Source organism: Acinetobacter sp. WA-87, assembly GCF_039938935.1.
GTDB classification, from domain to species: Bacteria; Pseudomonadota; Gammaproteobacteria; order Pseudomonadales; family Moraxellaceae; genus Acinetobacter; species Acinetobacter seifertii.
Window position 1 is genome coordinate 230687 of sequence record NZ_JBDUVF010000001.1, and the last position, 115343, is coordinate 346029.

Here is a 115343-nt window from a genome sequence, read left to right on the forward strand (position 1 = left end):
TAAAAAAGAATTCTAAAAAGGAGTACCTATGAGATCTTTATATCAGGTAGCAGCTAGTCAATTGGGTATAGGAGTATGGTACCAGAAAGGATTTGAACAAAATGGTATTTTGTTTATTCGACCAAATCATTACCACCCATCGGAGGCTATGGGGGCGCAATGTGCAAATTGTAATACGATTGTTTGGATAACTGGACGTAATGATCCTATTTTAAATGAGGAGTTGCCAGAATATGCTGTTAATGGTGGTCCTCTTTATCGTAATTATATTGAGAATAATACTAAAAGGTTTTTAAACTCTTTACCTTCATGTCCACATTGCTATCAACAAGCCTATGATTTATTTATAAATAGTACAATTATGCCGAGATATCAAAATGGGGACTACTATTCATTAGAAAGTGATCTAGGTCCTAATGAAGAAATGTCAGCTAAAGTCAAAGATATACCAGTGTGGTGGTATGGTGATGAAGCCGAGGCTAAAAGTTTGAGTTTGAAATTGTTATAATATTTTTAAATATACGCTTGATAATCAATAAACTATTACTTATGAAGATTTTGCACATACTTGAATTAAAGGTTTTTTGTAAAACCAGAGGCACAATGACGTGAATTTATATCCGATACCTACTGATTTTATCAATCAAAAGGTGAACCTTTCATGGTGTGATATCAAATGGGGCTATGAAAATAATCTGATTACTTCGGAACTGCCAATCAAAAAAGCCGAAAATATTGTATTAACGGAGATCTATACTAAGGCCGAGCTTGAGTTGTCATTCCTTATACCGAATCAATCAAATGATATCTTTCCCTTTTTGAATGAATTATGTTCAGAGACTAATGAAGATTCGATGATTAGAGAAAAATGGCTTTATATACTTCTTAGCTGGCTTTGGATTAAACGAGAAAGATTTGAAGATCCTTTAGATGAAGTAGAAAGTATTTATACAGATTTTGATTGTCCAGTCGAAATGGATAGTTTTATTAAATATATGCCTCCCACAGATGGATACGATCCCTCATTGTATTCTTATGCAGAAAATATTAATCGCTTAATGAAGAATTGGGAGAGCTATTTGCAAAAGAGTGCTGAAAAGTATAAGTGAAGCACTATGCGATTTATGAAGCTTAAGAATATTAGGCAAATTTTTTTAAATACTGGAGTACCATCAAATGCTACAAGATATTGGGGATCAGTATCCAAATGGCGCAATTAATAAAGAAATTATTGAAAATTTTGCAGCTACCTTAAAGGTAACATTTCCACCTGAATATGTTGAACTTATTTCTCAACATGATGGAATTTATCCTGAAATTTCTAGCTTTGACTATGTTGACACTGATGGTGAACTAAATATCAGTACAATAGAGTTAGGAGGATACTTGCATGAACCTCGAATAGAAGGAATGCAATTTCCCGAAGGTGATGATGACTATGAGGGAAAATTGATAGGATTTGGTTCTACACCTGGTGGAAATTTCATTTGTTTCGATTACAGATTCCCTTGGATCAAAGATCAACCTAAGATTGTGCTTGTTTTACACGATGAATTCTATGATTTTGGAATAAATGAGGGTAAAAGAAAGATTTTATATCTAGCTGATAACTTTGTACATTTTATAAATTCATTACATGAATTTATTGAGTATTAGCAATCTACAATAGTTTTTTAATTTTTAAATAAAGCTTTATTTAACAGTACTCAATGCTTGAAAAATAACAGTTTGAAGACAGCGTGAATGTTAAAGGTTACTAATGATTTTATATGTCTGTAGTTATGTAATAAGAACCCCTTTTTTATCAGAGACAAGAATTGATATAAAAGAAATGGGTTTGGAGAAATTATCAAATATAGTCAAGAATGTTTATGCTGTTGGTGGGAGTCTCATTATTCATAAAACAGATGCTGATTATTCTGAAGAGAGTGGGCGATTGGCATATAGTGATATTGATAGTTACACCATGATTTGTGATTCAAAATATGGTTATTTGTTTGGATGTAGTATTAGCGAAAATGAAGAATATCCTGAAGGTACTTATTTGCGTCTTGTGAACAGAGAAGCTAAATATCCTGATAAATTTTATATATTTGAGTCACATGAAGATGAGTGGCAAGCGAAATATGTGAATCAAGATTTAGACTTAGTCTTAAATTTATTTAAAGATATTTATAAATATGGCGAATTATCATTCGAGTCAAAAATTATGTTTGATTAGTCAATTAGAGTTTTACTCAATATTTAATAGTTAAAAAATTAGCTCCTTGATGGAAAAATCAACCTTTATGAATAGTATTAAAAATAAGGAAGCCTATCAAAAAGCATTAGCTCATGTAATTCAACATGCTGAATTTAGTGAAAATACAGTTAGTTTGATTGACTATATTACTAATAATAAAGGTGATGTACCATTTTGTATAGGAATGTTAGGGAATTACGCTGAAGCTAATGCAATGGTATCTTGGTTTCGTGACAATGACTTAATTGGTTTTAAGCAATGGTGTTTTATTGCTGCTAAACTGAATCGTATGGTATTTCAGTTTGATGCTATAGAATGGTTTCCTGCTTATAAACATTTATATGCTTTATTATCAGATAATGAGGAAATCATTTCTTGGTATGGTCAGCACCGAGTCTCGTATGATCGACAAGGCTCAATTAAAGACCGCGACAATCCACGTAAGCCAGATTTTCATGGATATCAGTTGATATTAGCTCTTAATGATGAGTGGGATCAATTACGTGAACGTTGTGAACTCATTTTACAAACTGATTTAAAAAAGGATAAAAAGTATTTAATTGACCATCGTTTTTATCTTGCCTTAGCCAATGGTGATAAGAGTGAAATGGAAAATGTTTTGACTGAGTTAACTAGTCCAAAAATTGCCAAAGTCCGTAATTCTGAATTTGCATTTACTTTTACTGAGCATTTTATTGCGACTCATGCTGTAATTTATAGCAAATTAGCATGGAGAAATGGATATCAGATAAATATAGATACACCTTGGATACCTAAAGAATGGTTGTCTGTAGAGCCTTTACCTGAATATCCCGAACCTTGGGAATTTATGCGTGAATTTGATATTTTCACTCCTTTTGACGGTGAATGGAAAGATTGGTCACCTTAAAGAAATAATACATAAGCGCTGAAAATTTGGCGATGTCCAATAGAAATAGTGGACTAAGCATCAGTAAATTTCACTATTGTTCTAAAAGAAAGCTCATCGATAGGTGAGCTTTTTTATTACACATTGCTTGAAAAATATACACAAACCTCTTTAAAACGAGTTGGAACGCTACAAACGCGGATGCTAATTTGAATTCCACTCTTCCCAATAAGTGAGGTGAGCAATGAAATTGTTAGCTTTGATTAGCATGGGAGTTGCAGCAAGTTATTGGTATAAAACTATAAAAGGTAGCAAGCCAGCTCTTCTGAAACCAACTTTTGATGAAATAGTAAAAAACTTTGTATTAGCAGAATTTAAAGTCTAATGCATATTCTTAAATTTAGTTAAATAAAAAGCTCATCGGAAGATGGGCTTTTTTTATTGTAGTAGTGTTTATTTATTTTATTGTTGACTATTAAAATTTAAAAATATATTTTGCCGTTTTTGTTTTTCAATTCAACGAACTAAGAAATTATGAATAAATATCTTATGCTAACTCTTCTTACAACATCTACTCTTTCTTTGACAGGTTGTGCGCAAATGTTTCCTGCTCAAGCTACCAAACTTGAAAATGGAAATTATATGATTCAAACCACTTCTAATATTTTAGGTTCTAATGAAGCAATGGAAAACAAAGTAAACAAAAAGGCTGAAACCGTTTGTGCTGGTAAAGGCTTTAGTGAAATAAATAATAATCATCAAACTCATAGCCAACAAGTTTATACAGCTCAAGTAATTACAACAGGCACATATAAGACCTTCAATAAGACGATTAAATGTAATTAACCACTTTTATTGATAGCAATTGAACCCACTTTGGTGGGTTTTTTTAAAGGTGGTTTTTAATTTGTAGAAAGTGTTATAAATTTGAACCCGACTAAATAAAGATTATTAGTGGGATTTTTATTTTATAAAGTAGATGGCTTCTAAGTCCTTCTTAAAAAAAACAATAATCCAAAACAAAATATAAATACAATATACCAAGTGTCTCTTACGAGTTGATAGTCGCCTATACTTTGTAGTATTTCAAATATAGGTCCACATGCAAATATTGATACCCGTACATATCCTGCAAGTGTAATGCCCCAGTCATCAAGGTCAAGTTTACGTTCTGGTTTTTGACCAGTTGATTTTCTTTTGATCCATTTTAAGAATGACTTATAGTAAAAATATAAAGCTCCCATCCCCACAATCATTAGTATAAGTGTGTCGAGGGGACCACTATAAGAGGAGCTTCCCATTCTTGGGCTTATATGTATTGCAGCTAATCCATGTAGTGATGTAGACAATAATATTAATAATGCACTTAATTTTTTTATAGTAGTAAATATAACTTAACTCAACATAGATTTTAGGAAATTAAAGGAAAAGATTAATTTATGTAAAAGTGAACCAGTATTGTAAGTGCTTTGCTAGAGGTTTTACAGAGTAAAAAGCTTACTTTAGTTTGGTATTGGCGGAGTTTCTTTTTTTGAAAATTCATATTTATAATTGATAAATTTTGAGATATTTAAATTTATCATAGTGTTAATATAAGTAGGTTTAATATTAATCAAGTGTAATATGTATTATATGAATAAATTGTATAAGAATGAATCTCCAGAAATGATTCTAGCTTTTGAGAGTGCCATAGGTACATTTAAATACTTTTGGCGTGAACTTTATTGGGAATATCGGCGAATTGTTCCTGCTCTAGAACTGGCTTATGTGAAGTGTGCATTTATCCAAGAAAACCCTGAAGATACAAATCAACCTTTGATTGAGTATATGTGGATTGATCAAGTTGATTTTAATGGCAGTACAATTTCAGGAACTTTGTTAAACGACCCTTATATTATTGATAATGTGCAAGCTGGTGAAACAGTAAAGCTTCAATTTGAGTCTATAGTTGATTGGATGTTTCTATCCAATGGCACTGTTCATGGTGGGTTTACGATTCAAGAGTATCGTAAAACTTTAAATGCAATAGATCGTAAAAAATATGATGAGGCGTGGGGGATTGATTTTGGCAACCCTGATGAAATTTTCCTAGTTTATGACCAGAAAAATTTTCCTGAAAATTTAGACGAACATCCTATGTGTAAGAGTATTTTGGATCAGTTCATAAACATTATAAATACAGATCCTACAATCATTAGTGAAAAGGACGAAAGTAGTAATCAATTATTACATCGTGAAGTTATAGCTGGTAATTATTTATTTGTTCAAGAGCTTTTAAGGTTGAATACCAATAAGTTGGAAGTGAATAACCAATCAATGACTCCTTTAGATTTGGCTCATAAGATGGGGTGGACTAATATTTTAAATTTACTTAAGTAATGTCTACTCACACTCTCTAATGGAAGCTTTTTAATAGGCGAAATTTGAGAAAAATAAAATCGGCTTTGATCCTAGTAAGAATAAGCTCATCGGAAGATGGGCTTTTTTTCAATCTATCAATTCCATACAAAAGTCATTTATATTGTATATTTTTCAATCAATTAAAATATATTAATTAAAATTAATATATTGTTTTATAATACTTTTTATCGGAAAATTTTACCAAAAGTTAAAAAAATCTTTATTTTAAATGATGAGGTTAATGGAAACCTCTTAAATAAAATAAAGGAAATAAAATGGATATTTTAAAATTAATCGGCGGGAATCTACTCGCTGTGGCTTTTATAACGGGAACACAGACAGCACATGCAGAATTTAAACGGTTTTCCGTATCTGCTGGATGGTTGCATGTCATGCCACAAGGGAAAGCAAATCCATTCAATATAAATACTGCTGTAGCAAATGGAACCACTGCCAAAGTCGGAACTATTTCTACTTCAGCATTTATGAAATCAATAGACCCTAATGCAACATTATCAACTGGGGAAAATGCCAAAGAAGTTCTCGATATGGTATTTAGTCATCCAGTCGATGAAAACGGCAATCAACAACAATCGGTTGGTCAGTTATTAGGGCTTGTAGATGAAAATGATATGGTTTCATCTGATATAACGGGTACAGCAACCATTAAAGGTCTAGAGCAATGGGAAGGCAAAGGTACAGGGCTTGAAGCAGAAGATGTAGATACATTGGGCTTAATGTTCAATTACTATATTAATGAGAACGTGTCTTTACAGTTAATCGGTGGGATTCCTCCAAAAGTTGATATTAAGGGGAAAGGAGAAATCAACGCGCCATTATCTGGTTTTGCAAATCCTGAAGGGTTAGCAGCTTTAGTAATTGGAGATAAATTAGACTTGCTGCAAGATATTCCAATCACCAATCTTGGTAATAAATCGAAAGCTGCTACGGTACGTGCATGGACTCCAGCATTAGAAGCCCAATATCAATTCGGTAAGTCGGGTGTAAATAAGTTCCGTCCATATATTGGTGCTGGTGTTATGTATTCACGTTTCTCTAATATAAAGTTAAACGACCAAATCAACTCAGACTTAATTGCTGCGGGACACATGATTCAGAATGTGCTAGATAACAATGCTGGAGCTGCGTTAGATGGTAAAACCTCAAGTGCAAACCCTTATGTTCGAGTGAAAACGACTGATGCGATTGCTCCAATTGTGAGTTTGGGTGCTACTTATGACATTACACCAAATTGGTATGCTGTTGGTTCAGTGTCCTATGCAAAGTTAAATAACCGAGCAAATATTGATGTGATTGATAGCAAAACAGGTAAGCAGTTAATTCATGCCTCAACCAAAGTTGATATTGATCCTTTAATTACTTATTTGGGTGTAGGCTATCGCTTTTAATATTTTTCTGTAAATCAACCGTATTCATTACGGTAAAAAAAGCCCTGCTAAATATTGATTATTAGCAGGGTTCGATTAAAGAATGAGAGCAAATAAATGATTACTTAAACCACTTTTTGAACCTTTTGCGCCTTCGGTAAAGTTGGCTTTCTTCCTAAATACAACGCAATCACGGCACCAATAAAGGTAAGAATACAGAGTGGTAAAAGTGACACAGGGAAACTACCCGAATAATCTTTGACTATACCCATAATAGAGTTCATAAGCCCAGTACCGATATGCGCAATCGTATTTACTGCTGCAATACCTACAGCCACTAAAGTAGGCGGTAAGCGCTCAGAAACCAACGCCCAGAAAGGACCTTTAATGGCATAGTTACCCATCAAAACGAGTGAGAATAAAAGCAAGCTCAATGTTAAAGATGATGTGAAAAGAGTAAGAAGTAAACCAAAACTCGTCACAAACAATGGAATAGCTGTGTTAAGGCTCTTATTACCACTTTTATCGGCATGTACGCCCCAAACAATCATGAAAGCGGCAGCTAAACCGAACGGAATCATATTTAAAAGACCCGTCTGCATGGCAGTTAGATGGAAGGCTTTTAAAATCTGAGGCATCCATAACGATAAAATATTGCTGGTTGCCGAGCTTCCTGCATAAATAATCGCGAAGAACCATAAATATTTATTGGTAATTAGAAGCTTAAACTTACTTTTTTTCTGTTCTGCACTGTCTTGTTTTTCAGTATTTAATAATTGGTTCTTTTCAAAAGTTAAGGTGTTCGATAGCCATTCTCTTTGTTCGGAACTTAACCATTTTACTTGATTCGGATTATTTGGAAGCCAAACTAAACACAATATACCAAGCAAAATTGCAGGTAATGCCTCAAAAATTAAAAGAACTTGCCATCCACTTAAACCAACTAAACCATGCAAGCCTAATAGTAAGGCAGATAATGGTGAACCAATAAAATTAGATAAAGGAATGGCAACCATAAATACGGCAACAATTCGGGCCATATATCGCTTAGGGAACCATAACGTTAAATACAGTAATACGCCCGGGAAAAATCCTGCTTCGGCCGCACCAAGTAAAAACCGTGAAATTGCATATGAGATAGGGCCAGTAATAAAAGCGGTACAGAAACCGACAATACCCCAAGTAATCATGATTCTGGCGATCCAGATACGTGCGCCTAGCTTTTCCATGGCGATATTACTTGGAATTTCAAATATGACATATGCAATAAAAAATAAGGTGGCACCGAAACCGAAGGCAGTAGCAGTTAAACCAATTTCTTGGTTCATGGTTAATGCGGCAAAACCAATATTTACCCGATCAATATAGGCAATGAAATAACAAAGAATGAGGAAGGGAAGAATACGAAAAGAAAGTTTACGGATGGTTGACTTTTCTACTTCCGATATAGCGATATCATTTTTCATACATACTCCTTATGTACGTGAGAAACCAAACAGCTTGGTCGGGTTCTGATTTAAAATTAAACATTGCTCATGTTTATCAAACACAATTTTTTTAAAGGCATGAATCGCGTCTTCATAAGTCATATATGATTCATGTTGGGTATGGGGCCAGTCACTTCCCCAAACGAGCTTATGTAAAAAACCTTTGTCTTTTAAAATGTTATAGGCTCGTTGGGTAGTATTTATGTTGTTTTGAGTAGTACCCAAACGATAGAAACCAGACACTTTAATCCAGTGCTGTTTGACATTAAGCAAGCTTAAAAACTTTTGATAATCTGGATCATTAATCCCTTTAACACGGTCAACTCGACCAAAATGGTCAATCACCACATCAAAGTTGTATTCACTTAATTGAGGTAAAAGCTGAACTAAATATTTCGGTGGCGCATGTATTTCAACTTGCCAGTTGAGGCTTTCCACATTTCGTAAAAACTTTTTCCATTCAGGCGTATTTAACGTAGGAGGGTTAAGACCGAATAGATTTAAACGAACACCAACGATGCCTTGTTCTTTGAGTTGTACTAACTCGTCAAAAGCAGTGGTCTGTTGAACAACAGCAATCCCTTTTAAACGCTCAGGGTACTGCTGAATAGCATTTAGCATTGTTTGGTTATTGGTGCCCAGAAAGCTAGGTTGAACCAAAACACCATGCGTGAAATTATGTTCATCAAGATGAGAGATAAAACCTTGCACAGTTGCATCATAATTAGGTGTATAGCGCGCTGTTTCGATACTGTGGTCCTGTACCGAAAAAACATGTGCATGTGTATCTATACAGTTCATTTTTATCTCACATTACAATTTTTAAAGCGAAAATAGCGATTAAAGCGGCAATGACTCCTACAGGAATTGCTTTAAATAACAGTTGATTAAAGAATTTAGTTTTGTCGATGTCTGCTGGAGCTGAAGCCATAATAAGGCTACCGCCAGAAGAGAAAGGAGAAATCGCTGTAGATTGAGCGCCAACCACAATACAAATAAAGAGCATTAGTGGATTTAGGCCAGAACTCAAAGCAAGAGCTGGAACAATGGGGAATAAGGTCGGAGCAACTACGCCGAGAGTGCTTGAAAATACAGACATAATGGCACTGATCAGACATAAAAGTACTGGAATGACCCAGACAGGAACGTTGTGTGCTAACCATTCTGAAAGTGTCGTAATAATGCCAAGTTTTACACCTAATGAGATGAGCATACCGACACCGCAAATCATGATCAGTGTTCCCCAAGGCACAAGTGCAACCACCTTTTTTTCATCGGCAAGTTTCATGAGTAAACTGATGATTGAAAAAGTAATAGCAAGGAAAGCTATATCAATTTTAGAGTTTAAAAAGCTGATGGTTTTTGCATCTGGGAAAACAAGGTGCAATATTGGAAAAACTAAAACAATCGACATCATTAAAACTATAAGGAAGATGGACTGTTTCTGCTTTTGATCGAATGGCTCAGGCTTTTGATCTTCAATAACGATAGAGCTGCTTTTTCTATTCCACAGTGTATAAATTCCCAACACCATAATTGGAATAATCAAAGTGATAATAAAAATTCCACTGCTATATGAAAAAGCGGTTTGTGAGCTAATACCAGTATTTTCCATTAAGCTTCGGAAAATAATGCCGCTTTGTGATGTCATAAAATTTGCGCCAGCTAAAGCGCCGTAATTTGCAGCCATTCCACCAATAATCATATTCATATTGGTCTTTCTACAAAGCAGTAGCGTAATGGGTGCCATAAATGCGAGTACGGTATAAAAACCAGCGCCTAGACTTGCGATAATAGTTGCTGCAAAAAAAATCTCTAAGGGTAAAAACTGAGGAAATTTACGGCATTTATATAAAAGATGGCTGGCAAGTTTTTCTAAAGCGCCATTTGCTAAAGCAAAGTTATAAAAAAGAGTGACCGATAAAATAATAAAGAAAATTTTGACAGGCCATAGCTCAATAACTTCTGAAGGCTTTAAACCCATCCCAAAGCAGCCAATGAGGTAGGCAAATGCTATTGCAAAAAATCCAATATTGATTTTGGTTTTATAACCTAAACCTATAGATACGGCTAAAGCTATAAGCATCAATGCAGCCATATTATCTTCCTTGATAAATATATAAACATCTAAACATATATATGTTTGGTTTTTTGTATTACATATAACTATGCTAATATTGTCAAATCGATTTCATAATGTTTAACGCAAATGCTTGATGAGACTGCATTTAAAAATTTTAAATTGCCACGATATGAAAAGGTTCGTTGGGAGCTTCAAAAGCTACTGATCCAGTCAAAATGGACAGTTGAAGAGCCTATTCCAAGTGAACAAGAGCTTGCTCAAATGTATAGCGTATCGGTAGGAACCGTGAGAAAGGCGGTTGAAGGACTAGTTGAAGATGGCTTGTTAGTTAAACAGCAGGGCAAAGGTACTTTCCTTAAGCAACCTAACTTTGAAAACTCACTTATTCGTTTTTTTAGATTGCGTAATAAAAAAGGCGAGTTCATTCAGCCACAAGGTCAAATCAAAAAAGTAGAAGTATGTAATGCAATACCAGAGGTAAACGCCGAGTTAGGGCTTGGGCACACTGAAAAGCTTATTTATATTGAGCGTGTTCGTAAGCATGAAGACGTCGTTGTGTTAAGCGAAAGAATTTGGTTGCCTGAACGCTTATTTAAAAATCTGGAAGAAATTCCAATCGCTGAGTTTGGGAATCTACTTTATCCTTTTTATTATCAGCACTGTGGCCAATTTATTTCTTCTGCAACAGAACGGTTAACTTTCGAGAAAAAAATCAAAGATAGCCATTTAAATAATCACCTTGAAGACCCTTTAGTGAAGGTATGCCGTATCGCAAAAAACCTTGAAGGTGTGGCAGTCGAATACCGTGAGTCTTATGGTTTGGCCGATAATTTTCATTATGAAATATCGATTAATTAGTATTTTGAAATGAACTTCGATAAATACAAATTACATTGGAAGTTTGAAGTTAGACTTAGGTTCCGGTGGGCTAGTGCAAAGCCACAGTACCCACTGGCTGAATTATTTTAAAGATTTTATTTAAAAGCTCTTATTTTTTAGTCGTATCCACAGAAACTACAACAGATAGACCTGGGCGCAACAACTTAATATCTTTTTGATTTTCAATAAGCTTGATGCGTAAAGGTAAACGCTGAACAATCTTGGTAAAGTTACCTGTCGCATTGGTCGCCGAGATCGGAGAGAAAAATGCGCCAGTAGATGGAGAGAAGCTGTCTACTACACCTTTTAATTCAACATTATAAGCATCGACATACACAGTGACAGGCTGACCAATTTTAATTTGTTTTAGCTCAATTTCACGGAAGTTTGCTTCTACATAGACTTGATCTAAAGGCACAACGACCATAAGTGGATTACCAGCGCTCACAAAGTTACCTACGTTAGCTGACTTTTGCCCGATCATGCCATCAATAGGTGCTCGAACTTCTGTATAACTTAAATTCAACTTTGCTTTATCAAGTGCCGCTTGTGCTTGTTTTAAAACAGCTTGTTTGGCTTGAACCTGAATTTTATATTGGTTGAGCTGATACTGTGCATCAATCACTTTTTCTTTACTGCTGTCTAAGTCAGCATATTGCTCGGTTAACGTAGTTTTTGACTGTTGTGTAATTAATCTAGACTCAGCACCAAGTGCCTGTAGTTGCTCATAACGCGCTGTATTATCTTTGGTGAGTTTAATTCCAGCTTCTACTTTTCTAAGCTGGGCCTCTGTTTCTCGAATAACAGTCGGTTGTCTTTCTACTGCCAGCTTTGCTTCATTTAAATCAGCTTCAGCTTTAGCATAATTAGATTCTGCTTCAGCTAAAGCAGCTTCATAATCTCTTGCATCAATCCGTGCCAAAAGCTGGCCTTTTTTTACGGTCTGATGATCTTTAATATAAATTTCTTCGATATTTCCAGAGACTTTAGGAGCAATGGTTGAGTACTCTACATCTACACGTGCATCGTCTGTTTCAATAACCGAAGACGGTAAAAATATAAGTTTTAAAACCCATAAAATACAGGCTAAAACAATAATAAATGCAATAACCATAACCCAGTGTTTTTTTAGATATTGCACCTTTGTTAATTTGGCTGACTCGGTCGCAGAGTGATCTTGGGCTTCTAGAGTACTCATAAAGATTTTCCTGAGTTATGACTATTCATTAACTTAATGAGAGCAATGCGTGGTGGATAAGTTCTAACGGGTAATATCAGCATCACAATGAATAAAATTGCAGTAAGGCCAGCTAAAATTAGATATTGATCGCTAATCACTAAAACAGATTGTTGCGCTTGAATCGCAGAATTTAGGGCAGATAAACCGCCTGGAACACGATCTGCACCATTTGCGTTAAGCACAGGCGGAGTAAGCGGATTAAGGACAGGGCCTTGAATATTTTGGAAAACATGTTGCGCGGTATTTTCAATCAACCGTGTTGAATGGTATTCACCGCGGACACGATTGACCCAATCTAATATGCACACACCCAGTACACCGCTAATCGCACGCGGCGTGTTAATCATCGGTGATGCATAAATTGCCATGGTTGGATGAACACTGTTTGTACCCATCATTAAGAGAGAGAGCACGACACAAGTTTGGCCCAAACATGAGATGGCATGCCAAAAGTAAAATTGGTCTTGATTCCAAGTGGTATCGAGTTGACTTGCACCTAAACAACCGGCCATTACCAGAAGTAAACCAAAGCCATGTACATAACGGCTGTCGACCCAAGCTTGATTTAAAACCTTAATAACAATTGGGATATAAATAAATTGTAAGGCCGCAATTTGTAAACCAATCCACATGGTTTGAGTTGGCTTATAACCATGTACAGCGCTTAAGTAATTGAGTGGTAATGTACTGGTTGACATGCCAATAATTACAAAGCAAAACAGGGCAATAACAGCGTAAGCAAAGTTTCGTATTTCGAGCATTTGCGGTTTAATTAATGGCGTTGGATAGCGCCATTCATGTATTAAAAATAAAGGTAGGGTAATGGCACTGATTAAAGCCAAAACACAAATCAATTTTGAATGGAACCAGTCTAAATGATTGCCATGTAAAAGCATGGTACTTAAGCTTGCCACGCCAATAATGGCTAAAATCGCACCTGTCCAATCGTAAGTTTTTATTTTTGAATAATTTAATGGATCTTGGGGAATACCAAAATAAACTAGCGCAGCACTTAGCGCACAAAAGGGAATGGTTTGGAAAAATATCATTTTCCAACCAATCACATCTAAATAAAAAGCTGAGAGTGCAGCACTTAAGTTGGGAAAGAAAGTTGCTGTTAGCGCATAGCAGGCCAAACCCCATAAACGGATTTCTGGCCCTAGAAATCTAAGTGCACAGGCCATGAGTAAAGGAATGGTTAACCCATTGGCAAGTCCTTGCAAGCCACGCAATAAATAAAATATTTCAATGTTGGGACTAAAAGGAATTAAAATGCTAGAGACAAGACAAAGACCTATGGCAAAAAGAAGGACTCTACGCATTGAAAAAATAACGGCCCAACTGGTAGAGAGGATCATGCCAATAATCATGGCACTGGCATAAATACTGCTGACCCAATAACCAGAGTCGACACTAATACCCATTGCACCGCGAATATCGACCAAAGTAATACTGGTAATTCGGTTATTAAATTCGACAGTCATTGCTGCAAAAATTGCACCTGCCAAACCGATGAGTGGTCGTATATTCATCTTTTACCTTAAATTTTAAAAATGAACTCGTTGCATAGAGCAGTTATTGAGCTCAACTGTACCGATCGGTACTGTACTATCTTATTAAAATTACGTCAATTCTCGATTTTGAACTTTTCGATGAGTTACACTAATCATGAAATTTCTAAATATATTTGTAGGTTCGTATGTCTGATTGCATTAAAGCCAATGAGAAAGATCAAAAAATTCTAGATGCAGCAACCAAGTTTTTTCTGATCCACGGTTTTAGTGGCACAACGACAGACATGATTCAAAAAGAAGCTGGTGTTTCAAAAGCCACCATGTATGCTTGTTTTAAAAATAAAGAAGCGATGTTCGCTGCAGTCATTGAACGTCAATGCACCAACATGCAAAAACAAATTATTTTAGTTGAGACGCAAGCTAAAAATTTACGTTCAGCTTTAACCGAGATGGGTAAAACTTATCTCTGCTTTATATTGTCACATTCAGGTTTGGCTTTTTTTAGGGTTTGTATTGCTGAAGCAGTCAGATTCCCAGAATTATCTGAAAAATTCTTTGAACTTGGACCACAAAAACTGGCAAATATTATTGCGGGTTATCTTGAAAAATCGGTCAAACAAGGAGAAATTGAGTTAAGTTCTTCCTCTGAAGCTGCGGCAAATATCTTTTTATCGCTTTTACGAAGTGATGCTCATTTAAAATGTCTGACCCATCCTGATTATTTAATATCTGAGAGTGAAATTAGTATTTGGGTTGAATATGTAGTCGATTTATTTTTAAAGAATATGAGTTATCAAGAAAATAAAAGCTCTACATAAAAGTGATAAAACGAAGGCCGCGAGAAGCGGCCTTTTTAATTCTGTCTGAAAAAGATTTATGGTTAATGATGTCCCTGTGAAACACCACCATTGCCATCTGGAAGGCTAATGCGAATGTTTTGCATCATGCCTTGATCTTCATGATCTAAAATATGGCAATGCAATACAAAGTCACCGATGTAGCGTTGGTACTTGGTTCTAACAATGACTTTATAACTGGCTCCTTTTACATTTTTAACCCAAATGGTGTCTTTCCATGTGCCTTTTAGACCACGGTATTGTGGGTCAGGTGGAGCTGATTTGTCATAGTCATCAACGGCGTTGATATCACTGATATCTTTCCCACTAGGATCTTTAATCTCAACGATCTGAAACGGGTTTACATGAATGTGGAATGGATGGCTGGCTAATTTAGAGGTAAGTATCCATTCATCAGTTTTACCTAACTGAAGTGTGCGGTCAATTCGATCTGGTTTATATGGTTTGCCATCGACCTGAAATTGAGTTGGATTAACATTTGTATCAATATTAAATTCTAAAAATTGTTTATTTGGTGTTGCCGGTAAATCCTGATGCGGAACAAAATGACTGAGCTTTAAATTTTGTTGTAAATCTTGAAGCACAGCGGGACGCATATCTGGTGCAATATTGCGTGTTGCATTATTGCTTAACACTGTTGTTAAAGACTGAGGTGCTGAAGTGGATTTATTGACTTGAATAATTCCAAGTAAGCGTCTCTCAGAAGAAGTACGGTCCACGTTAGCAGAAGCTGAAGCAGCTTCATCAATCAGACAATAGCGGCCTTCTTGCGGGAATTGCATTAAGGCATCGAAACGATAACCCGGTTGAAAAACAGTGACTGTTTTGTCCATGACTTGTTTGAGGGTTAAGCCATCGGCTGCAATAACGTGTTGACTTACAATCGGGCCTGTACAGCTTTCTCTTAATAATTGCTTTTCACCCGTTGGTGTTAAATCGAGTTTAGAAGGGATGTTTTGCATTTGGCGAACGCTCAGGTTAATACTGTCGCGCACACCAGCATGAACCATTCGCCAACGTTCGACTTGTCCTGCTACAGCTTGAGTAATGAAAGGTTGAACTTCACCATTAATGCTTGTATATCGTCCTGATTTCCCCCAACCGCCGACACCAAAGCCCTGATAATCCCTAATTTCACCAATTTGATTATTTGGGCAAATATAATTACCTTTTGAGTCAGTTTCGATTTTGCCGTTAGCATTATAGCAAGCATATTGAATTTGCTGAAAAACCAGCGTTCTTTCTTTAAAACCATAGGTGAGTAAATCTAAATCACCTGTTTTATTTGGTGTGGGTTGACGATATCCACGAATAATCAAAGCACCCGCCATACCACTTGCGACTTGAATCGCGGTTGAACCATGTCGATGCGGATGATACCAAAATGTTCCGGCCGGATGATCTGGCGGTATATTGTATTCATACTGAAAGTTAACACCCGGATTAATCGAAACTAAAACGTTATCACTATTTCCTGCTGGGTTAATCCATAACCCATGTGTATGCATATTGGTACCATCAAAACAATGTGGTTTATTCACGTCAAAATGATCGCCAGTGCAACTTGGGTCTTTTGGAAGTTTTTTATGGGTAATTGGATCTATATCAAGCTGATTATCTAAAGTTGCTCGTACAGTTTCACCGGGAAATACCTCGATGGTTGGAGCAATATAAGGCGTATTGGGCTGTGTATTTGTGCCTTGATAGCTGCGTAACATGACTTTGTCATAACTGTTTGTTGCAGGGTTCCAGAGTCTATTTATTGTTTTTTTAACCTCCCAAGTAAACAATGCTTCATTTGAAGACTGCATTTGCGGAACGGTTGTTGTGGCAGTAGTAGGGCTCGGTACCGCAAGTAAAGCTTGATGATTACGTGCAACAGACATTTCAGGAGGGTCTTCTAATATACGGTCAGAAGACTCCTCTGCTAAGGCATACCCACTCACTAACGTTAGAGGGGTACATAATATTAAATGAGCTATTTTCATAATAAATATAGGCCTGAAAAATCAGGCCTCTCCCTTAATTATTATTTTGAAGTTTCTAAGCGAACTTGAGAAATGCTCAGTCCTTGAGAACTTACCTTTTGCTTCACTGGGTTAAGGGTTAAATCGGTAGCAACAAACTGAACCTCTAAGTCTTCAGCAGGTACGCCTAATTGATTAACTTGATCGCTGACTTGATAGACCAATTGACCCATAGCACCATTGCTCGCATGCCCGCCGTGGCTATGATCTAACACACCGAAATAGTTAATTGTGGCAACATAAATTTTTTGGTCAGGTTTATTTTTAGGAGATAAATAAATCTTATAAGTTAGATTTGGATTACCCACCATTTGTACATTATCTAAGATTAAATAAGTTTGTCCTGATGAAAGTGTGGTTTGAGAAAGTTGACTAGCACTCTTTAAGAACGTTGTGGTTTGAGGTGCTAAAGCTACTTTTTGACTTACACCCATCAGTTGAATGGTTTTATTACTGCTGACTGGTTTATGCGCTTTTTTAAATAGATTTACTTTTCCTGCTTGACTACTCATAACTGGTGCTTGAACTTTACATGCGTTTTCATTGGTATAACGCACCGGAATTTTACCAGGGGTAAATACATCAGCAATGGTCATGGTGACTTTATTGCCGTTTTCGTCTGCAAAGGTGTATCGAGTGTTATACCAGCTATCTGGCATACCTAAGTTTTTCTTTGCCCACTCAAGTGTAATGGGTTGCCCATTGGCTTTTTTATTTAGCCAACATTGCCACAAGCGGTCGATATTGGCATGGTGCATATAAAATACAGGGTCTAAACCTGCAATTGGTACAAATCCCATATCTGGCAGCACACAGTTTTTACCAACCGCGCAGTGCATTACACCATGGGGCTGAGACTGTAACTGATTGGAAAATGATGTGAAGTCATTCCATTTAAATGCTTGGGCAGCGCTGGCATCGTCTGGATCTATAGCGCTGATATTCTCATTTAAACCAGGTGTACGGAACTGGTCATATAAGCTACCTGCTTGTTTACCTCGAACCAATTGAGGCAGCGCTAGTCCTTTCCCATTAGCCGCTTTTTCTTGGTAATAGTCCCAATAAGGAAGAGAGTAATCTTGGCCAACATACTTACGCACTGTTCGCTCGTAAAAATAAAGCATCATACGGTGCCAAGGTAAGAAGTTTAAATTGCCATGTTGGCATGTACCCCAAACTTCATTGGTAAAGCCATCGTTTGGAACTGTAGAATTTTGAATATGTTTATAGTAACTATCACATAAGGCTTGACTATTATCTTGTAAGCAACCTGCCATACGGTTTTTAAGATATGTAGTTTTATCAGTGCCATGTGTACCCGTACCAAAATAGCCGTGAGTATTTGCCCAATAATTAAAACTTGTACGAAACTCCGGAGATAATGGATTTGCATTATTATTTGCTCGCATTTTTTCCAGACCTTTTTGCAGTGCGCTTACTTTGGCTGGGTCTTTTGCAAACTCCGTGGCACTCATTCGTAGTGAGTCGGCATGTGTTGCTAAGCTCATGCCACATAAAAGAGTGCCTAATATATAATAATTTCTTTTCATGGTTTAAAATCCTTGTCATGTTTAATATTCTTATAGTTCGTAAGTTATTTGTAGTATGAGAAATTTCCAAGTAATTGGATAATTCTTGTACATTAATCTAGCACATAAAATAGTCATTATTAAAGATTTATATTTAATATTAACTTTAGATTAATTTACTTTTTAAAGCTGTAATTTTTTAGAAAAACTTAATTTTATTATTTTAACTAAGATTTTGTTTATTATTAATTCTTTATTTAATTGATAAAATTAAAAATGAGAAAATAACTATATTTTTGAGTATTGTGTTTCGTTTTTTTAATTTTTATGTTTTTAGGTCTCATTATTTTTAAATATTTTACTCAGTTAGATTTTAAAATAACTGGTATTAGTTAACTCATTATTAGAGAAGTGTGAAAGCCCATAAATATTTTTTCTGACTTGAAATAACTATAACAACCGATTGATGGATAAATTTATTTTTTAATTCTGGCATTTTTATTGCTTAATTATTCATATCTTCAATTAAACATTTAATTTGCACCCCATATAAATGATGATTCAAACCGTTTTGCTCTCTTATGGTGTTTTTTTCACATGAAAATTGCACCAAATAAGTACATCTCTTTATTTTGCACCATATTTGTGCATGGAGAGGTGTAATGAGGTTTTGGGCTTCAATACTCACTTTACTCATTCTATGTGGATGTTCTTCATCTGAACAAAGTAGAAAAACTAAAGAAAACTTAGCAGTTCATTCGATATGCGTTTTTGATAGTACAAATACAAAAGTGTGTGTAGCCAAGCCAGCGCAAAGAATTGTTTCTCTATTTGAGTCAGGTTTAGATGGCTTATATATGCTAGGGCAAGGCCATAAAGTGATTGGCATACCAGCCGAAGTATACATTCAACCTTTATTATTTAACGCCTATTCAAAAATAGATCAACGCATTGCAAATAAACAGCTTGCAACGCCTTCACAAGGTGTCAATGCAACCAATATTGAAAGTCTTGTGTTGTTGAAACCCGATTTAGTAATTTTGGGGAGCGGGCAGACCCAAACGATCGCATTATTACGACAATTTGGTATTGCTGTATATGTAATGGAATCTGGCACCTATAAACAGGTGAAAGAAGAGCTATCTGAAATTGCTGTTCTAAGTGGAGCTCAAAAGCGAGCTCAAGAAATTTTGAGTTTTTCTGATGAAATTATGGCAGAAGTCGCAGCCAAAACAGCACGTCAGCCAAATAAGCAATCGATTTACTATGCGTGGTCAGGTGGGCGAATTTTTTCCACTTCGGGACGTCAGTCTATTACCAATGATTTTATTGAGCTGGCAGGTGCTTACAACATTGTTCAGACCAATGCTAACCAACCCAATGTAAATCCCGAGACTCTCATTGAATGGAACCCTGACAATATTGTGCTTTGGAACACCAACCCAAAACTGATTTATGAACGAAAAGAATTACAAGGCTTAAGTGCCGTACAAAACTGTAAGGTATTTAATTTGAGCCCTGCATTTATTTATAACCCCCATACCATCAAAATCATTATTACGGCGATTTATTTGAACCACAGCATTTACCCTGAACAGTCCGATTTACCAGTAAGTGCTTTACAACAGCGTATTTTAACCAAGTTGTATGGTGAGCACCTTGCCAATGCGTTGGTGCAATGAATATGCAAAAACTGAAATATTATTGGTTTTACCCGTTACCTTTCATCATGGTTTTTATCTCTTTGCTCATTGGGCCTACGCAAACCTTGAGTGCATGGGACTATTTGCGGTGGGGTGTTCAAGCAGTCTTTGGTACACCATATTTTGATGCTGAACAATTTAGACTGATGCAGAACATACTGGTCAATGTCAGATTACCCAGAATTTTACTGACCTTTATGGTGGGAGCTGCATTAGCAACCGCGGGTAATGGTTTGCAAGCATTGTTTCGTAACCCTTTGGTTGACTCGTATGTACTCGGTATTTCTTCCGGTGCGGCGTTTGGTGCAGCTTTGGCACTTTCTCTAAGTTGGCTTTCGCCAAATCTATCCGCCTTTATTTTTGGCGTATGTGCTGTTGCTTTAACATATTTATTTGCACATCAAAAACATGAAAGCCAGACGTCTTTAGTGATGGTCATTTTATCCGGCATGATTGTGTCGGGGCTGTTTTTGGCAGGACTTACAGTTATTCAATATCTAAGTGATCCATTTAAATTACAAGCCATTGTGCAATGGACGATGGGCAATTTACATCAAGCTTCTTGGCAAAAAGTTCAATACGCTGTGCTACCGATTTGTATTGGCCTTGTCGGATTATTTGCAATGCGTTGGCGTTTAAACTTAATGGCACTCGGTGCTGAAGAAGCGCAGGCGGTTGGTGTTAATCCACGCTGGGAGCAGCTTCTTTTAATTGTACTAGTGACTGTATGTACATCAACTTCTGTGGCTGCTGCTGGCATTATTAGTTTATATGGACTCTTTATGCCGCATATTGTGAGAATGTTGGTGGGGCCAGATCACCGCTACAGTATTCCTGCCAATATGATTTTGGGCGGCAGTTTCCTACTCATGATTGATAACTTTTCACGTGTTTTACTAACCTTTGAAATACCAATTGGCATTTTTACCATGCTACTTGGTGCGCCATTTTTCTTATTATTAATGAAAACACAGAGGACTCATTGGGCATGATTCAAATTGATCAGTTAAATTATGCCTATGGGCATAAACAGGTTCTTAAAAACATTCATCTGGAGTTTCCTGAAAATCAGTTTTCCGTCATTTTAGGGCGCAATGGCTGTGGCAAATCGACACTTTTTAAATTGATGGCTGGCTTAGAACCTTTAAAAGATGGGTTGATCCGTTACTCTGGAAAACCATTATCAGACTTTAAAGGCAAAGATCGAGCTGCGTTACTTGGCTTTTTACCACAGTTTCATAAAACCGTATTTCCATTTTTAGTTAAAGATGTAGTAATTACGGGACGTGCCGCTTTTAGCAGATATAGACCTTCAAAATCAGACTGGGAGCGTGTAGATCAAGCTTTGCTTGATTTAGATATTGAGCATTTACGTGACCGTCCTTATACAGAACTATCAGGTGGTGAAAGGCAATTGGTTATGATTGCCCGAATTTTAGTGCAAGCACCCAAAGTGATTTTGCTTGATGAGCCAACCAATCATCTCGATGTTTATTACCAGTCTTATTTAATGAAAAAATTGCGTCAGTTGTCGCGGCAAAATTTTACAGTGATTGCGATTATGCATGATCCCAACTTAGCTTTTTTATTTGCAGATCATTTGTTTTTTATGCGCCAACATGAAGTAGTTAAGCCTGAATCTAAAACACGAATCACCGATCCGAAGTTTTTAAAAAGTGTCTATGATGTTGAGTTCCATGAAGCCATGATTCAAGACAAAACCATTGTTATCCCTGACCATTCTTGGCTATAAATATGACTTTTCACTATCATCTAGCAGACAAATCAGACTATGCATCTGCTGTAGAGTTTGCACTTTATACAAGACATTTATTATTCCCAGAAATCTATCATGGGCAAGTTCCCAAAGATTTAAAAAATTTTGGGCAATATTATGTTAATGATCCATTAGGTTGCTTTATTACGGTAAAAGATAAAAACCGTATTATTGGCACTATTGCATATCGGGCGTATGACCATCGTTTTGATTTAAATTTGCCATCTAATACAGTGGAAGTGGTTAAGTTGTTTGTATTGCCTGAATACCGCCGTAATGGTATCGCAACTCAACTATGTGACATGTTGTTTAGCCATGCAAAAAACAATGAAATTACCACTTTCTATTTGCACACTCATCCATTTTTGCCAGCGGCTGAAAAGTTTTGGCGTCTACAAGGCTTTGATGTCATTAACCGTGAGTGGATCGAGACCTATGACACCATTCATATGAGTAAATCTTTATAGCGCTTTATTGTGCGTATGAAATCTTTTTTGAAAATGGGTAGGTGGATAACCCATAATTTTACTGAACATTGCGGTAAATGCTGCCGAGTGTTCATAGCCCAAACTAAAAGCAATTTCAGTAATTGAGATATTCTCTTTTAAGGCATTTAAAGCATAGATGATGCAGACTCGATTACGCCAAGCCTGAAAGGACATGCCAGTTTCAGACTTAAACCAACGATGAAAAGTTCGTTCACTTTTATTATGGTCATGTGCCCAATCTTTAGGGCTGCTATGAATATCGGGATGCTCCATATACTCAACACACTGTTTAGATAATAATGTGTTGTGAGGCAATGGAATAAATAGAGGTAGGGCTGGTGCAGCTTCTAACTCATATAACAATAAATCGATAAGAGCACCGTCACGGCCTGAGTACGAGTAATCAATAGATAATTGATTTGCTTGAATGAGCAGTTGATGGAGTAATTGTGATACTTGCACAACCTCACAATAGTTTGCTTGTCTTGGGGCATTACTCACTTCTATATACAAACTATAAGTACTGACTTTAGATAGCCATACCTGATGTGCTTTACCTGCAGGTATCCATACACCACTGTACGGTAACACGAGCCATTGTCCATCTTCAGTTTCAACTTTCATGAGGCCTTCGGGTGCATATAAGAACTGGGCACGGCGATGGCTATGCGTATCTAACAAAGTATCAGCAGGATAGTCCGATCCTAACGCTAAAACCGCTTGCGGTAGATGGTCTACATCGTTAATTGGAATATTACGCATATATTTTTGTCTGAAATAATTAAAAATATGGCTTTTCTACGTTAGTTTGCCATAGGGCTATTTTATATCATGCCTCTATAAACATGAGGAAGATAACGATGCTATATGAGCTATTTTTATTTGGACTACTTTCAGGAGTTACCACTTGGTTATTTGGCTTTGGCGGCGGTTTTGTTGCTGTGCCTTTGCTTTATACAGTCATTATTCAAAAGTACAGTAACGAAAGTATGGTTGGGATACATGCGATGCAAATCGCCGTAGCTACATCAGCTTTTGTGATGCTGTGTTCGGCAAGTTTTGCAACTTTTCGACACTATCGGTCCGGACAGATTGATTGGCAAAAAATCCGCTTTTTATGGAGTGGTATCGCATTGGGTGGAGTTGTCGGTGCGGTCATGGCCTCATTGTTTAATGGAAATTGGCTTCGCTGGATATTTATGGGTTATGTATTCATAACCATTATTGATTGTTATTACCGACCAGGCTTTATGGTGACCTCAAGGCAAAAGCAAAACTATAGTGAAAACAGCGAACTGATTAAAGGCGGAATTATTGGTTGGGTTGCAGCACTTTTAGGTGTGGGTGGCAGTGTAATGACAGTTCCGTTATTACGGCGGCGGGGTAGTTCGATGGCAGAGGCTGCGGCTATTGCAAATATTCTCACGCTGCCTTTGTCTTTAACTGCAACGCTAACTTATTGTGTATTGTCACTTTGGAAATCTACATGGGCACCTAGTGGATTTATCGGTCTAATCTGGTTTGAAGCTGCTTTATTCTTGGTTGCTGGAACATGGATCGGACTATATTTTTCAGAAAAATTTATTTCAAAACTACCTGATTTATGGCGGGCAAGATTGTATCCGCTACTTTTAATGCTGGTTTTGTTCGTGATGCTTGTTGTAAATTAACTTTTATTTCAATTAATTGAAGAATAATCTCTCTTAAAAATTAAATCTCTAAATGCTCTAAAACTGCAAATTTTATGTCTTAAAGGGCTCTGAAAAAAGTTTGAAAAATAGACTTGAAATATATAGTGGCTTTGTGCCACCATATATTCATCGAAGGTCATCAGACAAAAAGAGGATGATATGGCTATCCAGCTTTTAGATGCGGCAAGAAATGAAATTCCAGTGAAATTCACGCAGTTTTCTGGTGGAGAGCGTCATGTTCAGATTGATGAGACAACCTTAGGTTCACTATCTGGCAAGGTATTGGTGCGTGCGCAAATGACCTCAAGTTATGATGTGATGGACTATTTGTTACTTGAAAATATATTGCTGATTCAAGGCCTAACCGTTGACCTAGAAATTCCATATTTTCCATACGCTCGTCAGGACCGTATTTGTGCAGTGGGCCAAGCGTTCTCACTCGATGTGATGACGAAGCTACTTAACATCAACGCAGACAAAAAAGCGGGTAAACAAGGCAAGGTGACTGTTTGGGACTGCCATAGTGAAGTCACTACAGCCTTACTCGCTGCCAATACTTCTTTTAAAGAAGTTGTAAATGTCAGTTCAGTCGACATTATCGCAAAGAGTGAAGCACTAAGCACACTGTTAAAAGATGAAAAAACAGTGCTGGTTTGCCCAGACAAAGGCGCAAAAGCACGTACACAAATGGTTGCAAACGCTTTTAATTCTGAGCGCAAACAACCTATCACTATTGTTCAGTGTGATAAAAAACGTGACCCTGTAACTGGCAAAATTTGGGGCACACATGTACATGCGACTGATTTATCAGGCTTAACAGCGGTCATTACCGATGACATTTGCGACGGCGGTGCAACCTTTATTGGTATTGCCAAAGAACTGCGTCGCCTAAATTGCCATAAGGTCGTTCTATACGTGACCCACGGTATTTTCAGTAAAGGAATAGAGGTTTTTGATGGATTGCTTGACCAACTATTTACCTCGGACAGCTTTCCACAACAACCATCAGACAAAATTTCAGTAATTGCTTTTGCAGCAAAATAAAGAGAACAAAGATGACTATTAAATTGAATCCATTAAACGCTATCGATTTTTATAAAGCGGATCACAGACGTCAGTATCCGAAAGGCACAGAGTATGTATACGCCAACTTTACGCCGCGTTCATCTCGACTCGCAAAAATGCTACCTGACTTTGACGATAAAGTTGTGTTCTTTGGTCTTCAGGGTTTTATCAAACACTTTTTAATAGATACATGGAATGAAGGCTTTTTCAAACAGCCTAAAGAAAAAGTTGTGGCTGCTTATAAACGCCGTATGGATAGTTCATTAGGTGAAGGCGCAGTACCGGTTGATCACATTGAAGCGTTACACGGCTTGGGATATTTACCATTACGCATTAAAGCCTTGCCAGAAGGCAGCCGCGTCAATATGCGTGTACCTGTGCTCACCGTGATTAACACTGACCCGCGTTTCTTTTGGTTAACGAACTATATTGAAACTGTATTAAGTGCTGAGCTTTGGAAAAGCTGTACTACGGCCACAATTGCCTATGAGTACAAACGCTTATTAACGCAATATGCTGTAAAAACTGGCGCACCACTCGATTTTGTGCCTGTGCAAGGACACGATTTTAGTAGCCGTGGTATGAGTGGAATTTATGATGCTGCACAATCAGGTGTGGGGCACTTAACTAGTTTTATTGGAACAGATTCGGTCGCCTCAATCGACTACGCAGAAGAATATTACAATGCCACAGGTGTGATTGGGGTATCTGTACCAGCGACCGAACACAGTGTGATGTGTATGGGTACAGAAAACAGTGAGCTAGAAACATTTAAACGTTTAATCTGCGAGCTTTATCCGTCTGGTGTTGTCAGTATTGTGTCTGATACATGGGATTTTTGGCGAGTGATTACCGAGTTTACGGTGGATTTAAAACCTGAAATTTTGGCAAGACAACCTAATGCTTTAGGCTTGGCTAAATTGGTTTTCCGTCCTGACTCTGGTGACCCTGTCAAAATTATTTGTGGTGACCCAGATGCTGAAGTCGGTAGCCCAGCCTACAAAGGTGCGGTTGAATGTTTATGGGAAGTGTTTGGTGGTACAACCACAGACGAAGGTTATAAAGTACTGAATGAACGTGTCGGTTTAATTTACGGCGACTCGATTACCCTAGACCGTGCGCAGCGCATTTTGGAAGGACTTGAAGCCAAAGGTTTCGCTTCAAACAACTTGGTGTTTGGTATAGGCAGCTTTACCTATAACTACTTAACTCGCGATACCTTTGGATTTGCTGTGAAAGCGACTTGGGGACAAGTGAATGGCGTAGGTCGAGAGTTGTTTAAAGACCCAATTACTGACTCAGGTGTTAAAAAATCTGCGAAAGGTCTTTTACGCATCGAAGAAGGTGAAAATGGTTTTATCTTGTTTGATGAGCAAACAGCCGAACAAGAACAAGGCGGAGCACTTAAAACAGTCTTTGAAAATGGTAAACTTCAATATGAGTGTACTTTGGATCAAATTCGCGAGCGTTTATCCATCGCATAACTGAGTTTAGATGAGCCGTTGCATGTGTATCGGCTCATCATTTTTATTGAGAGGCTGAACGTGACTATTCAAACTGAACAAGAATTCCTTGCCAGTTATGATCGCCGAGATTATGACGCACCTTTACTCACGGTCGATATGGCTATTTTCTCTGTATTTAATGGTCAATTGCAGGTATTACTCATTAAGCGCCCCAACTTTCCAGCTAAAGACCAATGGGCTTTACCGGGTGGTTTTGCCGATTTAACGCATGATCAAGACCTGATGGCCACAGCCTATCGTAAGCTGGTCGAAAAAACAGGGATTGCTTCACCTTACTTGGAACAAGTTGCCTCTGTCGGTAATGCTAAACGTGACCCGCGTGGCTGGGCCGTGACGATTTTGTATTTTGCTTTAATTGATTTTAATGCCTATCAACAACAAGCATTAGCTGAGTACAGCGAATGGGTGTCTGTAGCAAAAGCACAAGATTTAGCATTGGCGTTTGATCATAATGAATTGCTTAACTTGGCATTAGAGCGTTTAACCAATAAAACCCGCTATACCGCATTGCCAGCGAGTCTCATGCCTGAGTTGTTTACGCTGACTGAGCTACAAACCATTTATGAAATTATTCTTGGGCAATCTTTAGATAAAAAAGCATTTAGGCGCCGTATGATAGAAGCCGGTGCAGTTGAAGAAACCAATGAAAGTAAAATTGTAGGCAAACGACCAGCTCAGCTTTATCGCTATGCACTCGATTCTTTCGATTTTATATTTCCTCGCTCACTCGAATTACCTAGAAATAAAGAGGGTGAAGATAAGCAAAACAATGAGCTTTCTGACTAGCGCATCTTGATTCACTTTGATTTATAATGCCGCGCTTATGATTAATGTCATGTTTTGATCAGCACTTTGCCTATGTCACACGTTTCTCCCTGCTTCCAACAAAACCAGTTTCTTGTGTTGGTGGAATATCTCACTTCACTGCATGAAATTTATCCTGTTAAACATGAGTTTGCGGGATATCCGGCTGCAATGACATTGGCAGATCGTGTACATTCAGATCATGATATTGCTCCGCTTGAAGCCAGCAAAAGTTATCCGGACTTAATCGATAAAGTCTTACACTTTTCAGGTAAGGCACGAGACATACAAGACTTTGAGCGCTTTTTAGAACAAGCTCAAGCAGCCAATATTCAAAACTTGTTATTGCTTACAGGCGATAAACTCAAAGAACATCATAATGGACGAGATGGGCAGCCTCGTAGTCGTTATCTAGAGTCGGTAAACGCCGTAATGGCTGCCAAGCAACACGGCGGGTTTCGTATTGGAGTTGCTTTTAACCCATTTAAATATGTCGAAGCTGAGCGTGACGCACAGTATTTAAAACTACATAAGAAAATTAAAGCAGGCGCTGACTTTATCATTACCCAATTGGGCTATGACATTGAAGCCTTAAAACAAGCCAAATCATTTTTAACAAAACATCATTATTCACAGCAAATACTGGCTTGCGTCATGCCACTGACTTTAGGTCGTGCCAATTTTATGGTCAAACATAAAGTTGCAGGTATTGTGATTACCCCACACATGCTAAAAGTTTTGGCAGACGAAAAACAGGCAGGATATACAGACCGCGTTTTTTTACGTTGTGCTTTGCAAATTTTGATATGTAAACACTTAGGGTTTGCAGGAATTCACTTATCGGCTTGTCATAAGCCAGAAGAGCAAATGCTGCTTGAAGGCTACATTGAGCAATACAGACATCTGGAGCTTAAAGCTTTAGAAGAGCTTTGGAATTCACTTTGGCAAGTCACGTCAGGTAAAGAGTTTTCGCCTGAAATTGCTCGGTTTTCGCGTCAGCCAACTTCTAAACAATTAATTAAATATCGCCAGCTACATGTTATGCATGAAGCAATGTTTGACTCAAAGCTTGCTAAAGGTGTTGGACGGTTTATTTTTAAAGCGTCTTTTTGGGATAACACTTTAGTTGCTAAAGTATTACTTAAAACAGAAGTACTGAGTAAACATAGCTTAGTGGGTTGTGAAAGCTGTGGTCAGTGTCGCCTAAGCGATACTTTATATATTTGCCCTGAAACGTGTCCAAAAGGTTTAGCCAACGGGCCTTGTGGTGGTACAACTTTAGACCGCTGCGAATTTGGTGACCGTGAATGTATTCACTCAGTCAAAGCAAGACTTGCTAAAGCTGTTGAACAAACTGAAATATTAAAAGAAAAACTGATTCCAACTGTGCCTCTTGAAACTAGGGGAACCAGTTCTTGGAAAAATTGGTATTTAGCGACTGATGCTTAAGTTTTGTATTACCCCTTGATTTGATTTTATTAAAAAATCAAATGGGAGGAGGCTAAAACACGGCGATAATTTAAAAATAACAATTGTTTGGCTTAATTATGTCCAATCAAGATGATTACTGAGGAGTATACTTAAAGCAAATCTTTTGCGTTAAAAGGAAAGCTGTCTCAATGAAAAAGTTGGTTGCTGTAATTGTTGTTTTAACTGGATGCTTTTACGACCCTGTTAATTACGACAAAATACACGACCAAGAGTTCCAAGACCACCTCAGGCAAAACGGTTAGTAATAAAAAAAAGCAATGCTACATCGAAATCTGCGAATGTAATTCTCTCCAAGAGCAATTATTTTTTCGGTTGGATTACTAATTGCGTTTCACTATAAAAGTTCTGGTTTTGCTGTGTATCTTATTTTCTGGATGCATAGCTCGTTCGATCAATAACAATTTAAGTGTAGGTATTTGCGTGAAAGCCCTCTAGGGAGGGCTTTGGCTACTTTTTGATTTGAGGATTTGGTGGAGCAGGTGGTCGTTGAGGGATAATATTTCCACCACGTATATTTGTTGTAGCTGGAGGTGGTGGTGGGGGTGGGATATTCGTTGATTTAGTCATATCATTCTCTAAATTTTAACTATTAGATAGATACAACCCAATATACCTGTAAGAATTAATAGTGCATAGGTGCACGACATAATTTTTAATAACCAACGCTGTCTATAAATATTATTATCGCGAATAATTGTAGAACATTGAGAATACTGCTCTACAAGATAAAGTGTGTATTGATCATTTACATATTCTTGTTTTTCAGTTTCAAAATTTGGATCTTGTATTGTGCTTTGACTATGTTGTATATAATGGTTCTCTAGTACATTTCTATAGTTTTCCATATCACTTGAGGTATTTGTCCAACTATCTAACTTGATGTGTGAGAGGCAGTAAAATCCATACAAAGTAAAAATCAATAATACTATCATTACTTCCCATAAAAAAATAAAGAACGTAAGGAGCATTTCAGAATTAAGAATTAGAGTGTCAAACATTGTGATATTTGCGGTAATGCATCCAGTTATCAAAACTGCATAAATTGCCATTCGGGCATATAATTTTTCTTTAAAATCTATTTGAAAATAATATTCAGCTTTATAGATTTCCAATCTTTTTTCTAAATTCATTTTAGAAAGCCTAAGCTTTTGATATTTATTTTATTCTAATGAAGTTTTAGGAAGAAATCATGAAATCGATTAAATTGTTTAAATTTCTTTTCTAACTAGTTAAATAATTATTGTTAATATCAATATTTGAAAATTAAAATTTGGAGGGGATATGACAATTCTTCAAAATGCAATTGATTCAATAGCACTTGGTATTGAAGATTATGAAGAAGCTGTTCATGATTCTAGACGTTTGATTTCATGTACACGCAATATTTTTGCTGGAATACTTTTGCTTTTTAAACATAAGCTTAGTGAATTAAGCCCAGAAAATTCTGATGAAGTACTTATTAAGCAAAAAGTTATACCCAGCCAGAGAACTGGTGAAATTAGTTGGGTTGGAGAAGGTAATAAAACAGTAGATGTTCAAGGTATAGAAGATCGTTTTAAAGGACTTGGTATTAAAGTAGATTGGACACGATTAAAGAAAATTCAGAAATATAGAAATGATATTGAACACTACTATACAACTAATTCATCATCTGCTGTACAACAGATGATTTCTGATTCTTTTTTAGTTATTGTGAACTTTATTTCAGAATATCTAAATGGAGATCCAAGAGAGTTACTGGGTGAAGACATTTTTAACGTGATGAAAGAAATTGATGAAGTTTATGAACAAGACAAGAAGATATGTGTAGCTAAATTCCAAACTCTCAAATATTTTCATCCTACTATTCCCACTGTATTAACTAATACAAGTTGTTTTGAATGTGGATCGGGTTTTTTAAATCCTTTAAAAGATAATACTTATGCAGAAGAAACACGTTATCAATGTAGATCTTGTAATGCTGAATTTGACTATGAAAAATTAGTAAATGTTGCATTTGAAAATGAGTTTAGTTTATCTATTAGAGATATCATGAATGGTGAAGAAGATATTAGCTGCAATTGCCCTGAATGCGGAGGGTATTTTCTATATCAAGAGGGAGTTTGTGTGGCATGTGGTTACGAAAATAATTTAATTTGTAAGCTGTGTGATGACAAAATTCATCCCTCAGAGGTTGAAGTATTTGAAGGACGTTGTTCATATTGTAATTATAAGTGGGAAAAAATGATGGCTGAGTAAAATAAAGAGGCACTTTTTTTTGTTTGCGTTAAATAGGTAAACGATGACCGCACTTTTAGAAAAGGATTTCAGCCCATCTGAGTTTACATTGTTTTCTGAAATATTATGGAAACTTGGCTCAGGGAAAGGGCAATATAATTTACGTGAAAATATCCTTGCAGATATTGCCATTTTATTACGGGCTGATTTCGCTGCATCTTACATTTGGGATTCAAACCATAACTTATCGAAAGAAGGTGTGATATGGAAAATCGACCCAAAAGCGATGAAGGACTATGAGTGTGTTTGGCAATTTGATGATCCGATTACAGCACAGCTTCGCAAACGTCAAAAACCAACTTTCGTAAACGAGGTCATGCCTCTCGCAGACCTGAAAAAAACACCCTATTACAATGAGTTTTTGAGAGCCTATGGTTTATATCACGGCATAAATATTTATTTTGTCCGAAATGGTATGGATATTGGTGATTTACGCATTTGGCGTGCGAAAGATGCCGACACGTTTAGTGAACGTGAAAAAAGAATATTAAACCTGCTTGAACCTTATTTTACTCAAGCCTTACCCAGTGATTTATCAAGTCAATATGGTCTGACGTCACGGGAACAAGAAGTGGTTCGCTTGGTAACTAAAGGTTTAAGTGATAAAGATGTGGCCAATTTACTGGATATTAGCTTTACAACATTAAGAACTCATTTGAACAATTCTATGAGAAAAATTGGCTGTAATAATCGCACAGAAATGGCCTTGCTCATTCGATATTAAAGTTTAAGCAATCCTCAATTTTGAGGATGCGAATGAATGAGCAATTTGTACTAAGTTTCTAAAATTACAACTTAAATGGATTAAAAATTACTATGTTAAATACAAATGAAAAAATTAATTGGATCGAATCACTTGATCTATCAAATGCTTCAGTAGATTTCATTACTAAATTCATTCATGAAAGAAAAGTATCTTGTGAAGAGCTTGTGCATCATTACTTCGATAATATTGAAAAACAGCAATCTTTAAATGCATTTATTAGCACAGATAAAGCTTCAGCAATTCAACAAGCTCAATATTGGGATAAATACCTACTCAGTGGAAAACCATGTCCAGCTTTAATGGGTATTTTAATTGCGGTTAAAGACAATATTCATGTTGCAGGTTTTCCCAATAGTGCAGGTACGCCAGCTTTAGCTCAATTTAGACCTCAAACTTCTGCCCCCGTTATTCAAAAGCTTATTGATCAAGGTGCAATCATTGTTGGTAAAGCCAATATGCACGAATTAGCCTTTGGGGTAACAGGTTATAATACTGCCATGCATATAGAAGGTGTTGTGGGTACACGAAATGCTGTAAACCCGTTACACATTGCTGGTGGGTCTTCTTCGGGTAGTGCGGTAGCTGTTGCAGCGGGCATGGTTCCGATTGCTATGGGTACAGACACAGGTGCTTCTATTCGACTGCCAAGTGCCTTAAATGGTTGTGTGGGTTTTCGTCCAACGGTAGGACGATATTCACAAGAAAATATTACCCCAATTTCACATACTCGCGATACCGCTGGCCCTATAGCACATAGCGTATCTGATGTTATTTTAATTGATGAGCTTATTACTCAAGAACCAAGAAAAGAACCACTCCAGCCTCATCAAATTCGGCTCGGTATCAATTCATACTTTTGGAATCATTTAGACGAAGACGTTCATGAGCAGGCACATATTGCGCTTGAAATGTTAAAGAATGCTGGAGTCGAAATTATTCCTGTCGATATGCCAAATTTAGAACAACTCAATCAAGCTATTTCATTTCCTGTGGCCATCTATGAAGGCAAATATGACCTGATTCAATATTTGAAAGATCATCGTATAGACCTAACCTTAGAATCTGTAGTCGATCAGATCTCAAGCCCTGATGTACAGGCAATTTTTAAACTGAATATTCTTCCTGAGTTAACTCTAGATCAGAATGGTCAACTTGTTCCCGTTTTACCTTTGTATGAAAAAGCGATTAGTGAAGCTCGGCCACAATTGCTTGAACTCTATCAAAACACATTTAAAGCGCATAACTTACATGCTTTATTATTCCCAACATCACCAATTGTGGCACCACTAGCAAATGAACAAGTTTATTCAATTGAAACTTTCCAGACCCTCATGCGAAATACAGACCCCGGCAGTAATATAGGAATACCTGGAATGAGTTTACCCATTGGAATGGGTACGAAATCAAAACTGCCAGTTGGTTTAGAAATAGATGGCTTAGCTCATCAGGACAGTGAAATACTTGCTATTGGAATAACTTTAGAAAAAATTTTCAAACGTTTAAATCAATAAAAAATCACTTAAATTACTATTTTTAAAGGTTTGTTTTTGCTTTTAAATAATGGCTTTGAGATTGTTTTCTGCTTTTATTTTATCTGGAAAAATATAAGTCACTTTACTCGGTAGAGTGACTTAATTATTAAAAATTACCGTTTATCATCTTTAATGATTTTGTTAGATTTCTTATTGTTGTTTTTAAAAAATATAATATTTATAAATTATATATATTCTATATGTATAAGTATAAAAACTTTGATTATTAACTCATTTTTAAATTACATGTTATTTTAATTAATAATACTTAAATATTACACAATAAAACTTTTTGTTAACATTTCTGCAATAAATTAACCGATTTGGAGTTTTGAATAAAATATAAATAATTTTAGTAATTTGTTAATTAACAAATATTTATGTTTGATTTTTAAATCGATTTATTAAGAGAAATCTATCGTAATTAGAATTAAATATTTTTTAAATATAGTTTATATAACACGATTTATTGACATAAATAGAAAAAATATATGGCAAAGAGGTCAATGATATTTAATTCACTTCAGAACCATAATTTGCACCAAATTTTACGCTGTCACGATTCATTGAATAAAACCAAGTGAAAAGTTACGTAAATAAGAAACCAATAATTTTATTGGCTTAAATAAAAAATCGAATATTACAAATAAGCGGAATGAATATGGATAACGTAGCTCAGCTAGAAACTGATACTAATTTCCAAAGTCGAAAGAAAATAACATGGGGTGTTTTTAGTGTCCTGCTGTTATTTTTAGTTGCTGGCATCGTATATTATTTTTTTGTATATCGATTCTATCAATCTACTGATAATGCTTATGTGCAAGCCGATGTGACTTGGGTTATGCCAAAGATTTCAGGCGAAGTGATGGAGTTATTAATTAACGATAATCAGGTGGTAAAAAAAGGGGAAACTTTAGCGGTATTAGACCATCGTGACTATCAAGCTCGTTATGACCAAGCGCGTTCTGTGGTCAGCTTAAAAGAAGCCGCACTGGGCGTACAACAACAAAATGAAAAGTCTGCCAAGTCGTCAATTACTGAAGCAAATAGTGGTGTAGTAGCAGCACAAGCCGACCTATCTCGTTTGAAAAAAGAGTTCGAGCGTTATCAAGATTTATTAAAAGATGGCGTAATTACCCGTCAAAACTTTGAAGGGGTTCAGTCTCAATATTTAACCGCTCAAGCACAGCTCAGTAAAGCACAAGCCGCCGTAAATGCAGCAGAAGCTCAGTTAGGTAGTTTACAAGCGAGTCGAGCACAGCTTTTAGCAGATATTCAAAGTGCCAATGCAAATTTGAATCTCTATCAGGTCGATCTGGCTTCCTCAAAAGTAGTTAGTCCTGTGAGCGGCAAGATCGGTAGCCTTGCAATTCAAAAAGGCTCACGTGTTTCTCCACAAACCCGCTTAATGGCAATCATTCCTGAAAATAGTTTGTATGTACAAGCCAACTTCAAAGAAACCCAAATTGAAAAAATGCATGTTGGTCAGAAGGTGAAGTTAAAACTTGATGCCTATCCGAGCCTCACCTATACCGGAAAAATTGAGAGTTTTTCACCAGCTTCAGGCGCGACTTTCTCACTGATGCCACCAGACAATGCAACAGGCAACTTTAACAAGGTTGTACAGCGTATTCCTGTACGTATTGCCATAGATTCAAGCCCACATATTGATTTGATAAAACCTGGAATGTCGGTGAGTGCCACCGTTGACCTAAGAACTTAATAAAAAAATTTTAGGTAATAAGAAAATGAATAAGCATGTTGAAGCCGAGTGGAGGTTTCCTGCAAAAACTGCATGGGCAATTTTTGCTGCCATGATTTTTGGCAACTTCATGGCGATTCTTGATATTCAAATTGTGGCGAGTTCTCTAAACGAAGTTCAAGCTGGTATGAGCGCAAGTCGATATGAAGTCACTTGGGTACAAACGGTTTATTTAATTGCCGAAATTATTGCAATTCCAATGTCGAGTATTGTCTCGCGGGTGCTTTCAACACGGGTGTATTACACCATTTGTGCAATTGGTTTTACGGTGAGTTCTTTACTTTGTGCTTTGTCGTGGAACTTGGAAAGTTTACTGGTGTTCCGTGGCATTCAAGGCTTTATGGGCGGTGGCATGATTCCGACTTCCATGACGGCGTTGTACTTACTGTTCCCCGAACCAAAACGGTCATTGCCTTTGGTCATGTTTGGCATGATCAGTACTTTAGGGCCCGCGATTGGCCCCACCATTGGCGGTTGGCTCACCAATAACTTCTCATGGCACTGGATGTTCCTGATCAATATTATTCCGGGCATTATCATTGCTACGGTCATTTACTCAGGCCCAAATATTGACCGAGCGAACTATTCACTCATCAAAAGCATGGACTGGTTTAGTCTGGTCGGTATGGCGATGTTTTTGGGTGGGCTTGAATATTTCCTCGATGAAGGTGCACGACATGACTGGCTTGCAGACACAGGCGTTCGTATTGCTTTTATGGTCTGCCTAATAGGCGGCATGATTTTCTTCTCTCGAAGTTTTACCCAGCCTAAGCCTTTGCTCGATTTATCGGTATTTAAAAACAAAAACTTTACCTTAAGTGCCATCACAACGTTTGTGATTGGTATGGCGCTGTATGGCTTGGGTTACATGATTCCCGTGTTTCTTGGGCAAGTCCGTGAAATGAACAGTAGCCAAATTGGTCACGTCATGATGGTAACAGGCATTGTCATGTTCTGCTTTGCGCCGTTCCTTGCATGGCTTATTCCTAACTTTGATACCCGCAAAACTGTATTTGTCGGAATGGTTCTGGCGGGCTTTGGTGTATGGCTCAATTCGCACCTCAGCATTCATAGCGATTATGACTTTATGTTTTGGCCGCAAATTTACCGTGGTATTGGCCTCATGATTTGCCTGATTGTGGTGTCGCATTTGGCGATGAGCACTTTGCCACTTAGTAAAGTGGCCGATGCCAGCGGTATTTATAACCTGATGCGTAACATTGGCGGCGCGGTTGGACTGGCGCTGATTAACTCATCCTTAGACTGGCTGACCGCCATGCATGTCACCCAGATTAATCAGGCGATGACACCGCAAAACTGGATATTTACAGAACGACTCGATCAGCTCACGGCGCAATATCAAGAAGTCGGTGCAAATGCCCAGCAAATCGCGCTGAGTGTGATTTACCGCGACATTCATTTTCAGGCACTGACATCTAGCTTTAATGATTTATTACGCATGCTCGCAATCATCATGTTTGTGACCGCCTTTTTAACCATCTTTATGGACAGGGGGAAGAAAATGAATATGTAAATTTTTAGCAGTAAAAGACAGCTTTTTAAAGAATGAAAACAATAGGGCATATCAAAACGTATCCCTTCTTAGAAAAAGAACATTTATACGAGTTTCTAACATCGCCGTACGAGCGAGCGGAACTCACAGATCTGGATGTGGGAGATTAAAGTATTATGATTAATACAACATATAAACTGATTTCAAAATTGAACCTGAAAAACACAACTTATGGGCAATATTTTGAAAGAGAGCAAATTGATACTGATCGACTAAAAGTGATGTATTCCATTTACGAACAGTATTATGAAAATACCAGATTTTCTATTTTTGTAGACGATTTTAAAAATAAAAGCGGTGCGATCTTAATTTTTGACTCTGAGACAGATGAGATTGTCGGTTTCTCGACTGTGGTGGTGCAGCACTTCTACTTAAACGGTAAAGACTACACCGTGTTGTTTAGCGGTGATACGGTTATTTTGAAGAAGTTCTGGGGCACACGTAGCTTACAAAGTACCATGCTTAAACTCATGATTAAGCTTCGAATTAAATATCCTTTTAACGAACTTTATTGGTTACTTATTTCTAAGGGCTATAAGACTTATCTATTACTTGCCAATAATTACTATGTGTATTACCCAAACATTAAAGATGAAAACCAACACCTTTCGGAAGTGGTTGAGCACTACTGTGAAAAATTCTTTGGTGAATATTATGACCGTGAAGCAGGTTTACTCAACTTTGGTGATGACTATCAGCCATTAAAAGGCGAAGTTGCACCCATTACCGCCGAAATGAGAGAAAAGAATCCAAACATTCATTTCTTTGAACAAAAAAATCCAACTTGGAAAGCAGGCACAGAACTGCCGTGTATAGGTCGTCTTGGTTGGAAAGATATAGCCCGTTTCCCAGTTAAGCTCATGACGAAGCCGACCAGTAAAGGAAAGTTTGAAGCTTGTGTAACCCATAAAACAAAACGTAGAGAGGCTATCCAATGAAATCTAATGAATGGCTGACTCTAGGCTCGCATCTTATTTTAAAAAAATGGTGTGATGCATCTGACCGTAATTTCCAAAAAAAGTTTAATGCTTTAGAAACCACACAACGTCAAATTTTGCATTCGATTTTACAGACCTCGACTTTTGCCAAAGATAAAAAGGTTCAAAACTATGAGCAGTTTGTAAAAGCCTTTCCTGCGACTCGCTATAGCGCATGGCGAGAAGACATTCAGCGTTACCGTGAACAAAAGCTTTCACTTTCGAGCAGTAAGCTGGTTCGTTTTCAGCCGACAAGTGGTTCGAGTGAACAAATCAAGTTTATTCCATACACCAAGTTATTTTTAGATGAGCTTGACCATGCAATTGCGCCGTGGATGGCAAGTTTATACCGTAAGTGTCCAGAGCTGAGTTCGGGTACACACTACTGGTCGGTGTCATGGTTACCTGAAAGTCAGCGTGAAGTTTTAAAAGATAAAAACCTAAATGATGACAGTGCGCTACTTGGCGTAGGTAAGCGCATTTTATCTAAGTTTACCCAAGCCGTTCCAAGTAACGTTGCCTTTGCAGCCAATGCGGACGATGCACTGTTTGCCACCTTTTGTTATTTGGTCGCAAACCGTAACTTAGCCATGATTTCGGTATGGAGTCCGACTTTTGCGCTGCAATTGCTGGAACGTTTGGAGTCATTGCAAAAAGATGTGGTTGAAGTGCTTAACAGCGGTAAATGGGGCAATCGTGAGGCTTCACTAAAAGAAGTGACTGCACCGCATAGCCCTGAAAGTGCTCAAGCCTTAATTGCAAGTTCAAACGGCGCACAGATCGACTTTGAAAAACTTTGGCCAAAGTTAAGTCTGGTTTCGAGTTGGGACACTGCTGGTTCAAAAGCTTGGGCCGAGAAATTAAAAGAGAAATTGCCCAGTGTTCAGTTTGAAGGCAAAGGGTTATGGGCAACCGAAGGTGTAGTGACTATTCCCTATAACGACCAATACCCATTGGCCTACCAAAGTCATTTCTATGAGTTTGAATATTTAGAAGGTGAGAAACAAGGTCAAATCGTTCCTTCATGGCAACTCAAACAAGGTGATGTGGTTAGCCCACTCATTACTTCGGGTAATGGCTTACTGCGTTACTGTCTAGACGATTGTTTAAAAGTGACTGGCTTTATAGAGCAAATCCCATGTTTTGAGTTCCAAGGCCGCCGTTTTGGGGTAGATCTGGTTGGTGAGAAACTTGCACCTGAAACCGCACAACAGTTGTTGTCACAGTTAAATGAAACGGAATCGAAAGCGATTTCTTTACTTGCGATTGATACCCAACAACAGGTTAAACCATTTTATTGCGTGCTTTTTGAAGGCGAAATTCATCACAGCATTAACAATGAATATATCGACAGTATTTTACGTCAAAACTTCCATTATGAACTTGCACGAAATTTGGGACAGCTCGACCAGCCTCAAATTCGACAAGCCAATAATGGGTGGAATGCCTACAAGCAACTGGTCATGTTTGATGGCATTATCGAAGGCAATATCAAACCTGAGCCACTTAAAAAAGTCACCCTCAATAGTTTGGAACAACTATGAAAGGGATGAAGTCATTTAATACTCGATTTTTAACACTTCGACACGCCTTTTATTTAGGCGTGTTGGTTGTGTCGAATACACATGCCATGACTTTAGACGAGGCGTTGTCTGCTAGCTTAAGACATGAAAGCCAGCTTGAAGTCAGCCGTTTAAGCGTAAACCAGTCTACCGCTATGCTTGAACAGGCCAAACAGCGCGATGGACTCAAAGTCAATTTAGTTGGACAACTGGACTATGAGCGAATAGATACACCGCCAAAAGTCATGTTTCCAACCGAAGGGAACCGTAAAGGCCGAAGTTTGCAGTTACAGGCTGATTATCCGATTTATACCTCTGGACGGCATCGTTTGGGGGTAGATATTGCCCAGAGTCAGCTTTCTGCCCAACACCAAGGCTTGTCAGATCAACGGTCGGAAACGATTTTAAACACGGTCATGGTCTATACCGACGTATTAAAAAAGAAAGCCATTTTAGAACTTAGACAAAAGACCATGGCGAACCTGCAACGGTCTTTATATGAGTCAAAGCGCCGTTTTGATGTTGGTATGATTACCCGTGCAGATTTGGCTCAGGTTTTGGCACAAGTTGCGCAAGGCCAAGCCGATATTACACAGGCGCAGTCTAACTTGACTGTAAGTGAAGCACAGTTTTACCAAGTGACAGGTACAACACCAGACAACCTTGTTGCCATTAAGCAATTGCCTGCTATACCGAATGGGTTAGATGAAATTTTGGCGCAAACCAAGAATCATCCGGCTTTAATGCGCGCTAAATATGAAATGCAAGCCGCAGAGAAACAATACGCTTTAACTAAACGAGAACTCTGGCCAACGGTTATGCTGACCAGTCGTGCCGGAAAGCAAGATGAAGCGAGTTATATTGGTTCTGAAAGTAATAACTACATGGTCGGGTTACAGCTGAATGTACCGCTCTATGACGATGGCTTAAATCGCGCCAATGTTAAAAAAGCGCAGGCTGATATCGATTTGGCTCATCAGAAAATACGAAGTCTTGAACTGGACTTAAATAAACGTACCCGTACCACCTATGCGCAGCTTCAAACCATCCGCCAAAATAAAGATGCATTGGCAAATGCCATAGAGGCAGCGTCTATTGCCTTTGTCTATACACGTAAAGAGTTTGATGTCGGCACCAAAACCACTTTTGATTTGCTTAATACCGAGCAGAAGCTACTCGATGCACAAACCCAAAAAACCGTAAATGACCAAGACGAAGTGGTATTTGTCTATCAGTTACTCGACCAAATGGGACGTTTAAATAGTTTGGTTCCTATGCAGACCGCACAACAGGTGAATAATGAATAAAACAAATACACCACTCGTAGAAAATACCCTGATTACTCGTGAAGCAACTTTGGCAGATGACGAGGCTTTACGAGACCTAATAGCTGTTCCCATGACCACCAAAGGTATACAAATTAGCTTTCAGCGTGAACCGAGTTATTTTAGAGCGTCTGATATTGTGTATCGGCATAAACTGCATGTTGTGATTGAAGACACCGAGAGTCAAAAGAAGCTCGCTTGTTATAGCAATGGTTATCGTCCTTGTTATGTCGATCGGAGCGTTCAAAACTTACGATACGCTGGCGACTTACGGGTAGATCACAACTATCGTGGTAAATCACTGGTGAAGGTATTAGCCAAGCATGTAAAACAGACCATGCATGCACCTAACTTTAGCCAAATGATTATTTTTGATGATAACCATGCCGCACGCGCCGCTATACAAACGGGTAAAACGGGAATGCCCGATTATTATGATGAAGGACTTATAGAGACACTCAGCCTGACGAGTACAGGCGCAAAACGAAAAATCACGGCTTTTTTAAAGCAAGCTAATAAACAGAGTGACATTCAAGAGATTCGTAGTTGTGTTGCCGAAGCCCAACATGTACCAGCCATGAATCAGTTTATTGCCGATATGGCCGAGTTTTACAACTTTATACCTGCCTATGACTTCGAAGAACTTGCCCAAGGACATCATTATTTTTCAGGAATAAAACTCTCAGACTTTTCACTTTACTTTAAGGGCGAAAAACTGGTGGGTATGTTTGGCTTGTGGGATCAGCATAGTATTAAGCAAACCAAAATTTTAAATTATAGCTCGGCCATAGCTGTGCTTAGACCCGTTTATAACTTGCTAACCCCAATGACTAAAGGCATGCGTTTGCCTAAGCTGGGTGACTCTATTCAGTACCATGTGCTGCATACGCTTATGTGCCATCCCGAAGATTTAGCTTTGCATCATAAAATGCTCGAAGATGCCTATAAACAGTCAAAACAACAGGGCGTTGGTGTGGTGAGCTTTACGCTTTCCCATAAAGACCCGCGTTATCAGTTAAATCAGTTCTATAAAGGGGAGCGTTTAACGGGTATGCATGGTTTTATTAGTTATGAGGGCGACCCAAGACCAAATTTTGATAAAAACCTGATTCCGTACTTAGAAGTTGGGCGTATTTAACCCTTATATAGCTTCGCCGTAGGTCATTAATGCGCAAAAATTTGCTCATTTTTAGGCAAATTAAATAGATTTGAGCAAATATATGCGCAAAATGATGAATGTTCGCTACAGCAAGAGACTTTTCTCATGGTGATTTTGATTACGTTACAAAATCAAAAATAACTCGTTTGGGATTTAATAAACCTAGCGAATTTGACCCTTTAGCCCAACTTATCTTGCGCCGTTGAAACAGCTAACATAGTTTGAAGGTAATAATCGACACGTGAGTGATTATTGTCTTTATGTGAGTTATGCGCATTAAAGGCTGCATCATGGAGTTTCACCACTCGCGCAATTGGATTTAAACCACAACGGAATAAATATTCTTCGCGTGTTTCATCTTCTCGTTTAGTTAATGCATCGACAGCATCGCGGATTTCTTTTCCAAATAAACTTTCGATTTTGTCTAGCGTAAGAGGCGTGTCTTCAACACTATCGTGGAGAAGGGCGGTAATAATGTAGATTTCTGAAAATTGATGTTCAATTAGTGAATTGACCACACCTTTAATATGGTACTCAAAGTAATCATGAGGGCCATACTTTTGACCTTGATGAGATTCTTTTGACAATGTCTCTGCGAGTTCAACTTGATTTTGAGTCATTTTTTGCTCTTATCACTTTAAGTATATGGCGCTGCCTAATGGGTGAGATTAGTCGCTTAGGTCATAATTTTATACTGAATAACTACTTTGTTGTGAATACTCTCGTTTGTTTGGAAAATCTCTGCAACGTGATATTCAACGTATGAAAAAGAATAAAGTAAGTTATTGCTATCTAAAAATTTGAATGCGCAAAAATTTGCTCAAATTTATCTAAAATAATTAAAATTGCGCAAATATATTCACAAAAATTCATTTTTATAGTATTTTTGAGAAAATAATTGCTCATTTACACGAATGAAAAAATTAACAATACAAGCTTTACTAAATAAAAACTGGATAGATATAGCAGAGTTAAAACTGTTAGAGCCTAAGCTGGGTTCGGCGAGTGCCAGTGAACTCGAGTATGAATTGGATTATGCCATTCAATATTCAGACAGACGAGATGAGCACGCCTGTAGTTTATCGCTTCCTGTACAAATTCTTATAAAACATGAATCGAACACATGGTTTGGCTTTTTAGATGACATTGTTCCATCTGGAGCCGCACGCCGTTATTGGGTGAACTATCTAGATTTACAACGTTTAACTCATGCAGAGCAAGAAAGTATTCTGTTAGAAAAAGGGGGTATGGCACCCGTTGGTAATTTACGAATTAAGGAAGCATTGCCTCCTCTAAACCCAGAATCAACCTTACATTTACGTTATTTTTCTAAGGATGATGTGGCTGAGCGTAATATTGATTTTCTGGAATATGCTCAACAAATGGGAGCTATTAGTGGTGGTGCAACTGGTGCAGGCGGTGAAGCTCCCAAGTTACTTATCCGTGTTTCACCAGAGCAACAAGTCTGGATTGATACCTACCAACAACAATTTGATCAGCCAGATCAACATTATCTAGTTAAATTTCCGCGAAATAAACGTAGTGAGATTGATTGTGACATTCTCAGAGCTGAATATTACTACTATCAAATACTCAATGAGTTAGGTTTCAATACGATAGAAACAACGCAAATGCAGCTCATTGAAGGTACAAAATATCCATCTTTGTGGCTACCACGGTTTGACACAGAATGGCGTGGTCAAAGTTGGCATCGTCATGGTCTAGAATCTGTGTATTCGATACTCAATAAATCTTCAGGCAGTCATCTTAATCATTTTGAAGTCATTGAAGATCTATGTACGTTACTCACAAGCATTGATTCAGATTTTGATGCTTCACAATTTGTTTGTGAGTGGTTACAACGAGATTTACTCAATATCATTTTTGGTAACTCAGATAACCACGGTCGTAATACCTCATTCCTAAAAAAATCTGGAAAAATTTATCTTTCGCCTATTTATGACTTTGCACCTATGAAAGCCGATCCGGAAGTTGTGACCAGATCGACGACTTGGGGAAGTCCATACGAAGAAGGTGGTGAATACCGTTGGGCGCAAATTACTCAAAAACTTGCTACTTGGTGTGATCCTGCCGTATCGCTAGCAACATTAAAGACTCTGGCAAATAATCTACTTGGCTTAAAGCAAAGATTAGTGGACAAAGGTGTTCCGAAACAAATTATTGAAATGCCTGCACTATCATTTGATTACATAGAAGCTAAATTAAAAAGATGGGAACTGCTATGAATGTAAAAAATCAAACCCAAGACCGTCAGCAAGTTCTTATCGATTTATATAAACAATATTTGTTGAGTGAGATTACGCTAGGACAACTACTCTCGTACTTACGCAAAAATGTGTTGGGTTTGTCGCAAGAACAATATGCAACTTTGGTAGGTATAAGCCGTCGGACTTTAACTGACATTGAGCAAGATAAAGGTAAACTGACTCAGTCTGTGTTAGATAAAGTATTTAAGCCACTTGGTTTAAAAGCAGGGCTTGTACCTGCACATGAACATATTGTGAGTAAAATTATAAAGCCAAGCGAGTAAAGAACTGCTTAGTAAATAACTGTTTAAGTGTTCACAAGGGTACGCTTGTGAACAGAAAATAGGGGGGGAAAGCCATAAATTTTCGAAATGATGGTCAATTTCAGAGCTAAATACAATTTTGGTCAAAAATCATATATTTTTTCAGCGTGAACTTTTTGATAATTTCAGATGAAACGATTAATTTAAAAAATGAAAAATGAACTAAGAGTATAAAAAATATGATCAACGATAAAGGCTATAAGTTGAGTGTCGCTAAAGCTATCAGCTTAGGTTATGAACCTAAAGAAGATCCTAATGCATGGGGTGGAAAGTGTTATCAAAAAAAGGTTGGCAACAAAGTTGTAAAGTGGATTCTTTTTCATCCTACATTCTTACTTGAAAAACTTAATCTTACACATGAAGCCCAGCTAGTTAAATTAGGTTACAACATCGAAGACTTCGATAATCATCATCCAGATATGGTTGAAATGCGAAACGATGATATTCGAGCAGAACTTGCTCGACTAGATTGGGAAGATGAGCGCCGAGAAGATATCGCTTTTTTATTCGCATCGGCGGGTATTGATCGTGATGAAGTCGATGACGAGTTTGAACAAATCCGTCAATTAGGCTATGATCCAATTACTCTAAAGAGAACGAGTTTGTTATAGCCCAAAACTTTTTACTAATATTAGAAATAATAAAAAAGCCTTCCGGAGAAGGCTTTTTTCTACAATCATTCATAATGATAGCGACACGATAGAATCGTAATTGCTGAATCAGTAACTTCATAGACAAGACGATTCTTTTCATCAATTCGTCTGCTCCAAAATCCTGATAAATCACCGATTAGAGCTTCAGGCTTTCCCAAACCTTCAAAGGGTGAGCGTAAACAATCCTTGATCAGAAGATTAATACGCTTTAAAGTTTTTCTGTCCTGGCTTTGCCAAAACATATAAGTTTCCCACGCCGAAGGTGTAAAACTAATCTTTCTCGTCATCTAAAAGCTCTCTCTCAATAGCTTTAGATGCTCGTAACTCAGCAATTGATTTTGCAAGATGCGTTGCATTACTAGGTGAGGACATAAGGTGTAATGTTTCCATAAGCCTATTATAATAGTCTTGGCCCATTACAACAGCATTCTCACCTTCACGCCTAGTAATAATAGTTATATCTGCATCATCAACAACTTGATCTAAAATAGATTTTAGATTTTTACGAGCATCCGTATAAGTTAATACATTCATCTCGTTACTCCGTCTGTGTATTGGCATAGAGTGAGGGTGTGGCACTTATGCCTATATTCGTTTCTAATCTGAAAATTTAATTTCCAGCCCTACATTAAAAACGAATATACATATATCGAAAAATGCCCTATGGCATCAGTTCCACCCAACTAACCATTAATCATACATGTACAACTAATGGTACAGGTTTAACTGTACAAGTAATTGTACAGGTTGTAAAGGGCAGGGGTGATTTTATTTTCTATAATAAAAAGGCCCTTTTCAGGACCTTTAATTTTAACTTCTTTATCGCGGTTCAACGTTATTAGCGCATAACTGAAAATCATAGAATCTAATAGTTGCAATCGCTGGCGTAGTCAACCTATCGCTTTCACCAACTTGTTCAATAAGTTCAGCTTGAATTTTTATTTTAAGACAAGAGGTTGTGAGGTTTTCTAGGAAGTATGCACCGTCATCAGATGAAGTGTAAAAAGAAATATAATTAGCAATATCGGTTGTGACTTCAGGTTCATAAACTGAGAGTAAGCCATCAAAAGTACTGTATTGGGTCGTTGAAGTTATAATGCCTACATATTCTTTTTCATTGATCTGAACACGATAGCGTACATCGCAATACTCAATCTGAACACGATGATCGTTATAATTGATCAAAATCATTGAAGATTCACAGTTACAGCTACTTCAATGCGTTGAACTCAAACAAACGGCGTACCTGTCTTTAAACAGTCTTCAATGGCCATATAAGTTATGTTGCTAGGATCATAACCCAATTTTGCCCGGATATTACTTGAAGTAATTTTAACTGGCTTATCAAAGCGTCCACGTTTAAAAACGCAGTGAAAATAGCATTTGATAAAGTATCGCGTGGATCCGTTTCGGACTTATCTTGTACACCTTGATATTGAATACCTGTTTGCTCTTGAAGAACTTTTGTAACCGTCATTAATAAGGTCCTGAAAAAATTTAAATACATTTTCTAGGATCTAGCACGGATCATATTTTTTTGTTCCAAGCATAAAGAAGGCTCCATTTAGAGCCTTTTTTGCAACCCAACATCAAGTAGAGCTGGCTATTTTTTTAAAGTAACTTCTTCGGTATATATTGAACCAAGGATTGAATCAATCCAGATAAAAACAACAAAACATCTTTCTGCATTGAAATTAGCTATGTTTGAGCCATGCAAAATAGCATTGCGTTCACTATGAAATTTTATGTTTTGATCATTATCAAAGTTAAAACTTTCTAAACGTTTAAAATTTTCATTTATGTCCTTGGCCAACTCAATTTTAGCAGCTAGACCAACTACATCCTTACCATCAGAGACTTTCTTATACTTATTTTTATTTTTTACAATTACCCCTTTAAAAATCAAATAATCTGTAATGATGCCCTCAAATTGGGAAAGTAAAAGCGTCAAACAGCCAGCATAAAATTCGTGTTTATAGAGTTGGAAAGCTTCTTCAATAAGGGGCTTTCTTTTTTGAAAATGAGTCCCTAAATCTATCTTTTCAAAATAGGTCAAAATTGGCTTCTGGAAAACTTCCTGATTAATAAGATTAAGTAGATTCCTATCTTCTACTTTTTGACTATTAACAATTAACCTTAATAGTTGTCGATATCGGATAGTTTTTAAAGCTTCAGAATAGTTACCATTATTCTGCATTTCATCTAAAATTTGCTCCATGTGAGGTGCAATTTCTTCTTGTTGTTTAGCCCAGGCCGATAAGTTATGTATAAATTGTTGGGAAGCTGGATCCTTTACGACATTCGATATTTGTCTGTGAATTTGTCCAATTCTTTGTATTCCAGGGTTGTTTACAATCTTATGTATTGCGCTACCGATTGACGGCACATTTTTATAAATCTGTCCAATTAAATTATTAATATCATATCTACTCATTAGAGTTAATCCCCAGTAATTTTGTATTATATTTCACTCTATTAGAATACAGAAAAACCCTCCGGAGAGGGCTTAACACTGAAAAATCTTATTTAAAAAAAGATTTTTATGACCAAATTTCTTTCCAGACGTGATTTTTAAAGTACCAAATGGCAAAGCTGAATATGCATAGAAGTACAAACATTAAAAATTGTCCTGGCATTGTAAAAGGAAATGGCACGTTAGGTTGACTATGAATTGCATAAAAATCAAAAATAGGTTTAAGCCAAACACAACATGTCGGTATAGCAATTAACACTATTTCAAATAATCTGCGAGATATGACAAGAAATATTCCAAGCCCTATAACCTGAATAACCATTCCGCCAAGAACGTTTAATGCAGTGTCGCCATCTATCCCAAAAACTACCTTGAATTTTGATGTGATAGCAAAGATGATAAGACAAAAAATGAAAAGGCCTAACCCATAAATGCTTAGAGTATTGTTTGTGTTTTTGCTCATAATGCGCCCATTTTTAAATGAAAAATTAAGTAATTTTTATTGAATATATATTAATCAAAAACAATCTACATTGATTTAATATGACATTTTTTTTAGTTATTTATCAATGGTAAGCCGTAGATGAACGAATAAAGCCAGTTGTACCCATTAATGAATATACAAATGAGGATGCTAAGAAAATGGGTAGGAGTACATATTTACTTTATGTAATAAGTTCATCTGACGGAATACTCAAATTAGGCATAAGAGTTTTGCACTGAGCGCAAAACTATAAGAATTTATTCATTTTTATTTATTCATTCTTGCTTAATAAGAACAAAACCAGTGCTTAACTTTTTGAAATTTTAAACTTTAACTTAATGATATAAAAGATGATTGTAAATATTACTTAAGAGTTTCCTTAATTATCTAATTAAATGAAAAATAATAACTATTTAAATAATTTCTAGCCAATTTCACATTGACACCTCAAATATTGGAGATTACCATTTGCCTGCTGGCCACATTGCCAGTCGGTTTTAGCAGACCGTTTTTAAGACCGCATCAGAGCTATTTCATCTGAGGAATAGTTTTGTGCGCACACTCCCAGTTCCCTCCCGTAGCGGTAGGACGGGAGAGGGACACCCTCGGGTGTGCTGGATGTCTTAACCAGTCTGCTAACCCTCTTCCGTTCTGCCACCATAAATCTTATGCTCTGGCAGAACTCCATATATAAGGAGTTGGCTTTGCACATCCATAATTTCTTGGCAACCTTTGCCAAAAGCTATAACAACACAGCTTAAAACATTTAACGCAGCTTGATCGCCGTAAGGCTTTTCAGGCTTTAGCTCGTTATTACTTAAAACTTTCATCAACAACTAAAACTTGAGATGTGCTCGGCACAGTCTTTACGGCTTTGCTACGCCTTTTTTTCACCTTTAGAAAAGTGGAAGGGTTTTATATCTCATTTATATACAACAAAAATTTAATTTATAACGGTAAAAATATGCAAAATTTAACTCTCCCAACACGTGCATTAAAAGTCGTAAATAAATCAATTGAGCTGTTTCACTACAATGGGTTTCATATAGTCGGCGTGGACAGACTTGTGAAAGAGTCTGGAATTCCAAAAATGACCTTTTATACCTACTTTCAATCTAAAGAACGCTTTATTGAAATTTGCCTGATCGTACAAAAAGAACGACTCCAAGAAAAAGTAGTTTCTATGGTCGAATACGACGAATACACCAGCGCAGCCGATAAACTCAAAAAGCTCTACTACTTACACGCAGACATAGGCGGGCTGTATTATTTGTTATTTAAAGCCATTTTTGAAACTAAAAATAACTATCCAAACGCGTATACAACCGCCGTGAGATATAGAACATGGCTCACCAACGAAATATATAGCCAGCTTAGAGCACTTAACTCCGATGCTTCGTTTACCGATGCTAAACTCTTTTTGTATATGATCGATGGTGCAATCATTCAGCGTTTAAGTTCAGATGAAGTTGATGAGAGAGTGTTGGAGGTGTTTTTGAGGGGATGGGGGTAAATAATTCATTGAATAATTGTGTAGATGATTAAGTTCGGACAAGCCATGGATACACATTTGAATTCTTATTTTTATATTGAACAGTACAGACAGTTCTGTATAATGCTATTTCACATAATATAAATCAATAATATTTAAATAGGTAAAATATGAAAAACTTTGCATATTCAAACACAATAAATTCAGAAGAACTTTTGGATGTTAACTATCAAGATTCTTTTTTAGCTTTAAAAAGTTCGTTTGAAAAAAATGGCTTTTTACAATATAAGGCTGCTGAGGTTGATTCTGATTCAAAAAGAGTAATATTTGAAGAGTTTCAAATGTTAGAAAAAGATCAATTTGCTCCCTCAGATACTCAACGTTTTCGTCGGTACGGAAATGCTTTAATATTGCCATGGGAAAAAGAGATAAAACCAATTTGGTTACCGCCTGTAGCAAATGATAATGGTGAATATTTATCAGGATATGACCAAGGAAATAACAACCCCGAACATAGCTCTATCAGATACTTTAATGCTTTAAGTGAAGATGTAAAAAAGACTAATTATTTAAATAAATTAGTTATTGATGATTATAAATTAACATTCGGACTAAATGACCATTATCTTCCTATTTATATTGGGGTACATTTTGTTAAATTAACTTCTAATTCAAATTGTATTTTAGGAATTAGTTCACCAGATTGTTTTCATCAGGATGGAGAACCTTTTACTTTTGCTCACTTAATTTATCGCAGTAATAATATTGTTGGAGGAGAGAATTATATAGCTCATCCAAGTGAGAGGAATAAGAGTTTAAAAGAAGTTAATGTAGAGAATATTTATAGTCATTTTACATTAAAAAATATTTCTGATAGTTTTGCTGTCCATGATTCTTCTGTATGCCATTATGTATCACCAATTAAAAAAGTTGAATCATCTCAAGATGATTTAATGGGTGAAAGATGGATGATTTTAATTGATTATTCCCTAACGAAACAAAACATATGATAAATAGCCTTATATTTTCATTACTCCCTATCTTATTAGCTCTGGTCTCAGGATGGGGAGTCGGACAAGCAGCAAATAGTAATACTAGAGATAAGTTAGTTAGTTATATATCTATTCTAGTTTGGTTACTTTTAATATCTATAGGATTTCAATTTGGTAGTATTCTTTTTGATAAGCAATTAGGTACAAAAGTAATTTTAGAATCTTTTGTTTATTCAACAATAATCACTTTAATTACTTTTATTTTCCTATTTAAAAAGGTTAAAAATGTAAATGAACATAAAAAATCTTTATCTGAGATTTTTAAACCTATCAAAGAATGCTTGATTGCCATTTCTATGGTTATTATTGGGATGATCTTATATCTCTTACTGCCTAGTGGTTGGAGTAGTGAGGTTATAAGTAGTATTTTACTCTATATTTTAATTTTTTTAGTGGGAATTGATTTATCAACTATTAGGATTCAATCTCTAACTATCAATCACTTCAAGGTACCCTTAGTTACAATCCTTTCATTATTCGTTTCGGCTTATGTAGCAAAATTTATTTTAGATAAATCTTTTTTTGAACTGCTAGTTTTAGGAAGTGGGTTTGGATGGTTTTCTCTATCGGGACCATTAATAGGCAAAATCTTAGGACCAGAGCAAGGTACATTTGCTCTACTTACTGATTTAATCAGAGAGTTTTATGCTATAGGATTATTATATCTTCTTGGAAGAAATTATCCGAATCCTGTGATTGGGGTGTGTGGTGCTACCGCTATGGATTCGACACTTCCATTTGTAAAAAATAATTGCTCCCAATTAGATGTTCAAATTGCTATTTTCAGTGGATTTATCTTAACAGTACTAGCACCTTTTTTTATTGTGTTCTTTTCAGTATTTGTCTAAAAGAATATGATAAAAATTAAAGGGATATTTACTAACATAATTGGTTTGTAAATAAATTTTTAGCCAGTGGTTAGACAATAGATATTGTCTCTGCTGGCTAAAAATTTGAGAAGAAATATGAAAGATATCGAAATTTTAGAAATAAAAGAAATTGGCGATTATGAAGAAGGTTTATCGCTACTGTTAGAAGATTCTATCAATAGTGGAGCTTCTATAGGTTTTCTAGCTCCCATAGAAAAGAACGATGTCTTAAATTATTGGCGTGAGGTCAACCATAAATTAACACAAGGTAATAGCCGTCTATGGATTGCCATACAAGAAGGAACGGTTGTTGGTAGTGTTCAATTATCCTTAGTGAGTAAAAAGAACGGTGTTCATAGAGCTGAAGTTGAAAAACTTATGGTGCTTACATCTGCAAGAAAACAAGGAATAGCAATATTACTAATGAATGAACTAGAAAACTTTGCACGAGAAAAGGGCTTGCGTTTACTCGTCTTAGATACACGTGAAAGCGATGTGTCCGAACTTTTATATAGCAAAATTGGATTTGTTCGTGTCGGTGTAATTCCGGGTTTTGCATTAAGTTCAAACGGGAACTATGACGGTACAGCTATTTATTATAAAAATCTTGATTGAGGGCTGATATAAGTATCTACAGAGCAACCCATTTATCATTTAATTTTTATATTCAAAGTTTTTTCTAAAAATGAATCACTTTTAGTTTTCCAGACATTAGCAGGCACAGGATGTTTGGCATCTTGAATAAGTTCTAAAGTGTTTGGAATACCTTTACTATCAAGTACTTGATGTAGCTGAATACTTTGCTTTGGGTCAACAATAGGGTCTTTAGTGCCAACTAATATAAGAGTAGGTGGATATTCAGACGAAATCGGTAGCGATGATCTAGCAGCAGATGCCATTTCTATATTTTTATCTGTAGCAATAGATTCATTTATTTCATTAATTACATTTGATGGTAGTGTTCTAGCGTTAGAACTCCACTGCGCATACATACCTTTAAAGTCATAAAACCCAGATACCAGAATTAAAGCATTTATCTTGTCTGAGTTGGCTATAACATTCGCTATGGAAGCACCGCAGCTAATACCAACTACTGCAACTTTGTTTGGGTCAACGTTAGGCTGTGATCTAGCAAAATTAATGGCTTGTACAAGATTATTTTGTGAAGCTTTACCACAAAAGTCTGATTTCCCAGATGACTCACCATATCCACTCATAGATACAGCAACACTAAAAAAGTTCTTTTTAGCATATTCATTTAACAAGCCTGAGCGTACAAAGGCTTTAGCACCTTGTTTGTCTTTCTGAATACCATGTAAGAAGATAATTGCTGGATACTTTTTATCGGCTAAGAGGTCTGGTTCTTTCCAATAAATCTCAGTTGTTTGATTATTTGCTGTTAAAAGTTGATGCTGTGCTTGCTTGGTATAAATATAAGGAAGAATAGATACCCGAAAAAAGGCATAGAAGCCAACAACTAAAATCAAAGGAAGAATGTAGCAAAGGGCTATATTCTTTTTCTTATTAGGAAGCATGAGAACTCTTGTAGTTATTTATGATTGCGAGTGATTTTCTAATTATTGAAATTTAAAATCAATATATAAGTTTATTAATTGTTTTTGCTAAATTGAATACTCAAGACAAAATTTGGAAAGTTTCCCCGCTTGGGAAACTTTCCAATTTATGAATTAAAGATGTTTTTGAAAAAATGGAATAATTTTTTCTAAGGCTTGAACAACAGGTTCAGGTTGATCATATAAGTCATAATGGCTTGCATCTTTAACCACAAAGAGGTTTTTATCTTTAGAGGCCGCTTTGTTATATAGCTCATAACCGTCACGATATGAACCGAAGCCTCCCGGAACTCTACCAATCACAATTTGTAAGGGTTGGGTGAGTAGGTGGTCTGCCAAATGAAAGGCATCAAACCCAACAGCAGCCGCTAAACCTGAAAAGCGAAGTTTATTTGGTGAACCTTCTGTCTGACCGCGCGGGGTTTTGTAGTAATCTACAGCTTCTTTAATATCAATATCATGAATGCCAGCTTGTTCACGCTCTTGTTGTGAGTTTGGAATGTACTGGGTAATAAACGGTTCGGCACCACGAGCTTCCGCAGTACGTTGTGCTGCAATGGCTTCTAAAGTTTTAATGGCAGCTTCAGGTGTTTGGTCACCTTCACGCATTAAACGACCATAGTTTGCTGCAACCACAGTTGCGACTGCTTTAAAACGGCGTTCAGTCATAGCAGCATTAACAGCATAACCACCGCCACCACACACACCTAATACACCAATACGGTTTTCATCAACATAAGCAAGCGTTGTTAAATAGTCCGCTGCACAGCGAAAATCTTCTACACGTGTTGCAGGGTCTTCAAGAAAACGAGGTTCACCACCACTAGCACCTTGATACGATGCATCAAATGCTAAAGTAATAAACCCAGCTTCAGTGAGTTTTTCACCATAGATTGCGCCGGCAGTTTGTTCTTTACAGCTACTAATTGGATGCGTACATACAATGGCTGCATATGTTTTGTTTTCATCGAAATCTTTTGGAAAACGTATAGTTGCAGAAACATCGATGTTTTTATTTTTGAAAGTTACAGTTTTCATCATCTTCTCTCCGAAAGAAGAACTAGGTCGATGAAATTAATATAACCGTGGTGATTTATTATGATAATCCACTATAATCAGATAGCACTTATACTGAATACTTATAAATAATGAAAGAAAATTTAAATGATTTGCACACTTTTATGGTCGTTGCTCAGGAACGTAGCTTTACACGCGCAGCCGCAAAACTCAGGACTTCACAGTCAGCCATTAGTCAAACACTCCGTAATTTAGAAGACCGAATTGGCATAAAACTATTATCAAGAACAACACGAAGTGTGGCACCGACAGAAGCAGGTGAATATCTATTAAATTTGCTTCAACCTGCAATAGAAGAAATAGAAAATGGCATAAATCAAATTAGTGCTTTAAAAAATGATCCAGCAGGAACATTACGTATTAGCGCAGATGAATATGGAATACAAAGTGTTTTATGGCCAGCAGTTGAAAAAGTCATACAACAATTTCCAAAAATTTCAGTAGAGATCATATCTGATTATGGTCTTGTTGACATTGTAGAAGGGCGTTTTGATGCAGGACTTAGAAGAGGCGGTTTAGTTTCTAAAGATATGATCGCTTTACAGGTGAGTGAGCCAATACAAATGCTTACTGTTGCAACCAAAGAGTTTTTAGCTCGTTATGGTCACCCAAAGCATCCAAAAGATTTAGTGGAATACCACTGTATTAATTTAAGATTACCAACACATGGTGAACTCTATCGTTGGCAATTTACCAAACAAGGTAAGACACAAATAATTACTGTTAATGCTAAAATCGTTTTTACAACCTTATCTCCAGTGCTTCAAGCAGTAAGGAGCGGTGTAGGAATCGCTTATTTACCTATTGATATGGTTCAGCCTTATATTGAAAGTGGTGAACTGGAAGAAACGCTAAAGGACTGGCGACATAACTATGAACCTTATCATCTGTATTATCCCCATAGACGTGAGCAAGCACCTTTATTAAATATCTTAATCGATGCGTTAAAAGAAAATTTTAATAAAAAATAGCTGCTCATAAGAGACTTATGGTTTGAGCCAATAATTAGAATTTTGCTGCTAATTAAATAAACACGGATATTCCAATAACATCCGTGTAAGAAAATTGGTTTAAGTTAATGATGAAAGAAGAAGTTTGCTTAATTTATTCATCATTTAATGCACATTCAAAATTACTTGGATTTTCTTTACATCTCACTTTTTTCAAAAAGTTCATCATTTTAGGGTCATAAATACCTGCCTTGGTGAGTTGTATACGTGCTTCGCGCATCATTTTCATATAGTTTAATTGTTCATTTTTAGGAATATCCATCCAGTATTTTGAAGGAATATCACTTTCATATTTAGCAATAACGCCAAACGTTCTGTTTAGTTGGCTGGCTACCCAAGTTCGAGACTTTTGCCCAAAACCTGCTGGAAATTGGTCTTTACGAATAATGAAGTTGGCTGAAATTTGAGTCAAAGGAAAACGAACGATAGCTCCTTTTTCACCTAAACCTTTGTGTAACTCAAAAGGTTTAAAGGCCACAATAGGAGCGGGCACAATATCAATTTCATGGTTATTAAACTTCGCACCGGCATTGGTGACGTCTACCGATACAGCCTGACCGCCAACCTGTTGCACAAGCTTTGGTTGAGCTTCATCATATTTAAATACTCCAATTTTCTTACCGGCAGCTTTAGCGAGTGTATTGATACTTCTATCATTTACAAATAAATATGCAGGGCCAATAGTCCCTAAACCTGCAATTTCGTAAGGGCCTACCACCATGTTTTTTGCGGCCATGGGTGATGACAACAGCTTATAGGCATTAATTGCCGTTTTCATATTTGTTAATGCGCCAACCGCATCTAAAGACCCTGTGTATTTATTAAACTGACGGCCACGTAAACCGCTAATAATTGCGCCATCACATTTTCCAACTTTTAAGTCTTCAGCCGCAACACGTTCATCAACATATGCTTTTAAAGATAGATCAGCTCCCCAATTTTTGGCTTCAAGTGCATAATCCTTTGCTAAAGCGAAAGCATCTCCTGACTTACCAATTGGGTCAAATACACAGACGACTTGTTGTTTGGCATAAAGAGTTGTGGTTAAACAGGCAGTTGTAATCAATAAAATAGTTTTAAAACAATCCATATTTAATTATCCATTATTTAAATTATAAAAATTATTGTATGAATCTGGCTTAGATTAGATATGGCATTTCAAGGAAAATATTTAGTGAAAAAGTCAAAAGACAGCTTTGAGTTGGATCTTATTTTTTTGTGATTTAGCTATTGTTTAGATAATTTGAGATCTACCAGCAGGCTAAATTTAAAGAATAGCTGCACATACGTACTATATCAGTTTTTAAGAGCATGTAAAGAGGGTTTTAAAATATTTATATAAAATTCAATAGGATAGAAAAATTTTTTATGTATTGCAATTTAGCCTAAGCAAGTTAATAACTTTAGAAGCCAGAAGGCGATTTAGCAAAATAATCTCTAGGTATCCAGTAACCAAAAATACATGTCAGAAATTCACGATGTAGTGAGTCGCTCAGCACGCTAGGGTAAATATAAAAGTGTAATTACATTTTGTAGAAGGCTACCTAGAGAATTATTCTGGTTAAAACTAGAAATAGGGTTATACCAAAGGTAATTAAGAGCGCTAAGGCCCAGCAGACAGAGGTGCAAACTTAATAATTAACCACAGTAAAGAATAAACGGCGCAGCAACAACGTAGAGTAGCCAGCGCCATATATAGGTATGGTTTCTATATATCTTATTTAACATAATATACATTATGCGAACTATTATGTAATGTATATTTGACCATAGCTAGCAATATATTTCCCACTCTGGCATTTTGTTTGCTGACTATGTATTGAGCTTTATCCACTAATACAAATTTAAGAGACTTATAAAGCCCTAAGAGTCACTACAACATTCTCTAGGCACTTTTTTGTGTTTACTCTTATGAATCAATAGATAATTCTTTTTTGTTCAAAGTTAAGGATTAAAACAAATTCGTACAAGTAGCTAGCAGTTGTCATAGTACAAGAATTAGCCTTTGGAGCCTTAAGTGGCTTCAAAGTTCAATTTTAAAACTATTAATTTATTCTAAATAAATTTTTGCAATTATTTAACTATATTTTAAAATATGGCTATTTTTATTAGTTGAAAATTTGAAAGAGCTTTAAAGGTTTGTATTTTATATTATCAATTATTTTTGTGATTATTGAAAATAATATATTATATAAATTTCATTATTAATAAGAAATATACAAGAATAAGTTTAATCTATCGCTGAAAGGTCATGTTTTTATTAAAAGTATTTATTATCAGTAATTTAAATTTATATGGACTGCGATTCACTATTATTGTAAAAGTGTGATTTTATTATCATTTTTATTAAATTAATTATAAAGTATTAACTATTTATATAAATAAAATAATTAGTGAGATATAGGTCACATGTTATTTATTTATTTTTTATTAAAATGGATTTTTATATTGTTTTTAAATAAAAATTATTGTATCTCTTATATTAACTATTTAATAAATAGGTATATATAAAATGAAAAATAATATATTTAAACTTATGGTTTTAGCGGTAATTTCCACTTCACCACTATTTTGTTATGCAAATAACACAATAATGATTAAAGGAAATATTGTTGAAGATACTTGTTCTACAGTAAATGTTGAAAAAGACTGTGCTCAAATCAATATGCTGAATACGACTATCGACACTCAATATTTAAATAAAGACAATGTATTCAACTTGGCACGACATACTGAAAAAATGGATACAAGTATTGAAACAATAACTGCTAATAAAAAAGTAGTAGTTCTAAATTATCACTAAAAATATTAGTCCAGATTTGTTGCTCTGGATGAAGTACTCTATGTAAAGATTAAGGTGAATTGCTTATTATTTAATCAAAATAATAAGCAATTCACCTTTTATCTTAAAAAAAGATTAATTGATCACACTTTGTTAAGCAAAAAGATAAACTATCGTATATAATTGTTTTACCAAATTTTTTATAAGTATTTATTTTTTTCTTGAAATACTTTTTTAGTACTTTTCTCATACTTACAACAACTAGAAATTCTTTTTAAAACATAGACTTAGTTTTTTATATCCTTGGGCTTTAGTCAAAATCAGTGTTTTATTTCTTTTTATTTAAAAATATTGTGATCTAGTTTGCATTTTGTTTTAAAAGTGTTAGTATCGCCGCATTACTTTTCAAGATGCCAAACTCTGGAAAAGTAAGAGATTAAACTTTTATCCAGACTTTTTGAGAAAACACTATGAAAAAACTTGCTCTAATCGCTGCTCTTTCAGTTGTAGGAATTGCGAACGCTCAAGCTGCTGATGGTACAATTACAATTAATGGTTTAGTAACAGACAAAACTTGTGACATCGTTACACCTGCTGGTAAAGATTTCACAGTTACTCTTCCAACTGTTTCTAAACAAACTTTAGCTGTTGCTGGGGATGTTGCTGGTCGTACTCCTTTCCAAATTAAATTAGCTAACTGTTCTGAAGGTAAAGTAGCTACTTACTTTGAACCAGGTGCAAATGTTGACTTTAATACTGGTCGTTTACTTAACAAAGACGCTACTGGTGCTAAAAACGTTAACGTTCAACTTTTAGGTAGCAACAACAACTTCATCCCAGTTCTTGCTGCTGGTGCAAACGGTGCTCAAGCTAACTCACAATGGGTTGACGTAGCTGCAGCTGGTAGCGCAGACCTTAACTACTATGCTGAATACTATGCAACTGGCGCTTCTACTGCTGGTAAAGTGAACACTTCTGTTCAATACACAATTATCTATCAATAATTGATGGATCATAGGGTTTCTATATTCGTATAGAAACCCTATTTTGTGTAGCACTTTCCCAAACTTCGTTGGCTGAGAATCTGAAATGAAATTGAACAGTTATAATTTTTTGTTAGGTTTGGCATTTGCTTCGGCGGTAGTTGTACCTGCCACTCATGCAGAAATTGTAATTCATGGTACTCGTGTAATTTATCCATCAGATGCTCGTGAAGTGACGCTACAAGTTAGCAATAACGGTTCAAAACCAGCTCTTGTTCAAGCTTGGATTGATGAAGGTGATGCAAAAAGTACTCCAGACCAATCAAAAGTTCCTTTTATGATTGCTCCTCCAATTTCTCGTGTTGAAGCAACTAAAAGTCAGACTTTTCGTATTACTGCCCTCCCTACAGCTTCTCAATTGAATCAAAAGCAAGAAACTGTTTTATGGTTAAACGTTTTGGATATTCCTCCAAGACCAACTTCAAAGGGTGCAGATACGACACCTGATAATTTTCTGCAATTAGCCATTCGCTCACGCATTAAATTCTTTTATCGTCCAGCTTCGATTAAAGATGACGCGAACTTAGCAGCAGATAAACTTCAATGGGTTAAATCTGGTCAAAACTTAACGGTAAAAAATCCAACTCCTTTTCATATCACAATGACTTCAGTTTTTCAGAAAGTCGGTGATAAAAAAGTTGATTTATTACCTGAAGGGCTAATGGTAAAGCCTTTTTCTGATGCATCCGTTCAGCTTAAGAATGGCAATGTTCAGGATATGAGTTTTATTAATGTGAATGACTACGGTGGTCGAGTCGAACACACAATAAAGCTTCAATAATCAGATTTATATTTTTAATAAATTTTAAGCACCTATTATGTGAGTAGGCGGACTTAGCTATGCCAAAAAAACGGCAAGAATCTTATAAATTATTAAAACGCCATATTTGTTATTACTTGGCTTCTGGTGTTGTTACAATGACAATGCCTGTATTCGTACATGCTGAAGAAACAGCTGCGAATGCTCCTGTCGAAGCTGAGTTTGATTCTGCTTTTTTAATTGGCGATGCAAAAAAAGTTGATATTTCTCGTTTTAAATACGGTAATCCTGTTTTACCAGGCGAATATAACGTTGACGTATATGTAAATGGTCAATGGTTTGGTAAACGTCGCATGGTATTTAAAGCAATAGATTCGACGCAACAAAATGCTGTGACCTGCTTTACAGGAATGAATCTTCTTGAATATGGTGTAAAACAAGAAATTTTGTCTAAACATGCCCCACTTCAAAAAGAAAATAATGCTTGTTATAAAATAGAAGATTGGGTAGAAAATGCATTTTATGAGTTTGATAACTCACGATTACGTGTAGATATCTCAATTCCTCAAGTTGCATTACAAAAAAATGCTCAAGGTTATGTCGACCCAAGTGTATGGGATCGTGGTATTAATGCTGGCTTTTTATCTTATAACGGTAGTGCTTATAAAACGTTTACTAATTCTAATGATACAAGTGAAACGTCGAACGCCTTTATGGGGATTACAGCTGGACTAAATTTAGGTGGCTGGCAATTACGTCATAATGGACAATGGCAATGGCAAGATACTCCTGCCGAAAATCAGTCTAAATCGAGTTACGACGAAACTAGTACTTATTTACAACGTGCGTTCCCAAAATATCGCGGCGTTTTGACACTCGGTGATAGCTTTACCAACGGCGAAATTTTTGACTCTTATGGCTACCGTGGTATCGATTTTTCAAGTGATGATCGAATGTTGCCAAATAGTATGTTGGGTTATGCTCCACGTATTCGTGGTAATGCGAAAACCAATGCGAAAGTTGAAGTTCGTCAGCAAGGTCAACTGATTTATCAAACAACGGTAGCACCGGGTAACTTTGAAATTAATGACCTTTACCCTACTGGTTTTGGTGGTGAAATCGAAGTCACTGTTATTGAAGCAAATGGTGAAATACAAAAATTTGCCGTGCCTTATGCATCTGTTGTACAGATGTTACGTCCTGGTATGAATCGTTATTCTTTGACTATAGGTCAGTTCCGCGACTCTGATATTGATTTGGATCCTTGGGTGGTTCAGGGTAAATATCAACAAGGTATTAATAATTACCTAACTGGCTATACGGGTATACAAGCAACAGAAAATTATGCGGCTGTTTTATTAGGTGCTGCTTTTGCTACACCAATTGGTGCGATTGCATTTGACGTTACCCACTCTGAAGCTGACTTTGAGAAACAGTCATCTCAATCTGGTCAAAGTTTCCGTTTAAGCTATAGTAAATTAATCACTCCAACTAACACAAACTTAACACTAGCAGCTTATCGTTACTCAACAGAAAACTTCTATAAATTACGTGATGCCTTGCTGATTCGTGATTTTGAAGAAAAAGGTATTAATACCTATTCTGCTGGTCGTCAACGTAGTGAGTTCCAAATTACCTTAAACCAAGGCTTACCTGAAGGTTGGGGTAATTTTTATGTAGTGGGTTCGTGGGTTGACTATTGGAATCGCAGTGAAAGTACTAAACAATATCAGGTTGGTTACAGTAATAACTTCCATGGCTTAACTTATGGCTTATCTGCAATTAACCGTAAGATTGAATATGGCTCAACTAGCCAGACACACGATACTGAATACTTAATGACGTTGTCATTCCCGATTGATTTCAAGAAGAACTCGGTTAACGTCAACGTTACTGCTTCTGAAGACAGTCGTACTGTTGGTGCAAGTGGCATGGTGGGAGATCGCTTTAGTTACGGCGCTTCAATGTCACATCAGGACTATTCAAATCCATCATTTAACGTAAATGGACGTTATCGTACTAACTATACAACTGTTGGTGGATCTTATAGTGTGGCTGATTCTTACCAACAAGCAATGGTTAGCTTAACTGGTAGTGTGGTTGCACACTCAGAAGGTATTTTATTTGGACCTGAACAAGGTCAAACGATGGTACTTGTGCATGCACCAGAAGCTGCTGGAGCAAAAGTCAACAATGCTGTTGGTTTAAGCGTAAATAAACAGGGTTATGCTGTAGTTCCTTATGTTACGCCTTATCGCCTTAATGACATTACCCTTGACCCACAAGAAATGTCGAGTGAAGTAGAACTTGAAGAAACAAGTCAACGTATTGCTCCTTTTGCTGGTGCAATTGCTAAAGTCGACTTTGCAACCAAAACAGGCTATGCAGTTTATATTACTAGTAAAACTGTAGATGGCAACAGTCTACCGTTTGCTGCACAAGTCTTTAACCAAAAAGACGAAGCTGTAGGTATTGTTGCACAAGGTAGTATGATTTACTTGCGTACCCCACAAGCTCAAGATCACCTCTATGTAAAATGGGGTGATGAAAGTAATGAGCGTTGTTCTGTTGAGTACAACATTAGTAATCAGTTGCAAAACAAGCAACAAAGTGTAGTAATGACTGAGGCTGTCTGCAAATGAAAAAAATATTATTAACTGGTGCTTTATTTACTGCTGGTCTTGGGATTTATGGTGAGGCTAATGCTTCATGCTACATAACTGGTTATCAACCAAATGATGTACTTATGGCTGTAGGACGTGTTGTAGTTCGCCCTAGTGATCCAATTGGTGCAATATTAAGAAAAGCGACTTTTCCTATTAGTCGTACTGATACACAAGCGAATAACTGTGATAGTCGAGATGTAGCAGTTGCGGAATTAACCCAAGCTTATCCTTTAAGCTCTTTAGGCAATAGCATCTATACCACTAATATTCCTGGCATTGGTATTCGTTTGTACCGTGAAGCTGAAAATAATACGAATTTCTCAGGCTATTATCCTTATCAACGTGGTGGAATCTCAGGTAATCGTTATTTAGCATCGGGTTATTTTGTGGTGGAAATTATTAAAATTGCTTCACAAACAGGTTCAGGAACCTTAGTACCAGGCAGATATAGTAGTTACTATATCCGTGGTTATCCAGATAAACCTTTTTTAACAAGTACTGTAAATGCCAATGCGATTACCATTGCGTCATCTTCGTGTGAAATCCAAGGTAACATTAACAAGGTTGTGCAGCTTCCTACTGTTATGAAGGCTGGTTTCAAAGGTGTTGGTTCAACTCAAGGCGAGCAAACCTTTGATATGAACATTCTATGTAATGGTGGCATCAACCCTACTGGTTATGAAGAGAAAAACGTCATTAGTTTAAGTTACGACTTTACACAAGACGGTACAAACAATCAGGTATTGGCAAATACAGCTGCTGCTTCTGAAAAAGCGAATGGTGTGGGTGTGCAGTTACTCTGGAACTATCAAAATAAAAATCAGGTCATCAAAAAAGGCGATAAATTAGCCTTAGGTACTTTGTCTTCTAACCAGACACTTCAATATAACGTACCGATGACTGCCCGCTACTACCAAACAGCAACCAATGTGACTGCTGGTAAAGTTCGTGCTATGGCAACTGTAACTATTGAATATGATTAATCATATTCAATAGTTTATAAATTAAAAAAATATCAAGTATTTAAATATTAATAATAACTTTTTTCTCAATACTTTCTAAGAACTTAATACTCAACTCAATAGGAATATCTATGAAAAAAATCGGCATAGTTGCCATTAGTGCAATTACATTATGCTGGGCTATGTATGAGGTATCATCTGATAATACCAATACAGTAACGCCTAATCAGGCTAGCCAAAAAGTATCATCTAAAAGCATTTCATCAACTACAAAGAATGAAAAATTAGCGTCTCAAACCCTCTTAGCTCAAACTACCTCCCTTAATTCTTCAGCCCCAGTCTGCAAATATAATTTTGATGCGACTCAAGAAGATTATGATCTTTGGAATACAGAATATCCAGAATATTATCCTATGAAAATATATCCATTAATAAATGGTCAAAAATTTGGTTTTAAAGTAGAGCCAGTCACTGAGGATAATTACGGTTATCTTGATTATAATGCAAAAAGTAAGACAAAAACGAATTCAACAAGTTATGAAGGTGATTTTTCATTACCTAATAAAGGTATTGTTGCTTTTGAGATGGAGCTTAAAGTACCCCTACTTTCTTCCAGTAGCTCATCTTATTCAACCGATATTAGTTTTAATGGTATTACAGATAATAACTATACAATTAGATCATTTTATCATTTTGATATTGGTGTTCATGATTTTGAGTTTGGTGAGAACCCACCACGTTTGTATCATAGTGTATCATCGGAAGTTGGAAATTATAAACTTATAGATAATTACTTTAAAAGCAAAAAAATGGCAGATAACACAAATGAATATCAACGCTTAGGTGTTTACATTAATCAGGATACTAAGCAAGTCGGATTTATTTCTAATGGTGTTGATGAAGGATATCAATTTAAATTACCTGGTACATTACAGAAAATAGCTTTCTCAATGAATGGAAATATAAATATTCTTTCTACAAATTTATTTGGATACGAATTTTCCAACGAACTCATTACTGACCGTAATGCACTACAGTTTAGCTATCCTCAAGGCACAACTGACATGTGTGGTAATGCCCTCTAAGATATAAAACTATAAGTCATAAAAAAGGGCTGAATTACAGCCCTTTTTCTTTTTTTAAAAATGAATGACAGTACGAATTGATTTACCTTCATGCATTAAATCAAAAGCTTCGTTAATGTCTTGTAGAGGCATAGTATGAGTCACAAAAGGTTCAAGTTGAATTTCACCTTTCATCGCATCTTCGACCATTTTAGGAAGTTGTGTACGGCCTTTCACACCACCAAAAGCAGTGCCTAACCATTTACGACCTGTCACTAACTGAAATGGGCGTGTCGAAATTTCTTGACCTGCACCAGCAACACCAATAATAACGGATTGTCCCCAACCACGATGTGCGCACTCTAGAGCCGAGCGCATAACATTGACGTTACCAATACATTCAAATGAATGATCTACACCCCAGCCTGTCATTTCTACAATCACTTGCTGAATAGGCTTATCGTAATCTTTAGGGTTTAAGAAATCTGTAGCACCAAACTGTTTAGCAAGTTCAAATTTATCTGGGTTTGTGTCAATTACAATAATACGTCCTGCTTTTGCTTGACGTGCACCTTGTACAACAGCTAGGCCAATACCTCCTAAGCCAAATACAGCAACCGAGTCACCTTCTTGTACTTTAGCTGTGTTATGCACGGCGCCAATACCAGTCGTCACGCCACATCCAAGTAAACAAACTTGCTCGTGATTCGCCTCAGGATTAATCTTAGCTAAAGATACTTCAGCAACTACCGTATATTCACTAAAAGTTGAACAACCCATGTAGTGGTAAATCGGCTCACCATTATATGAAAAACGTGTGGTTCCATCTGGCATTACACCTTTACCTTGTGTAGCACGTACAGCCACACATAGGTTTGTTTTTCCAGATTTACAGAATAAGCATTCTTTACATTCTGCAGTATAAAGCGGAATAACATGATCACCCGGCTGAACGCTTGTTACGCCCTCACCCACTTCAACTACGATACCTGCGCCTTCATGACCTAAAATCGCAGGGAAAACACCCTCAGGATCGTCACCAGATAGTGTAAAAGCATCGGTATGACATACCCCTGTATGGGTAATTTTTATGAGAACTTCACCTGCTTGAGGTGGTGCAACATCAACTTCAACAATTTCTAAAGGTTTTCCTGGGGCAAAGGCGACAGCTGCACGAGATTTCATCTTTGGGTTTCCTTTAAATCATTCGGTATTTATAGTCGAGCAAAATAGATTATATATTGGTAATACAAGAGCTTAATTTTGCTTAAATTAAAATTGGCTTTCATGACAATCCATCACAGCATAGCCAGTCAGATACATCTAAGCAAGCCTACATTTAAAAAAGAAGAAAACCTCTTACTTGAAGAGGTTTCTTATCAAATCATTAGCTTATAAGCAGCTTGTTTTTACTTAGAGGTAAATATCTGGTGGATATGGTGTGTTATCACTAATTGGAGAATAAAGCGTATTTTCAACAAAAAAGCCATTTGGAGCTTGAGTAGTATCAATTGTAATCGAGTCAAACATCACTTGTGGATATGCCCAGATAAACTGCTTCATCAGACCAAGCGATAAGTTGTTTTGCATATCTCCAAAAATCCTTTGCCAGATCGGCGTACGATATGGTTTGGTTTTATCGAACCCATAGATATAAGCAATAGATGCATCTGGTACAAATCCTGATAAATAGGCCACTTTATTTACAGGGTAGCCTAAATCTTGAGTTGGTATTTGTGAAACAGCCTGATGAGCTAAATCTAGTTTCGCTTCTAAAAGCCAATCATAGGCTTCCGTCATGATGTAATCAAAATTTGGATAAGAATAGTATTCACTTGGATAGTTGATATAAGTTGCTAAGGTCTGTATTGGAGAACGGATAGATGGGAAAAAGATTAATGGACACACTTGAGCATTTGAATATTTTGCTTTAATCGCTGTTCGAATATCTTGGCATGTTTGTCCTAATTTATTTCGTAACCATGACTTAAACTCATCGTACGGCGTTCCAGTCTTATTCATTGCATCATAAATTGTCCCCAAGTCCGGCGCATATAAACCTGTATCTGCATTAAAAGCTAACTTAGTTGGATAGTCATAGACACATGGTAAGTTCGTATCCGTGTTGTACCACCACCAAGGCTCACCAATTTGCATGTTGACATCACACCCGCCCGTCACCAAGGTATCTGCGAACTCAATAAAAACTTTGTGTAAGTATGCCAAAGCACTTTGATCACATAAACTAAAGAAATAACTTGGAGGCTGGTAGCCTGTTTTACCCAAATTACTATTCCAGTCGCGCTGTGCCCAAAACTCATTTGCTCCTAACGAGTACATTTCAAAACTTACCCCAAAAACGGGTTGCATATTTGCATTATGCAGAGCTTGAGCATATTTCTCATGCCATTTACGGGTACATGGGTTAACGACATCTTGTCCTGTAACGAGTGTGTCTGGAATCTGGAATCTATTAATATCACTTCTCCAGATCATTTCAGGATAATGTGACATACCACAGTAATGATTAATAAAACCGTGATATCCCAAAGCAGCCATGTTATCTACTATTCGCTGTGGATTCAGATCGTAATGATCGTCATAGCTAGTACATAAGCCATAATTATGCTGAGGTACAATCACTCGGCTTAGATTTAACTGTGCATTTGTACCAGTAACGACTGAATTGGTAATACGAATATAACCATCTTCTGACTGACTCAAGGGCAAAGATGAGTGGGCGTTATAGCTACTTGTAAACGCTGAAAAAGAAATTCGCTGAATATTGGTAACTGGAAAGCTGTCTGTAGCCGAGAAACCTGCTTTCACTGTATCCCAGTTAATATGAATATGAGCAGATCTTGAAGATGGATTATTGGCGTAGTTGAACAAAACAATATACGCGATTTTATCTACCCCATTGTCGTTATAGTAAACAGTTAGAGTTGGCGTTAATGACTCATTATTTAAAACAGGCATAGAGGATGACAGTTCAATGTCAAAGTCCCATATCACGCCTGAATAGCTATACTTAGTTTCATAAGCTAAAAGTTTATGATCTTTAGTGTCATACGAGTTCCAACTAATACCTGCTAAGTCTGTGGTCATACGTGAACGGAAAGTTGCCTCAAAACCATTGCCATAATTGGTAATAGCAAAAGACATACTTTGTGGGCCATCTATTGTCCAATAGCTTGGACTGAACCTGTCAATAAGTATATTTTGAGTAATGGGTTGAGGAGAAACCGTAGAATTATTTTGTACATTTTGTGAGTTATTTATCATGTCATAATGCTCTTAATGGCTTTAAGAAGTCTTATATTAAATAATTATTTTATTTATATTGTTTGGATAAGTAACAATTGAGTTTAATCTACGAAGAGTAGATAATTATTATCATTATTAAAATAATATGAACCTAACACATTATTTTAGTTCTAAAGTGGACTTTGCAATAAGGAGCAATGAATGCCAAATCCTTCTCGGTTAGGACACTTTAGAATAGTGTTACTTTTGACTCCAGCTTTATCATTATTAAGTGGTTGCAGTGATACAGCATTTCATAAAAATAGTAAGCCCACAGTTATTTCTTCAAGTATTGCAAACTCTTATCCTGAGCCAGATACATACTTGGGTGAAAAACTGCAACCAAATGAAAAGTTAGTGGCTCAGCAAATATCCACAGTTATTGAAGAATCTATCCGAAAAGAATACTCACCCAGCAAAGCCTTAAGAGATGCACATCCTAAAGCACATGGTTGTGTTCGTGCCGAGTTTCATGTACTTAAAAATATTCCAACTCAACTTGCAAAAGGTGTATTTGTTCCCGATAAAAGCTATCAAGCATGGATTCGCTTTTCAAATGCATCTAACGATGCTTCTCAAGCAGATATTGAAAAAGATGCCCGCGGCATGGCTATAAAAGTCTTAGATGTACCGGGTGACAAAATTTTAGAGAATGAAAAGGAAGCGACAACTCAAGATTTTATCATGATCAATCATCCAGTCTTTTTTGTAAATGACGGTCAAAGATATCTTTCATTTATTCATGATGTGAACAATAAGAGTTTCTTTAATAAACTCCACATTCCTTTTGCCCTAGGTTTAAAAGGAACAATCAATGCTTTAGGAGCTCGTAATTCTAAAATTTCCAATCCACTCTATGCACGTTACTGGTCTATGGTGCCCTATCAATTAGGTTTAGATAATGACCGTCAAGCTGTTAAATATTCAGTAAGAAATTGCTCGGCGGTATCCCCAGCTTTTCCTGATCATCCAAGCCATAATTTTTTAAGAGATGCTTTAAAAGATACTTTGCAGAAGCAAGATGTTTGTATGGAATTTTTAATACAGCCAAGAACTTCAAATAAAATGCAAGTTGAAGATGCAATGACTGAGTGGAAAGAAACGGAAGCACCTTTTTACCAAGTTGCGACTCTTCATATACCAAAACAGAGCTTTGATACGCCCGAACAAAATCAATTTTGTGAAAATCTCTCTTTTACGCCGTGGCATGCTTTACCTGAGCATAAGCCTTTAGGCGGAATAAACAGAATGCGTAAAATTATTTACGAAGATATAAGTAGAACTAGACATGAGATGAATTCTGCTACACGTCAAGAACCGTGAAAAATTAGCTCAACTTAACAAAATTTTGAATAAAAAAACCGCCCCAGAAGGCGGTTGCTGAATTTTAACAGCGATACATAGAAGTGTGGTGGAAACACTTCTATATTCTTTAAATTATTTTCTTTCTTTTACCATTTTTTTAAAATCTTCCGATTTAAAGTACTTAATGATCAATTCACCATCATCATTTTTCTGTGCAGTTTCTGAAGAATTTTTATAGTGGTCAAACTCACTATTAAACTTAAAATCCGGGGGAATTAACTTTGAAATAGACGGAAGTCTAGTTTCTCCACCAGTAGTGATTCTTTCAATAAATCCTGCTAGCCATAAAATATACTCATCTTTATTTTTATAACTAGGCATCAAACTAATATCAATTCTAACGGCGCACTGATCTAGTGGTTTGGTTAGACACTCTTCAAAATCAATGAAGTTATATTTAAGCTTAAACTTGGTGTTTTTAATTTCTTTACGAATCACTGCTATTAAGTTGTTTAGTTGTTCGGTGGGAATATTTGAAAAAAGATCTTGATCTTTAAATCGCTTATAAACCTTTTCAGCAATCATCAAATATTGGGGCATGTCCTATCTCCTTTTTACCTTCCTTCTTGGTCGGTTGCTTACTCAGCCTTTTAAAGAAGTATGATACAAAACATGTGTTTTCTTGTGATTCTTAAATATCCAAATGTAATTAATGTGTAGTTGTGAAATTTTATTGATAAATAATTCACATTATTTGGACTAAGGATGTGTTGTGTCTCGGTTTTTAACGGTAAATTTTTAGTGTTGGTAATAGCAGCTTTCAAAATACTTAACTACATCAATTTAAAAAAAAGAAGATAATCATTTTTAACTTTTGATTATCTTCCCTTATGTTTAAATCAATTTTCTAAATATATTGATGTGCTTCGCTTGGGAAAGAACCTTCTTTTACAGCTTTAACATATTCTTTAATAGCAGACTCAATACTTGATTGTCCTTCCATGAAATTTTTCACAAATTTTGCAGGCTTATCGTTTAAACCCAACATATCATGTAAGACCAGTACTTGAGCATCTGTATCGGCACCAGCACCAATTCCAATCACAGGTATAGAAACCGATTGACTGATTTGTGTTGCAACAATAGAAGGTACACATTCAATCAACAGCATTGCTGCTCCAGCTTCTTCTAAATGCTTTGCTGTATTAATTAAATTTTTTGCTTGGTCTTCAGTTTTACCTTGAACTTTAAATCCACCCAAAACATTTACAGATTGAGGTGTTAATCCAATATGAGCACATACAGGTACGCCATTTTGAGTTAATTTTTGAATTGATTCAGCAAGCCATGAATCTCCTTCGATTTTTACCATATGTGCTCCGGCTTGCATTAGAAGGCCAGCATTTTTTAGTGCATCTTCCAGCGTTCCATAGGTCATAAATGACATATCAGAAATAATAAATGCGTTAGTATTTCCGCTTTTAACACAAGCAGTGTGATATACCATTTGTTCAGTTGTTACAGGTAAAGTGCTGTCATATCCCTGTAATACCATACCTAAAGTATCTCCAACTAGCAAAACGTCTACTCCTGCATTATTTGCGACCTTAGCAAAGGTAGAGTCATAACAAGTCAGAACAGCTATTTTTTGTTTTTGTTCTTTCATAGCTTTTAATGTCGTTAAAGTTATCGTTTTCATAGCTAGTGATTCTAATCTTTAAAGAAGGATTTAAAGGTTAGTCTTTTTTGAAAGGTAAAATTTACTAAAAAATAATATATAAAAGAACAGTATTAGAAAAATCTTCTAAAGATGAGGTAAAAATTAATTTATTTTTCTTTATTATATTGATTAATATAATTAAGATTTTTTTCTTAATTTATGAATTATTATCAATGTAAAAGCCCTCATTAGAGGGCTTTTGTACAAATAGCAACAGTTGCTTTTTATGCTTTAAGCTGGTGCGCTATTATTCGGTAGAGAATTAGACTTACGATTTTTAATGAAATTTGTCACTCTGACCTCAATAATTTGATAGAAAAGACATCCAATAATTGCACTAAAGATTAAAGCTAGTACTGCAATAATGTGTCCATCTAAGAATGTTAGGTATCGAGATGATATTTTATAGAATAAAGGAATTGTAAAAACTTGAATGAGATAAATGCTGTATGAGGCATTTCCTAGGTAAATAGAAATTTTATTCTTTGTTTGTTTAATCCACAATAAACCAAGAACGATAAAAAATGCAGGTATTCCCCATTTCACTGATCTATGAACCTCATAGTCAAAGAGTATCGATGAGCATAATAATAGGAAACCAAATCCAGCAATTAGCAAACCATTCTTTGGCTTAAATCTCAAAAAAACAAAAGCACAAAGCATTCCGAACGCAAATTCGAGAATAATTAAATCAAGAGAAGTCACAAAAGGAAGTACTACCAGAGCAATTCCCATTGTTGAATAACTAAGAATTTTATTTTTTATAAATAAACTTAATGAAAATAGAATATAAAAAAGCATTTCATATTCTAAAGTCCAGCCAACATACAATATAGGCATTTCTTTAGACATCCAATCTTCAATAAATAAAAATGAATTAATTATTTTTGAAGTGCTTATATTCAGAGAATTAAAAGCTGAAGGAATTATCAAAGCTAATGTCAAAAAAACTAAAGTTAATAACCAATAAATTGGAACAATTCTTTCTACACGATTCTTAAAAAATTCGTAAGACGATTTACGGTTCTTTTCTTGGACAAAAACCATTATAAATCCAGAAATTATAAAGAAAATATCTACACCATTTTGCCCCCATTCTTTTAATATATAGAAGCCTTCAGCAGAAATATTGTATGTAATAGAAGCACCAATAATATGGTAAAAAACTACATTGAGAGCAGCAAAAGCTCTCAATGCTTGTATATTATTAATCATTAGAATTTACTCAACCTTATTATTAAATTTCAGGTTGAATGAGTTTAAATGATTTATGATCTTTTTTTGATAACTTTTTGGGATCTTTCTATTTAAGTTATTTAAATCACCACTCGATTGGCGATCCAACAATAGAAAAGAAGAGTTTGCATACCTGAAAAAGTAATTTCACCGTTAAATCTAGCCACAAACTTAGTATTAGTCGTTGAAGACATTACTTCGGATGTTTATTTGATCCCCACTTAATGTATCTAAATCAAACTTTTCATTCATACTTTGCAGCACTTTCATGCAATCAATAATCGGCTCAATCGATACTTTGACCGTTTCATTAAAATTTGGTTTAGATCGGTGTTCATTAATGATCAGATTCAAGTAATCATCTGTTTGCATTAAACACCTCCAGCAACACTGATCTCAATATTGTCTGAATCACAATAGGCTACTGCGAATTGCTCACATTCTTTTTCAGTATCTCGAGTACAAGAATATCTTTTTTTAAAAGTCAGAGTGATACGATAAGTTTCACCACGTTTAATTGGTTCATGAATCTTCATTTTTTGGTGCATATTTCTTTTTATTTTAACAATTTTATGCCAAATATAGCTATATAAATAACCATTTAGCGTGCATATAGTTAATTAATTGTTAGTATTTTATCTGGATTTTCCACATAAATTACTGATATTTAATAAATTTATATGTTTGATAATTTAAAATGCTTAGAATTAATGAATTATACGAGCAATATAGTACTATGGCCTTAAGTGCTTGGGGTTTTACTGATTTACCTTCTTATACAGACAGATACGATCCTAATGAGAAAGATATAGTGATAAAGACAAATAGCTGGTTGAATGATGATGCAGCAGAAGAAAAAACGCGTCAGGGTCTTACCGCCTTTGTAGCCCTTGATGATGCATTTATGAGTATCGCCTCACGTATCTATTTAATTAGAAATGCCAAGGAAACGATAGATCTACAATATTACATTTGGACCAATGATTTTGTGGGTAACCTCATCTTGCATGAATTGCTTAAGGCAGCAGATCGAGGAATAAAAGTTCGACTGTTAATTGATGATCAAAACGGCATAAAACTTGATGGCATATTAAGAAGTCTCTCACAGCATACCAATTTTGAAATTAGATTATTTAATCCTTATAAGTTTCGATATCTACGCATTTTTGACTATATTTTTCGGTTCAAAAAAGTAAATCATCGCATGCATAACAAGCTCATTATTGCTGATGCTTCGATTGCAGTAACAGGCGGTAGAAATATTAGTAGTGAATACTTTGAAGCAAGCAGTAAGTTTCAATTTACTGATATGGATATTTTGTTCTATGGAGATGCTGTAAGACATGCCCAAGCTGTATTTACTGATTTTTGGGAAAGTATCTTAAGTGTAAATGCAACTGATATTATTGGAACTTGTGCTGAGCATCATTTAAAAGCTCTAAGAGAGCATTATGAACAATTACATCATGAAGGCCAAAGCCTTACAGAAGATAAGCTTTATGATGCCCAGAGTTATTTAAAAGAGCTTTTAGAGCATAATCCTATTCAGTGGTCTAAAGCACACTTTGTGGCAGACTCACCCAAGAAGATTTTAGGTACAGCAACTGAACATGAAATGCTATATGGGCAAGTCATGTCTATTATGGGTAAACCTAAGCAACACTTAGAATTAGCTTCGGCTTATTTTGTACCAACCCAACAAGGTACATATTATTTAAAGCAACTGCGAGTTGAAGGAATCAAAGTTCGCGCATTAACCAACTCTTTTGCCGCAAATGATGTTGCGATCGTACATGCTTTTTATAGTCAATACCGCGTAGAAATGCTTAAAAATGGTGTTGAGCTTTATGAGTTTAAACCTGTGCTAGAACGGCGGCGTAGAACTTGGTACGAAATTGTAACGGGTAGCGTTATACCAGCAAAAGGTAAAAATAAATCCAGTTTGCATGCTAAATTTTTTGATGTAGACGGCAAAGTATTTATTGGTTCTTTTAACTTTGACCCCCGCTCTACCTATTTAAATACCGAAGTTGGCTTAGTGATTGAGTCTAATCAATTACAAACCCAAATTTCCGTTATGTTAGATCAACACTTAACTCAAGTGGCCTATCAACTGAAATTAAACAGCGAAGGACAAATTGTCTGGCTCGATTACCAGTCGAATGGGCAAGTGATTGAATATAATAAAGACCCGGGAACTAGCCGTTTTCAACGAACAATGATTAAAGCGGTTTCTTACCTACCTATTGAATGGATGATGTAATTTTTCAATATTATAAGAATCCGATTTTATTAAAGAATTGTTGATAGGCTTCTGCTTTTTTCTCAAGAGCTAATGGATATGCTCTAGAAGAAGATGGTAACCGATATAAATCAATACTGCGGTCTGCAAAGTAAGTTGATGTCGATGTCCCAATTAAAGGTTTTTCCGTATTTTCAGGTAAAACCGAAATTAAGGTATCAGTTGCTTTATCGCCTGTCGTCATAATTGTCTGGCACAAAGGAATTTGTTGAAGTAAAGCAGCCAAGTCTGTTGGAGCCACAATTTCCAGAAATTTATCGGAAGCATTACCCTTGAGCCGTTTAATTTGATAAGCCGTATCGAAAATAGCAATACCTGTTTCAGTTAAAAACTCTCGGATACATTCTTCATTAAATGTTTTTTGATTTTCACTTAAGAAATAGTTTTTATCTTTGAAGAAAATTAAGCCAAAAATTCTCCACATATCATTTTGAAAATTTGGATAATAAAAATCCATCTTCCATTTATTACGAGGTGGTGGAAAACTCCCTAGCATTAGTAAACGAGCATTTTCAGGTAAAAATGGTTGTAGTGGATGGGTTTCTATCTCAATTATCATAAAAAATCAGTATTTACTTCAAAGTTTATAAATAACTTAACGCATTTTCAGATTAATCACGAGTCAATAAATGCAAATTCTGTTAATCAAAACGTTAAGTTATTCCATATCCTATTGTTGAGGTATGCTGATTTTAAAAATGCTATGTGAATTCTCGTTGATGTAATCTACCCTTCCTTTATGTGCAATCACTAGCGCTTGTACAACCGAAAGCCCTAAACCAGTTCCACCTAATTCTTTATTTCTTGACTGCTCGAGCCGAAAAAAAGGATTAAATAATTCTTTATGGTGCTCAGCTGAAATGCCTGGGCCTTCATCTTCTATTTCTAGGACCCAATCATGTTGATGATATTGGGTTGAAATTTTTAAGTTACCCGGATTTGCATATCGCGTAGCATTATCAAGTAAAGCAATTAAAACTTGTTCTATCCGTCTGTGATCGCATTTCACTTCTGGCGCTTGAATATTGAAAGCTACTTTGAGTTGAGCAGTTTGTAGTTTTTCTTGAAACATGTGCACGACTTTATAGGCAGTCTCATTAAAATTAATCGTTTCAATATTAAGTCTGAGTTGTTGGTTTTCAAAAAGGCTTAAAGTGCGTAAGTCTTCCACAAGGTTGGATAAGCCTTCAACTTGACTCAGTAAATTTTTAAATAAAACCGGATCTGGTTTAAAAACACCATCGATAATACCCTGTAGCCGTCCTTGTAAAATGGTGACAGGTGTTCTTAGCTCATGTGCAATCGCAGCATTCCAGACATGAGCGTTCTGTACAGAAGTTTCAAGCTTTTGTGCCATATCATTAAAGTTATGCATGAGTTCGGCAATTTCAGAAGTATGATGCATAGAGCTTTCTACACGTGCAGTTAAATCACCCTGACTAATTTTTTTTGCTGCATCTGCTAATAGATTAATTGGCACAATAAAACGTTGAGCAAGCTTAATTCCTAAAATAATGGAAAATGCCGTACCAAATAGAAGTACGGCGAACAGCCATATGCCGTCTAAGTAGTGAAAAAACTCATCGCTCTCTTTTAATTTTTTAAGAGAAATAAGACCGACTTCGATCGCAACATAATAAGTACCATAACCTAATATGAGCGAACTCAACGTAACAATTAGACTGGTAAAGCTAAGTGCTATAATCAGTTGTTTACTAATGCCTGTTTTATTTTTCATGCGGATTATCCAAACGGTAGCCTACTCCACGAACATTAATCAGCATGTTCTCTAAACCTTGCTCTTCCATTTTCTTTCGTAACTTACTGACATGGCTATCAACAGTACGTTCAAGTGCATCTCGATCTGGCAAACAATGATTCATCAGTTCCGAGCGGGTAAAAACTTTATGTGGATGAGGTAGCATCAACAGCAAAATTTTATATTCAGTTAGGGTCAAATTAAGTGCTTGTTGCTTGTTATCTAAATATATATAGGCAGTATGTATTTCAGTATTTACTTCAATATTTTTATAAATCAGATTTCGGTTAGACATTTGCTGATTTTGTTGGGTGCGCCGTAATACTGCTTGTACGCGTGCAACCACTTCATTGGGATTAAATGGTTTTACGACAAAGTCATCTGCACCAATTCTTAGAGCCATGACTTTATCAATTTCTTGATCTAAAGCAGTCAACATAATTACGGGTGTAGCTGCTTTTTGCCGAATTTTATTTAGAACTTCCCATCCACTTAATTCGGGCATTTTTATATCGAGTATGACTAAATCAATAGGTTGACTTGTATGTATTTCAATGGCTTGTTTACCATTCATGGCACGTACAACACGCATGCCTTCACGTTTTAAATAATGTTCAATTATATCGCCAATATCATAGTCATCTTCTACCACAAGAATAAGTTTATCCTGACAATTAAACGTAAAGGTTGACTCAAACATAGCAATAAAACGCGATAAAAATTTGATTTATGATACGCACATTTTTTCTTAAGTCTCCACACTTTTTCCACATATTAGCGATTTTAGTTACACACATATCAAAAATAATGCCAGCATCTAGAAGTCCATTAGGTGTTATAAAAGTGCAGAAGCATTTTTTAGTTCCATTCATATTCTCAATTAGTCTTGTTTTGCATGGTTGTAGTAAAGAACAAGCGACAGATCAAACACAAGTGCAAGAAGCTAAAGTCACTGTTTTAGCACTTCAACCACAGTCTGTGAATTTTAGTGAAAACCTCCCTGCACGTGTTCAGGCTTTCCGTACAGCCGAAATTCGTCCTCAGGTAGGCGGTATTGTTGAAAAAGTCCTGTTCACCCAAGGTAGTGAAGTCAAGGCTGGACAACCTTTATATAAAATTAACTCGGAAATTTTTGAAGCTGATGTAAATAGTAATCGAGCTGGCCTAAATAAAGCAGAAGCAGAAGTTAATCGTTTAAAAGTACAACTTGAACGCTATCAACAACTCTTACCAAGCAACGCAATTAGTAAGCAAGAAGTAAGTAATGCCGAGTCGCAATATCGACAAGCGATTGCAGATGTTGCCCAAATGAAAGCCTTGCTGGCTCGTCAAAATCTAAATTTACAGTACGCCACAGTACGAGCACCAATTTCAGGCCGTATTGGTAAATCGTTTGTGACCGAAGGTGCTCTAGTCAGCCAAGCTGATAGCAATACAATGGCTACCATTCAACAAATTGACCGTGTTTATGTCGATGTAAAACAATCTATTGGTGAATATGAGCGCTTAAAGGAAGCTTTACAAAGTGGCGAGTTATCTGCCAACAATCAAAAAGGTGTACAAATCTTAAATAGTTTGGGACAGCCTTATAACGTATCGGCAAAAATGCTTTTTGAAGATATTAATGTCGACCCTGAAACAGGTGATGTCACTATCCGTATTGAAGTGTCTAATCCTGAACGAAAATTATTACCGGGCATGTATGTTCGCGTCAACATTGAACGCGCCTCTGTTCCTCAGGCTTTACTTGTTCCAGAACAAGCTATTCAGCGCAATATGAACGGCGACCCACAAGTTTATGTTGTAAATGCCAAAGGTAGTGCAGATGTACGCCCTGTAGAGCTAGGCCAACAATATCAACAATTTTATCTCATCAATAAAGGTCTAAATGCTGGAGATAAAGTTGTCGTTGAAGGGATTGAGCGTATTCAGCCCAACCAAAAGCTAGCGATTTCAGCATGGAAAGCCGCTTCGGCAGCAAATACGGTGAAGCAAGGAGATGCTAAATGATGTCTCAATTCTTCATTCGCCGTCCTGTTTTTGCATGGGTAATTGCAATTTTTATTATTTTATTTGGTGTACTGAGTATTCCAAAGTTGCCTATTGCACGCTTTCCAAGTGTTGCACCTCCTCAGGTGAATATTACAGCAAGCTATCCTGGCGCTACTCCTAAAACAATTAATGATAGTGTTATTACGCTCATTGAACGGGAAATGTCTGGAGTAAAAAATTTACTCTACTATAGCGCTACAACTGATTCGTCAGGGACTGCTGAAATTACTGCGACTTTTAAACCCGGTACTGATGTCGACATGGCTCAAGTTGACGTACAGAATAAGATTAAAGCGGTTGAAGCCCGCTTACCGCAAGTTGTTCGTCAACAAGGTTTAGCAGTCGAAGCATCATCCTCGGGCTTTTTAATGCTGGTCGGTTTAAACTCACCTAACCATCGTTATTCAGAAGTCGATTTAAGTGATTACTTGGTCCGCAATGTGGTCGAAGAGCTTAAACGTGTTGAGGGTGTTGGCAAGATTCAATCCTTTGGTGCTGAAAAAGCAATGCGGATTTGGGTGGACCCAAACAAATTGGTTTCTTATGGACTCTCAATTAGTGATGTAAACAATGCGATTCGCAGCAATAACATTGATATTGCACCGGGTCGGCTTGGTGACCGCCCTTTAGTCAACGGGCAGCTAATAACAGTGCCTTTATCTGCTCAAGGTCAACTCGAAACAGTTGAACAGTTTAAAAACATTAGTTTAAAGAGCAATATTAGCGGTGCTCATATTAAGTTATCTGATGTAGCCGATGTAGAAATGGGCGCACAATCATATAACTTTGCAATTTTAGAAAATGGTAAACCTGCGACGGCTGCGGCAATTCAGCTTAGTCCTGGTGCAAATGCAGTAAAAACAGCTGATGCAGTAAAACAGAAACTTGATGAATTAAAACCAAACCTGCCTGAAGGTATGCAATTCAGTATTCCTTATGATACTGCGCCTTTTGTTAAAATCTCGATAGAAAAAGTAGTTCATACCTTACTTGAAGCCATGGTGCTGGTTTTTATTGTGATGTATGTATTTCTTCATAATGTTCGCTATACCTTAATTCCTGCGATCGTGGCACCAATTGCCCTGCTCGGCACCTTTACCATCATGCTTTTGACAGGTTACTCAATTAATGTGTTGACCATGTTCGGTATGGTGCTTGCAATCGGGATTATTGTTGATGACGCGATTGTGGTGGTCGAGAATGTTGAACGGATTATGGCAACTGAAGGCTTATCGCCTAAAGAAGCTACCTCTAAGGCCATGACCGAGATTACCAGCCCAATTATTGGTATTACCTTGGTGTTAGCGGCTGTATTTTTACCAATGGCTTTGGCAAGTGGTTCGGTTGGTATTATCTATCGCCAATTTACGATTACCATGTCGGTTTCAATTTTATTCTCGGCATTTTTAGCTTTAACCCTAACTCCTGCACTTTGTGCAACCTTGCTAAAACCAATTGATGCCCACCATCAAAAGAAAGGATTTTATGCATGGTTTGATCGAAGCTTTGATAAAGTCACAAAAAAGTATGAAGTTATTCTGTTAAAAGTAGTTAAACATACGATTCCGACATTCATCATTTTTGTGGTGATTACAGGGCTAACTTTTGCTGGTATGAAATATTGGCCAACTGCTTTTATGCCTGAAGAAGATCAGGGCTGGTTTTTAACTTCGTTCCAATTGCCTTCAGATGCAACTGCTGAACGCACTCAAAAAATTGTTAAAGAATTTGAAGATCATTTAAATGAACAGTCCGATGTAACAAGCAATATTTCAATTATGGGTTGGGGATTTAGTGGTGCAGGTCAAAACGTCGCGCTCGCATTTACAACCTTAAAAGATTTTGGTGAACGTAATAAATCTACGACCGACTATACCAATTTCGTTAATGCAGAAATGGCGAAAAGTAAGGAAGGTACAACGATGTCAGTACTTCCTCCAGCCATTGATGAATTAGGTACCTCTTCAGGTTTTAGTTTGCGCTTACAAGATAAAGCAAATTTAGGAATGCCAGCTTTAATCGCAGCACAAACAAAACTCATGGAAATGGCGGCTCAAAACAAAAAGTTTTATATGGTTTACCCTGAAGGTCTGCCACAAGGCGACAATATTAGCTTGAAAATAGACCGTGAGAAGTTAAATACCTTAGGTGTTAGCTTTGCTTCTGTTTCAGATATTATTTCGACTTCTATGGGGTCAATGTATATCAATGACTTCCCAAATCAGGGTCGTATGCAGCAAGTTATTGTTCAAGCCAATGCACAATCGCGCATGCATTTAAAAGATATTTTGAGCTTGAAAGTTGCTGGGGCAAATGGACAACTGGTGTCTTTATCTGAGGTGGTCACTCCACAGTGGAACAAGTTGCCGCAGCAATATAATCGCTATAATGGCCGTCCTTCATTAAGTATTGCTGGGGTTCCTAATATTGGAGTTTCTTCAGGCGATGCAATGCGAGAAATGGAAAAATTGATTGCCAAACTTCCTCAAGGAATTGGCTATGAATGGACAGGTATTTCTTTGCAGGAAAAACAGTCTGAATCGCAAATGGCATTTCTCATTGCTTTATCGATGTTGGTCGTGTTTTTAGTGTTAGCTGCACTTTATGAAAGCTGGTCAATTCCACTTTCAGTTATGTTGGTTGTTCCTTTAGGTATTTTTGGTGCTATTTTAGCGATTATGCTAAGAGGAATACCAAACGATATTTTCTTCAAAATTGGTCTGATTACCATTATTGGTTTATCTGCAAAAAATGCGATCTTAATTGTTGAGTTCGCAAAAATGCTTAAAGAAGAAGGTATGAGCTTAATTGAAGCAGCAGTTGCGGCAGCGAAGTTACGTTTACGTCCAATTTTAATGACTTCTCTTGCCTTTACTTTTGGTGTGATTCCGCTGGTAATTGCAAGTGGTGCAAGTTCTGAAACCCAGCATGCGTTAGGGACTGGCGTGTTTGGAGGTATGATTTCTGCGACAATTCTGGCTATATTTTTCGTACCGGTCTTCTTTATTTTTGTATTGGGAGCAGCCGAAAAACTATTTTTAAAGAAGAAAAATAACCTATAAAACACATTGAGGCGGAACCCTTTGTAGTTTCGCCTCAATCATTTCTTTTATATTCATCTAAAGCCAAATTATTTAAGAGTTTAATACCTTAAAGACTTTACCTGTTCTAGGATGAGCAAAGGTATTGTCTTGATCCAAATTGATGACTTTGTCTGAAATCACAATCTTAGAAAGAGGTAACCAGCTTTGTTGTATTTCACTTGAAGCCAAATTTTTTTCAAATGTATTTTCGAAAATTTGTTCTACTACAATTTCCATACCGCACATACTTTTCGCATTAACTTCTTTTAAAATATGACGTTTAGACATTTTAGTCTCCATTTTCTTATTCTTAACATAAAAAATAATAGAGTTTGTTTTGCTACAATGTGTAAAGTTTAACATTTAAAGTGTTCTTTTTGTTTTATTAAATATGTCTCAAATAATTAAAGAATAATAAAATTTTATATAACATGAAATTTATTTTTAAATTAACTTATTAGTCTTATTTTTTATTTTAGATAAAGTTAATTTTAAATATTAGAAGGGTTCACTGATGAACCCTTATGAAATTCTAAACTTGTACAGCATTATCGAGTGAACCATCATCTTTAACTTTGTTATTATCTTTATTAATTAATGAGTCAGTGTCACTACCTGTGCTAAAGCTCTTACTATTTTTCTGCTTTTTCTTGTACATGCACATGCCAATTGCAATACCTGTTCCTAGTACTAAAATTGATTTTAACATTTTACACCTCTTCAATCGACGGAGAAACTTTTTATAAATCAGCTTAAATTAATAGCACATTCTTTGTTATTTAAGGGCTTTGATTTGAGCCGCTTTTGTAAGGTATTTAATTTTTATGTTAATTGAAGAGTGTAATAGTTTCAAAAATAAATTTTGATACAAAGCAAAAAGCCTATTCTAAAAAAAGAATAGGCTTTCTACTGTATTTCAGGATTAAGCAGTATTATTAATTGCTTGAAGCAATCTTATTTATCTTTGAATACAACTTAAATGTATTTAATGCTGAAGTTTTAGTCAAGATAGTAAAGAGATGATTTGCAGTTAATTAGTAAATCCTGTGATGAACTTCTCATTTTTTATAAGCAATAAAAAAACGCCCATTTCTACTTCTCAAGAAAAAATGGGCGCAAGTGAAAACCACTAAAGACCTGAAATACCAAATGTTCTTACATTCAGTAATATTGATTCTAGTTAATTTACCGAATGGTTGACAATTAAACCAGTTGTACTTTTTCTAGTCATTTCGGCCAATAAAAAATGTAAAATAATTCGCTATTTTCAATAAGTTTAGCGATAGATTATTCATCTAAAATACGATTAAGCACAGTCAACCAGTTAGAAAAACAGATTTTTTCAACGATTTCATGCGAATAGTGCCTTTTTTGCATTCTCTCGATGAGTAGGTGTAGTCCCCTTACATCTTCAATTTCATGACTAATGAGCGCCCCATCAAAGTCGGAACCAAAACCAACATGATCTATCCCTATTTCGTCTATTAAATATTCTAGATGTTCTAAAATGACATCAATGGATGTGTTTGCATCACGCTGTCCATCTTTACGTAAAAATGCGACATCAAAATTTAATCCAACTATCCCTTTAGAGTCTCTGATCGCTTTGAGTTGATCATCTGTTAGATTTCTGGCCTGTGGACATAAGGCATGGACATTCGAATGAGTCGCGACAATGGGCTGTTGAAGAATGTTAGCGGTATCCCAAAAAGCTTTTTCGTTCATATGGGATACATCAACCAGCATTTTTTTATCAGCACAGCGCTTTATAAATACTTTGCCCTCGTGTGTAAGACCTATCCCTGTATCAGGAGAATGGGGAAACTTAGCGTTTAAACCATGTCCAAAACGACTGGGTCTATTCCAAAGCGGCCCGATGCTACGAAGCCCTGCATCATAAAATACATCGAGTAAATCTGGATTAAGTTGTAGTGCTTCGGCACCTTCCATATGCAATACAATCGCTAACTTTTGTTTTGCTAAGCAGTGCTGAATATCCTGAACAGTTGTGCAAATTTGAATATCGTTAGAATATTCGGCCAGTTGTTTTGCTAAATCGAGTTGTTCCAGACAAATTTGTTCAATTTGCTGTTGGGTGAAGTCAGATGTGTTTTGGTCAAATAGTTTGTTGGGATGATGCTGCTTAACATAGTGAAAAGGCGGCAAGAAAATAGCAAACATGCCGCCAATAAAACCCGCTTCTTGACAGCGTTTTAAATCGAGATGCCCTGCTAAGCGTTCCTGAATAAAAGCCTGAGCAGGATTGCGATGATCGCTTAACCAAAGGCGCGTTAGTACATCATTATGACCATCAAAAACAGGAATTGAGTTATGGTTCATATTTACGTTCTCACCGCTATTCATCTGCAATATTTTGAACAGGAATGTTTTGCTGAACCGTAAATTGCTTTGAATTTTTAGTATTACGGAACACTAGTTTTTCTAGAGAGGAATCGAGTTCACTCTCGGCACGTGCTTGTTCAATAAGCTGATGATATGGCGATTTACCACAGACAGGGTCTGCATTGCTTGCATCGCCTGTTAACATATAGGCTTGGCAACGACACCCGCCAAAGTCACGGTCTTTATCTGGGCAACTACGGCAACCTTCTGGCATCCATGCATCGCCACGGAAGTGGTTAAAACCTGTAGATTCATACCAAATATTGGAAAGGCTTTGCTCACGAACATTTGGGAAAGAAATAGGTAACTGTCTAGCGGCGTGACAAGGCAAAGCCATACCATCTGGAGCTACTGTAAAGAAAATTTTGCCCCAGCCATTCATACAGGCTTTTGGTCTTTCTTCGTAATAGTCAGGCACCACAAAAATAAGTTTGCAAGGATGATTTTGTGCTTTTAACTTGTCGCGATATTCATTGGTAATACGCTCTGCACGTATGAGTTGTTCTTGTGTCGGTAATAAACCTTGACGGTTTAAAAATGCCCAACCATAAAACTGACAAATTGCTAACTCGACTGTATCGGCATTAAGTTCTAGACAAAGCTCGATAATTTTATCAATTTGGTCAATGTTATGTCGATGAATCACAAAATTAAGAACCATCGGATAATCATATTCTTTTACCAGACGACACATTTCATACTTTTGTTCAAAAGCATGTTTTGAACCTGCCAAAGCGTCATTAACAACTGGGTCACTTGCTTGAAAGCTAATTTGAATATGGTCTAGGCCAGCTTGCTTTAAATGGGAAATACGCTGTTCGGTAAGGCCCATACCAGAGGTAATCAGGTTGGTATAAAACCCAAGTTGGTGCGCATGTGCTACAAGCTCTTCTAGATCTTGACGTACTAAAGGCTCACCACCTGAAAACCCGAGTTGCACAGCACCCATTTGACGCGCTTGATCGAAAACGTCAAACCACTCTTGTGTGGTCAATTCATTTTTGTGCTGTGCATAGTCTAAAGGGTTTGAACAATATGGACATTGTAGCGGACAACGATACGTTAGCTCCGCTAGTAGCCATAATGGTAAACCAACACCATTGGTCATATAAAATCAATCCAGTGCTGTTGCTGGGCAACTAACATGTAATCAATAACATCGTTGTCAATTTCAGCTATATCGCCAAATTGTTGTTTGAGTTGGGCAATAATGGCAGAAACGTTATTTTTCCCATCAATATACTGTCCAATAGCCCCTGCACTTTCATTTAACTTGATCATGCCTTCAGGATATAAAATCACAAAACCATTTTGAGCGGGTTCAAATTGGAAACGATAACCTTGTCGCCATGTCGGCACAAGATTTACATCAAACTGCTCTTTATTCATTTAAATAGTCCTTTGTGCCATACCCGTTCTTGAGTCACGCTATGATACGGTGCTTCATTGTGTACATATGCCAGTGTTAAGGCATCTAAAATGCTCCATAAAATATCCAGTTTAAACTGCAATATTTCTAGCATTCTTTGTTGTTGTTCATGAGTAGTAAATGAATCAAGCGTGATTGTTAAACCATGTTCAACATCACGGCGTGCTTGACTTAAACGAGAGCGGAAATATTCATAGCCCTTGTCATCAATCCAAGGGTAATGTTGTGGCCATGAATCAAGGCGAGACTGATGAATTTGAGGTGCAAATAGTTCAGTTAAAGAGCTGCTTGCAGCCTCACGCCATGATGCACGGCGTGCAAAATTTACATAGGCATCTACGGCAAAGCGTACACCAGGTAAAACCAATTCTTCGGAAATCACTTGTTCACGGCTTAAACCTACAGCTTCAGCTAAACGTAGCCATGCCTCTCGGCCACCACCATCAGGATATTCGCCATCCTGATCAATCATGCGTTGAATCCATTCCTGACGCACGCGCTGGTCTGGACAATTTGCCATAATCGCGGCATCTTTGAGTGGAATGTTGATTTGATAATAATAACGGTTTGCAACCCAAGCCTGAATTTGTTGCTGAGTCGCTTTACCTTCATACATCATTACATGAAATGGATGATAGATATGATAATACTGACCTTTATCAATAATAGCCTGTTTAAATTGTTCGGTTGTTAAAGCTTCAGGTGTTTGTGTCATAGCGCACCTTAGAGTTCGATCTGCATGCCATCATAGGCAACCTCTACACCATTTGCCTTTAGTTCGGCAAACTGAGCGGAGTCTTCATTTAAAATCGGATTTGTATTGTTAATATGAATTAGTACTTTTTTCGGTGTATTGAATTGGTTCAAATAAGACAACGAACCACCTTCACCACTAATATATAAATGACCCATTTCACGGCCAGTTTTTTTACCTACACCCGTTTGTTGCATTTCATCATCGGTCCAGAGTGTACCGTCAATCATGACACAATCTGAATTTTGCATAATCTGCATGATTTGATCGTCAATCTTTCCAAGCCCTGGCGCATAAAACAACTGTTTTTGTGTTTTGTTATCTTTGATGATTAAAGCAATATTGTCGCCTTCATGCGGGTCATGGCGATGTGGCGAGTATGGCGGCGCCGCGCTTTGAATAATTAAAGGCAAAAATTCTAAATTTTCGAAACCATCAATTCTAAAAGCTTGTTTAGGATTAATTTCATTGTATTGAAGACCTCCATTCCAGTGCTTCAACATATTAAAGACTGGAAAACCTGTGGTCAGGTCTTGATAGACCATTTCTGTACACCACACATTCATTGGGCAGCCTTCACGTAGAGTTAAAAGTCCAGTGGTATGGTCAAGCTGGCTATCCATTAAAATAACGTTGGTAATGCCCGTGTCACGTAATTTACGCGCAGGTTGAGCTGCTTTAAAGTCAAATAATTGCTGGCGGATATCTGGTGATGCGTTCAATAAAATCCAGTCTACGCCGTTTTCTGAAACCGCAATTGAAGATTGAGTACGTACTTTGGCATTAATCGTACCGGTACGGACACCATGACAATTAGGACAATTACAGTTCCACTGAGGGAAGCCGCCTCCAGCTGCTGAACCTAAAATATAAATATACATAAAACTAATATCTTATTAGAAAGACATAAGCCCTAGAACAAAACTAGGGCTTATGACAGATTTGAATAGAAATAATTAACGTGCTTCAAAGTACATTGTTACTTCAAAACCAATACGTAAATCAGTGAAAGCTGGTTTTGTCCATTGCATAAATTTTTCTCCAGTCAGGATTAATCTTGTGAAATGAATCACTTGATCAAATCTTATAAAGCAATTAAAAATTTATTCTAATTAAAAATGTCACGTTTGTAGATAAGCTTGGCACAAGATATTGTTCGATAATTGTGTTTTTTGGCCAAATTTTAATAACTCCTTATCAATCAAAGGCGATTAAAAGGTCATAGCAGATGTATATTCTGCTATGACAGATGTTTTACACGGCTAAGTTCATTAAGTGTTGCTGTGCAATATAAAGCTCTTGCCCCTCTTTAGGCTGACATTGCACCCAAGTTCCATCGGCTTGTAGTTCCCACGCTTGACGATTATCTTTTAGATAATTGTTTAGCCCATCTTCAATAATTTGTTTCTTTAATTTTTTACTTTCGATTGGGAAGCAGGTTTCGATACGCGAGAATAAATTACGTTCCATCCAGTCTGCACTAGCGCAAAACACTTTTGTATCACCATCATTATAAAAATAGTAAACCCGTGTATGTTCTAAATAGCGTCCAACAATTGAACGTACTCGAATATTATCGGACAACCCTGCAACTTGTGGTCTTAAACAGCAAATTGAGCGAATAATTAAATCAATTTGTACACCCGCTTGAGAAGCTTTATAAAGCGCGCTGATAAGCTGTGGTTCAGTGAGTGCATTCACTTTAATGATGATATGTGCCTTCTTGCCAGCAAGACGATTTTTAATTTCTTGTTCAATAAGCTCTAGCAACTGAGAGTGCAAGGTAAACGGTGCATGAAAAAGTTTTTTAAGCTTTGCCATTTTGCCCATACCAGTCAGTTCTTGGAAAATCTTATGTACGTCTTCACAAATTTCAGCATCACTCGTAAGTAGGCCAAAATCGGTATAAATTTTGGCATTCACCGCATGATAATTGCCTGTACCTAAGTGGACATATCTTTTCATTTTGTCTTGTTCACGGCGAACGACCAAAATCATTTTAGCGTGAGTTTTGTAGCCAACAATGCCATAAACGACAACTGCGCCCGCTTCTTGCAATACGTTGGCTACTTCAATATTGGACTCTTCATCAAAACGTGCCCGTAACTCAATGACCGCAGTAACTTCTTTTCCATTACGCGCAGCTTCTGCAAGAAGTTGAACGATTTCCGAGTTGGCGCCACTACGGTATAAGGTTTGTTTAATTGCCAAGACATTTGGATCTTGGGCAGCTTCCCGAAGAAACTTAATGACAGGTGCAAAAGAGTCAAATGGATGATGAAGTAAAACATCACCTGCTTTTAACACATCAAAAATTGGCTTTTTGCTATAGAGAAGTTTTGGTAAAACTTGTTGATACGGTTTATAGCGTAAATCTGGCAAATCAAAGTTTGAAATAAAGCGGGCTAAATTAACAGGACCATCGACGTAATAAAGATGTTCTGCATCTAAATCGAATTGCTCTAATAAATAGTTAGCAATTTCTTCAGGACATTTTTTTGCTACTTCCAAACGAACTGCTTGACCAAAACGGCGTGAAGATAACTCACCTTTTAAAGCAGCTGCCAAGTCTTCTACATCTTCTGAAACGGTTAAATCGGCATTTCTGGTCACGCGAAATTGATGACAGCCTGTGGCTTTCATGCCCGGAAATAAATCCGAAATGTGCTGATGAATAATAGCCGAAAGCAAAATATAATGTTCTGTACCACCAGAAATATGCTCTGGTATTTTTACAAGTCTTGGTAAAGAACGTGGTGCCGGCACAATAGCTAAATCAATTTGACGTCCGAAAGCGTCTTTACCTTCTAAAGTCACAATAAAATTAAGGCTTTTATTGACCAATCTTGGAAATGGATGTGCTGGGTCTAAACTAATTGGAGTAACGACAGGTTGTACTTCTTTAAAAAAGTATTCTTTAATCCAGTCTTTATGTTTCTCTAATATATCGCCGTGCTGAATAAAATGAACGCCATAGCCTTGTAGCTGTGGCAACAAGGTATAATTTAAAATGTTATATTGCTCTTCAACGGCTTCATGCGCATTTTTCGAAATTTGCTTTAATACTTCTGCTAATGGCAAGCCGTCTGGCCCAGTTGCTTGACTCATTAAGCTAATTTTCTGGATTAAACTTGCCACACGGATTTCGAAAAACTCATCCAGATTGCGCGAAAAAATGATTAAAAAATTTAAACGTTCAAGTAATGGGTGTTCAATATCTTTGGCCTGAGCAAGCACTCGCTTATGAAACTCTAATAAAGAGAGTTCTCTATTAATATACGTTTCTAAATTATGCTGGTTTGGGCTAGATAATGTAGGTAATGATGTCATTCTTGACTCTTATAATTGATAAAAATTGTACATGAATAAAAAAGATTAATTTAATAATGTATAACCGATTTTATTCACCGGACATTTTGTAACTACTTTATTGCAAATTCATGAATTTTTTATGAAAACCTTAAAAATTACGATCTATTTTAACCTTTTGCTTATTTCCTTGCGTTTATGGGTATCTATTATCATCTTAGCATTAATTTTTTAAAGATCATCTGATTTTGATAAAGATTTAGTTTTCATTAAATATTCATATAGTATGCGTATTTTTTATGCATCTTAATTCACCAATTGATAAAAAATGACGACTTTAAATATATTATTTAAGACAACATCTTTATGTCTGGCAATGGCTTTATTAGCTGGTTGTAATGATAACAATGACAGTGATTCAAATACATCTGCACCCCGAAGTAACCAGACGGTCGATATTTTAGCTTTTAACGACTTTCATGGAAATTTAGAACCACCTAAACGCTATGTTGATGCAACTAACCCAAATGATTCATCTCAGACAGTACGTATTCCAGTTGGGGGTGTGAGTTACTTTGCAGATGCAATTAAGAAACTTAGAGCTCAAAATCCCAATAATGCTGTTGTTTCAGCGGGTGACTTAATTAGCGCTTCCCCACTCACTTCTTCGTTGTTTTTAGATGAACCTACGATTGATGTCATGAATGATATTCAAATTGACTTTAATGCTGTGGGTAACCATGAGTTTGACCGCGGTACAGATGAGTTACGCCGTTTGCAAAATGGTGGCTGTCAACAATATACAAGTACAGCACCTTGCCAAATTAATAAAAACTTTAGTGGTGCAAAATTTAATTTCCTTGCCGCTAACGTCGCAATGAAAAACGATGCAAGCAAAACGATTTTTCCTGCTTATAAAGTCAAAACTTATGGCGGAATTCCAGTTGCATTTATTGGTTTAACACTTAAAGCAACTCCAAGCATTGTATCTGCAGCTGGTATAAAAGACGTTGAGTTTCGTGATGAGGCTGATACAGTCAATGCCCTTATTCCTGAACTACAAAAACAAGGTATTCAGGCTTTTGTGGTGGTTGTCCATGAAGGTGCAGCACCAAGTACTAAGCTTAATCAAAAAACATGTGATGGTTTAAGTGGGCCGATTTTAGGTATTTTAGATCGCTTAAATCCGGCAGTGGATATTGTTGTTTCAGGTCACACGCATCAATCTTATATTTGTGACTATGCAACTAAAAACCCGGCTAAACCGTTCTTACTGACTTCCGCTGGCCAATACGGCACGCTGATTACCGATATTAAGATTGAGCTAGATGGTAAAACTGGCGACATTATTAAAAAAGATGCTAAACAAGTTCCAGTTCAAAGTGAGGCCTATACTTCAGGTACAACCACTGTAAGCCTTACAGATCTTTATCAAAAATTTAGTAAGACACCAAGTATCGAAGCGATTTTAGACAAATACCGTCAAGCGGTAACAACTATTTCTGGGCGTGTGGTTGGAACGTCTACTGCCGTTGTGAGCCGTACTCAGGCTGAAAGTGGTGAAAGTCCGTTAGGCGATATGATTGCCGATGCACAACAAGCCTCTGCTCTTAAAGCAAGCGACCAAGGTTCAGACTTTACACTCATGAACCCAGGTGGTGTACGTGCCGACCTCTTAATTAATAACAATAACCAAATTACTTTTGGTGATATTTTTGCGGTTCAGCCTTTTGGTAACTCTATTGTGACACTGAGTTTAACCGGTAAACAAATTCGAGATGTGCTTGAGCAACAATGGTCTGGTGGAAATGCTAGCTCTCCTAAAATTTTACAGCCGTCTAAAGAGTTAAGTTATCAATATTCGGCAAATACAACTGTTTCACCGAGAGCAAGCAATATTATGGTTGCTGGTTCCCCATTGGTTGACACCAAAGTATACCGTGTAACAGTCAATAGCTTCTTGGCAGATGGTGGTGACAACTTTACGGTGTTAAAGGATGGTCAGAACCGTGTTGGTGGTGGTCAAGATATTGATGCCTTTGAGAGCTATGTTGCTAAAAATTCACCACTCATTATTCCGGCTACAACTCGAATTAAAGTCATCAAATAATTTCATTTAATGACGTATAAAGGACAGTACGAAGCTGTCCTTTATTTTTATATGAAAAGCTAAACGAGCTTTTATTCAGTATAGAGATTAAGTTCTACACTGCTGATGTTTGCTCCAGTATTTGCAAAAATAATATCCATAACTTCGTGCAATAGTTCCTTCACTTTTTCATGCTCAAAACTTGAAGTTTCTGCTGTTTTTAGGCAAATCAGGTTACAACTCATTTTATCTTTTCTGAGCTTATAAATACTTTTACTTTTTCCCAAAAACACTCTTTTAACGAGTTTGCGATTTTCAAACTCAGATAAAATTCGGTAAATGGTGCCTAGTGTAATTTTATATTCATTTTTAATTTGTGCATAAATGCTATCCGCACTTAAGCCATGTGGGTTCTGATTTAAAATTTCAAAAACCTGTATTCTCGATTTTTTTATAGGTAATCCATTTAATAATGATTTTGATATTGTCGTCATGTTAATTAACCTTAAAGTTTAGAAGTATAGAAATTTTTAAAAATTATTTTGTCTATATTTACTTGAAAATTATGGATGTTTTCTAACTGAAAAGCTCAAAGCCTATTCCCCTATGAATAAGCTTTGAGTCTAGATTTAACTTAGAAACTATAAGTCGCTTTCACAAAGTAATTGCGGCCATAAAGTTTGGTATTAAAAGTTTTGTTTTTATCTTCCAAGTCAACATCGGTCAGGTTTTTCACACCGTAGTCCAGTGTTAAACGTGGCGAAATTGGCGAGGTAAACGTAAGGTCATAGGTCGTATAAGCTGGTAATTCTTTAGTCGCTGAGTACATTTGTTTGCCGACATAACTCACGCCTGCATTTACACGAAAATCTTGAACTGGTGCCCAAGAAATAGAGCCATTGGCAAGCCATTCTGGCCGTTCGGTTAAGTCTTTACCTGTAGTTTTGTTTTTCGCATCCAGATAAGTTGCGTTTGCCTTAACACCTAAATTGTCAGTGAAATCATATCCACCTGTAAGCTCAACACCTTTGAGTTCCGCGCGGCTCACATTGGTCCAGATTTTTCTAAAATCACCTACTAAACGCGGGTCACCATCACTTAAGGTAATGGCTTCAATCAAGTTCTTCACATCGTTTTGGAAAACTGTAACGCCAGCATTCCAGTTTGAACGGGTCACAATTAAGGATGCTTCATAGTTTGTACTTTCTTCTGGCGCTAGGTTTGGATTACCTCGAATGTGGCAACTACCTCCACATGAAATCATTGAGTAGTTAATATCTAGCTGAGCAGGTGCTGGTACCTTATAAGCTTGTCCCACACCACCTTTAAGTATGACTCCTTCAGCGAGTTGATATGCTAAATAGGCTTTACCAGTCGTTTTACCATCAAAGTCATCAAAGTCGTCGTAACGACCACCTAATGTTAGGGTAAGTGCATCATTAATATGGGTATCGTTTTGCACAAAAATACCGTAGCTTTTTTGCTGATTTTTTCCAGTGCCGATATAACTTACCACGTCTGTAATTTTCTGGTCTTTATAATCGAAACCAGCAGTCGTGTTATTCATGAGCCAGTCAAAGTTGGCAAAAGCACGACCAATTAAATTTTCTTGTTTATAGTGACGGCTTTGCGGCGCATCGTACTCACTGTCATAGTCATAGATTTTAGCTGTTTCTTTACCAATATAAGCTTCTGTTTTACCCCAAGCCCATTTACCACGGTGAGCAATGCCTACATTGGTTCGCTTCATTTCAGATTCTTGAATAGATGTAGCTGCATCTTGCGTCAGCGGGCGTTTATCGTTGTTATAACCCAAATCTAAATCTAGAGTTTGCTGATCATTAATATTCCAGCTTAAAGTACCATTTACGTTTTTGGTGTCTTTTTCTACAAAATATGCACCATCTGGATCTGGCTGGCCTTTTCTATACCACGCATCGCGGTTATAGGCGTCGCCTGCCAGAGTGAAACTTAAATTATCGGTTAAACCACCGTATAGGTTAAAACCGTAACGGTACTGGTTTTTACCATCACCACGGTCTGCTCGGTTATATTGACCAAAAATAGAACCGTGTAATTGTCCATCTTCTGCTTTTTTAGTAATGATGTTAATGACGCCGCCCATCGCATCTGCGCCATAGAGTGATGACATAGGCCCACGAATCACTTCAACACGCTCAATGCTATTTAAAGGAATTGCGCTCCAGTCAAAGTCATTACCTCGCCACATGGCGCCATTAGATGACATGCGTTTACCGTTTAAAAGAATTAAGGTGTAGTTCCCCGAGGTATTCAGCATTCCCCGTATAACGATTTTATCTTGACCACTGTTATAGTTATATACTCCTGCTTGTTTTTGTAAAACGTCTGCAAGGCTCAGTGCTGCACTACGTTCAATATCTTCACTTGTGATGACACTAATCGATGCGGGTGCTTTATCTACATCTTGTTCTTTTAAAGCAGCAGAAACCACAATGGTTTTAAGTTTTTGAACAGGTTCATTTGTGCCCTGTTGCTCAATATCTGTATTTGCTTGGACTGCGAATGGAAGCAGTGTTGAGAGGGCGACCACCAGCGCCTTTTTTGTTAACGTCATTTCTCGGTCCTTATATTTTATAACGATTACCATATGATAATTGTTATCATTTATGATGTGCCGAGCATGATAGCCTCATGACTTTTATTGTTCAAGATAAAAGTAATTATTATTTATATAATGATAATCATTATTGTTTGTTTGATTTAAAAAAGTTAATATTGCAATTTGGTGTGCCTAAAAACCTATTGAAAACAAGCTTAAAGTAGACATAACAATGCTCTCTCGATTTTTTATTTATCACCCCATTTTTGTATCTGTGATTGCCATCACTATTCTTATTTTTGGTTTTTTTTCTATTCGTGCAATGCCCGTTGAGCGTTATCCAAACTTAGCTCCTCCAAGTGTCACAGTGGTTGCTAATTACCGAGGTGCGTCTGCTGAAACTGTTGAAGAAAGCGTAACGCAGATTTTAGAACAACAAATTAAAGGGCTAGATAACTTACTTTATTTCACATCAAATAGTGAATCTTCAGGAACGGCCAGTATTGATATTCATTTTAAAATTGGTACAGATATTGATAAGGCACAACTGCAAGTACAAAACCGCATTAACAGTGCATTAAACCGTCTCCCCGAGCAAGTACAACGGCAAGGGGTAAATATTTGGAAAACCACAGGTGATATGTTGTTAATTGTGGGGCTATACGATGAGACAGGTAAAGCCAGCAATATCGAATTATCGGACTATATGGTTAATCACTTTGAACAGCCTCTCTCGCAACTGCAAGGGATTGGTGACGTTGATGTATTTGGTTCAAGTTATGCCATGCGTATTTGGTTAAATCCAAATCAGCTTAGAAATTATCAACTTATGCCGAGTGATATTGAAAAGGCACTTGAAGACTATAATACCCAAATTGCTGCAGGTTCCATTGGTGCCATGCCTTCGGCTTCTGATCAGAATATTTATGCCAAAGTCACTGCGGGTTCTCGGCTAAAAACAGTCAACGATTTTAAATCGGTTGTGGTTAAAGCGAATGTAGATGGTAGTCTGGTTTATTTAAAAGATGTGGCGAGAGTCGAGTTAGGTGCTGAAAACTATGAAAGTATTAATACGCTAAATGGCTACCCTTCTGCTGGTTTGGGCATTTCACTCAGTCCTGATGCGAATGCGATTGAAACCTCTAGTCTAATTAAAGCAAAAATTGAACAGCTCAAGCAGCACCTACCCGCTGGATATAAAGTGGTTTATCCGCGGGACAATACGCCGTTTATTGAAGAGTCGATTAAACAAGTCATTATTACTTTGCTTGAAGCAGTAGTTTTGGTCGTCATTGTCATGTATCTCTTTTTACAAAATTGGCGCGCTACACTTATTCCCACCATTACTGTACCTATTGTGATTTGCGGTACCTTTGTTGTGTTGTATTTGACGGGTATGAGTATTAACACTCTTACCCTGTTTGCACTGGTTCTAGCAATCGGATTATTGGTCGATGACACGATTGTCGTGGTTGAAAATGTTGAACGGCTTATGCATGAACAACAATTAAGTGTTCGGGATGCATGTTTAGCATCGATGCGAGAAATTAGCGGTGCATTGATGGGTATTACCTTGGTACTAACCGCCGTATTTATCCCTATGGCTGTTTTTAGTGGTTCAACGGGCATGATTTACCGCCAGTTTTCAATCACCCTAGCGGCTGCGATGTTGTTATCTTTATTGGTAGCCATGATTATTACGCCAGCTTTGTGTGCAGTCTTATTAAAAAAACAAACTCAAAAACCTAAATGGGGACAAAAACTTGAGACTTTGCTTGAAAAAGTTAAAGGTGGTTTTAGTTTTTTAGCAACAAGTTTAATCAAATTTAAAGCATTTTCATGTCTTGTGGTGTTAGCTTTAGTCGCTGTTTTAATCATTATTTATCGTAGTTTACCGACGAGCTTTATTCCAAATGAAGATCAAGGTTTGTTGGCTGTGCCTTATAGTTTGCATAACAGTGCGTCTATGAGCCAAACACAAGAAGTAGGTAAACTGGTCAATAACTATTTCTTTGAACATGAAGCTAAAAATATTAATACCGTCCTAGTAGTTAATGGACAAAACTTTTCAGGGAGCGGTCCAAATTTAGGCATGGCGTTTGTTTCCTTAAAACATTGGAATGAACGTAAAGGTGAAGCTAATACTGCAAGTGCTATACGTGAGCGTGCGCAAAATTACTTGCAAAAAAACTTACCAGCCAAAGTTATGGTGGGTATGCCTGCAAGTGTTTCTGGTTTGGGCCAATCTGATGCCTTAGAACTTTGGCTCAGAGATGTAAATGGTCAAGGACGCAATGAACTCATTAAACAATATAAAGCTTTAGAAAAAGAATCTCACAATTATCCTGCGTTTGAAAATTTAAGTCCGCTTGTAGATGAAAATAAGGCTGAAGTTTTTATTCAACTCGATCAGAATAAAGCCAAGATATTAGGGATTGATCAACAAGCGATTCGTTCAACTTTATCGACTGCTTGGGGTGGAAACTATGTGGGTGATTTTGTTGAAAGAGGCAAAATTAAACGAATCATTATGCAAGGTGATGCTGAATTTCGCTCTAAACCTGAAGATTTAGCTTATTGGCATGTCCGTAATAATACAGGTGGAATGCTTTCTCTTGCACATTTTGGTCAAAGTGAGTGGATTGGTGGCCCAGAAACCTTAACGCGATTTATGGGGCTTGCTGCCATACAACTTGAAGCAAATGTCAGTTCTGGCTTTAGTTCAGGTCAGGCAATGCAACAGTTAAGTGATATGGTGAGCAAACAATCTGGTGTAGATGTCGCATGGAGTGGCCTCTCTTTACAAGAGCAGCAATCGAGCCAGCAAGCCTTACTTTTATACATTATCTCTATTTTATTTATTTTCTTATGTTTAGCCGCTTTATATGAAAGCTGGAAAGTACCTCTTATTATTTTACTAGGACTTCCGCTAGGCATTACGGGAACTATTGTATTTGCTCAAATTTTTAACTTACCAAACGATGTGTATTTCCAAATCGCGTTACTAACGGGTATTGGTTTGTCTTGTAAAAACGCGATTTTAATTGTGGAGTTCGCAACTAAAGCCATAAAACAAGGTAAAGGCTATGTTACTGCCGCATGTGAGGCTTTAGCTCTACGCTTACGTCCAATTTTAATGACCTCGCTGGCTTTTGGTGCGGGTGTTATTCCCCTTGTTGTTGCCACAGGTGCTGGTGCAGTGAGTCGCCATGAAATTGGTATGAGTGTATTTGGTAGTGTGATTATTGGAACCGTACTAGTCCCTGTATTTACGGTGTTTTTCTTTGTCTTGGTACATAGTTTACCGACGTTGCAATGGTCGCTTAGACGGGTTTTGTTTAGACGTATATCTAAATATAGAAAAGATCATTCCTCTTTATAGAACAAAAAAAGCAGATCAATGATCTGCTTTTTTATTGTTTAAATTTAAGCGACTAGTTTCTCAATCCATACTTCTAATGTAGGTTGTTCTGCCAAATCTTCAAAGCTTACCTGAGCGCCATAAGCCTGCCATTTACCCACTAAAGTCATTAAGCGAACTGAATCAAGCCCAAGCATGAGCAGATCATCATTTAACTGAATGTCCGAAGCTGGAATCTGTAGTTGCTCACTTACCGCTTGAACAATCCCTGCTTGGGTTAATGGCGAGACTGTTTGTTCTAGTTCCCAAGCACGAGTCACTTGTTGAGTTGTCATGACTTGAGCGCAACGTGTACTTGCATATTTTAAAGCCATATCGTGTTCTTCACGACTAAAGTCAGCGAGAGCATCACCACATAAAAATGGTTGTATATTGAGCATAAATGCTTCTGCTGCACTCATGAGACAGCCAATATGGGCATAAACACCACAAATAATAAGTTGATCACGGCCTGACTCGCGCATAAGTTGTTCAAGCGGTGAAAACTTAAATGCGCTATAACGCCATTTTGTTAAAACGGTATCATTTTTCTGAGGTGAGATTTCCGGCAAAATCTGAGTAATATACGGATCGTCTTTTAAACCAGTTCCCCAAAAATCGGTCAATAATTGACGATGTTCAGGCGTCTGATTACCGGGCTGTGCAGTATAAACCACTGGAATATTAAATTTACGTGCGGTTTCAATCAGTTCTTTGGTATTTTTAATGAGCTCTGGAATAGGCGCTTGAGTTTGATCATAAAAGTCTAAAAAATACTGCTGCATGTCATGGACCAATAACACGGCGCGATTGGTATGTAACTGCCAATGGGTTTTATTAGGTGTAAATTCGTGGGCTTGAGGCATGCTATAACTGGTAATTTTGGGAATACTCATCAAATTTTTCCTTTTTTATCTTTAAGCAAGAACATTGGTTTTAGTTTCAAGTTGTTGACGTAGTGTTTTTTTGTCGATTTTTCCAAAGGCTGTATATGGAAACTGCTCGATAAATTCGACACGATCGGGAATTTTGTAGGTAGCAAGCCCATAGTCTTTCAGATGTTGACGAACTGACATAGCAAGGCGAATTGGGCTTGGATCATCGTTTTTTGATTGCCATGCAATAAAGGCACAGCTTTTTTCACCCATCATCTCATCAGGCATAGCAACCAGTGCTGCCAAGCGGATTTGTGGATGAGTTAATAAAACTTGCTCGACTTCTTCAGTTGCAATTTTTTCACCAGCACGATTGATTTGTTCTTTCGAACGTCCTTCGACAACAATGCAGCCATCTTCACGAATACGAACTAGGTCGCCTGTACGATAAAAACCATCTGGTGTAAAAGAACGAGCGTTGTGCTCTGACGCTTGGTAATAGCCGCGAATGGTATAAGGACCACGAGTGAGTAGATGCCCTACCTCTCCAGCGTCTACGGGTTGGTCATGATCATCCAATACCAAAATTTCATCATCTGGTGATATTTTTAAACCTTGAGTATGAATAATTTGTTCTTTTGACATACCAAAACGGGTGTAGTTAACCAGCCCTTCAGCCATTCCAAAGACCTGTTGCAAATTAACCGTAAACTCATCAATTAAACGTAAGGCAACAGCATCGGGTAAACGCGCGCCTCCGACTTGTAAACAACGTAGAGTCGATAATATTGGATCTTGATCTTTGGCTGCTTTGTCCATCCACGGTCGAACCAATGCAGGAACTAAACAAGCATCTGTCACACCGTGTTTTTTAATAAGTGGAAATGCAGTTTCAGGGCTTGGATCTGTACCTAAAACCACCGCGCCACCCGCATAAAAAATGCCTAAAGAACCAGCCGAGCTCATTGAAAAGTTATGTGCCGCAGGTAAAACCATGAGTAAGCGTGATGCCTGATTGAGTTGGCAAATTTTGGCACTCTCACGCACACTGTAGAGATAATCATCATGAGTACGTGGAATCAGTTTTGGAACACCTGTGCTACCCCCCGAAAGCTGTAAAAAAGCCACTTGATCTGCTGTAGTTGGCGAGATTGCTTCTGCTAGAATTTCTGTTTCTTTTAATAGGTTTTCGATGGCAACAAAATTACCAGCATCACCAAGTACAAATACATGCTCTAAGCAAGGTGCTGTTTGCTGAAGCTTTTCGGCAAGCTCTCGGTAATCAAATTTTTGGGCGCCAAAATCTGCGCAGAAATAAGCTTTAGCTTGCGTCTGTTTAAAAAAGCTACTGAGTTCGGCATATCGATGGGCAGGTAAAGACATGATAGGTAAAGCACCTAATCGAATCAGTGCAAAAAATAGAATATAGAACTGATAGCGGTTTGGCATTTGTACGACGGCTTTATCGCCCGCACGTAAGCCATATTGATATAAATGGTTGGCACAACAATCAACTAGGTTGTCAAATTCTTCATAGCTAACAGCTTTATCACCATCATAAATTGCAATATTTTTCGCATACTTTTGAGCACTTTCACGCAAGAAATCACTCAAGTTTTGTCCAAGCCAATAACCTTTTTTACGGTAAACCTCAGCAAATTCAGCTGGATATGGCACAGCGCCAACTAAATAATTCTTAGTTGTCATTTATTTATTCCTTATCGTGGTAATTGGTCTGGTGAAATGTGCAAGCCATCAAGTACAGTACGGAACTTTGCAGCAGTTTCGGCATGTTCAGCTTGTGGACGTGAGGCTTCCACAATTCCGGCACCGGCAAATAAACGGGCAATATTTTGATAAATACGAGCACAGCGAACAGTCACCGACCATTCACCGTTACCTTCGGCATCGGCCCAACCCATGGTTCCAGCGAATAGTTCACGGTTAAATGGTTCAAGTTGATGAATCAAATTTTTTGCTACAAAGCTTGGCTCACCACAAATTGCAGGTGTCGGATGTAGACGTTCAATTAAGTCAAAAACATGAGTATCGGCTTGCTTAAGCTCACCCGTAATGTGTGAGGCCAAGTGCCAAAGACGTTTGGTGCGAATAAGTGAAGGGTGTTTGGGCACATGCAGTTGCTTGCAGAAAGGTGTGAGTTCATCAGCAATCATTTCGATGACAAGAGCATGCTCATGTTGATCTTTTTGTGAAGCAAGTAATGCTCTGGCGTTATTTTGGTCAATAATCGGATCATCATCGCGTGCTAATGTGCCCGCAACAGGTTTACTCCAGATTTTATTATTTTGCTTTGCAATTAAAAGTTCAGGACTTGCACCAACAAACCAACCTTCGCTTTGAGGGTGTCTTGCGACTGCATAGTTATATCCTTCAGGATTATGCTTGGCCAAGTTATAAAATACATCTGAGACTGGAAGATTCTCTTCAAATTCAAGTTGTAAAATACGAGCAAGTACTGCTTTATCTAGCTTTTGTGCCCGCATTTGTTGTACTAAATATTCAACCTGCTGTTTATAGTGTTCACCTGAAGGTAAATAATCGGCCTGCTTTAAGATTAAGTTATCAAGATTAATATCAGTTTGTGAAAATAAAGCTTTCTGGTAAACCTTGGCATCTTGCATCAGCATTAAATTGACATCTGCCGATGAACTAAATGGCAACCCACCCATAACCTTGGCATCGCTATAACCATCTGCAATTGCTTGTTGTAATTGTAGACGGGCTTCGTTTAGCCACTCTTTTAGCTGAGTGTCTTTTGTAACCTCAATATCTTTAAGTTTTTGATGACTCGATATGATGTATTCAGGAGTCGTAAATATAAAACCAGCGTTATCAGTGCAATTTAAAACTTCTTTTGCGAGTGTAATTCTGCTTTCAGTAAAATTTTCTCGTTGGATAAAATACGGATGCTGTACCGACATCTCGCAACTCCTTATAAAATTATTTTGTTGTGATGAATTAATATTTAAACGCCTAATGTGGCTCCCCCATCGACCACAATTTCTTGCATAGTAATTTGTGCTGCTTGGTCTGAAAGTAAAAAGCTAACGGTATTAGCAATATCTTCAGGCTGAGCAAGTTTTCTAAGTGGAATACCAGTACGGTACTGGTTTAAGTCACCATCAATAACAGCAGGTGGAGGTGAATTATCTGTCCAAAGCTGCTGCTGCATTTGAGTGAGCGTAGAGCCTGGTGAAACAATATTGAGCCTGACTTGGTGAGGTGCGATTTCAAGTGCAAGATTACGGCAGTAATGGCTCAGTGCAGCTTTACTCGTTGCATACATGCCAAGTTGTATACGTGGCATACGCGAACTGTTCGAGCTAATCGTGACAATGCTTCCCTGCTTTTTTTCACAAAAATGTTTAGCAAGTTGTTGACTAATCGCAATGGGTGCCATGACATTTACAGCAAAAAGTGTTTGCCAGTCTTCTGTTTTTGCTTCAAGCATCGAACGCATAATCAAAACGCCCGCCGCATTCACTAAACCTGTAATGTTGTGCTTTTCCAAAAGCTCCGCAATCAAATTTTGAGTAGTTTGTTGCTGTGTAATGTCTTGTGAAATTCCTTGCCAACGTGATATTTCATAGTTTTCTAGCTTTTGAATGATTTCCCATTGTTCTGGGTTTTCCTGTTGGTCAATACCAATCACTTGATACCCTTGCTGCAATAATTTTTTTGCAATAGCAGCTCCAATACCTCTTGCAGCACCTGTGACTACGATGGTAGAGCTCATGTTTTACTCCAGTTTGACTCGAATAGTAAATTCCGCCACATAATTGCAAATAATTATCATTATTATCAAGTGCGATAAATATCAAACATAAGATTACAATCTAAATCAAGTTATTTATTAACCAAGAAACCAACTTATTTCATTGATTTTTAATAAATTTAATAAAACCCGTCTTTTTTTATTGATTATAATGATAATTGTTTTCATTTACTAATGATAATCATTTTGTTAATTTGACCGCGCTTTCTTGTCGAGATGGACTCAAAATGAAGCCATTTTCTCATCCCTTACATCCCCTATTTCAACAACTCAATGTTGGGAGTGAGGTCTGGTGGAATACCGTTAAAAAAATAGGTAGTCCGCTAGTTAACCTACAAAAAAATAAAGCGCTATGTACCTTTGTTTGGCGTAGTCCTGAGCCTAAAGAAAGTATCTTTGTCTATATTGATATTTATTCACAAAGCCCTTCTATCTATCAAAAGTGGAATCGTTTTAGCCGTATAGCTGGGACAGATGTGCATTTTTTTGAAATAGAGCTGCCTCTAGCTTGGGCTGGTAGTTATGTTGTAGTTACGGCTAGTGAAGAAGCGCCAGAAACAGATTGCGCGTCCACACGCCGCTCATGGTGGCAAACACAGCTTAAACAAAATGCTCAAATTGATCCTTTAAGCCACCAAGCAGTTTATACAGGACATTTAGCGCGTTATATCAATCAGATTCAACTCGAGAACACAAAATCTTTAATAAGCGATTGCCCAATTACAAAGACATTTCAATGGTCAAGTCGCTTATGCCAACAGGACTATTTAGTTGACATTTTTATTAGTCATCAATTGGTTCAAGAAGTCTTGCCACTCGTCATATTGCTTGATGGCCAAATATGGAGTCGAGAGCTTTCAATTCTGCCCGAAATTCAACATTTAACTATTTCAAACAAGATTCGCCCAGCAGTTTATGTTTTTGTTCATAGTTTAAATAGTCAACAACGCCAACAAGATTATGGTTGTCATGATTCGTTTAGTCAGGCATTGGTTAATGAACTCATTGAAATACTTATAAAAGAACATTCTTTTATTTCTAAAACAGACATTACGTTATGTGGTCAAAGTTTAGGTGGTGTATGTGCTTTACATAGTACTTTGTTGTTCCCGACCATTTTTACTTCCCTGATTTTGCAATCTGGATCTTATTGGTGGTCAGATTTTTCAAACAGTATTTTAGGGCAAAAACACAAAGGTAATCTTTTAGAACTGCTTCAAAACGTATCTCATCAATTATCAAAAACAACTCGAATTTATATCAGTGCTGGCACGTATGAAACCGATATGCGGGACGATGCCCTTCAGCTTTATCAACAATTGCAATCATTCAATCAAGTAAGTTTTCACAGTTTTTCAGGCGGACATGATGCTGTGAACTGGCGTACCGACTTGCTTAAGGCATTGCAACAAACTCTTTCACTATAACCATTTGTTTCATCAAGGATAACAATATCATGAGCAACTTACAGGAAAATTATATCAATCCTTTCGATAACGAAAGTTTGTCTTTTCAGGTTTTAAAAAATCAACAAGGTGAGTTCAGTTTATGGCCTGCTCAACATCAGGTGCCATCGGGGTGGGATATTCAGCATGGACCAGATACACGAGCTTCATGTATTGCATATGTAGAAAAGCACTGGCTTGCAATTAACCCCTTTCAACAAGCGTAAAGGAGTATTGTCATGAATCAGGCATTAAATAATGAATTTACTCCGGACCTTTCTCAACCAGCTCGTTTTGAATTGGCATCTACTCAGCTCGGCATTTTCCTTGCCGATCATTTAAGTTCAATTGAAGATTTATATACCATTGCGCATTGTTTGGAACTACCAAAAACTGTCGATATCCCAACGTTTAAAAAAGCGATACAGATCGGCTTAAATGAAGCCGACACGGTTATTGCTTCATATTCATCTGACCCGTCTCAACCGTTTATTGAGCTTAATAACCTAGTTCAGTTTCAAATTGAAGAATTTGATTTTTGTCATTTAACGCCTAAAAAAGCTCAGCAACGTTTATGGGACTGGATGCCATCAGATCGTCAATGTGCTAAATCACTTAAAGCTGGTGAATCTCAACTGTTTCGTCAGGTGTTATTTACGACGCATGATAAAGTGTATTGGTATCAACGTTATCACCACATCATGCTTGATGGTTTTAGCATGATTAACCTAACCAAACGTATTGTTGAACTCTATCAACAATTACAAGAAGAAAAAGATCTTTCGTCTTCTCCGTTCATTGGCGTCAATGATGTTATTTCTGAGCGTCAGGCTTATGAAAATAGCCATCAATTTAAAATAGACCAAGCTTTCTGGAAGGCATATTGTGAAGATTTACCAAGTCCTGTCACTTTAAGTACTCATCATTTAGCGGCAAAAACCACAGCGACATTTATTAAGCATCAGCTGCGTTTTTCGACAGGAATTTTAGCCCTGATACAACAGATTGCTTCAAATCTTAAAGTTGGTTTGAATGACATGATGATGTCATTGTCATTACAATATATTTACAAAATGACCGACAAAGCAGAATTGGTTGTCGGTATCCCATTTATGCGCCGTTTAGGTTCAAAAGCAATTCGCTCGACTTTACCCGCAGTAAATGTCTTACCGGTAAAGTTCAGTGTGAGTGAAAAAGACAGCTGGATGAGCTCAGCGCTGCATGTACAAACTCAGCTGCAACAGATACGTCCACATCAAAAATATGATGCTGAACAGATTTTAAGAGATTTAAATAGTATCGACATTTATGAACGAATGTACGGCCCTATTTTGAACTATAAAGCTTTTGACCAAGATTTAGTGTTAGATGGTGAAAAGGTCAAAACACACCACATTTCTACAGGACCAATTGATGATTTTGAGTTTTCTTTTATTGTTCAAGACCAAGAGCTGATTATAGAACTGCGTGCAGATGCAGAGCGCTATACACAAGATGAGCTCTTTATGCATGGGCAACGTTTAACTCTATTGCTTGAACAAGCGCTGATTCAACCAGAACAACAATGGAATAGTTTTAATATTACCCCACAGCATGAACTTGCTACCCTTACGCAAAGTGGTATCGGTCCACGTGTTAGCCATCCTGAACAATATAATAATGTTCTAGATATTTTTTATGAACAAGTTAAAAAGTATCCCGAACGTAAGGCAATCGTGAGTGGCGAACGTCCAAACCTTGTGCATCTGAGTTTTGCTGAGCTTGCAGTACAAGTGAATCAACTCACTCGTTTTTTACAAGAAAATGGAGCCAAAAAGCAAACTGTCATTGCTGGCGCTATTCCTCGTTCGATTGATTCAGTTGTGGTGATGTTATCTGTACTAAACTCTGGTGCGAGTTTCTTGCCTCTCGATTTAGATTACCCAATCGATCGTATGCAAATGATGTGTGAAGATGCCAACCCATTATTTGTATTAACTACTCAAGCACTTGCACAGCAACTACCACAAAACATTCAGCAGTTATATCTTGATCATGAAGATGTTCAAACACACATTCGAAAGCAAGATGCGAGTGATATAGCTGCCGAAAATCGTAAATTTAATTTCCAAGACGTCGCTTATATAATTTTTACCTCAGGTAGTACTGGTCGTCCTAAAGGGGTAATGAACACACATGGTTCTTTACTCAACCTCATTTTGTCGCATAAGCCAACCATTTATTGGCCTGTATTAGAAGCTGTAAATGAGCGATTCCCTGAGCGTCCGTTACGTGCAGCGCATACACACTCGTTCTCGTTTGACTCATCTTGGTTGCAAGTTTTCTGGATGTTATGGGGCCAAGAGCTACATATTTTTGATGAAAACATGCGTCGAGATGCATTTGGTCTAGTGCAAGAAATTCAGCAGCGACAAATTGATACACTTGATTTACCGCCATCTTTTTGCGCGCAAATGATGACGAATGGTTTATTTGCTGAAAATCAGCATCATCCAAGTCTTATTTTGATTGGTGGTGAAGCTGCACCGTTAGCTTTATGGCAACAGCTTAATGCTCAGCCAGCGCTTTTTGCTCATAACTTATATGGCCCAACAGAATATACGGTTGATACTTTCCGAGCAGAATTAAAACAGACCGCTCGCCCTGTCATTGGTAACCCGATTGGTAATACACAGGCCTATGTACTAGATCGCCACTTGCAACGATGCCCGACTGGGGTTATTGGTGAGCTTTATATTTCTGGCTTTGGTATTGCCAATGGTTATTTAGGTCGCGCTGACTTAAGTGCTGCCCGCTTTGTAGCGAATCCATTTGAACATGGGCAGCGCATGTACCGTACGGGTGATTTAGTTCGCTGGAATAGCGCGGGTAAACTTGAATTTATGGGGCGCTGTGATGACCAGATCAAAATTCGTGGTTATCGAGTTGAGATCGGTGAAGTTGAAAATGCGCTTTCGATTTTAGCCAATGTTGAAAGCGCAGTAGTCATTGCAGAACCGATTAATAATAGTCATCGTTTACTCGGTTATTGTGTGGTTAAAGACATTGAACTTGATGAAAAAACCAGTGAGCAATTAAGTCAGCAATATTTAAGTCAGTTACGTCAAAACTTACCTGAATATATGGTGCCTTCTGCCCTGACTGTTATGTCCGAATTTCCACGAAATGTAAGCGGAAAAGTGGATAAAAAAGCACTACCAAAGCCTCAAATTCGTACCCGTAGCCGAATGGCCGAAACACCTGAGCAACAGCTTTTATGCAAAATTACTGCATCTGTTCTTAAGCTTGACGCAATTGGAGTTGATGACGACTTCTTTATGACAGGTGGCGATAGTATTTCGGCCATTATGCTTTGTACTCAATTGCGCCAACGTGGTTATGGTTTAAGACCAAGTGATGTATTCCAATTTAAAACAGTGGCCGCTATGGCACCACAACTCACCCGTTTAGATGAGCAACAAGCGGCTATTTCAAAACCGTTATTTTCAGCGGACCTAGAACAAAAAGTTCAAGAAAAATATGGAAAAAATAGCACCATTTTACCTTTGCTTCCTTTACAAAAAGGCATGCTGTTCTTATCTCAAGTAGAAAAACAATCGAATTATAATGCCTTTACTCGTCTTAGTTTAAATGGAGATATTGATCCGGTACGTTTACAGCAAGCGTTGATTACCGTATTAAAACGTCACCCTCAATTAGGTGGACATTTTGATAGTGAATTAGCTGAAGAACCTGTTTTTATCTATTCATTACATCCTACTCAAGCTTGGCCAGTTCAGTTTTGCTCAGTCACTCCCGATCTGCTTGAGCAAACCATTCAAGAAGCATTGCAGCAACCGATTCACCTTGACCAACCCTATGGCTTAATTCGGGCAACCTTAATTCAACATGCTCCAGAACAGTCAGAACTATTGATTATGGTGCATCATCTTTTAACAGATGGCTGGTCAACTCCACTATTTTTACAAGACTTTATTAAAGCCTATCAGCAGACTAACCAACAACTGCCAGTGCTTGAACATAGTTATGAAAAGGTAATTAAAACCTTATCTGGACGTGACCATGAAACATCAAAAGTAATTTGGCAACGTGATTTAGCAGATTTACAGCCACTTATTTTATTTAATCAAGCACAGCAAGCTGTACAGGAAACTTCATATCGTTTAAGTGCCGAGTTGGGTGCAAAACTTCAACATAAATTACGCCAACAAGGCATCACGCTCAATGTTTTCATGCAAATGATTTGGGCAATGACTTTAAATATTTATGCTCATCGTGAAGATATTGTGTTTGGTACACCTGTTTCTGGGCGTTCAGCACCTATTAATGGTTTAGAACAGCAAATCGGATTGTTTTTAAATACGATTCCAGTGCGTGTGAAGCTCAACATGCAGCAAACACTTTGGGAACAATTGGCTCAGTTACAACAATTACATGTTGAACATTTAGAGCATGATGGTTTGGGTCTGGGTGAAATTCAGCAATTAGTCGGACAAGGCAATCTTTTCGATAGTTTGCTAGTCGTAGAAAACTATCCTGATAACCAGTATTTACAGCAAAGACTTGGTAATGCTGCTATTTCCAAACTTACAAATCGCGGTTATAGCCATTATCCGCTTGCTTTGCTGGTTATTCCTGATCATCAAATTGAGCTATTACTCGAACAGCGTGGAGTAATTGAGCAGCCTGAACACTTCCTCGAGCGAATGGTTCAATTGATTGAAATTGCCTTAAATGAACCAGAGACTTCTCTAGGTCACTATCGCTTACAACTTGCTGGAGAGCGTGATTTAATCCAGAAAGTTAATCAAACTCAACATGAAGTTCATCCAACGACCTTACAGCAATTACTCAGAGAACAAGCTCGAAATACTCCCGACAAAACAGCGTTATGTGATGATCATCATCAGCTCAGTTTTAGTGACGTACGTTTTCAAGTTTGTGCTTTAGCTCAGCAATTGCAAAAAATGGGCGTGCAGGCTGGAGACATAGTTGCCGTTGCCCTGTCAAGATCAATCAAACTCAGTATTGCTATTTTAGCGGTGATTGAAGCAGGTGCAGCTTATTTACCTATTGATTTACAACATCCGTCCGAACGTATCAAATTTATGTTGCAGGATGCCAAATCTAAACTTGTGATTGGTGAACAAAAAGATCTAGCTGCTATTGCCCCTCCATCAATAGCTACCTTTGCTTTTAATGAATTGTTTGATGAAACGCAGGTTGATTTAAGTAGCTATAAAACGACAGTCATTACCCCACAGCATCCGGCATATTTAATCTATACGTCAGGTACAACAGGCCAACCAAAAGGTGTTATGGTTTCTCACCAAGCCATTGTGAACCGTATTTTATGGATGCAATCAGAGTATCCACTGTCAGCAACCGATACGATTTTGCAAAAAACGCCATGTACTTTTGATGTTTCGGTATGGGAGTTTTTCTGGTCATATTTAGTAGGTGCACGATTGGTTATGGCACCTGTGGATGCACACCGTGATCCATTGGCATTATTAAGCCTCATTCAAAAATACCAAGTAACAACATTACATTTTGTACCGTCAATGTTGGCTGTTTTTGAAAATGCTGCTACCGAAATTTTGTCATCTGCTCAGCGTCAAAGTTTGCCAATCCGCCGAGTATTTTGTAGTGGTGAGGCATTACCAACGGCTTTAGCAAAATCATTTACAGAGCACTTTAACTGTGAATTGCATAACTTATATGGCCCAACGGAAGCTGCAGTAGATGTGAGTTATATGGATGCAACGCTGGGATTACACCCAGAAGAAAGTAGCGTTGCGATTGGCTATCCAGTCTGGAATACCCAGCTTTATATTTTAGATCAATACTTACGCTGTGTTCCTGTTGGAGTGGACGGTGAGCTTTATTTGGCAGGCCATCAATTGGCCATGGGTTATTTGCATCGAGCGGACTTAACAGCAACGCGTTTTGTGGCAAATCCATTCGCAGCAGGTCAACGCATGTACCGTACTGGTGATATTGCCCGTTGGCATGCAGACGGCAGTATTCAATATGTAGGCCGTGCTGATGATCAGTTAAAAATACGTGGGCAACGCATTGAACTGGGTGAAATTGAACAACAATTATGCTTAATCAGCGGTCTTGATGTGATTGTACATCCTATTTCTTCTGAACAAAATAAAGCTGATGTTCAGTTGGTTGCTTACTTGCAAACAACAGCACCTGTGGATATTGAGAAGTTAAAGAAACAATTAGCGAAACAGCTTCCTGCATATATGGTGCCAACACACTATATGTTAGTCGAGCAATTTCCATTAAGTCATAATGGGAAGCTAGATCGTAAAGCACTGCCGCAACCAAAAATTAATCCTTCAAATACAGAAAAACAGTACGCCACCACTGCTTTTGAACACGAACTGACACGTATTTTCCAGCAAGTTTTAAATACAGATCAGAATATTGGTGTGAATGAAGATTTCTTTGCGATTGGTGGGCATTCCATTTTGGTGATGAGGCTTGCAATTGAGATCCGAAAAGTATTTAAGCGGACCATTCCAATTGGTCAGTTGATGAGTCATGTCACGATTCAACGTTTAGCGGCTTTACTTCTTACACAAAAACGTTTGGCAGAAGTTGAACAAACTGGCATGCAACCAATTTTACCCATCCGTTCTGGTTCTGGGCATCCATTGTTCTGTTTCTACCCAGGTTCTGGTTCGGCATGGCAATATACGGTGCTGAATCGTTATTTGCATTCCGACTTACCTATTATCGGTTTGCAGTCTCCTCGACCAGATGGCCTATTGGCAAATAGTACTGATATGGACGAACTGATTGAAAAACAACTTGAGATTATTCGCAGCCAACAACCAACAGGACCTTATACGTTACTAGGTTATTCACTTGGCGGTACAGTGGCTTATGCGGTTGCAGCGAAGCTCACTGAACAAGGTGAAAAAGTTGATTATCTCGGCTTATTGGACACTTACCCTGCTGAAATTCATCAGTGGTTAGATTTGTCGGTAGAGGAAATGAATGCTGAAGCTGAACAAGAACAGCTTCAATTCTTCAATGATATTTTAGCAGATGCAGATACGGCATTAAATGAAGAAACTCGCCGTTTACAAGAAGATATTTTTGCAAACTATCGTGATGCCGTCCGTTTATTAAAACCGTATAAGATGCCGAAGTTTAATGGTGAACTACACTTAGTTGTTGCTGAAAAAGACTTGCTGCCGTATATCCAACCAGAACAACAATGGTCGCCTTTAGTTAAAAAACTCAATATTGTTCGACTGAGTGAAGCGGACCATACCGATATATTGTCTCCGCAGCAGCTTGAAACACTTGGCCCGATTTTAAACCGCATGATTTGTCAGGCACGCGGTTTAGAGGAGCACACGCCATGAGTTTCAAATCTTTATTGACCGATTTTAGTCTTTTAAAACGTAATGCCCATTTCAGGCATGTATTTATTGCCCGCACATTGTCCTTGTTAACGATTGGCATGTTGGTCGTGGCTATTCCAAAACAAGTTTATGACATTACGGGTAGTTCGTTAAATGTTGCAGTTGCAATGGCTTTTGAAGGCATAGCCATGTTTATTGGCTTGTTACTTGGTGGTTTGCTGTCAGATCGCAAAGATCGAAAATCGCTGATTTTATTGGCACGTGGTGTGTGTGGTTTAGGCTTTGCTGGCCTCGCCATCAACGCCATGTTTGAGCAGCCTTCGCTCTATGCGATTTATTTTTTATCGGCATGGGATGGTTTCTTTGGTGCACTCGGTGTAACAGCAATGATGGCGATCATGCCTGTGATTGTAGGGCGCGAAAATATTGTACAAGCCCGTGCGATCAGTATGGTATCCGTACGTCTTGCAACCGTCATTTCACCAGCAATCGGCGGTATTTTAATTGCTGCTAGTGGTGTAGCAACTGTGTATTGGGTCTCAACGGTAGGTACTTTACTCACTGTGTTTTTATTAATGGGACTGCCTGCACTTAAACCACAACATGCATCAAATGGTGAGAGTCCTCTTCGCCAATTAGCTCAAGGGTTTAAGTTTGTTTTTAAAAATAAAGTGGTTGGTAGCACCATTTTAATTGGAACATTACTCAGTTTTAGCAGCGCTATTCGTATTATTTTTCCGCAAATGGCAGATGAAATTTTTCACGGCGGCGCATTTGAACTCGGACTTATGTATTCGGCCGTTCCGTTAGGCTCGACTTTAGGCGCCTTACTCAGTGGATGGACAACAAGGTTACTCAAACCCGGCTTAGTCATGCTCTATACGTGCTTAGGTGTTTTTAGTTGCATGATTATGATTGGACTCTCACCTTGGCTCATCGTGACTTTACCAATTTTATGTGTGTTTGGATATTTGATGTCGATTGCTAACTTGCTTCAATACAGTATTGTGCAAGGACATACACCTGATGAATATTTAGGGCGGATTAACGCCATTTGGCTTGCACAAGATGCGTTAGGCGATTCGATTGCCACTACAACTTTGGGTCTCTTAACTCGGTTTTTACCAATATCGGGAAGTATTCTCTTCTTTGGTATATTAAGCTTTGCCGTAGGGTTTATGTTCTTATTCAACTCTCAAGATATGCGTGAAACAGGCTTCCAAGATCCTAAATTACAAGAAAATTAAACCCTAAAATAAAAGAAGGCAATTCGTTGCCTTCTTTTATTTTAAGCAAAAATTCGTGCTTGAAAAACCCAAGTCATAATATGGTCTTGCTCTACGACCCAGCCACCTTGATATTGTTCTAAAAGTTGATAGCGTTGTTGAATTTCTGGCAAAAAAGTTAGTGTTAATGTGTGATTTTCAAAATTAATATCAACGATAGATGCTTCTAAGAAATCGATATATTGCTTTGCAGTGGGATAAACCGCTTTATATAGACTTTCTTTTACAGAGAAAATTAAACTCACATAGCGGGCAAAATCAAAAAACTCAGCCGTTTTATCTTTCCATAAATCGAACTCAGATAGCGTTAAAATAAGATGTGCACTCTCTTGAGCAAATTCTGAGGTCACCCAGTGCTCAATATCAATTCCCAAATAAACCGCATGGCTAGATAGCGCAACAATTAACTTATTTTGTGAATGACTAATGCTCCCCAAAACATGAGTTGGCCAGATGGGCAAAGGTTCATGCATAGAGGTTATTGGCTGATCTAAACCGAAATGATGATTTAAAACAGCCTGAGCTAAGACCCTGCCACATAAGTACTCATTTTTACGTTCGACACGCGCTTGAGCAATTTTTAGGGGATGCTCTAATCGTTGGTGTATATGCAAATGCGTTGTTTGCGATAAATCTAGCCCATAACAAAATAGCTCTGATGTAAGAAAAATAGGACTCGAGATTTCATAAATTGATTTAATGATTTGTTCAGGAATGTATAGATAATGACTCACTGGATTCGACTTCAAAATAAATATTTTTAATGAGTTATCTTCTATCTTAACTTACTCACTTCAAATCTATAAATAATTATATTTATCATTTGATAATAATTATTATTTACTTATACTATTGGGTAAATTTTGACTTTAATTTACTTATAAACATCGATTATGAAACTTATAGGACTTTTTTTGACCCTGTTGGGAGCGGTCAGTATCTATTGTAGTCATAGCAACCAAAATCTGTTGTCTCAACATCTTCCTACTTTCTTTAAGTATTTGGGTCTAGTGCTATTAGGCATTGGATTTATTACGCTCTTTGCAAGCTTACCGAAAGTGGTTGCCGCTTTTTGCTGGTTCATGCTCATCATTTTTGCGTGGTCGTTTCTTCCTTTTATGGCTCTTTTTAAACGGAAACTGGTTTCATGAAAGCTAAAATTCAGTCTCCGATCCAGCCAGACTGGTGGAGTAAAACTTTTGCTGGTGGTGTTTTAGGTCTAAGTTTTTCTATCGCTATTGGTAATTTAATTGTTTTATTAGGCCAACCTTATGTTGCCATGGATTTATTGGTGCAAGTGGGTATGTGGAGTGTTCCTTGGGTTTGGATGCCGATTATGTTTGGCAGTTATTTTTTTACGTCTGGACGAAAAGCGCTTATCTATTTATTCATTGCTAATGCCGTAGCGTATAGCTGTATTTTTGTCTTACGGGGTTAAACATGAAAGTACGTTCAGACATCATGAAATTAGCAAAAAGCATGCATACTTGGGTGGGTGTATGTGCAGGTATTTTGCTTTTTATCTGTTTCTTTGCTGGTGGGCTCAGCATGTTTCAGCACCATATTAGTAAGTGGGCTACGCCAACACAGCAAGTATTACCGAAAGTCTCACCCAATCAATATAATGAACTCATTCAAAAATTACAGACTGTCTATCCTGCTGCACAAAAAAACTTCACACTAAATTTATCGTCGAATGAATTTCACTATGCACCCATTACGTGGAGTGAACATGAACGTGGAGATGGCTTTAATGCGGCTCAGTCTACGTGGATGGCAAGCTTAGATGATAAAGGTCAATTAATCGTTGCTCAAGAAAACTTATCTAAAGCAGGCTGGCTAATCGAACAGTTACATGAAACAGCAGGCATACCGGGCATGGCCGGCCATCACGGATTAGGTCTCTATGTGATGGGCGTGGTTTCAATTTTATATTTTCTTGCCCTGCTTTCAGGAGTGATCATACTTTTACCAACCTTGGTAAAGGATTACTTTGTCATTCGGCCCGGTAAAAATAAAAAGCGCTTTTGGTTAGATGCGCATAATGTGATTGGAATTACCAGTTTACCGTTTCACATCATTATTAGTATTAGCGTTATTGTCTTTGCTTTTCATGATTTTTTTTATGATGCGATTGGACAACTTGCCCTCAAAGGACAGCCAGTTTTTCAGCGTTCTCCCCCTGCGCTTATTCAACCTAAACAAACACAAATAGATGTGCAGCAAATATTAGCTCAAACAAAAAAAGTAGCACCTGAATATTCAGTTGACTATATTCAGTTCAGTAACCTCGATAAACCTGAAAAAGCCAATGCACGTATAGCCTTGTATAGTCCCGATCAGATGTTACGTGGAGCAAATCAAGACTTTATACGTATGAACCCCTACGCCGTTGAGCACTTTAATCATAAAGGCATTAACACACAGACTGATGCTGGGAATAAGTTAATCAACGCCATGTTTAGTCTACATTTTGGAAGTTTTGGTGGTACGGGCGTACGTTGGATTTATTTTGTGTTAGGCGTCGGTGGTGCTTTCTTGTTTTATACGGGCAATATTCTTTGGGTTGAAACCCGCGCACGTAAACAAAAGCGTGCTGAAGATCCAGTTCCTGTTCAACGTAAAGATGTAGTGTTCCTTGCGAACTTAACGATAGGTGCATGTTTAGGGTGTGTTTTAGCTATCGTAGGTACAATGTTAGCCAGTCGTTGGCTTTTCGCAGCATTCAATATGGAAAGCATAAATCACCTCTTTATGTATGGTTATTATGCGATTTTCCTACTGACTATGATTTACACCTTTGTGATTGGCTATGCAAAAGCTTTACCGCAACTGCTGTTAACCTTGGTTTTGGTGTTATTTGCGATTCCGCTTACCTCCCTTTTAGCCTACTTCATTCCCCAAAGTGGCCTATGGGTACATGGCGGAGAAATCTTAGTAGTTGATTTCTTAGCTATCATTTTTGCTTTCGCTTTCTGGCGTTTTTATCAACAAGCCCAAGATCGCCTAAAATCGGCTCCAGCTGGCAGTTTATGGGCTAGCTAACCACCATAAATCGACAAGACTGAAATAATGTGTGAAATATGAAAAATTATAAAATCCACATTGTTTCGGTCAGTTGTTTAATTTCTTGAATATCATGACTCACATAAATCATCGGAATTTTTATTTCCTCTTTTACTTTCTGAAAAAAAGGAATAATTTCAGCTTTATGATTCGCATCTAGTGCTGATAATGGCTCATCAAGTAGTAACAGCTTAGGTGAATATAACAATGCTC

103 protein-coding genes and 2 pseudogenes (2 of these 105 running past the window's edge) are annotated in these 115343 nt (G+C 37.1%); 56 read left to right on the forward strand and 49 right to left on the reverse strand.

Annotated elements, in window-relative coordinates:
- The 8 genes from ABFY81_RS01145 to ABFY81_RS01180 form a co-directional block, all read left to right on the forward strand.
- Window positions 1-3: the final stretch of a hypothetical protein gene (locus ABFY81_RS01145; protein WP_347912828.1), read on the forward strand. The gene continues 702 nt to the left of window position 1, outside the view; only the last 3 of its 705 coding nucleotides appear in the window; its start codon lies off the left edge, out of view; it ends in the stop codon at window positions 1-3.
- A 25-nt stretch (window positions 4-28) separates the two neighbouring features.
- Entirely contained in the window at window positions 29-508 is a 480-nt protein-coding gene (locus tag ABFY81_RS01150; protein WP_347912829.1) for a hypothetical protein, read from the forward strand.
- Window positions 509-608: 100 nt separating this feature from the next.
- A complete protein-coding gene (locus tag ABFY81_RS01155) occupies window positions 609-1109 on the forward strand; it encodes a DUF2247 family protein (protein WP_347912830.1) in 501 nt (166 codons plus the stop codon).
- Window positions 1110-1176: 67 nt separating this feature from the next.
- Entirely contained in the window at window positions 1177-1656 is a 480-nt protein-coding gene (locus ABFY81_RS01160) for an SMI1/KNR4 family protein (protein WP_108010657.1), read from the forward strand.
- Window positions 1657-1759: 103 nt separating this feature from the next.
- Window positions 1760-2221, forward strand: coding sequence for a hypothetical protein (locus ABFY81_RS01165; RefSeq protein ID WP_108010655.1), 462 nt, complete (start codon window positions 1760-1762; stop codon window positions 2219-2221).
- 67 nt (window positions 2222-2288) lie between these two features.
- Window positions 2289-3131 (forward strand): Imm49 family immunity protein, encoded by an 843-nt coding sequence (locus tag ABFY81_RS01170; RefSeq protein ID WP_108010653.1) that lies wholly within the window; start codon window positions 2289-2291, stop codon window positions 3129-3131.
- A gap of 223 nt (window positions 3132-3354) precedes the next feature.
- On the forward strand, window positions 3355-3495 hold the full coding sequence (locus ABFY81_RS01175) for a hypothetical protein (RefSeq protein ID WP_347912831.1): 141 nt from the start codon (window positions 3355-3357) through the stop codon (window positions 3493-3495).
- 149 nt (window positions 3496-3644) lie between these two features.
- Entirely contained in the window at window positions 3645-3956 is a 312-nt protein-coding gene (locus ABFY81_RS01180) for a hypothetical protein (RefSeq protein ID WP_240281838.1), read from the forward strand.
- A 140-nt stretch (window positions 3957-4096) separates the two neighbouring features.
- On the opposite strand, the gene ABFY81_RS01185 is transcribed toward ABFY81_RS01180, so the two are convergent.
- Complete coding sequence (locus ABFY81_RS01185) at window positions 4097-4501, reverse strand: putative four-helix membrane protein (protein WP_346790609.1); 405 nt, start codon at window positions 4499-4501, stop codon at window positions 4097-4099.
- Between the two features lie 274 nt (window positions 4502-4775).
- On the opposite strand from ABFY81_RS01185, the gene ABFY81_RS01190 reads away from it, so the two are divergent.
- Together ABFY81_RS01190 and ABFY81_RS01195 are read left to right on the forward strand one after the other, a co-directional pair.
- The gene (locus ABFY81_RS01190; RefSeq protein ID WP_347913402.1) at window positions 4776-5489 is read left to right on the forward strand and encodes a DUF2314 domain-containing protein; all 714 of its coding nucleotides are present in this window, start codon (window positions 4776-4778) and stop codon (window positions 5487-5489) included.
- A 296-nt stretch (window positions 5490-5785) separates the two neighbouring features.
- A complete protein-coding gene (locus ABFY81_RS01195; RefSeq protein WP_346789598.1) occupies window positions 5786-6919 on the forward strand; it encodes an OmpW family outer membrane protein in 1134 nt (377 codons plus the stop codon).
- 104 nt (window positions 6920-7023) lie between these two features.
- Here ABFY81_RS01195 and ABFY81_RS01200 read toward each other — a convergent pair whose 3' ends face one another.
- Genes ABFY81_RS01200 through ABFY81_RS01210 form a run of 3 tightly spaced genes read right to left on the reverse strand, consistent with a single transcriptional unit; the run spans window position 7024 to window position 10483 of the window.
- A complete protein-coding gene (locus ABFY81_RS01200; protein ID WP_347912832.1) occupies window positions 7024-8364 on the reverse strand; it encodes an MFS transporter in 1341 nt (446 codons plus the stop codon).
- A 9-nt stretch (window positions 8365-8373) separates the two neighbouring features.
- Entirely contained in the window at window positions 8374-9186 is an 813-nt protein-coding gene (locus ABFY81_RS01205; protein ID WP_347912833.1) for an amidohydrolase family protein, read from the reverse strand.
- 7 nt (window positions 9187-9193) lie between these two features.
- Complete coding sequence (locus ABFY81_RS01210; RefSeq protein ID WP_134263572.1) at window positions 9194-10483, reverse strand: SLC13 family permease; 1290 nt, start codon at window positions 10481-10483, stop codon at window positions 9194-9196.
- Between the two features lie 111 nt (window positions 10484-10594).
- On the opposite strand from ABFY81_RS01210, the gene ABFY81_RS01215 reads away from it, so the two are divergent.
- Window positions 10595-11326, forward strand: coding sequence for a GntR family transcriptional regulator (locus ABFY81_RS01215; RefSeq protein ID WP_134263571.1), 732 nt, complete (start codon window positions 10595-10597; stop codon window positions 11324-11326).
- A gap of 130 nt (window positions 11327-11456) precedes the next feature.
- Here the strand turns inward: ABFY81_RS01215 and ABFY81_RS01220 are convergent, their stop codons facing one another.
- Window positions 11457-12545, reverse strand: a complete 1089-nt coding sequence (locus tag ABFY81_RS01220; RefSeq protein ID WP_347912834.1) for an HlyD family secretion protein — start codon at window positions 12543-12545, stop codon at window positions 11457-11459.
- Window positions 12542-14119 (reverse strand): MFS transporter, encoded by a 1578-nt coding sequence (locus ABFY81_RS01225; protein WP_347912835.1) that lies wholly within the window; start codon window positions 14117-14119, stop codon window positions 12542-12544. The genes ABFY81_RS01220 and ABFY81_RS01225 overlap by 4 nt, the downstream gene beginning before the upstream one ends.
- 167 nt (window positions 14120-14286) lie before the next feature.
- Between ABFY81_RS01225 and ABFY81_RS01230 the strand changes: the two genes are divergently transcribed.
- Entirely contained in the window at window positions 14287-14919 is a 633-nt protein-coding gene (locus ABFY81_RS01230) for a TetR/AcrR family transcriptional regulator (protein ID WP_347912836.1), read from the forward strand.
- Window positions 14920-14981: 62 nt separating this feature from the next.
- On the opposite strand, the gene ABFY81_RS01235 is transcribed toward ABFY81_RS01230, so the two are convergent.
- Together ABFY81_RS01235 and ABFY81_RS01240 are read right to left on the reverse strand one after the other, a co-directional pair.
- A complete protein-coding gene (locus ABFY81_RS01235; protein ID WP_347912837.1) occupies window positions 14982-16946 on the reverse strand; it encodes a multicopper oxidase family protein in 1965 nt (654 codons plus the stop codon).
- 41 nt (window positions 16947-16987) lie between these two features.
- The gene (locus tag ABFY81_RS01240) at window positions 16988-18535 is read right to left on the reverse strand and encodes a tyrosinase family protein (RefSeq protein WP_019456752.1); all 1548 of its coding nucleotides are present in this window, start codon (window positions 18533-18535) and stop codon (window positions 16988-16990) included.
- Between the two features lie 641 nt (window positions 18536-19176).
- Between ABFY81_RS01240 and ABFY81_RS01245 the strand changes: the two genes are divergently transcribed.
- From ABFY81_RS01245 to ABFY81_RS01260, 4 genes are read left to right on the forward strand one after another with little or no spacing between them, the layout of a single operon-like run.
- Window positions 19177-20196, forward strand: a complete 1020-nt coding sequence (locus tag ABFY81_RS01245) for an ABC transporter substrate-binding protein (protein ID WP_019456753.1) — start codon at window positions 19177-19179, stop codon at window positions 20194-20196.
- Window positions 20197-20198: 2 nt separating this feature from the next.
- On the forward strand, window positions 20199-21209 hold the full coding sequence (locus ABFY81_RS01250) for an iron ABC transporter permease (protein ID WP_081400271.1): 1011 nt from the start codon (window positions 20199-20201) through the stop codon (window positions 21207-21209).
- Window positions 21206-21970, forward strand: a complete 765-nt coding sequence (locus ABFY81_RS01255) for an ABC transporter ATP-binding protein (RefSeq protein WP_019456755.1) — start codon at window positions 21206-21208, stop codon at window positions 21968-21970. Before ABFY81_RS01250 ends, ABFY81_RS01255 begins: the two co-directional genes overlap by 4 nt.
- Complete coding sequence (locus tag ABFY81_RS01260) at window positions 21967-22461, forward strand: GNAT family N-acetyltransferase (protein ID WP_081400270.1); 495 nt, start codon at window positions 21967-21969, stop codon at window positions 22459-22461. Before ABFY81_RS01255 ends, ABFY81_RS01260 begins: the two co-directional genes overlap by 4 nt.
- Here ABFY81_RS01260 and ABFY81_RS01265 read toward each other — a convergent pair.
- The gene (locus ABFY81_RS01265; RefSeq protein ID WP_019456757.1) at window positions 22456-23244 is read right to left on the reverse strand and encodes a helix-turn-helix transcriptional regulator; all 789 of its coding nucleotides are present in this window, start codon (window positions 23242-23244) and stop codon (window positions 22456-22458) included. The two genes, ABFY81_RS01260 and ABFY81_RS01265, sit on opposite strands and share 6 nt — an antisense overlap.
- 98 nt (window positions 23245-23342) lie before the next feature.
- On the opposite strand from ABFY81_RS01265, the gene ABFY81_RS01270 reads away from it, so the two are divergent.
- The 5 genes from ABFY81_RS01270 (at window position 23343) to ABFY81_RS01290 (ending at window position 29017) form a co-directional block, all read left to right on the forward strand.
- Window positions 23343-24152 carry a sulfite exporter TauE/SafE family protein gene (locus ABFY81_RS01270; RefSeq protein ID WP_019456758.1) on the forward strand — a complete coding sequence of 270 codons (810 nt, stop codon included), beginning with the start codon at window positions 23343-23345 and terminating at the stop codon, window positions 24150-24152.
- Window positions 24153-24332: 180 nt separating this feature from the next.
- Window positions 24333-25217: a phosphoribosyltransferase family protein gene (locus tag ABFY81_RS01275; RefSeq protein WP_347912838.1), complete on the forward strand. Its 885-nt coding sequence runs from the start codon at window positions 24333-24335 to the stop codon at window positions 25215-25217.
- An 11-nt stretch (window positions 25218-25228) separates the two neighbouring features.
- Entirely contained in the window at window positions 25229-26722 is a 1494-nt protein-coding gene (locus ABFY81_RS01280; protein ID WP_347912839.1) for a nicotinate phosphoribosyltransferase, read from the forward strand.
- A gap of 60 nt (window positions 26723-26782) precedes the next feature.
- Complete coding sequence (locus ABFY81_RS01285) at window positions 26783-27550, forward strand: NUDIX domain-containing protein (protein WP_347912840.1); 768 nt, start codon at window positions 26783-26785, stop codon at window positions 27548-27550.
- A 72-nt stretch (window positions 27551-27622) separates the two neighbouring features.
- Entirely contained in the window at window positions 27623-29017 is a 1395-nt protein-coding gene (locus ABFY81_RS01290) for a methylenetetrahydrofolate reductase C-terminal domain-containing protein (protein ID WP_347912841.1), read from the forward strand.
- A 617-nt stretch (window positions 29018-29634) separates the two neighbouring features.
- Here the strand turns inward: ABFY81_RS01290 and ABFY81_RS01295 are convergent.
- Window positions 29635-30189, reverse strand: coding sequence for a hypothetical protein (locus ABFY81_RS01295; protein WP_347912842.1), 555 nt, complete (start codon window positions 30187-30189; stop codon window positions 29635-29637).
- 151 nt (window positions 30190-30340) lie between these two features.
- On the opposite strand from ABFY81_RS01295, the gene ABFY81_RS01300 reads away from it, so the two are divergent.
- From ABFY81_RS01300 to ABFY81_RS01340, 9 genes are all read left to right on the forward strand, one after another.
- On the forward strand, window positions 30341-31297 hold the full coding sequence (locus ABFY81_RS01300; protein WP_347912843.1) for a hypothetical protein: 957 nt from the start codon (window positions 30341-30343) through the stop codon (window positions 31295-31297).
- A 43-nt stretch (window positions 31298-31340) separates the two neighbouring features.
- Window positions 31341-32060: a helix-turn-helix transcriptional regulator gene (locus ABFY81_RS01305; RefSeq protein WP_347912844.1), complete on the forward strand. Its 720-nt coding sequence runs from the start codon at window positions 31341-31343 to the stop codon at window positions 32058-32060.
- A 92-nt stretch (window positions 32061-32152) separates the two neighbouring features.
- On the forward strand, window positions 32153-33613 hold the full coding sequence (iaaH, locus tag ABFY81_RS01310; RefSeq protein ID WP_347912845.1) for an indoleacetamide hydrolase: 1461 nt from the start codon (window positions 32153-32155) through the stop codon (window positions 33611-33613).
- Window positions 33614-34295: 682 nt separating this feature from the next.
- The gene (locus ABFY81_RS01315; RefSeq protein ID WP_347912846.1) at window positions 34296-35357 is read left to right on the forward strand and encodes an HlyD family secretion protein; all 1062 of its coding nucleotides are present in this window, start codon (window positions 34296-34298) and stop codon (window positions 35355-35357) included.
- A gap of 25 nt (window positions 35358-35382) precedes the next feature.
- A complete protein-coding gene (locus ABFY81_RS01320) occupies window positions 35383-36930 on the forward strand; it encodes a DHA2 family efflux MFS transporter permease subunit (protein WP_004701515.1) in 1548 nt (515 codons plus the stop codon).
- Window positions 36931-37118: 188 nt separating this feature from the next.
- A complete protein-coding gene (locus ABFY81_RS01325) occupies window positions 37119-37907 on the forward strand; it encodes a hypothetical protein (RefSeq protein WP_171057761.1) in 789 nt (262 codons plus the stop codon).
- Complete coding sequence (locus ABFY81_RS01330; RefSeq protein ID WP_347912847.1) at window positions 37904-39490, forward strand: GH3 auxin-responsive promoter family protein; 1587 nt, start codon at window positions 37904-37906, stop codon at window positions 39488-39490. The genes ABFY81_RS01325 and ABFY81_RS01330 overlap by 4 nt, the downstream gene beginning before the upstream one ends.
- On the forward strand, window positions 39487-40815 hold the full coding sequence (locus tag ABFY81_RS01335; RefSeq protein ID WP_347912848.1) for a TolC family protein: 1329 nt from the start codon (window positions 39487-39489) through the stop codon (window positions 40813-40815). Before ABFY81_RS01330 ends, ABFY81_RS01335 begins: the two co-directional genes overlap by 4 nt.
- A complete protein-coding gene (locus ABFY81_RS01340) occupies window positions 40808-41971 on the forward strand; it encodes a hypothetical protein (protein WP_347912849.1) in 1164 nt (387 codons plus the stop codon). The genes ABFY81_RS01335 and ABFY81_RS01340 overlap by 8 nt, the downstream gene beginning before the upstream one ends.
- A gap of 200 nt (window positions 41972-42171) precedes the next feature.
- Here the strand turns inward: ABFY81_RS01340 and ABFY81_RS01345 are convergent, their stop codons facing one another.
- Window positions 42172-42612: an HD domain-containing protein gene (locus tag ABFY81_RS01345; RefSeq protein WP_347912850.1), complete on the reverse strand. Its 441-nt coding sequence runs from the start codon at window positions 42610-42612 to the stop codon at window positions 42172-42174.
- Window positions 42613-42906: 294 nt separating this feature from the next.
- On the opposite strand from ABFY81_RS01345, the gene ABFY81_RS01350 reads away from it, so the two are divergent.
- The 3 genes from ABFY81_RS01350 to ABFY81_RS01360 all read left to right on the forward strand — a co-directional run bounded on the left by ABFY81_RS01350 (window position 42907) and on the right by ABFY81_RS01360 (window position 45193).
- Window positions 42907-44238 (forward strand): HipA domain-containing protein, encoded by a 1332-nt coding sequence (locus tag ABFY81_RS01350; protein WP_347912851.1) that lies wholly within the window; start codon window positions 42907-42909, stop codon window positions 44236-44238.
- Window positions 44235-44543: a helix-turn-helix transcriptional regulator gene (locus ABFY81_RS01355; protein ID WP_347912852.1), complete on the forward strand. Its 309-nt coding sequence runs from the start codon at window positions 44235-44237 to the stop codon at window positions 44541-44543. The genes ABFY81_RS01350 and ABFY81_RS01355 overlap by 4 nt, the downstream gene beginning before the upstream one ends.
- A 218-nt stretch (window positions 44544-44761) precedes the next feature.
- On the forward strand, window positions 44762-45193 hold the full coding sequence (locus ABFY81_RS01360; protein WP_227063709.1) for a hypothetical protein: 432 nt from the start codon (window positions 44762-44764) through the stop codon (window positions 45191-45193).
- 65 nt (window positions 45194-45258) lie between these two features.
- On the opposite strand, the gene ABFY81_RS01365 is transcribed toward ABFY81_RS01360, so the two are convergent.
- The 7 genes from ABFY81_RS01365 to ABFY81_RS01395 form a co-directional block, all read right to left on the reverse strand.
- Window positions 45259-45522, reverse strand: a complete 264-nt coding sequence (locus ABFY81_RS01365; RefSeq protein ID WP_039250978.1) for a Txe/YoeB family addiction module toxin — start codon at window positions 45520-45522, stop codon at window positions 45259-45261.
- Entirely contained in the window at window positions 45506-45769 is a 264-nt protein-coding gene (locus ABFY81_RS01370) for a type II toxin-antitoxin system prevent-host-death family antitoxin (RefSeq protein ID WP_347912853.1), read from the reverse strand. The genes ABFY81_RS01365 and ABFY81_RS01370 overlap by 17 nt, the downstream gene beginning before the upstream one ends.
- Window positions 45770-46054: 285 nt before the next feature.
- Window positions 46055-46426 carry a hypothetical protein gene (locus tag ABFY81_RS01375; protein ID WP_347912854.1) on the reverse strand — a complete coding sequence of 124 codons (372 nt, stop codon included), beginning with the start codon at window positions 46424-46426 and terminating at the stop codon, window positions 46055-46057.
- Window positions 46427-46514: 88 nt separating this feature from the next.
- Window positions 46515-46712, reverse strand: a complete 198-nt coding sequence (locus ABFY81_RS01380) for a hypothetical protein (RefSeq protein WP_039250982.1) — start codon at window positions 46710-46712, stop codon at window positions 46515-46517.
- A 126-nt stretch (window positions 46713-46838) separates the two neighbouring features.
- Window positions 46839-47669: a hypothetical protein gene (locus tag ABFY81_RS01385; RefSeq protein WP_347912855.1), complete on the reverse strand. Its 831-nt coding sequence runs from the start codon at window positions 47667-47669 to the stop codon at window positions 46839-46841.
- A gap of 106 nt (window positions 47670-47775) precedes the next feature.
- Window positions 47776-48171 carry a hypothetical protein gene (locus ABFY81_RS01390; RefSeq protein ID WP_347912856.1) on the reverse strand — a complete coding sequence of 132 codons (396 nt, stop codon included), beginning with the start codon at window positions 48169-48171 and terminating at the stop codon, window positions 47776-47778.
- 656 nt (window positions 48172-48827) lie between these two features.
- Window positions 48828-49022 carry a hypothetical protein gene (locus ABFY81_RS01395; RefSeq protein WP_347912857.1) on the reverse strand — a complete coding sequence of 65 codons (195 nt, stop codon included), beginning with the start codon at window positions 49020-49022 and terminating at the stop codon, window positions 48828-48830.
- Window positions 49023-49156: 134 nt separating this feature from the next.
- Here ABFY81_RS01395 and ABFY81_RS01400 point away from each other — a divergent pair, with 134 nt between their 5' ends.
- The 4 genes from ABFY81_RS01400 to ABFY81_RS01415 all read left to right on the forward strand — a co-directional run bounded on the left by ABFY81_RS01400 (window position 49157) and on the right by ABFY81_RS01415 (window position 52220).
- Window positions 49157-49705: a TetR/AcrR family transcriptional regulator gene (locus tag ABFY81_RS01400; RefSeq protein ID WP_347912858.1), complete on the forward strand. Its 549-nt coding sequence runs from the start codon at window positions 49157-49159 to the stop codon at window positions 49703-49705.
- A 149-nt stretch (window positions 49706-49854) separates the two neighbouring features.
- Window positions 49855-50694: a 2OG-Fe dioxygenase family protein gene (locus ABFY81_RS01405; protein WP_347912859.1), complete on the forward strand. Its 840-nt coding sequence runs from the start codon at window positions 49855-49857 to the stop codon at window positions 50692-50694.
- Window positions 50691-51584 (forward strand): lysine exporter LysO family protein, encoded by an 894-nt coding sequence (locus ABFY81_RS01410; protein WP_198072691.1) that lies wholly within the window; start codon window positions 50691-50693, stop codon window positions 51582-51584. Before ABFY81_RS01405 ends, ABFY81_RS01410 begins: the two co-directional genes overlap by 4 nt.
- A gap of 117 nt (window positions 51585-51701) precedes the next feature.
- A complete protein-coding gene (locus ABFY81_RS01415; RefSeq protein WP_347912860.1) occupies window positions 51702-52220 on the forward strand; it encodes a GNAT family N-acetyltransferase in 519 nt (172 codons plus the stop codon).
- A 35-nt stretch (window positions 52221-52255) separates the two neighbouring features.
- Here the strand turns inward: ABFY81_RS01415 and ABFY81_RS01420 are convergent, their stop codons facing one another.
- Together ABFY81_RS01420 and ABFY81_RS01425 are read right to left on the reverse strand one after the other, a co-directional pair.
- On the reverse strand, window positions 52256-53140 hold the full coding sequence (locus tag ABFY81_RS01420) for an alpha/beta fold hydrolase (protein WP_347912861.1): 885 nt from the start codon (window positions 53138-53140) through the stop codon (window positions 52256-52258).
- Between the two features lie 153 nt (window positions 53141-53293).
- Complete coding sequence (locus ABFY81_RS01425) at window positions 53294-54217, reverse strand: alpha/beta hydrolase (RefSeq protein ID WP_347913403.1); 924 nt, start codon at window positions 54215-54217, stop codon at window positions 53294-53296.
- Window positions 54218-54327: 110 nt separating this feature from the next.
- Here ABFY81_RS01425 and ABFY81_RS01430 point away from each other — a divergent pair, with 110 nt between their 5' ends.
- Window positions 54328-55227, forward strand: coding sequence for a LysR family transcriptional regulator (locus tag ABFY81_RS01430; RefSeq protein WP_240286622.1), 900 nt, complete (start codon window positions 54328-54330; stop codon window positions 55225-55227).
- Between the two features lie 133 nt (window positions 55228-55360).
- On the opposite strand, the gene adeT1 is transcribed toward ABFY81_RS01430, so the two are convergent.
- The gene (gene adeT1, locus ABFY81_RS01435) at window positions 55361-56356 is read right to left on the reverse strand and encodes a putative multidrug efflux protein AdeT1 (protein ID WP_347912862.1); all 996 of its coding nucleotides are present in this window, start codon (window positions 56354-56356) and stop codon (window positions 55361-55363) included.
- A 1422-nt stretch (window positions 56357-57778) separates the two neighbouring features.
- Here adeT1 and ABFY81_RS01440 point away from each other — a divergent pair.
- The 6 genes from ABFY81_RS01440 (at window position 57779) to ABFY81_RS01465 (ending at window position 64564) form a co-directional block, all read left to right on the forward strand.
- Window positions 57779-58069 (forward strand): hypothetical protein, encoded by a 291-nt coding sequence (locus ABFY81_RS01440; RefSeq protein WP_019459161.1) that lies wholly within the window; start codon window positions 57779-57781, stop codon window positions 58067-58069.
- A gap of 449 nt (window positions 58070-58518) precedes the next feature.
- Window positions 58519-59052 carry a fimbrial protein gene (locus tag ABFY81_RS01445; protein WP_000731817.1) on the forward strand — a complete coding sequence of 178 codons (534 nt, stop codon included), beginning with the start codon at window positions 58519-58521 and terminating at the stop codon, window positions 59050-59052.
- An 85-nt stretch (window positions 59053-59137) separates the two neighbouring features.
- Complete coding sequence (locus tag ABFY81_RS01450) at window positions 59138-59872, forward strand: molecular chaperone (RefSeq protein WP_019459160.1); 735 nt, start codon at window positions 59138-59140, stop codon at window positions 59870-59872.
- 59 nt (window positions 59873-59931) lie between these two features.
- On the forward strand, window positions 59932-62493 hold the full coding sequence (locus ABFY81_RS01455; protein ID WP_347912863.1) for a fimbria/pilus outer membrane usher protein: 2562 nt from the start codon (window positions 59932-59934) through the stop codon (window positions 62491-62493).
- Entirely contained in the window at window positions 62490-63500 is a 1011-nt protein-coding gene (locus tag ABFY81_RS01460; RefSeq protein ID WP_019459158.1) for a fimbrial protein, read from the forward strand. The genes ABFY81_RS01455 and ABFY81_RS01460 overlap by 4 nt, the downstream gene beginning before the upstream one ends.
- Before the next feature lie 110 nt (window positions 63501-63610).
- Window positions 63611-64564: a DUF4882 family protein gene (locus ABFY81_RS01465; RefSeq protein ID WP_347912864.1), complete on the forward strand. Its 954-nt coding sequence runs from the start codon at window positions 63611-63613 to the stop codon at window positions 64562-64564.
- Between the two features lie 54 nt (window positions 64565-64618).
- On the opposite strand, the gene ABFY81_RS01470 is transcribed toward ABFY81_RS01465, so the two are convergent.
- Both ABFY81_RS01470 and ABFY81_RS01475 read right to left on the reverse strand, forming a co-directional pair.
- Window positions 64619-65728, reverse strand: a complete 1110-nt coding sequence (locus ABFY81_RS01470) for an S-(hydroxymethyl)glutathione dehydrogenase/class III alcohol dehydrogenase (protein WP_191001637.1) — start codon at window positions 65726-65728, stop codon at window positions 64619-64621.
- Between the two features lie 228 nt (window positions 65729-65956).
- Window positions 65957-67828, reverse strand: coding sequence for a phage capsid protein (locus ABFY81_RS01475; RefSeq protein ID WP_347912865.1), 1872 nt, complete (start codon window positions 67826-67828; stop codon window positions 65957-65959).
- A gap of 183 nt (window positions 67829-68011) precedes the next feature.
- Between ABFY81_RS01475 and ABFY81_RS01480 the strand changes: the two genes are divergently transcribed.
- Window positions 68012-69172: a catalase family protein gene (locus tag ABFY81_RS01480; protein ID WP_347912866.1), complete on the forward strand. Its 1161-nt coding sequence runs from the start codon at window positions 68012-68014 to the stop codon at window positions 69170-69172.
- Between the two features lie 114 nt (window positions 69173-69286).
- Here the strand turns inward: ABFY81_RS01480 and ABFY81_RS01485 are convergent, their stop codons facing one another.
- From ABFY81_RS01485 to ABFY81_RS01505, 5 genes and pseudogenes are all read right to left on the reverse strand, one after another.
- A complete protein-coding gene (locus ABFY81_RS01485; protein ID WP_347912867.1) occupies window positions 69287-69754 on the reverse strand; it encodes a hypothetical protein in 468 nt (155 codons plus the stop codon).
- A gap of 307 nt (window positions 69755-70061) precedes the next feature.
- Complete coding sequence (gene panB / locus ABFY81_RS01490; protein ID WP_200002301.1) at window positions 70062-70853, reverse strand: 3-methyl-2-oxobutanoate hydroxymethyltransferase; 792 nt, start codon at window positions 70851-70853, stop codon at window positions 70062-70064.
- 252 nt (window positions 70854-71105) lie between these two features.
- Window positions 71106-72089: an acyltransferase gene (locus tag ABFY81_RS01495; protein WP_347912868.1), complete on the reverse strand. Its 984-nt coding sequence runs from the start codon at window positions 72087-72089 to the stop codon at window positions 71106-71108.
- Between the two features lie 198 nt (window positions 72090-72287).
- Window positions 72288-72482, reverse strand: coding sequence for a DUF2612 domain-containing protein (locus ABFY81_RS01500; protein ID WP_347912869.1), 195 nt, complete (start codon window positions 72480-72482; stop codon window positions 72288-72290).
- Between the two features lie 53 nt (window positions 72483-72535).
- Window positions 72536-72646, reverse strand: a pseudogene (locus ABFY81_RS01505) (site-specific integrase); the annotation flags it as partial.
- 161 nt (window positions 72647-72807) lie between these two features.
- Here ABFY81_RS01505 and ABFY81_RS01510 point away from each other — a divergent pair.
- Window positions 72808-74373, forward strand: a complete 1566-nt coding sequence (locus ABFY81_RS01510; RefSeq protein ID WP_347912870.1) for a phospholipase D family protein — start codon at window positions 72808-72810, stop codon at window positions 74371-74373.
- 10 nt (window positions 74374-74383) lie between these two features.
- Here ABFY81_RS01510 and ABFY81_RS01515 read toward each other — a convergent pair whose 3' ends face one another.
- The 3 genes from ABFY81_RS01515 to adeR form a co-directional block, all read right to left on the reverse strand.
- Window positions 74384-74971: a uracil-DNA glycosylase family protein gene (locus tag ABFY81_RS01515; protein WP_347912871.1), complete on the reverse strand. Its 588-nt coding sequence runs from the start codon at window positions 74969-74971 to the stop codon at window positions 74384-74386.
- A 111-nt stretch (window positions 74972-75082) separates the two neighbouring features.
- Window positions 75083-76150: a two-component sensor histidine kinase AdeS gene (adeS, locus tag ABFY81_RS01520; protein ID WP_347912872.1), complete on the reverse strand. Its 1068-nt coding sequence runs from the start codon at window positions 76148-76150 to the stop codon at window positions 75083-75085.
- Window positions 76140-76871 carry an efflux system response regulator transcription factor AdeR gene (gene adeR, locus ABFY81_RS01525; protein ID WP_134261727.1) on the reverse strand — a complete coding sequence of 244 codons (732 nt, stop codon included), beginning with the start codon at window positions 76869-76871 and terminating at the stop codon, window positions 76140-76142. The genes adeS and adeR overlap by 11 nt, the downstream gene beginning before the upstream one ends.
- Window positions 76872-77014: 143 nt before the next feature.
- On the opposite strand from adeR, the gene ABFY81_RS01530 reads away from it, so the two are divergent.
- Both ABFY81_RS01530 and ABFY81_RS01535 read left to right on the forward strand, forming a co-directional pair.
- Entirely contained in the window at window positions 77015-78181 is a 1167-nt protein-coding gene (locus ABFY81_RS01530) for an efflux RND transporter periplasmic adaptor subunit (protein ID WP_134261726.1), read from the forward strand.
- A complete protein-coding gene (locus ABFY81_RS01535) occupies window positions 78178-81285 on the forward strand; it encodes an efflux RND transporter permease subunit (protein WP_347912873.1) in 3108 nt (1035 codons plus the stop codon). Before ABFY81_RS01530 ends, ABFY81_RS01535 begins: the two co-directional genes overlap by 4 nt.
- Before the next feature lie 72 nt (window positions 81286-81357).
- On the opposite strand, the gene ABFY81_RS01540 is transcribed toward ABFY81_RS01535, so the two are convergent.
- The 9 genes from ABFY81_RS01540 to ppk1 form a co-directional block, all read right to left on the reverse strand.
- Window positions 81358-81594 carry a hypothetical protein gene (locus ABFY81_RS01540; RefSeq protein ID WP_347912874.1) on the reverse strand — a complete coding sequence of 79 codons (237 nt, stop codon included), beginning with the start codon at window positions 81592-81594 and terminating at the stop codon, window positions 81358-81360.
- Between the two features lie 244 nt (window positions 81595-81838).
- Complete coding sequence (locus tag ABFY81_RS01545) at window positions 81839-82015, reverse strand: hypothetical protein (RefSeq protein ID WP_039253692.1); 177 nt, start codon at window positions 82013-82015, stop codon at window positions 81839-81841.
- 578 nt (window positions 82016-82593) lie between these two features.
- Window positions 82594-83646, reverse strand: coding sequence for a dipeptidase (locus tag ABFY81_RS01550; RefSeq protein WP_347912875.1), 1053 nt, complete (start codon window positions 83644-83646; stop codon window positions 82594-82596).
- Window positions 83647-83662: 16 nt separating this feature from the next.
- Window positions 83663-84817, reverse strand: coding sequence for a pyrroloquinoline quinone biosynthesis protein PqqE (gene pqqE / locus ABFY81_RS01555; RefSeq protein ID WP_068934109.1), 1155 nt, complete (start codon window positions 84815-84817; stop codon window positions 83663-83665).
- Window positions 84814-85098 (reverse strand): pyrroloquinoline quinone biosynthesis peptide chaperone PqqD, encoded by a 285-nt coding sequence (pqqD, locus tag ABFY81_RS01560; RefSeq protein ID WP_039253697.1) that lies wholly within the window; start codon window positions 85096-85098, stop codon window positions 84814-84816. The genes pqqE and pqqD overlap by 4 nt, the downstream gene beginning before the upstream one ends.
- The gene (gene pqqC, locus ABFY81_RS01565; RefSeq protein WP_042074492.1) at window positions 85095-85853 is read right to left on the reverse strand and encodes a pyrroloquinoline-quinone synthase PqqC; all 759 of its coding nucleotides are present in this window, start codon (window positions 85851-85853) and stop codon (window positions 85095-85097) included. The genes pqqD and pqqC overlap by 4 nt, the downstream gene beginning before the upstream one ends.
- A gap of 8 nt (window positions 85854-85861) precedes the next feature.
- Window positions 85862-86773 (reverse strand): pyrroloquinoline quinone biosynthesis protein PqqB, encoded by a 912-nt coding sequence (gene pqqB, locus ABFY81_RS01570; protein ID WP_347912876.1) that lies wholly within the window; start codon window positions 86771-86773, stop codon window positions 85862-85864.
- Window positions 86774-86848: 75 nt separating this feature from the next.
- Window positions 86849-86923 carry a pyrroloquinoline quinone precursor peptide PqqA gene (gene pqqA / locus ABFY81_RS01575; protein ID WP_001982218.1) on the reverse strand — a complete coding sequence of 25 codons (75 nt, stop codon included), beginning with the start codon at window positions 86921-86923 and terminating at the stop codon, window positions 86849-86851.
- Window positions 86924-87146: 223 nt separating this feature from the next.
- On the reverse strand, window positions 87147-89222 hold the full coding sequence (gene ppk1, locus ABFY81_RS01580; RefSeq protein ID WP_347912877.1) for a polyphosphate kinase 1: 2076 nt from the start codon (window positions 89220-89222) through the stop codon (window positions 87147-87149).
- A 307-nt stretch (window positions 89223-89529) separates the two neighbouring features.
- On the opposite strand from ppk1, the gene ABFY81_RS01585 reads away from it, so the two are divergent.
- Entirely contained in the window at window positions 89530-91311 is a 1782-nt protein-coding gene (locus ABFY81_RS01585; RefSeq protein WP_347912878.1) for a bifunctional metallophosphatase/5'-nucleotidase, read from the forward strand.
- Window positions 91312-91382: 71 nt separating this feature from the next.
- Here the strand turns inward: ABFY81_RS01585 and ABFY81_RS01590 are convergent, their stop codons facing one another.
- Both ABFY81_RS01590 and ABFY81_RS01595 read right to left on the reverse strand, forming a co-directional pair.
- On the reverse strand, window positions 91383-91784 hold the full coding sequence (locus ABFY81_RS01590) for a transcriptional repressor (protein ID WP_198071012.1): 402 nt from the start codon (window positions 91782-91784) through the stop codon (window positions 91383-91385).
- Between the two features lie 140 nt (window positions 91785-91924).
- On the reverse strand, window positions 91925-93886 hold the full coding sequence (locus ABFY81_RS01595; protein ID WP_347912879.1) for a TonB-dependent receptor: 1962 nt from the start codon (window positions 93884-93886) through the stop codon (window positions 91925-91927).
- 217 nt (window positions 93887-94103) lie between these two features.
- On the opposite strand from ABFY81_RS01595, the gene ABFY81_RS01600 reads away from it, so the two are divergent.
- Window positions 94104-97253, forward strand: coding sequence for a multidrug efflux RND transporter permease subunit (locus ABFY81_RS01600; protein WP_347912880.1), 3150 nt, complete (start codon window positions 94104-94106; stop codon window positions 97251-97253).
- A 44-nt stretch (window positions 97254-97297) separates the two neighbouring features.
- Here ABFY81_RS01600 and ABFY81_RS01605 read toward each other — a convergent pair whose 3' ends face one another.
- From ABFY81_RS01605 to ABFY81_RS01625, 5 genes and pseudogenes are all read right to left on the reverse strand, one after another.
- A complete protein-coding gene (locus ABFY81_RS01605) occupies window positions 97298-97567 on the reverse strand; it encodes a phosphopantetheine-binding protein (protein WP_227501310.1) in 270 nt (89 codons plus the stop codon).
- Window positions 97550-98167: pseudogene (locus ABFY81_RS01610) on the reverse strand (isochorismatase family protein); the annotation flags it as partial. The pseudogene ABFY81_RS01610 and the gene ABFY81_RS01605, both read right to left, overlap by 18 nt.
- A gap of 21 nt (window positions 98168-98188) precedes the next feature.
- The gene (locus ABFY81_RS01615; protein ID WP_347912881.1) at window positions 98189-99853 is read right to left on the reverse strand and encodes an AMP-binding protein; all 1665 of its coding nucleotides are present in this window, start codon (window positions 99851-99853) and stop codon (window positions 98189-98191) included.
- 11 nt (window positions 99854-99864) lie between these two features.
- Window positions 99865-101088, reverse strand: coding sequence for an isochorismate synthase (locus ABFY81_RS01620; protein ID WP_347912882.1), 1224 nt, complete (start codon window positions 101086-101088; stop codon window positions 99865-99867).
- A gap of 44 nt (window positions 101089-101132) precedes the next feature.
- Window positions 101133-101903 carry an SDR family oxidoreductase gene (locus ABFY81_RS01625; RefSeq protein ID WP_046812794.1) on the reverse strand — a complete coding sequence of 257 codons (771 nt, stop codon included), beginning with the start codon at window positions 101901-101903 and terminating at the stop codon, window positions 101133-101135.
- A gap of 266 nt (window positions 101904-102169) precedes the next feature.
- On the opposite strand from ABFY81_RS01625, the gene fes reads away from it, so the two are divergent.
- From fes to entS, 4 genes are read left to right on the forward strand one after another with little or no spacing between them, the layout of a single operon-like run.
- Window positions 102170-103369: an enterochelin esterase gene (gene fes / locus ABFY81_RS01630; protein WP_347912883.1), complete on the forward strand. Its 1200-nt coding sequence runs from the start codon at window positions 102170-102172 to the stop codon at window positions 103367-103369.
- Window positions 103370-103398: 29 nt separating this feature from the next.
- Complete coding sequence (locus tag ABFY81_RS01635) at window positions 103399-103614, forward strand: MbtH family protein (protein WP_005305165.1); 216 nt, start codon at window positions 103399-103401, stop codon at window positions 103612-103614.
- 12 nt (window positions 103615-103626) lie between these two features.
- Complete coding sequence (locus ABFY81_RS01640; RefSeq protein ID WP_347912884.1) at window positions 103627-110778, forward strand: amino acid adenylation domain-containing protein; 7152 nt, start codon at window positions 103627-103629, stop codon at window positions 110776-110778.
- Window positions 110775-112025: an enterobactin transporter EntS gene (gene entS, locus ABFY81_RS01645; RefSeq protein WP_347912886.1), complete on the forward strand. Its 1251-nt coding sequence runs from the start codon at window positions 110775-110777 to the stop codon at window positions 112023-112025. The genes ABFY81_RS01640 and entS overlap by 4 nt, the downstream gene beginning before the upstream one ends.
- Window positions 112026-112066: 41 nt before the next feature.
- Here entS and ABFY81_RS01650 read toward each other — a convergent pair whose 3' ends face one another.
- Window positions 112067-112798 carry a 4'-phosphopantetheinyl transferase superfamily protein gene (locus tag ABFY81_RS01650; protein ID WP_347912887.1) on the reverse strand — a complete coding sequence of 244 codons (732 nt, stop codon included), beginning with the start codon at window positions 112796-112798 and terminating at the stop codon, window positions 112067-112069.
- A gap of 413 nt (window positions 112799-113211) precedes the next feature.
- On the opposite strand from ABFY81_RS01650, the gene ABFY81_RS01655 reads away from it, so the two are divergent.
- Both ABFY81_RS01655 and ABFY81_RS01660 read left to right on the forward strand, forming a co-directional pair.
- Window positions 113212-113502 carry a hypothetical protein gene (locus ABFY81_RS01655; RefSeq protein WP_151827315.1) on the forward strand — a complete coding sequence of 97 codons (291 nt, stop codon included), beginning with the start codon at window positions 113212-113214 and terminating at the stop codon, window positions 113500-113502.
- A gap of 2 nt (window positions 113503-113504) precedes the next feature.
- The gene (locus ABFY81_RS01660; RefSeq protein WP_347912888.1) at window positions 113505-115109 is read left to right on the forward strand and encodes a PepSY-associated TM helix domain-containing protein; all 1605 of its coding nucleotides are present in this window, start codon (window positions 113505-113507) and stop codon (window positions 115107-115109) included.
- Between the two features lie 46 nt (window positions 115110-115155).
- On the opposite strand, the gene ABFY81_RS01665 is transcribed toward ABFY81_RS01660, so the two are convergent.
- A protein-coding gene (locus ABFY81_RS01665; protein WP_347912889.1) for an ATP-binding cassette domain-containing protein crosses the window boundary here: on the reverse strand, window positions 115156-115343 show its end. The gene runs 433 nt beyond the window's last position; only the last 188 of its 621 coding nucleotides appear in the window; the start codon falls outside the window, past its right edge; the stop codon is at window positions 115156-115158.

What these genes read in the sequence shown, in the direction of transcription:
- ABFY81_RS01150 (WP_347912829.1), top strand. Translation starts at nt 29, where the DNA reads ATGAGATCTTTATATCAGGTAGCAGCTAGTCAATTGGGTATAGGAGTA.
- ABFY81_RS01160 (WP_108010657.1), top strand. Translation starts at nt 1,177, where the DNA reads ATGCTACAAGATATTGGGGATCAGTATCCAAATGGCGCAATTAATAAA.
- ABFY81_RS01165 (WP_108010655.1), top strand. Translation starts at nt 1,760, where the DNA reads ATGATTTTATATGTCTGTAGTTATGTAATAAGAACCCCTTTTTTATCA.
- ABFY81_RS01170 (WP_108010653.1), top strand. Translation starts at nt 2,289, where the DNA reads ATGAATAGTATTAAAAATAAGGAAGCCTATCAAAAAGCATTAGCTCAT.
- ABFY81_RS01175 (WP_347912831.1), top strand. Translation starts at nt 3,355, where the DNA reads ATGAAATTGTTAGCTTTGATTAGCATGGGAGTTGCAGCAAGTTATTGG.
- ABFY81_RS01180 (WP_240281838.1), top strand. Translation starts at nt 3,645, where the DNA reads ATGAATAAATATCTTATGCTAACTCTTCTTACAACATCTACTCTTTCT.
- ABFY81_RS01190 (WP_347913402.1), top strand. Translation starts at nt 4,776, where the DNA reads ATGATTCTAGCTTTTGAGAGTGCCATAGGTACATTTAAATACTTTTGG.
- ABFY81_RS01195 (WP_346789598.1), top strand. Translation starts at nt 5,786, where the DNA reads ATGGATATTTTAAAATTAATCGGCGGGAATCTACTCGCTGTGGCTTTT.
- ABFY81_RS01200 (WP_347912832.1), bottom strand. Translation starts at nt 8,364, where the DNA reads ATGAAAAATGATATCGCTATATCGGAAGTAGAAAAGTCAACCATCCGT.
- ABFY81_RS01205 (WP_347912833.1), bottom strand. Translation starts at nt 9,186, where the DNA reads ATGAACTGTATAGATACACATGCACATGTTTTTTCGGTACAGGACCAC.
- ABFY81_RS01210 (WP_134263572.1), bottom strand. Translation starts at nt 10,483, where the DNA reads ATGGCTGCATTGATGCTTATAGCTTTAGCCGTATCTATAGGTTTAGGT.
- ABFY81_RS01215 (WP_134263571.1), top strand. Translation starts at nt 10,595, where the DNA reads ATGCTTGATGAGACTGCATTTAAAAATTTTAAATTGCCACGATATGAA.
- ABFY81_RS01220 (WP_347912834.1), bottom strand. Translation starts at nt 12,545, where the DNA reads ATGAGTACTCTAGAAGCCCAAGATCACTCTGCGACCGAGTCAGCCAAA.
- ABFY81_RS01225 (WP_347912835.1), bottom strand. Translation starts at nt 14,119, where the DNA reads ATGAATATACGACCACTCATCGGTTTGGCAGGTGCAATTTTTGCAGCA.
- ABFY81_RS01230 (WP_347912836.1), top strand. Translation starts at nt 14,287, where the DNA reads ATGTCTGATTGCATTAAAGCCAATGAGAAAGATCAAAAAATTCTAGAT.
- ABFY81_RS01235 (WP_347912837.1), bottom strand. Translation starts at nt 16,946, where the DNA reads ATGAAAATAGCTCATTTAATATTATGTACCCCTCTAACGTTAGTGAGT.
- ABFY81_RS01240 (WP_019456752.1), bottom strand. Translation starts at nt 18,535, where the DNA reads ATGAAAAGAAATTATTATATATTAGGCACTCTTTTATGTGGCATGAGC.
- ABFY81_RS01245 (WP_019456753.1), top strand. Translation starts at nt 19,177, where the DNA reads ATGAGGTTTTGGGCTTCAATACTCACTTTACTCATTCTATGTGGATGT.
- ABFY81_RS01250 (WP_081400271.1), top strand. Translation starts at nt 20,199, where the DNA reads ATGCAAAAACTGAAATATTATTGGTTTTACCCGTTACCTTTCATCATG.
- ABFY81_RS01255 (WP_019456755.1), top strand. Translation starts at nt 21,206, where the DNA reads ATGATTCAAATTGATCAGTTAAATTATGCCTATGGGCATAAACAGGTT.
- ABFY81_RS01265 (WP_019456757.1), bottom strand. Translation starts at nt 23,244, where the DNA reads ATGCGTAATATTCCAATTAACGATGTAGACCATCTACCGCAAGCGGTT.
- ABFY81_RS01270 (WP_019456758.1), top strand. Translation starts at nt 23,343, where the DNA reads ATGCTATATGAGCTATTTTTATTTGGACTACTTTCAGGAGTTACCACT.
- ABFY81_RS01275 (WP_347912838.1), top strand. Translation starts at nt 24,333, where the DNA reads ATGGCTATCCAGCTTTTAGATGCGGCAAGAAATGAAATTCCAGTGAAA.
- ABFY81_RS01280 (WP_347912839.1), top strand. Translation starts at nt 25,229, where the DNA reads ATGACTATTAAATTGAATCCATTAAACGCTATCGATTTTTATAAAGCG.
- ABFY81_RS01290 (WP_347912841.1), top strand. Translation starts at nt 27,623, where the DNA reads ATGTCACACGTTTCTCCCTGCTTCCAACAAAACCAGTTTCTTGTGTTG.
- ABFY81_RS01295 (WP_347912842.1), bottom strand. Translation starts at nt 30,189, where the DNA reads ATGAATTTAGAAAAAAGATTGGAAATCTATAAAGCTGAATATTATTTT.
- ABFY81_RS01300 (WP_347912843.1), top strand. Translation starts at nt 30,341, where the DNA reads ATGACAATTCTTCAAAATGCAATTGATTCAATAGCACTTGGTATTGAA.
- ABFY81_RS01305 (WP_347912844.1), top strand. Translation starts at nt 31,341, where the DNA reads ATGACCGCACTTTTAGAAAAGGATTTCAGCCCATCTGAGTTTACATTG.
- iaaH (WP_347912845.1), top strand. Translation starts at nt 32,153, where the DNA reads ATGTTAAATACAAATGAAAAAATTAATTGGATCGAATCACTTGATCTA.
- ABFY81_RS01315 (WP_347912846.1), top strand. Translation starts at nt 34,296, where the DNA reads ATGGATAACGTAGCTCAGCTAGAAACTGATACTAATTTCCAAAGTCGA.
- ABFY81_RS01320 (WP_004701515.1), top strand. Translation starts at nt 35,383, where the DNA reads ATGAATAAGCATGTTGAAGCCGAGTGGAGGTTTCCTGCAAAAACTGCA.
- ABFY81_RS01330 (WP_347912847.1), top strand. Translation starts at nt 37,904, where the DNA reads ATGAAATCTAATGAATGGCTGACTCTAGGCTCGCATCTTATTTTAAAA.
- ABFY81_RS01335 (WP_347912848.1), top strand. Translation starts at nt 39,487, where the DNA reads ATGAAAGGGATGAAGTCATTTAATACTCGATTTTTAACACTTCGACAC.
- ABFY81_RS01340 (WP_347912849.1), top strand. Translation starts at nt 40,808, where the DNA reads ATGAATAAAACAAATACACCACTCGTAGAAAATACCCTGATTACTCGT.
- ABFY81_RS01345 (WP_347912850.1), bottom strand. Translation starts at nt 42,612, where the DNA reads ATGACTCAAAATCAAGTTGAACTCGCAGAGACATTGTCAAAAGAATCT.
- ABFY81_RS01350 (WP_347912851.1), top strand. Translation starts at nt 42,907, where the DNA reads ATGAAAAAATTAACAATACAAGCTTTACTAAATAAAAACTGGATAGAT.
- ABFY81_RS01355 (WP_347912852.1), top strand. Translation starts at nt 44,235, where the DNA reads ATGAATGTAAAAAATCAAACCCAAGACCGTCAGCAAGTTCTTATCGAT.
- ABFY81_RS01360 (WP_227063709.1), top strand. Translation starts at nt 44,762, where the DNA reads ATGATCAACGATAAAGGCTATAAGTTGAGTGTCGCTAAAGCTATCAGC.
- ABFY81_RS01365 (WP_039250978.1), bottom strand. Translation starts at nt 45,522, where the DNA reads ATGACGAGAAAGATTAGTTTTACACCTTCGGCGTGGGAAACTTATATG.
- ABFY81_RS01370 (WP_347912853.1), bottom strand. Translation starts at nt 45,769, where the DNA reads ATGAATGTATTAACTTATACGGATGCTCGTAAAAATCTAAAATCTATT.
- ABFY81_RS01375 (WP_347912854.1), bottom strand. Translation starts at nt 46,426, where the DNA reads ATGATTTTGATCAATTATAACGATCATCGTGTTCAGATTGAGTATTGC.
- ABFY81_RS01380 (WP_039250982.1), bottom strand. Translation starts at nt 46,712, where the DNA reads ATGACGGTTACAAAAGTTCTTCAAGAGCAAACAGGTATTCAATATCAA.
- ABFY81_RS01385 (WP_347912855.1), bottom strand. Translation starts at nt 47,669, where the DNA reads ATGAGTAGATATGATATTAATAATTTAATTGGACAGATTTATAAAAAT.
- ABFY81_RS01390 (WP_347912856.1), bottom strand. Translation starts at nt 48,171, where the DNA reads ATGAGCAAAAACACAAACAATACTCTAAGCATTTATGGGTTAGGCCTT.
- ABFY81_RS01395 (WP_347912857.1), bottom strand. Translation starts at nt 49,022, where the DNA reads ATGAAAGTTTTAAGTAATAACGAGCTAAAGCCTGAAAAGCCTTACGGC.
- ABFY81_RS01400 (WP_347912858.1), top strand. Translation starts at nt 49,157, where the DNA reads ATGCAAAATTTAACTCTCCCAACACGTGCATTAAAAGTCGTAAATAAA.
- ABFY81_RS01405 (WP_347912859.1), top strand. Translation starts at nt 49,855, where the DNA reads ATGAAAAACTTTGCATATTCAAACACAATAAATTCAGAAGAACTTTTG.
- ABFY81_RS01410 (WP_198072691.1), top strand. Translation starts at nt 50,691, where the DNA reads ATGATAAATAGCCTTATATTTTCATTACTCCCTATCTTATTAGCTCTG.
- ABFY81_RS01415 (WP_347912860.1), top strand. Translation starts at nt 51,702, where the DNA reads ATGAAAGATATCGAAATTTTAGAAATAAAAGAAATTGGCGATTATGAA.
- ABFY81_RS01420 (WP_347912861.1), bottom strand. Translation starts at nt 53,140, where the DNA reads ATGCTTCCTAATAAGAAAAAGAATATAGCCCTTTGCTACATTCTTCCT.
- ABFY81_RS01425 (WP_347913403.1), bottom strand. Translation starts at nt 54,217, where the DNA reads ATGAAAACTGTAACTTTCAAAAATAAAAACATCGATGTTTCTGCAACT.
- ABFY81_RS01430 (WP_240286622.1), top strand. Translation starts at nt 54,328, where the DNA reads ATGAAAGAAAATTTAAATGATTTGCACACTTTTATGGTCGTTGCTCAG.
- adeT1 (WP_347912862.1), bottom strand. Translation starts at nt 56,356, where the DNA reads ATGGATTGTTTTAAAACTATTTTATTGATTACAACTGCCTGTTTAACC.
- ABFY81_RS01440 (WP_019459161.1), top strand. Translation starts at nt 57,779, where the DNA reads ATGAAAAATAATATATTTAAACTTATGGTTTTAGCGGTAATTTCCACT.
- ABFY81_RS01445 (WP_000731817.1), top strand. Translation starts at nt 58,519, where the DNA reads ATGAAAAAACTTGCTCTAATCGCTGCTCTTTCAGTTGTAGGAATTGCG.
- ABFY81_RS01450 (WP_019459160.1), top strand. Translation starts at nt 59,138, where the DNA reads ATGAAATTGAACAGTTATAATTTTTTGTTAGGTTTGGCATTTGCTTCG.
- ABFY81_RS01455 (WP_347912863.1), top strand. Translation starts at nt 59,932, where the DNA reads ATGCCAAAAAAACGGCAAGAATCTTATAAATTATTAAAACGCCATATT.
- ABFY81_RS01460 (WP_019459158.1), top strand. Translation starts at nt 62,490, where the DNA reads ATGAAAAAAATATTATTAACTGGTGCTTTATTTACTGCTGGTCTTGGG.
- ABFY81_RS01465 (WP_347912864.1), top strand. Translation starts at nt 63,611, where the DNA reads ATGAAAAAAATCGGCATAGTTGCCATTAGTGCAATTACATTATGCTGG.
- ABFY81_RS01470 (WP_191001637.1), bottom strand. Translation starts at nt 65,728, where the DNA reads ATGAAATCTCGTGCAGCTGTCGCCTTTGCCCCAGGAAAACCTTTAGAA.
- ABFY81_RS01475 (WP_347912865.1), bottom strand. Translation starts at nt 67,828, where the DNA reads ATGATAAATAACTCACAAAATGTACAAAATAATTCTACGGTTTCTCCT.
- ABFY81_RS01480 (WP_347912866.1), top strand. Translation starts at nt 68,012, where the DNA reads ATGCCAAATCCTTCTCGGTTAGGACACTTTAGAATAGTGTTACTTTTG.
- ABFY81_RS01485 (WP_347912867.1), bottom strand. Translation starts at nt 69,754, where the DNA reads ATGCCCCAATATTTGATGATTGCTGAAAAGGTTTATAAGCGATTTAAA.
- panB (WP_200002301.1), bottom strand. Translation starts at nt 70,853, where the DNA reads ATGAAAACGATAACTTTAACGACATTAAAAGCTATGAAAGAACAAAAA.
- ABFY81_RS01495 (WP_347912868.1), bottom strand. Translation starts at nt 72,089, where the DNA reads ATGATTAATAATATACAAGCATTGAGAGCTTTTGCTGCTCTCAATGTA.
- ABFY81_RS01500 (WP_347912869.1), bottom strand. Translation starts at nt 72,482, where the DNA reads ATGCAAACAGATGATTACTTGAATCTGATCATTAATGAACACCGATCT.
- ABFY81_RS01510 (WP_347912870.1), top strand. Translation starts at nt 72,808, where the DNA reads ATGCTTAGAATTAATGAATTATACGAGCAATATAGTACTATGGCCTTA.
- ABFY81_RS01515 (WP_347912871.1), bottom strand. Translation starts at nt 74,971, where the DNA reads ATGATAATTGAGATAGAAACCCATCCACTACAACCATTTTTACCTGAA.
- adeS (WP_347912872.1), bottom strand. Translation starts at nt 76,150, where the DNA reads ATGAAAAATAAAACAGGCATTAGTAAACAACTGATTATAGCACTTAGC.
- adeR (WP_134261727.1), bottom strand. Translation starts at nt 76,871, where the DNA reads ATGTTTGAGTCAACCTTTACGTTTAATTGTCAGGATAAACTTATTCTT.
- ABFY81_RS01535 (WP_347912873.1), top strand. Translation starts at nt 78,178, where the DNA reads ATGATGTCTCAATTCTTCATTCGCCGTCCTGTTTTTGCATGGGTAATT.
- ABFY81_RS01540 (WP_347912874.1), bottom strand. Translation starts at nt 81,594, where the DNA reads ATGTCTAAACGTCATATTTTAAAAGAAGTTAATGCGAAAAGTATGTGC.
- ABFY81_RS01545 (WP_039253692.1), bottom strand. Translation starts at nt 82,015, where the DNA reads ATGTTAAAATCAATTTTAGTACTAGGAACAGGTATTGCAATTGGCATG.
- ABFY81_RS01550 (WP_347912875.1), bottom strand. Translation starts at nt 83,646, where the DNA reads ATGAACCATAACTCAATTCCTGTTTTTGATGGTCATAATGATGTACTA.
- pqqE (WP_068934109.1), bottom strand. Translation starts at nt 84,817, where the DNA reads ATGACCAATGGTGTTGGTTTACCATTATGGCTACTAGCGGAGCTAACG.
- pqqD (WP_039253697.1), bottom strand. Translation starts at nt 85,098, where the DNA reads ATGAATAAAGAGCAGTTTGATGTAAATCTTGTGCCGACATGGCGACAA.
- pqqC (WP_042074492.1), bottom strand. Translation starts at nt 85,853, where the DNA reads ATGACACAAACACCTGAAGCTTTAACAACCGAACAATTTAAACAGGCT.
- pqqB (WP_347912876.1), bottom strand. Translation starts at nt 86,773, where the DNA reads ATGTATATTTATATTTTAGGTTCAGCAGCTGGAGGCGGCTTCCCTCAG.
- ppk1 (WP_347912877.1), bottom strand. Translation starts at nt 89,222, where the DNA reads ATGACATCATTACCTACATTATCTAGCCCAAACCAGCATAATTTAGAA.
- ABFY81_RS01585 (WP_347912878.1), top strand. Translation starts at nt 89,530, where the DNA reads ATGACGACTTTAAATATATTATTTAAGACAACATCTTTATGTCTGGCA.
- ABFY81_RS01590 (WP_198071012.1), bottom strand. Translation starts at nt 91,784, where the DNA reads ATGACGACAATATCAAAATCATTATTAAATGGATTACCTATAAAAAAA.
- ABFY81_RS01595 (WP_347912879.1), bottom strand. Translation starts at nt 93,886, where the DNA reads ATGACGTTAACAAAAAAGGCGCTGGTGGTCGCCCTCTCAACACTGCTT.
- ABFY81_RS01600 (WP_347912880.1), top strand. Translation starts at nt 94,104, where the DNA reads ATGCTCTCTCGATTTTTTATTTATCACCCCATTTTTGTATCTGTGATT.
- ABFY81_RS01605 (WP_227501310.1), bottom strand. Translation starts at nt 97,567, where the DNA reads ATGACAACTCAACAAGTGACTCGTGCTTGGGAACTAGAACAAACAGTC.
- ABFY81_RS01615 (WP_347912881.1), bottom strand. Translation starts at nt 99,853, where the DNA reads ATGACAACTAAGAATTATTTAGTTGGCGCTGTGCCATATCCAGCTGAA.
- ABFY81_RS01620 (WP_347912882.1), bottom strand. Translation starts at nt 101,088, where the DNA reads ATGTCGGTACAGCATCCGTATTTTATCCAACGAGAAAATTTTACTGAA.
- ABFY81_RS01625 (WP_046812794.1), bottom strand. Translation starts at nt 101,903, where the DNA reads ATGAGCTCTACCATCGTAGTCACAGGTGCTGCAAGAGGTATTGGAGCT.
- fes (WP_347912883.1), top strand. Translation starts at nt 102,170, where the DNA reads ATGAAGCCATTTTCTCATCCCTTACATCCCCTATTTCAACAACTCAAT.
- ABFY81_RS01635 (WP_005305165.1), top strand. Translation starts at nt 103,399, where the DNA reads ATGAGCAACTTACAGGAAAATTATATCAATCCTTTCGATAACGAAAGT.
- ABFY81_RS01640 (WP_347912884.1), top strand. Translation starts at nt 103,627, where the DNA reads ATGAATCAGGCATTAAATAATGAATTTACTCCGGACCTTTCTCAACCA.
- entS (WP_347912886.1), top strand. Translation starts at nt 110,775, where the DNA reads ATGAGTTTCAAATCTTTATTGACCGATTTTAGTCTTTTAAAACGTAAT.
- ABFY81_RS01655 (WP_151827315.1), top strand. Translation starts at nt 113,212, where the DNA reads ATGAAAGCTAAAATTCAGTCTCCGATCCAGCCAGACTGGTGGAGTAAA.
- ABFY81_RS01660 (WP_347912888.1), top strand. Translation starts at nt 113,505, where the DNA reads ATGAAAGTACGTTCAGACATCATGAAATTAGCAAAAAGCATGCATACT.